104 protein-coding genes and 2 pseudogenes (1 of these 106 cut by a window edge) are annotated in these 112,543 nt (G+C 70.1%); 42 read left to right on the top strand and 64 right to left on the bottom strand.

Annotated elements, in window-relative coordinates; translation table 11 throughout:
* Together C516_RS0108385 and C516_RS0108380 are read left to right on the top strand one after the other, a co-directional pair.
* Window positions 1-268: the 3' end of an AbiTii domain-containing protein gene (locus C516_RS0108385; protein WP_018717924.1), read on the top strand. Its footprint begins 395 nt before the window's first position; only the last 268 of its 663 coding nucleotides appear in the window; its start codon lies off the left edge, out of view; its stop codon occupies window positions 266-268.
* Window positions 269-362: 94 nt separating this feature from the next.
* Window positions 363-1,475 carry an alkene reductase gene (locus C516_RS0108380; protein ID WP_018717923.1) on the top strand — a complete coding sequence of 371 codons (1,113 nt, stop codon included), beginning with the start codon at window positions 363-365 and terminating at the stop codon, window positions 1,473-1,475.
* Window positions 1,476-1,520: 45 nt separating this feature from the next.
* On the opposite strand, the gene C516_RS0108375 is transcribed toward C516_RS0108380, so the two are convergent.
* On the bottom strand, window positions 1,521-1,763 hold the full coding sequence (locus C516_RS0108375) for an HP1242/YdcH family protein (RefSeq protein ID WP_018717922.1): 243 nt from the start codon (window positions 1,761-1,763) through the stop codon (window positions 1,521-1,523).
* 327 nt (window positions 1,764-2,090) lie between these two features.
* Here C516_RS0108375 and C516_RS0108370 point away from each other — a divergent pair, with 327 nt between their 5' ends.
* Genes C516_RS0108370 through C516_RS0108360 form a run of 3 tightly spaced genes read left to right on the top strand, consistent with a single transcriptional unit; the run spans window position 2,091 to window position 4,102 of the window.
* Window positions 2,091-2,420, top strand: coding sequence for a TraR/DksA family transcriptional regulator (locus C516_RS0108370; RefSeq protein ID WP_018717921.1), 330 nt, complete (start codon window positions 2,091-2,093; stop codon window positions 2,418-2,420).
* A gap of 30 nt (window positions 2,421-2,450) precedes the next feature.
* Entirely contained in the window at window positions 2,451-3,095 is a 645-nt protein-coding gene (locus tag C516_RS0108365) for a c-type cytochrome (RefSeq protein ID WP_156831172.1), read from the top strand.
* 29 nt (window positions 3,096-3,124) lie between these two features.
* Window positions 3,125-4,102, top strand: coding sequence for a c-type cytochrome (locus tag C516_RS0108360; protein WP_018717919.1), 978 nt, complete (start codon window positions 3,125-3,127; stop codon window positions 4,100-4,102).
* 33 nt (window positions 4,103-4,135) lie between these two features.
* Here C516_RS0108360 and C516_RS0108355 read toward each other — a convergent pair whose 3' ends face one another.
* The 4 genes from C516_RS0108355 to ttrB form a co-directional block, all read right to left on the bottom strand.
* Window positions 4,136-5,422 (bottom strand): porin, encoded by a 1,287-nt coding sequence (locus C516_RS0108355; RefSeq protein ID WP_018717918.1) that lies wholly within the window; start codon window positions 5,420-5,422, stop codon window positions 4,136-4,138.
* A gap of 114 nt (window positions 5,423-5,536) precedes the next feature.
* Window positions 5,537-8,608 carry a tetrathionate reductase subunit A gene (locus C516_RS0108350; protein WP_018717917.1) on the bottom strand — a complete coding sequence of 1,024 codons (3,072 nt, stop codon included), beginning with the start codon at window positions 8,606-8,608 and terminating at the stop codon, window positions 5,537-5,539.
* Window positions 8,601-9,668: an NrfD/PsrC family molybdoenzyme membrane anchor subunit gene (gene nrfD / locus C516_RS0108345; protein WP_018717916.1), complete on the bottom strand. Its 1,068-nt coding sequence runs from the start codon at window positions 9,666-9,668 to the stop codon at window positions 8,601-8,603. The genes C516_RS0108350 and nrfD overlap by 8 nt, the downstream gene beginning before the upstream one ends.
* Window positions 9,665-10,426, bottom strand: a complete 762-nt coding sequence (ttrB, locus tag C516_RS0108340) for a tetrathionate reductase subunit TtrB (RefSeq protein WP_018717915.1) — start codon at window positions 10,424-10,426, stop codon at window positions 9,665-9,667. The genes nrfD and ttrB overlap by 4 nt, the downstream gene beginning before the upstream one ends.
* A 138-nt stretch (window positions 10,427-10,564) precedes the next feature.
* Between ttrB and C516_RS0108335 the strand changes: the two genes are divergently transcribed.
* Window positions 10,565-12,295 (top strand): PhnD/SsuA/transferrin family substrate-binding protein, encoded by a 1,731-nt coding sequence (locus tag C516_RS0108335; protein WP_051088206.1) that lies wholly within the window; start codon window positions 10,565-10,567, stop codon window positions 12,293-12,295.
* Window positions 12,288-12,881, top strand: a complete 594-nt coding sequence (locus C516_RS0108330; RefSeq protein WP_018717913.1) for a response regulator — start codon at window positions 12,288-12,290, stop codon at window positions 12,879-12,881. The genes C516_RS0108335 and C516_RS0108330 overlap by 8 nt, the downstream gene beginning before the upstream one ends.
* An 81-nt stretch (window positions 12,882-12,962) precedes the next feature.
* Here C516_RS0108330 and C516_RS0108325 read toward each other — a convergent pair whose 3' ends face one another.
* The 4 genes from C516_RS0108325 to C516_RS0108310 all read right to left on the bottom strand — a co-directional run bounded on the left by C516_RS0108325 (window position 12,963) and on the right by C516_RS0108310 (window position 17,727).
* Window positions 12,963-14,963 (bottom strand): TonB-dependent copper receptor, encoded by a 2,001-nt coding sequence (locus C516_RS0108325; RefSeq protein WP_018717912.1) that lies wholly within the window; start codon window positions 14,961-14,963, stop codon window positions 12,963-12,965.
* A gap of 149 nt (window positions 14,964-15,112) precedes the next feature.
* Window positions 15,113-15,526, bottom strand: coding sequence for a hypothetical protein (locus tag C516_RS0108320; protein ID WP_018717911.1), 414 nt, complete (start codon window positions 15,524-15,526; stop codon window positions 15,113-15,115).
* A gap of 84 nt (window positions 15,527-15,610) precedes the next feature.
* The gene (locus C516_RS0108315; RefSeq protein ID WP_018717910.1) at window positions 15,611-17,173 is read right to left on the bottom strand and encodes an FAD-dependent oxidoreductase; all 1,563 of its coding nucleotides are present in this window, start codon (window positions 17,171-17,173) and stop codon (window positions 15,611-15,613) included.
* Window positions 17,170-17,727: a twin-arginine translocation signal domain-containing protein gene (locus C516_RS0108310; RefSeq protein ID WP_018717909.1), complete on the bottom strand. Its 558-nt coding sequence runs from the start codon at window positions 17,725-17,727 to the stop codon at window positions 17,170-17,172. The genes C516_RS0108315 and C516_RS0108310 overlap by 4 nt, the downstream gene beginning before the upstream one ends.
* Window positions 17,728-17,984: 257 nt before the next feature.
* On the opposite strand from C516_RS0108310, the gene C516_RS0108305 reads away from it, so the two are divergent.
* The 3 genes from C516_RS0108305 to C516_RS0108295 all read left to right on the top strand — a co-directional run bounded on the left by C516_RS0108305 (window position 17,985) and on the right by C516_RS0108295 (window position 20,699).
* On the top strand, window positions 17,985-18,347 hold the full coding sequence (locus tag C516_RS0108305) for a phasin family protein (protein ID WP_018717908.1): 363 nt from the start codon (window positions 17,985-17,987) through the stop codon (window positions 18,345-18,347).
* A 164-nt stretch (window positions 18,348-18,511) separates the two neighbouring features.
* Window positions 18,512-19,639, top strand: a complete 1,128-nt coding sequence (locus C516_RS0108300; RefSeq protein ID WP_018717907.1) for an NnrS family protein — start codon at window positions 18,512-18,514, stop codon at window positions 19,637-19,639.
* A gap of 61 nt (window positions 19,640-19,700) precedes the next feature.
* Window positions 19,701-20,699 carry a zinc-dependent alcohol dehydrogenase family protein gene (locus C516_RS0108295; protein ID WP_018717906.1) on the top strand — a complete coding sequence of 333 codons (999 nt, stop codon included), beginning with the start codon at window positions 19,701-19,703 and terminating at the stop codon, window positions 20,697-20,699.
* Between the two features lie 33 nt (window positions 20,700-20,732).
* On the opposite strand, the gene C516_RS0108290 is transcribed toward C516_RS0108295, so the two are convergent.
* A complete protein-coding gene (locus tag C516_RS0108290; RefSeq protein ID WP_018717905.1) occupies window positions 20,733-21,185 on the bottom strand; it encodes a GlcG/HbpS family heme-binding protein in 453 nt (150 codons plus the stop codon).
* Between the two features lie 340 nt (window positions 21,186-21,525).
* Here C516_RS0108290 and C516_RS0108285 point away from each other — a divergent pair, with 340 nt between their 5' ends.
* The 6 genes from C516_RS0108285 (at window position 21,526) to C516_RS0108260 (ending at window position 27,096) form a co-directional block, all read left to right on the top strand.
* The gene (locus C516_RS0108285) at window positions 21,526-21,909 is read left to right on the top strand and encodes a phasin family protein (protein WP_018717904.1); all 384 of its coding nucleotides are present in this window, start codon (window positions 21,526-21,528) and stop codon (window positions 21,907-21,909) included.
* A 133-nt stretch (window positions 21,910-22,042) separates the two neighbouring features.
* Complete coding sequence (locus C516_RS0108280) at window positions 22,043-23,320, top strand: MFS transporter (protein ID WP_018717903.1); 1,278 nt, start codon at window positions 22,043-22,045, stop codon at window positions 23,318-23,320.
* A gap of 119 nt (window positions 23,321-23,439) precedes the next feature.
* On the top strand, window positions 23,440-25,167 hold the full coding sequence (locus C516_RS0108275) for a 2-oxoacid:acceptor oxidoreductase subunit alpha (protein ID WP_018717902.1): 1,728 nt from the start codon (window positions 23,440-23,442) through the stop codon (window positions 25,165-25,167).
* Window positions 25,167-26,003: a 2-oxoacid:ferredoxin oxidoreductase subunit beta gene (locus C516_RS0108270; RefSeq protein ID WP_018717901.1), complete on the top strand. Its 837-nt coding sequence runs from the start codon at window positions 25,167-25,169 to the stop codon at window positions 26,001-26,003. Before C516_RS0108275 ends, C516_RS0108270 begins: the two co-directional genes overlap by 1 nt.
* Window positions 26,003-26,509: a ferritin family protein gene (locus C516_RS0108265; protein WP_018717900.1), complete on the top strand. Its 507-nt coding sequence runs from the start codon at window positions 26,003-26,005 to the stop codon at window positions 26,507-26,509. The genes C516_RS0108270 and C516_RS0108265 overlap by 1 nt, the downstream gene beginning before the upstream one ends.
* A gap of 110 nt (window positions 26,510-26,619) precedes the next feature.
* Window positions 26,620-27,096 carry a peroxiredoxin gene (locus C516_RS0108260; RefSeq protein WP_018717899.1) on the top strand — a complete coding sequence of 159 codons (477 nt, stop codon included), beginning with the start codon at window positions 26,620-26,622 and terminating at the stop codon, window positions 27,094-27,096.
* Window positions 27,097-27,118: 22 nt separating this feature from the next.
* Here C516_RS0108260 and mltF read toward each other — a convergent pair whose 3' ends face one another.
* Window positions 27,119-28,522 (bottom strand): membrane-bound lytic murein transglycosylase MltF, encoded by a 1,404-nt coding sequence (gene mltF / locus C516_RS0108255; protein ID WP_018717898.1) that lies wholly within the window; start codon window positions 28,520-28,522, stop codon window positions 27,119-27,121.
* A gap of 227 nt (window positions 28,523-28,749) precedes the next feature.
* Here mltF and C516_RS0108250 point away from each other — a divergent pair, with 227 nt between their 5' ends.
* Window positions 28,750-30,018 (top strand): MFS transporter, encoded by a 1,269-nt coding sequence (locus C516_RS0108250; RefSeq protein ID WP_018717897.1) that lies wholly within the window; start codon window positions 28,750-28,752, stop codon window positions 30,016-30,018.
* Here C516_RS0108250 and C516_RS19045 read toward each other — a convergent pair.
* From C516_RS19045 to C516_RS0108235, 3 genes are read right to left on the bottom strand one after another with little or no spacing between them, the layout of a single operon-like run.
* Entirely contained in the window at window positions 30,010-30,423 is a 414-nt protein-coding gene (locus tag C516_RS19045) for an NfeD family protein (RefSeq protein ID WP_084594132.1), read from the bottom strand. The two genes, C516_RS0108250 and C516_RS19045, sit on opposite strands and share 9 nt — an antisense overlap.
* The gene (locus C516_RS0108240) at window positions 30,404-30,988 is read right to left on the bottom strand and encodes a DUF2452 domain-containing protein (protein WP_018717895.1); all 585 of its coding nucleotides are present in this window, start codon (window positions 30,986-30,988) and stop codon (window positions 30,404-30,406) included. Before C516_RS0108240 ends, C516_RS19045 begins: the two co-directional genes overlap by 20 nt.
* Complete coding sequence (locus tag C516_RS0108235) at window positions 30,985-32,217, bottom strand: MFS transporter (protein WP_018717894.1); 1,233 nt, start codon at window positions 32,215-32,217, stop codon at window positions 30,985-30,987. The genes C516_RS0108240 and C516_RS0108235 overlap by 4 nt, the downstream gene beginning before the upstream one ends.
* Window positions 32,218-32,556: 339 nt before the next feature.
* On the opposite strand from C516_RS0108235, the gene C516_RS0108230 reads away from it, so the two are divergent.
* Complete coding sequence (locus C516_RS0108230) at window positions 32,557-33,909, top strand: alanine/glycine:cation symporter family protein (protein ID WP_018717893.1); 1,353 nt, start codon at window positions 32,557-32,559, stop codon at window positions 33,907-33,909.
* Between the two features lie 40 nt (window positions 33,910-33,949).
* Here the strand turns inward: C516_RS0108230 and C516_RS0108225 are convergent, their stop codons facing one another.
* Window positions 33,950-34,288: a tRNA-binding protein gene (locus C516_RS0108225; protein ID WP_026321031.1), complete on the bottom strand. Its 339-nt coding sequence runs from the start codon at window positions 34,286-34,288 to the stop codon at window positions 33,950-33,952.
* Between the two features lie 114 nt (window positions 34,289-34,402).
* On the opposite strand from C516_RS0108225, the gene C516_RS0108220 reads away from it, so the two are divergent.
* The 3 genes from C516_RS0108220 to C516_RS21615 are packed head-to-tail and all read left to right on the top strand — an operon-like array spanning window position 34,403 to window position 38,284.
* Window positions 34,403-35,323 (top strand): ABC transporter ATP-binding protein, encoded by a 921-nt coding sequence (locus C516_RS0108220; RefSeq protein ID WP_018717891.1) that lies wholly within the window; start codon window positions 34,403-34,405, stop codon window positions 35,321-35,323.
* A 1-nt stretch (window position 35,324) separates the two neighbouring features.
* Window positions 35,325-38,153 (top strand): Gldg family protein, encoded by a 2,829-nt coding sequence (locus C516_RS0108215; protein WP_018717890.1) that lies wholly within the window; start codon window positions 35,325-35,327, stop codon window positions 38,151-38,153.
* A gap of 2 nt (window positions 38,154-38,155) precedes the next feature.
* Window positions 38,156-38,284, top strand: coding sequence for a hypothetical protein (locus C516_RS21615; RefSeq protein WP_018717889.1), 129 nt, complete (start codon window positions 38,156-38,158; stop codon window positions 38,282-38,284).
* A gap of 8 nt (window positions 38,285-38,292) precedes the next feature.
* On the opposite strand, the gene C516_RS0108205 is transcribed toward C516_RS21615, so the two are convergent.
* On the bottom strand, window positions 38,293-38,916 hold the full coding sequence (locus tag C516_RS0108205) for a 2-hydroxychromene-2-carboxylate isomerase (RefSeq protein WP_018717888.1): 624 nt from the start codon (window positions 38,914-38,916) through the stop codon (window positions 38,293-38,295).
* A gap of 105 nt (window positions 38,917-39,021) precedes the next feature.
* Between C516_RS0108205 and C516_RS0108200 the strand changes: the two genes are divergently transcribed.
* The 3 genes from C516_RS0108200 (at window position 39,022) to C516_RS20470 (ending at window position 44,881) form a co-directional block, all read left to right on the top strand.
* On the top strand, window positions 39,022-40,062 hold the full coding sequence (locus tag C516_RS0108200; protein WP_018717887.1) for a sodium:calcium antiporter: 1,041 nt from the start codon (window positions 39,022-39,024) through the stop codon (window positions 40,060-40,062).
* 32 nt (window positions 40,063-40,094) lie between these two features.
* A complete protein-coding gene (locus C516_RS0108195; protein ID WP_018717886.1) occupies window positions 40,095-41,543 on the top strand; it encodes an alkaline phosphatase D family protein in 1,449 nt (482 codons plus the stop codon).
* Between the two features lie 179 nt (window positions 41,544-41,722).
* Window positions 41,723-44,881 (top strand): sensor domain-containing protein, encoded by a 3,159-nt coding sequence (locus C516_RS20470; protein ID WP_018717885.1) that lies wholly within the window; start codon window positions 41,723-41,725, stop codon window positions 44,879-44,881.
* 55 nt (window positions 44,882-44,936) lie between these two features.
* Here the strand turns inward: C516_RS20470 and C516_RS19035 are convergent, their stop codons facing one another.
* Window positions 44,937-45,224 (bottom strand): helix-turn-helix domain-containing protein, encoded by a 288-nt coding sequence (locus C516_RS19035; protein ID WP_018717884.1) that lies wholly within the window; start codon window positions 45,222-45,224, stop codon window positions 44,937-44,939.
* A gap of 238 nt (window positions 45,225-45,462) precedes the next feature.
* Here C516_RS19035 and C516_RS20465 point away from each other — a divergent pair, with 238 nt between their 5' ends.
* Window positions 45,463-47,076, top strand: coding sequence for a putative bifunctional diguanylate cyclase/phosphodiesterase (locus C516_RS20465; RefSeq protein WP_018717883.1), 1,614 nt, complete (start codon window positions 45,463-45,465; stop codon window positions 47,074-47,076).
* Between the two features lie 21 nt (window positions 47,077-47,097).
* On the opposite strand, the gene C516_RS19025 is transcribed toward C516_RS20465, so the two are convergent.
* From C516_RS19025 to C516_RS0108155, 5 genes are all read right to left on the bottom strand, one after another.
* Window positions 47,098-48,357 (bottom strand): DEAD/DEAH box helicase, encoded by a 1,260-nt coding sequence (locus tag C516_RS19025; RefSeq protein ID WP_018717882.1) that lies wholly within the window; start codon window positions 48,355-48,357, stop codon window positions 47,098-47,100.
* 198 nt (window positions 48,358-48,555) lie between these two features.
* A complete protein-coding gene (locus tag C516_RS0108170) occupies window positions 48,556-49,011 on the bottom strand; it encodes a YaiI/YqxD family protein (protein ID WP_018717881.1) in 456 nt (151 codons plus the stop codon).
* Window positions 49,008-50,558, bottom strand: coding sequence for a succinyl-CoA:acetate CoA-transferase ScpC (scpC, locus tag C516_RS0108165; protein ID WP_018717880.1), 1,551 nt, complete (start codon window positions 50,556-50,558; stop codon window positions 49,008-49,010). Before scpC ends, C516_RS0108170 begins: the two co-directional genes overlap by 4 nt.
* A 160-nt stretch (window positions 50,559-50,718) precedes the next feature.
* Window positions 50,719-51,390 carry a PAQR family membrane homeostasis protein TrhA gene (gene trhA / locus C516_RS0108160; protein ID WP_018717879.1) on the bottom strand — a complete coding sequence of 224 codons (672 nt, stop codon included), beginning with the start codon at window positions 51,388-51,390 and terminating at the stop codon, window positions 50,719-50,721.
* A 45-nt stretch (window positions 51,391-51,435) separates the two neighbouring features.
* On the bottom strand, window positions 51,436-51,894 hold the full coding sequence (locus tag C516_RS0108155; RefSeq protein WP_018717878.1) for a cupin domain-containing protein: 459 nt from the start codon (window positions 51,892-51,894) through the stop codon (window positions 51,436-51,438).
* A gap of 28 nt (window positions 51,895-51,922) precedes the next feature.
* On the opposite strand from C516_RS0108155, the gene C516_RS0108150 reads away from it, so the two are divergent.
* Together C516_RS0108150 and C516_RS0108145 are read left to right on the top strand one after the other, a co-directional pair.
* A complete protein-coding gene (locus tag C516_RS0108150) occupies window positions 51,923-52,654 on the top strand; it encodes a YceI family protein (protein WP_018717877.1) in 732 nt (243 codons plus the stop codon).
* 194 nt (window positions 52,655-52,848) lie between these two features.
* On the top strand, window positions 52,849-54,552 hold the full coding sequence (locus C516_RS0108145) for a DEAD/DEAH box helicase (protein ID WP_018717876.1): 1,704 nt from the start codon (window positions 52,849-52,851) through the stop codon (window positions 54,550-54,552).
* 12 nt (window positions 54,553-54,564) lie between these two features.
* On the opposite strand, the gene C516_RS0108140 is transcribed toward C516_RS0108145, so the two are convergent.
* Complete coding sequence (locus C516_RS0108140; RefSeq protein ID WP_018717875.1) at window positions 54,565-54,981, bottom strand: VOC family protein; 417 nt, start codon at window positions 54,979-54,981, stop codon at window positions 54,565-54,567.
* A 281-nt stretch (window positions 54,982-55,262) separates the two neighbouring features.
* Between C516_RS0108140 and C516_RS19020 the strand changes: the two genes are divergently transcribed.
* The gene (locus tag C516_RS19020) at window positions 55,263-57,107 is read left to right on the top strand and encodes a putative bifunctional diguanylate cyclase/phosphodiesterase (RefSeq protein WP_018717874.1); all 1,845 of its coding nucleotides are present in this window, start codon (window positions 55,263-55,265) and stop codon (window positions 57,105-57,107) included.
* 28 nt (window positions 57,108-57,135) lie between these two features.
* A complete protein-coding gene (locus C516_RS0108130; protein WP_018717873.1) occupies window positions 57,136-58,560 on the top strand; it encodes a methyl-accepting chemotaxis protein in 1,425 nt (474 codons plus the stop codon).
* On the opposite strand, the gene C516_RS0108125 is transcribed toward C516_RS0108130, so the two are convergent.
* The 3 genes from C516_RS0108125 to C516_RS0108115 all read right to left on the bottom strand — a co-directional run bounded on the left by C516_RS0108125 (window position 58,540) and on the right by C516_RS0108115 (window position 60,822).
* A complete protein-coding gene (locus C516_RS0108125) occupies window positions 58,540-58,986 on the bottom strand; it encodes an ACT domain-containing protein (protein ID WP_018717872.1) in 447 nt (148 codons plus the stop codon). The genes C516_RS0108130 and C516_RS0108125 overlap by 21 nt on opposite strands.
* Before the next feature lie 46 nt (window positions 58,987-59,032).
* Entirely contained in the window at window positions 59,033-59,500 is a 468-nt protein-coding gene (locus tag C516_RS0108120; RefSeq protein WP_018717871.1) for a Dps family protein, read from the bottom strand.
* Window positions 59,501-59,625: 125 nt separating this feature from the next.
* Window positions 59,626-60,822 (bottom strand): BaiN/RdsA family NAD(P)/FAD-dependent oxidoreductase, encoded by a 1,197-nt coding sequence (locus tag C516_RS0108115; protein WP_018717870.1) that lies wholly within the window; start codon window positions 60,820-60,822, stop codon window positions 59,626-59,628.
* A gap of 120 nt (window positions 60,823-60,942) precedes the next feature.
* Between C516_RS0108115 and C516_RS0108110 the strand changes: the two genes are divergently transcribed.
* On the top strand, window positions 60,943-61,512 hold the full coding sequence (locus C516_RS0108110; protein WP_018717869.1) for a hypothetical protein: 570 nt from the start codon (window positions 60,943-60,945) through the stop codon (window positions 61,510-61,512).
* Between the two features lie 416 nt (window positions 61,513-61,928).
* Here C516_RS0108110 and C516_RS0108105 read toward each other — a convergent pair whose 3' ends face one another.
* From C516_RS0108105 to C516_RS0108085, 6 genes are all read right to left on the bottom strand, one after another.
* Window positions 61,929-62,270 (bottom strand): hypothetical protein, encoded by a 342-nt coding sequence (locus C516_RS0108105; protein WP_018717868.1) that lies wholly within the window; start codon window positions 62,268-62,270, stop codon window positions 61,929-61,931.
* A 167-nt stretch (window positions 62,271-62,437) separates the two neighbouring features.
* Window positions 62,438-62,719 (bottom strand): Rdx family protein, encoded by a 282-nt coding sequence (locus tag C516_RS0108100; protein ID WP_018717867.1) that lies wholly within the window; start codon window positions 62,717-62,719, stop codon window positions 62,438-62,440.
* Window positions 62,720-62,788: 69 nt separating this feature from the next.
* A complete protein-coding gene (locus C516_RS21390) occupies window positions 62,789-63,958 on the bottom strand; it encodes a xanthine dehydrogenase family protein molybdopterin-binding subunit (RefSeq protein WP_018717866.1) in 1,170 nt (389 codons plus the stop codon).
* Between the two features lie 61 nt (window positions 63,959-64,019).
* Window positions 64,020-64,961 carry a molybdopterin cofactor-binding domain-containing protein gene (locus tag C516_RS21385; protein WP_018717865.1) on the bottom strand — a complete coding sequence of 314 codons (942 nt, stop codon included), beginning with the start codon at window positions 64,959-64,961 and terminating at the stop codon, window positions 64,020-64,022.
* Between the two features lie 2 nt (window positions 64,962-64,963).
* The gene (locus C516_RS0108090; RefSeq protein WP_018717864.1) at window positions 64,964-65,425 is read right to left on the bottom strand and encodes a (2Fe-2S)-binding protein; all 462 of its coding nucleotides are present in this window, start codon (window positions 65,423-65,425) and stop codon (window positions 64,964-64,966) included.
* A gap of 104 nt (window positions 65,426-65,529) precedes the next feature.
* Window positions 65,530-67,281 (bottom strand): sensor domain-containing diguanylate cyclase, encoded by a 1,752-nt coding sequence (locus tag C516_RS0108085; RefSeq protein ID WP_018717863.1) that lies wholly within the window; start codon window positions 67,279-67,281, stop codon window positions 65,530-65,532.
* 215 nt (window positions 67,282-67,496) lie between these two features.
* Here C516_RS0108085 and C516_RS0108080 point away from each other — a divergent pair, with 215 nt between their 5' ends.
* Window positions 67,497-68,705, top strand: a complete 1,209-nt coding sequence (locus tag C516_RS0108080) for a PQQ-dependent sugar dehydrogenase (protein WP_018717862.1) — start codon at window positions 67,497-67,499, stop codon at window positions 68,703-68,705.
* Here the strand turns inward: C516_RS0108080 and C516_RS0108075 are convergent.
* The gene (locus tag C516_RS0108075; RefSeq protein ID WP_018717861.1) at window positions 68,695-69,606 is read right to left on the bottom strand and encodes an alpha/beta hydrolase; all 912 of its coding nucleotides are present in this window, start codon (window positions 69,604-69,606) and stop codon (window positions 68,695-68,697) included. The genes C516_RS0108080 and C516_RS0108075 overlap by 11 nt on opposite strands.
* An 87-nt stretch (window positions 69,607-69,693) precedes the next feature.
* Here C516_RS0108075 and C516_RS19010 point away from each other — a divergent pair, with 87 nt between their 5' ends.
* A complete protein-coding gene (locus C516_RS19010; RefSeq protein WP_018717860.1) occupies window positions 69,694-71,064 on the top strand; it encodes a putative bifunctional diguanylate cyclase/phosphodiesterase in 1,371 nt (456 codons plus the stop codon).
* A 4-nt stretch (window positions 71,065-71,068) separates the two neighbouring features.
* Window positions 71,069-72,238, top strand: a complete 1,170-nt coding sequence (locus C516_RS0108065; protein ID WP_018717859.1) for a hypothetical protein — start codon at window positions 71,069-71,071, stop codon at window positions 72,236-72,238.
* Here the strand turns inward: C516_RS0108065 and C516_RS19005 are convergent.
* Complete coding sequence (locus C516_RS19005) at window positions 72,223-72,882, bottom strand: TetR/AcrR family transcriptional regulator (RefSeq protein ID WP_018717858.1); 660 nt, start codon at window positions 72,880-72,882, stop codon at window positions 72,223-72,225. The genes C516_RS0108065 and C516_RS19005 overlap by 16 nt on opposite strands.
* Before the next feature lie 123 nt (window positions 72,883-73,005).
* Between C516_RS19005 and C516_RS0108055 the strand changes: the two genes are divergently transcribed.
* The 3 genes from C516_RS0108055 to C516_RS0108045 all read left to right on the top strand — a co-directional run bounded on the left by C516_RS0108055 (window position 73,006) and on the right by C516_RS0108045 (window position 76,194).
* Entirely contained in the window at window positions 73,006-74,142 is a 1,137-nt protein-coding gene (locus tag C516_RS0108055; RefSeq protein ID WP_018717857.1) for an HlyD family secretion protein, read from the top strand.
* The gene (locus C516_RS0108050) at window positions 74,139-75,686 is read left to right on the top strand and encodes a DHA2 family efflux MFS transporter permease subunit (protein WP_018717856.1); all 1,548 of its coding nucleotides are present in this window, start codon (window positions 74,139-74,141) and stop codon (window positions 75,684-75,686) included. The genes C516_RS0108055 and C516_RS0108050 overlap by 4 nt, the downstream gene beginning before the upstream one ends.
* 127 nt (window positions 75,687-75,813) lie before the next feature.
* Window positions 75,814-76,194, top strand: a complete 381-nt coding sequence (locus C516_RS0108045; RefSeq protein ID WP_018717855.1) for a hypothetical protein — start codon at window positions 75,814-75,816, stop codon at window positions 76,192-76,194.
* Window positions 76,195-76,307: 113 nt separating this feature from the next.
* On the opposite strand, the gene C516_RS0108040 is transcribed toward C516_RS0108045, so the two are convergent.
* Genes C516_RS0108040 through C516_RS0108020 form a run of 5 tightly spaced genes read right to left on the bottom strand, consistent with a single transcriptional unit; the run spans window position 76,308 to window position 80,487 of the window.
* Window positions 76,308-77,126, bottom strand: coding sequence for an ABC transporter ATP-binding protein (locus tag C516_RS0108040; RefSeq protein WP_018717854.1), 819 nt, complete (start codon window positions 77,124-77,126; stop codon window positions 76,308-76,310).
* A complete protein-coding gene (locus tag C516_RS19000; protein WP_018717853.1) occupies window positions 77,123-78,139 on the bottom strand; it encodes a FecCD family ABC transporter permease in 1,017 nt (338 codons plus the stop codon). The genes C516_RS0108040 and C516_RS19000 overlap by 4 nt, the downstream gene beginning before the upstream one ends.
* 50 nt (window positions 78,140-78,189) lie before the next feature.
* The gene (locus C516_RS0108030) at window positions 78,190-79,170 is read right to left on the bottom strand and encodes a FecCD family ABC transporter permease (RefSeq protein WP_156831171.1); all 981 of its coding nucleotides are present in this window, start codon (window positions 79,168-79,170) and stop codon (window positions 78,190-78,192) included.
* 56 nt (window positions 79,171-79,226) lie between these two features.
* The gene (locus tag C516_RS0108025) at window positions 79,227-80,174 is read right to left on the bottom strand and encodes an ABC transporter substrate-binding protein (RefSeq protein ID WP_018717851.1); all 948 of its coding nucleotides are present in this window, start codon (window positions 80,172-80,174) and stop codon (window positions 79,227-79,229) included.
* Between the two features lie 25 nt (window positions 80,175-80,199).
* Window positions 80,200-80,487, bottom strand: a complete 288-nt coding sequence (locus C516_RS0108020) for a DUF2218 domain-containing protein (protein ID WP_018717850.1) — start codon at window positions 80,485-80,487, stop codon at window positions 80,200-80,202.
* Between the two features lie 581 nt (window positions 80,488-81,068).
* Here C516_RS0108020 and C516_RS0108010 point away from each other — a divergent pair.
* Window positions 81,069-81,974, top strand: coding sequence for a LysR substrate-binding domain-containing protein (locus C516_RS0108010; protein WP_018717848.1), 906 nt, complete (start codon window positions 81,069-81,071; stop codon window positions 81,972-81,974).
* A gap of 12 nt (window positions 81,975-81,986) precedes the next feature.
* On the opposite strand, the gene C516_RS0108005 is transcribed toward C516_RS0108010, so the two are convergent.
* The 5 genes from C516_RS0108005 to C516_RS0107985 are packed head-to-tail and all read right to left on the bottom strand — an operon-like array spanning window position 81,987 to window position 86,605.
* Complete coding sequence (locus C516_RS0108005) at window positions 81,987-82,697, bottom strand: cysteine hydrolase family protein (RefSeq protein ID WP_018717847.1); 711 nt, start codon at window positions 82,695-82,697, stop codon at window positions 81,987-81,989.
* A gap of 4 nt (window positions 82,698-82,701) precedes the next feature.
* The gene (locus C516_RS0108000) at window positions 82,702-83,502 is read right to left on the bottom strand and encodes an ABC transporter permease (protein WP_018717846.1); all 801 of its coding nucleotides are present in this window, start codon (window positions 83,500-83,502) and stop codon (window positions 82,702-82,704) included.
* Window positions 83,503-83,504: 2 nt separating this feature from the next.
* Complete coding sequence (locus C516_RS0107995) at window positions 83,505-84,431, bottom strand: ABC transporter permease (RefSeq protein WP_211210588.1); 927 nt, start codon at window positions 84,429-84,431, stop codon at window positions 83,505-83,507.
* Entirely contained in the window at window positions 84,424-85,539 is a 1,116-nt protein-coding gene (locus C516_RS18990; protein WP_040409367.1) for an ABC transporter ATP-binding protein, read from the bottom strand. The genes C516_RS0107995 and C516_RS18990 overlap by 8 nt, the downstream gene beginning before the upstream one ends.
* The gene (locus C516_RS0107985) at window positions 85,529-86,605 is read right to left on the bottom strand and encodes an ABC transporter substrate-binding protein (protein WP_156831169.1); all 1,077 of its coding nucleotides are present in this window, start codon (window positions 86,603-86,605) and stop codon (window positions 85,529-85,531) included. The genes C516_RS18990 and C516_RS0107985 overlap by 11 nt, the downstream gene beginning before the upstream one ends.
* A gap of 185 nt (window positions 86,606-86,790) precedes the next feature.
* Between C516_RS0107985 and C516_RS0107980 the strand changes: the two genes are divergently transcribed.
* A complete protein-coding gene (locus tag C516_RS0107980; protein WP_018717842.1) occupies window positions 86,791-87,600 on the top strand; it encodes a helix-turn-helix domain-containing protein in 810 nt (269 codons plus the stop codon).
* Between the two features lie 860 nt (window positions 87,601-88,460).
* Entirely contained in the window at window positions 88,461-91,058 is a 2,598-nt protein-coding gene (locus tag C516_RS0107970) for an autotransporter family protein (RefSeq protein WP_169509134.1), read from the top strand.
* A gap of 140 nt (window positions 91,059-91,198) precedes the next feature.
* Here C516_RS0107970 and C516_RS18985 read toward each other — a convergent pair whose 3' ends face one another.
* From C516_RS18985 to C516_RS0107915, 11 genes are all read right to left on the bottom strand, one after another.
* Window positions 91,199-91,813, bottom strand: a complete 615-nt coding sequence (locus C516_RS18985; protein WP_018717839.1) for a dihydrofolate reductase family protein — start codon at window positions 91,811-91,813, stop codon at window positions 91,199-91,201.
* 143 nt (window positions 91,814-91,956) lie between these two features.
* A complete protein-coding gene (locus tag C516_RS0107960) occupies window positions 91,957-92,472 on the bottom strand; it encodes a gluconokinase (protein WP_040409366.1) in 516 nt (171 codons plus the stop codon).
* Window positions 92,473-92,532: 60 nt separating this feature from the next.
* Entirely contained in the window at window positions 92,533-93,834 is a 1,302-nt protein-coding gene (locus C516_RS0107955; protein ID WP_018717837.1) for a TRAP transporter large permease, read from the bottom strand.
* A gap of 1 nt (window position 93,835) precedes the next feature.
* On the bottom strand, window positions 93,836-94,423 hold the full coding sequence (locus tag C516_RS0107950) for a TRAP transporter small permease subunit (RefSeq protein ID WP_018717836.1): 588 nt from the start codon (window positions 94,421-94,423) through the stop codon (window positions 93,836-93,838).
* 82 nt (window positions 94,424-94,505) lie between these two features.
* A complete protein-coding gene (locus C516_RS0107945; RefSeq protein ID WP_211210587.1) occupies window positions 94,506-95,537 on the bottom strand; it encodes a TRAP transporter substrate-binding protein in 1,032 nt (343 codons plus the stop codon).
* Window positions 95,538-95,615: 78 nt separating this feature from the next.
* Window positions 95,616-96,392, bottom strand: a complete 777-nt coding sequence (locus tag C516_RS0107940; RefSeq protein ID WP_018717834.1) for a FadR/GntR family transcriptional regulator — start codon at window positions 96,390-96,392, stop codon at window positions 95,616-95,618.
* A gap of 228 nt (window positions 96,393-96,620) precedes the next feature.
* A complete protein-coding gene (locus tag C516_RS0107935; protein ID WP_040409365.1) occupies window positions 96,621-97,082 on the bottom strand; it encodes a GNAT family N-acetyltransferase in 462 nt (153 codons plus the stop codon).
* Window positions 97,083-97,109: 27 nt separating this feature from the next.
* Window positions 97,110-98,102 (bottom strand): hypothetical protein, encoded by a 993-nt coding sequence (locus C516_RS0107930; protein WP_018717832.1) that lies wholly within the window; start codon window positions 98,100-98,102, stop codon window positions 97,110-97,112.
* Window positions 98,103-98,383: 281 nt separating this feature from the next.
* Complete coding sequence (locus C516_RS0107925) at window positions 98,384-100,078, bottom strand: thiamine pyrophosphate-binding protein (protein ID WP_018717831.1); 1,695 nt, start codon at window positions 100,076-100,078, stop codon at window positions 98,384-98,386.
* A 713-nt stretch (window positions 100,079-100,791) separates the two neighbouring features.
* Entirely contained in the window at window positions 100,792-101,049 is a 258-nt protein-coding gene (locus C516_RS0107920) for a hypothetical protein (RefSeq protein WP_018717830.1), read from the bottom strand.
* Window positions 101,050-101,188: 139 nt separating this feature from the next.
* Entirely contained in the window at window positions 101,189-102,043 is an 855-nt protein-coding gene (locus tag C516_RS0107915) for a PhzF family phenazine biosynthesis protein (protein WP_018717829.1), read from the bottom strand.
* Between the two features lie 304 nt (window positions 102,044-102,347).
* Here C516_RS0107915 and C516_RS0107910 point away from each other — a divergent pair, with 304 nt between their 5' ends.
* The 3 genes from C516_RS0107910 (at window position 102,348) to C516_RS0107900 (ending at window position 104,838) form a co-directional block, all read left to right on the top strand.
* A complete protein-coding gene (locus C516_RS0107910) occupies window positions 102,348-102,959 on the top strand; it encodes a LysE family translocator (RefSeq protein ID WP_018717828.1) in 612 nt (203 codons plus the stop codon).
* A complete protein-coding gene (locus C516_RS0107905) occupies window positions 102,956-103,792 on the top strand; it encodes an AraC family transcriptional regulator (protein WP_018717827.1) in 837 nt (278 codons plus the stop codon). The genes C516_RS0107910 and C516_RS0107905 overlap by 4 nt, the downstream gene beginning before the upstream one ends.
* A 113-nt stretch (window positions 103,793-103,905) precedes the next feature.
* Entirely contained in the window at window positions 103,906-104,838 is a 933-nt protein-coding gene (locus C516_RS0107900) for a ketopantoate reductase family protein (RefSeq protein WP_018717826.1), read from the top strand.
* Between the two features lie 71 nt (window positions 104,839-104,909).
* Here C516_RS0107900 and C516_RS18980 read toward each other — a convergent pair whose 3' ends face one another.
* From C516_RS18980 to C516_RS20780, 9 genes and pseudogenes are all read right to left on the bottom strand, one after another.
* Window positions 104,910-105,293 carry a hypothetical protein gene (locus tag C516_RS18980; RefSeq protein WP_018717825.1) on the bottom strand — a complete coding sequence of 128 codons (384 nt, stop codon included), beginning with the start codon at window positions 105,291-105,293 and terminating at the stop codon, window positions 104,910-104,912.
* Between the two features lie 61 nt (window positions 105,294-105,354).
* The gene (locus tag C516_RS0107885; RefSeq protein ID WP_018717824.1) at window positions 105,355-105,969 is read right to left on the bottom strand and encodes a TetR/AcrR family transcriptional regulator; all 615 of its coding nucleotides are present in this window, start codon (window positions 105,967-105,969) and stop codon (window positions 105,355-105,357) included.
* Window positions 105,954-107,411, bottom strand: a complete 1,458-nt coding sequence (locus C516_RS0107880; RefSeq protein ID WP_018717823.1) for an amidase — start codon at window positions 107,409-107,411, stop codon at window positions 105,954-105,956. The genes C516_RS0107885 and C516_RS0107880 overlap by 16 nt, the downstream gene beginning before the upstream one ends.
* Before the next feature lie 352 nt (window positions 107,412-107,763).
* Window positions 107,764-108,582, bottom strand: coding sequence for a phosphonate ABC transporter, permease protein PhnE (phnE, locus tag C516_RS0107875; protein WP_018717822.1), 819 nt, complete (start codon window positions 108,580-108,582; stop codon window positions 107,764-107,766).
* Window positions 108,579-109,385 (bottom strand): phosphonate ABC transporter, permease protein PhnE, encoded by an 807-nt coding sequence (gene phnE / locus C516_RS0107870; RefSeq protein WP_018717821.1) that lies wholly within the window; start codon window positions 109,383-109,385, stop codon window positions 108,579-108,581. The genes phnE (C516_RS0107875) and phnE (C516_RS0107870) overlap by 4 nt, the downstream gene beginning before the upstream one ends.
* Window positions 109,382-110,188, bottom strand: a complete 807-nt coding sequence (gene phnC / locus C516_RS0107865) for a phosphonate ABC transporter ATP-binding protein (RefSeq protein ID WP_018717820.1) — start codon at window positions 110,186-110,188, stop codon at window positions 109,382-109,384. The genes phnE (C516_RS0107870) and phnC overlap by 4 nt, the downstream gene beginning before the upstream one ends.
* A gap of 56 nt (window positions 110,189-110,244) precedes the next feature.
* A pseudogene (phnD, locus tag C516_RS21530) lies at window positions 110,245-111,078 on the bottom strand (phosphate/phosphite/phosphonate ABC transporter substrate-binding protein).
* Between the two features lie 603 nt (window positions 111,079-111,681).
* Complete coding sequence (locus C516_RS0107855) at window positions 111,682-112,146, bottom strand: pyridoxamine 5'-phosphate oxidase family protein (RefSeq protein WP_040409364.1); 465 nt, start codon at window positions 112,144-112,146, stop codon at window positions 111,682-111,684.
* A 101-nt stretch (window positions 112,147-112,247) separates the two neighbouring features.
* A pseudogene (locus C516_RS20780) lies at window positions 112,248-112,391 on the bottom strand (IS481 family transposase); the annotation flags it as partial.
* Window positions 112,392-112,543 lie beyond the last annotated feature (152 nt).

Genomic DNA, 112,543 nt, shown 5'->3' with positions numbered 1-112,543 from the left:
CCGGTTATCCCTCGCCCTGCCCCAGACGGCCATCCCCACGGTGCTGGAGACCGTCCGCCAGGGCCTGATCGCGTGGGCGGACGCGATGCTGGAGGCCGGGGTCGAGGGCGAAGGCAGCGCCTTCAGCCGCGAGGAACGGACCCTTGCGGAGCCGGTGGACGAGGACTTCCACAACCTCGTGGAGACCGCTGCCGAGCACGCCCGGGCACAGGTGGCGGCCAGCTCGTCGCGCCGGCGCGGGTTCTTCTCGCGGCTGTTCGCGGGCTGACGGCGACAGCCGGACAGCGCGGGCGGGGGTTTCACGGACGGATCAATTGTTCTTATACTAACAGTCCGTGTAACGATCAAATTCAGGGAGCAACATGCAGTCGTCACCCCGCAATCCCGCCGTCGAGCCCCTGTTCCAGCCGCTCCGGGTCGGTGACGTGGCGGTCCCCAACCGCATCGTCATGGCCCCGCTTACCCGCAACCGCGCCGGCGGGGGCAACGCCCCCACCGAGCTGATGGCCCGGTACTACAGCCAGCGCGCCGGCGCCGGCCTGATCGTCGCCGAGGCGACCCAGATCCGACCGGACGGCCAGGGGTATCTCTATACCCCCGGCATCCACAGCGACGAGCAGGTGGCCGGCTGGCGCCGCGTGACCGACGCCGTGCACGAGGCCGGCGGCCGTATGGCACTGCAGCTCTGGCACGTGGGCCGTATCTCCCACACGTCACTGCTCAACGGCGAGGCGCCGATCGCCCCCTCGGCGATACGCGCCGAGGCCAAGACCTATACCGCCAATGGCTTCGAGCCCGTCTCCGAGCCGCGGGCGCTGGAGGCCTCGGAGATCCCCGGACTGGTCGCCGACTATGCCCGGGCCGCCGAGCGCGCCCGCGACGCCGGCTTCGACCTCGTGGAGATCCACGCCGCCAACGGCTATCTCATCGAGCAGTTCCTCAAGGACGGCGCCAACCAGCGCACCGACGACTATGGCGGCTCCATCGAGAACCGCGCCCGTCTGCTATTCGAGGTCACGGACGCCATCGTCGAGGCCGTCGGTGCCGGCCGGGTGGGCATCCGGATCTCTCCGGTGACCCCGGCCAACGGGATCAGCGAGAGCGACCCGACACCGCTCTACGAGCACGTCGTCGACGGCCTGGCCGCCCGCAGCCTCGCCTACGTGCATATCATCGAGGGCGCGACCGGGGGGGACCGGGAGTTCCAGCCCTTCGACTATGCCGCCCTGCGCCGGCGTTTCCCCGGCTGCTGGATGGCGAACAACGGCTACACCCCGGCAATGGCGGGCGAGGCCGTCGCCAGCGGCTACGCCGACCTGGTCGCGTTCGGACGCTCGTTCATCTCCAACCCGGACCTGGTGCAGCGCATCGCCCTGGACGCGCCGATGCAGAAGGCGGACTCCAGCACCTTCTATGGCGGCGACGAACGCGGCTACACCGACTACCCGTTCATGGAGCAAGCGGCCACCGCGTAGTCCCGGCCGGGCACGGAGCGGCCCTGCAGGGCCGCTCCGCGGCGGTCACTGGCCGTCGCTGAGCATGGCGTAGAGTTCGTCCTTGAGCTGGACGCGGCGCTTCTTGCGATCCTCGACGTAGTCGTCGGAGGGGGTCTCGTTGCCCTCCTCGATGCGCCGCACCTCATGATCCACCTCGTGGTACTCGTCGAACAACCGCGCGAAATGCCGGTCGTTCATCTTGAGCTCGTGGATACGCTCGCGGAACTCGGGGAACTCGTGGACGAGGTCGTGTTTCTCGATCTGCATCGTTACGCCTTCTCGCTGTGACCGTTCGGGGATTACTAATCTTCTCAGAGGTCTTGTCATGCGTCAGCCGGACCGTGCGCCAATGGGGCAAGACGCCAGGCGCGCGATATAACCGGCACCATGAGCGGCGAGCAACGCAGTCCCATCGGCGCACGGTCCAGCCCGAAGGGAGCGCCAGAGCGCTCAGACACGAGACAAGACCTCTGAGAAGATCAGTATCATGGCCCGGCAGCGGCAGGACCGCTTGACCCGGATCATCTATCCGCCACGATGAGGGTGGGGGCCGGAGACGACAACCGACGACAACCACGGAACAGGGACTACCCGATGAGCGAAGACCGCGTGACCCGACTGAAGGCCATGGAGCGCGAGGAGCTCGAACGGATCGAGGGCTACGAGCGCCACGTCCGCCGCGCCGACGGCGCCCTCGACCGCGATACCGAAGAGCAGGCCATCGAGCTGGAGAACGACGAGGTCGTCGAGCGGCTGCTGCAGACCAGCCGCGAGCGCGTCGAGCAGATCCGCCACGCCCTCGCCCGCATCGACCAGGGCCAGGGAGGGACCTGTGAGTCCTGCGGCGGTCCCATCGCCGCCGATCGGCTGGAGGCACTGCCCACCGCCACGCTGTGCAGCGACTGCGCCAGCGAGCAGGACTGACCCAGGCGCATCCCGGAGGAGGAGAGACCCATGCCCGCATTCCATGGAATGCGCCGGGCCCTTGTGGCCCTGGCGTTCACCGTTCCCCTGGCCGCGGTCGGCGCCGACCGCGGCGCGACCGTCGCCAGCAGCGGCAATGGCGACGGCGCCCCGCCCTGCGCGAGCTGCCACGGTGCGGACGGCGGCGGTAACGCCGCCGCCGGCTACCCGCGGCTGGCCGGCCTGCCCGCAGAGTACCTGGCCGCCCAGCTCCACGCCTTCGCCGACGGCCGCCGCGTCAACGCGGTGATGAAGCCGACCGCCTCGGCGCTATCCGACGCCGACATCGCCGCGGTCGCCGAGCACTACGCGCAGATGGCGCCCCCCGCCGGCGATGGCGGCACGCCTGGCGACCACCCGCAGGGCCGGCGCATCGCCCAGGACGGCCTCTGGGAGCAGGGCGTGCCCGCCTGCACCACCTGCCATGGCCCGGACGGCCGCGGCGTGGGTAGCGTGTTCCCGCCACTCGCCGGCCAACACGCGAACTACCTGCGCAACCAGATCGAGGCCTGGCAGTCTGGCGACCGCCACGACGACCCCCACGGCCTGATGGCCTCTGTCGCCGGACGCCTCGAGGCGGACCAGGCAGCCGCCGTGGCCGAATACTTCGCCGCGCTGCCCGCCACCCGGCAGTAGGCGCCGGCGGAACCGAGAGGAGAACCATCATGACGACCCGCATGCACGCCGCGATCCCGGCCGCCGTCGCGCTAGGCCTCGCGCTCACGTTCGCCGCCGGTGCCGGCCATGCCGCCGACGACCTGCGCGCCCAGAAGGAGCTGGCCCCGAGCCCGGACGCCGGCGAGGCGGGCTACCACCAGGCCCCCTCCCCCGACGCCATCCCAGACGGCGCGTTCGGCGACTCCGTGCGCCGCGGCCGCGAGGCATTCATCCATACCCGCAAGAACGCCGGTCAGTACGTCGGCAACGGCCAGGAGTGCGCCAACTGCCACGTCGGTGGCGGCACCGTCGCCAACTCCGCGCCGTTGTGGGGCGCATGGCCCGTCTACCCGAAATACCGTGGCAAGAACGACCACGTGAACACCATGGACGAGCGCATCCGCGGTTGCTTCACCTACTCCATGAACGCCCAGGATTCCGAGGCCGGCCATCCACCGCCGCCGGACAGCCAGGTCCTCAAGGACATGCAGGCATACATGTTCTGGATGGCCCAGGGCCTGACCGTCGGCAAGGCCGCCCCGGGCCGCGGCTACAAGGCGGTGCCGAAGCCGGACGGCGGCTACAGCATCGACCGCGGCAAGACCGTCTACACCAAGGAATGCGCCATCTGCCACGGCGACGACGGCCGCGGCCGCTTCGCCGCCGACGGCACCCAGATCTTCCCGCCGCTGTGGGGCCCGAAGGCGTACAACTGGGGCGCCGGCATGCACCGCATCAACACCGCCGCGGCCTTCATCAAGTACAACATGCCGCTCGGCAAGGCGAACCCGGCGGCCGCCGAAGGCGTACTCAGCGACCAGGAGGCGTGGGACGTGGCCGCCTATATCAACAGCCACGAACGCCCGCAGGACCCACGCTTCGAGGGCGATATCGCCAGCACCGACCGCGACTGGCACAACCACACCTGCCTCTACGGTGACGAGCGCGACGGGCACACCATCGGCACCGGGGCGAAGGCACAGTGAGCGCCGCCGCCGGGGCGACTGCGCCCCGGCGGCTCAGAACAGCACGGTGAGCTGCAGCGCAAGCCTGTCCCCCACCCCGTCGAGGTGGGCGTCGGGCCCGGCGGCCTCGGAGCTGAAGTCCCGTACCGCATAGTTGAGCGTGGCCCGGGTCTTTTTCGTGAAGTGGTACTGCACGCCCGCCGTCCAGGTCTCGAAGGTGGCCCGGGTTGGCTGGTCGAGGTTGCGGCGGTAGGCGTCGTAGCGCAGCTGCAGTTCCCAGGGCGTGCCGGGGACGAAGTAGGCGCCCTCGATGTAGCCGCCGCGAGCGCGATAGTCGTTGAACAGCTTCTCCGGAGCGTGCTGGCCCTGGAAGATCATGCCCTTGCCCTGCATGAACTCCGCGCTCACCCGGAACGGACGCCGGAGGTAGTACGCGCCGACACCGTAGCGGACGCGGTCCTGCGTCCGGCTGCTGTCATAGGCGTCCGTGCGCTCGCCGCCCTGGTACCAGCCGAAGAACTTCAGCGTCGGCCGGAAAGGGCCGCCGCCGGGACCGTCGAAGAGGTACGCGGAGGACCAGTAGAGATAGAGGTCCTCGTCACCGTCCGACTCGTCCATCTGCACGCCGCTGCCGTTGCCGAGCATCACCGCGTAGCTGTGCTCCCAGCGGCCGGCGTCGAAGGCGTCGAAGACCTGCACGCCCGTATCGCGGAACGCCCCGACGGGGTTGGAGAAGGCGTTCATGTCCGCGTCCGGGGTCGACTGCGGCGGGACGTTCGTCTCCCCGGCCTCGGGGAAGCGCTCGAGCAGGAGCTGGTTGGTGACGGTGGTGTAGTTGACGTAGGGCAGCGCGATGATGCCCTGCATCCCCTCCTCCGAGCCCGGTGTCTTGAACAGACCGGCACGCACCCGCGCACCGTCGATGGCGTTCACAGTCACGCTGGCATCGGTGAGCTGGGGACTGTAGCTGTCGTAGCGCCCACCGTTGGTGAGGCCGTTGTTGCCGAACTCCGCGAGCACGAAGTAGTTGATCCGCGGGTCCCCCGGGTGCGCGGCGCCACGCACGCCCACACGGGCGCGCTTGATGTTGAAGCCGGACTGCTCGTCCAGCCCCGGGCCGATCAGCTTCGGCGGGATGTAGGCATCCCCCGGCCCGCTGTCGCTGAAGTCGCGCTGGTATTCCGGCTGGATGAAGCCCCAAACCCGGGCCAGGGGCGGATTCTCCGCGCGCTCGGTGCCCTGCAGCATCAGCCAGTTGGCGGAGCGGGCGAGCCCGGCCCAGCCGATGCCGACGCACAGACCGAGGGCGACGGTGGCGAGACGCGTGTGACCGTGTGTCATGGTGATGGTCTCCGAAAGGTATGAATCGTTGGCGCACGGCGGCCACCGGCGGACGGCCGGTGCCGGTGTGATGCGGTAACGCCCGCCCGGGCCGCGCTGCGGCCCGGGCGGGCCTCAGGTGGCCCGTTCCAGCCGCGCGGGCAGCGCCTGCCGCACCGCCGAGCCGCAGGCCCAGTCGACCCAGCCGTTGGGTGCCTCGCGGGTCGGGTCGACGATGCCGAGGTCGTTGAGGTTGACGCCGGCGCCGAGCGCCGGGTCGTGGGGCGTCTCCCGGCCATCCACCACGTGGGCGCGGGCACCGAGCTCGCGGTGGCCGTAGCCGTGCTCCACGGCGAGCACGCCGGGCATGACGCCGTCGCGCAGCAATGCCACCCCGGAGACCCGCCCGCCAGGGGTCACCAGCATCACCGCCTCGCCGTTGGCGATGCCGAGCCGCTCGGCGTCCCGGCGGTTGATGCCGACGGGGTTTTCCGGGTGGACCTGGCGCAACCGGGGCGAACCGATGGACGACGAGCTCTGCAGGTTCGACTTGTAGGCGGTCAGCCGAAACGGCCACGACTGCGCCGGGAACGCCTCGCGCGCATCGCTACCGTCGGCGAGCCGCGCCGGATACCACGTCGGGCAGCCACTGAAGCGCTCGCCGGTCACGGCATGGCGCTTCGCCGCCACGGTCTCGTTCCACAGGCACTGGCCGCGTTCCCAGCGCGGCAGGGCGTCGCCTTCCGGCTCGGCCCCGAAACGGCCGCCGCGGGCCAGCACATACGCGGCACGCCGCCATTCGCCGGCCGTCAGGATCCCGGTGAGATCGGGTTCGAGACGGGTGACGCCGGTGACGGCGAGGTCGTCGTCGTCCGCCTCCGGCACCGGCTCGCCGACATGGGCGACGTTCGCCACCGCACGCAGGTAGAAGTCCGCCGCGCGGTGGAAACCGTGGAGCCCGCCGTCGGCGTCCGGGATCGCGCCGTCGCCGAAGCCCGGCAGCCCCAGGCGCCTGGCGGCCGCCACCAGAAAGCTCTCCAGCGCCACCGGCTCGCCCTCGGCGGTGCGCGCCGTGCGCGGCTCGACCACCGGCCAGCGCGCGGTGCTCGTCTTTCGCCGCACGCCGGACCACGGCGCGGTGAAGCCCCAGCTCTCGTAGGTGATGGTGTCCGGGACGATATAGTCCGCGAACGCATTGGTCTCGTTGACGAAGGCATCCACGCCGACCATCAGCGGCAGGCGCTGCGGGTCCTTCAGCCGCTCCGCCACCGCACTGCGCAGACCGGCCTGGCCGTACAGCGGGTTCGCCAGGTGGTTGATCCAGACCTTGGCCGGATAGGGATAGCCGGCGAGCGCGGAGGCCAGGTGCTCGGTCAGGATCGGCGGCGAGAAGGGGTACCACGGCGCCCGCGCCGGATACGGCGACTCGCCGGCCTCGACCTTGCGGCGGTACTCGCTGGTCTTTTCGTAGGGGAAGCGGCTGCGCGAGAGGAACACCCCCTTCGGCTTGACCATGCCCGGGAAGGTCTTGAGGTCATAGCGCGGCCCCCGGCCGAACTCCGGGTAGTGGCCACCGGCCAGGGCCGTGCCGCCGCGGGCGTTGAGGTTGCCCACCAGGGCGTTGAGCATCATCACCGCGAAGGCGGAGTAGAAGCCGTTGCCGCTCATCAGCCCGCCGTGGGCATCCACCACCGCCTGCTTGCCGTAGCTGGTGAATGTCCGCGCCAGGGCCTCGATGGCCGCCACCGGCACACCGCACTCGGCGCTGTACTCCGCCAGCGTGAACCGCTCCGCCTCCTCGCGGAGCCGCTGCAGGGCGGACTTCACCCGCACGGGGCTGCCGTCGACGGTCACGGTGGTATCCACGAACAGCCGCGCCGGCGCGGCGGCGGTGTGCGCCCGCCAGTGGCCGTCCGAGGCGTCGGCGACCACGAACACCTCGTCGTCGCCGTCGGCGGGCCAGCCCAGGTCGCTGCCGCGCAGCAGCCGGCCCTCCAGCGGATGCCCCGGCTCGCTGACCACCAGGTGCGTCGCGTTGCCCCAGCTCGGCTCGCCCGCGGCGGCCATGGCGGCGGGCCCCGGCTGGGCGAGGTGACGGGCGTCGTAGCGCTCGTGGGCGATGATCCAGCGGATCATCGCCATGGCCAGGGCCGTATCCCCACCGGGCCGGATGGGCAGCCAGGTATTGCCGGGCTGGCTGGCGAGGCTGGAGCTGTTCGGCAGCGCCGGCGAGACGACCACGTACTCCAGCCGGCCCTCGGCCCGGGCGCTCGCGAGCTGCCGGCCCTGGCGCTTGAACGGCTTGCCGGACTGCGCCGGCGCCGTGCCCATGAACAGCGCGAAACGCACGTGCTCCCAGTCCGGCTTGACGTGGGCGTACTTGCGCATGTCGTTGAGCCAGGCGCCGGAGCCGGCGCGGAAGGCGAAGCCGCAGTAGGCACCATGGTGGCCGTAGTTGCGGCTGCCGAAGGCGTTGAAGGTGAAACGCCGGACCAGCGCATCCCGCCCCTCGTTGGCGCCGGTGGTGAACAGCAGCTGGTTCGCCCGGGGGCCGTACTCGGGGCTCTCGGGATCCACCGGGGTATCCAGATCGCGTACCGCGCGCAGCCCGTCCACGTGGCCCTCGCCGAAGAGATCGCCGCCCTCGACCACCTCCTCGACGAGCTGCTCGAAGCTGATGGTCTGCCAGCGGCCACCGCCCCGCGGCCCCACCCGCTTGAGCGGCTGCGTGACACGGTACGGACTGGTGAGCTGCTCCAGCATGGCGGCGCCGCGGGCGCAGGCCGTTGAGCGCCCGTCCAGGCCGGACTCGCCGCCCAGCCGGGCGAACGCCTCGCGCACCGGTGTGGTGTAGTCCTCGGGCCGTTCGTGGGAGAGCGGATTGTAGGGGTTGCCCGCGATGCGCAGGATCCGGTTGCCCGTGGTGTCCACACGGGCGCGGACGCCGCACAGCGTCCAGCAGCCGAAGCACTGGGTCAGGCTGACGACCTGCCCCTCGGCCATGGTGACCGCCCCGGTCTCCGGGTCGATACGGCACTCCGGCGGCAGCGCGTTGCCGGCGATGCGGTCCTGCGTGGGCACCCCGGCGGTACCGCGGACGAGCCCCCTCACGGCGTTGACGGCGGGGCCGGCATAGCCGGCGGCGAAGACACCGAGACCGCCGGCGGCGAGCCCGCCCTTGAGCAGATTGCGGCGTGTTTTATCCATGAGCGACCTCCCGGGGAGCGGCCGCCGCCGGACCCTGGGGCCAGCGGGCGGCGACGGTGGAGACGATGATCACGACGGCGACCCACAGGCCGAAGGTGGCGACGATGCCGAGCAGACCGTCGCTGCCCAGAGGCAGCTCGTAGGGATAGAGCCCGGCGCCGTACTTGGGCACCGTCTGCACGTTGATGAACACGACCCAGCGGAACGACCAGGTACACAGCAGCGCCGGCACCGACAGCCACCAGCTGTGCGCGAGCAGCGCCGGGCGGCGCAGCGCGAGCGCCGTCCCCGCGATGAGCAGCCCCCCCACGGCCGCCGAGCCGGCGTACATCACCCGCCAGAACGGCTGCTCGACGGCGAGGCGCAGCGCCTCGGCGAACGACGCCCCGCCGCCGGCGCCGAGGCCGAGCGCGCCGGTCACCGCCCAGCCGACGGCGGCCGCGGCGGTGGCCACGAGCGCGGCGAGCTGGACCCGGTTCGCCAGCCAGTAGTCGTCCCCGGAGGCGACGCCGGACCAGCGCAGGGTGAACAGCACCGCCCCGACCGCCCCCACGAGTGCGGTGAGCGCGAAGTTGAGCGGCAGCCAGTAGGTGTGCCAGAGCAGGCGGGCACGCACGATCATGACCTCGGCGCCGGTGTAGACGAGCACCGCGAGCGCCAGCACCGCGAGCACCACCGCCAGGGCGAGAGCGGTGCGCCGCCGCCCCGCCCCGCCGCGCCAGTGCTGCCAGGCCACCGCGTAGGCCAGCAGGGCCGCCACGTAGGCCGGCAGCAGCAGCGAGCCGATGGACATCCACGACCATGGCGTGAAATGCGCGTAGAAGTGCCAGAACCGCCCGGGCTGGTGGAGGTCAGCGAGCAGCGCCACCGGCGCGACCACCCCGGCGGAGACGGCGACCAGCACCGCCGCCGGCTGCAGCCGCCGCAGCGGGCCGCCCGCCTCGCCCGCCGACGCCAGCAGTGCCGCGGCGGTGCTCAGCCCGATGAAGAAGAAGTACTGCACCGCCCAGGGCAGCCAGGCCACGTCCTGGGCGGGGACGATGATCTCCGTGATCGTCATGCCGTGGCCTCCTCTGCGGCATGCTCCGGCTGGAACCACAGCCCGGGCTGGCCGTCCACGCGCTCGACGAAGGCCTCGTTCATGCCGAGATAGAACACGTGCGGCCGGGTCCCCATCTCCGGCTTGAGCACGCGGATGTCGTCCTCGTGCTCGCGCAGCATCCGGCTGATGGTGCTGTCCGGGTCGCGCAGGTCGCCGATCACCCGGGCCCCGCCCACGCAGCTCTCCACGCAGGCGGGCAGCAGCCCCGCCTCCAGGCGATGGACGCAGAAGGTGCACTTGTCGGCGGTACGGGTCTCGTGGTTGATGAAGCGCGCGTCATAGGGGCAGGCCTGCACGCAGTAGCCGCAGCCCACGCAGCGCTCGTTGTCCACGACCACGATGCCGTCACGGCGCTGGAACGTCGCCTGCACCGGGCAGACCGGCACGCACGGCGGCTCGTCACAGTGGTTGCACAGCCGCGGGAGCATGAAGCTGGCGACGCCGTCGCCGTCGGACTCCGCCACCTCGTACTGGTGGACGATGGTGCGGAACTGCCCGATGGGGGGCCGGTTCTCCAGCGAGCAGCTCACGGTGCAGGCCTGGCAGCCGATACAGCGGCGCAGGTCGATCAGCATCGCGTAGCGGCGTTCCGGATCGCCGCCGCGGCGTGGCGGCTGCTCGTTGATCGCCGCCCGGGCCTCGCTGAGGGGGATCGTCGCCGCACCGGCGGTGAGCACCCCGGCCCGGCGCAGGAACTCGCGTCTGCTTGGGTCCATGATCACGCTCCGAAAGATGATGTCGCGATCATGCTGTGCCGCCGCGCACGGCGCCGGTATTGTGGTTTTCCACATATCCGGGTGTGGCTTGATCTGGGACAATCAATCCGGGTTTTCCGCACGGAAGGTGAGGCGTCTGTGGCGATTTCCAGGCTCGTGTTCGGCGTGATGCTGCTGCTGGGCACGGCGGCGGGCGCGGCGGAGCCGCTGACCGTGGGCGTGCTCGCTTACCGCGGCGAGGGCCGCGCGCTGGAGCGCTGGACACCGACGATGGACTACCTCCGGGACGCACTGCCAGGGCGACGCTTCCAGATCCATCCCCTCGACCTGGACGGGATGGCACGGGCACTGGACGACGGCGATCTGGACTTCCTGCTGACCCAGCCGGGACAGTACGGGATGCTGGCACCACGCTACCGCCTCACGCGGCTGGCGACCCTGCGTCCGGCGGACCGCGGCTCCGCCCGTCACGCCACCGGCTCGGTACTGCTGGTACGCGCCGACAGCCGGTACCGGGACCCGGAATCCCTCGACGGCCGGCCGGTGGCCGCGGTACACCCGCGGGCATTCGGCGGTTTCCTGCTGCTCCGCGCCGAGCTCGCCCGGCAGGGGATCGACGCCCGCGAGGCCTACGACCTGCGCTTCCTCGGCTACCCCGTGGACCGCCTGCTCCTGCGCCTGCAGCGGGGCGACGTCGACGCCGCCATAGCGCCGGCCTGCCTGCTCGAGCGCATGGATGCCGAGGAGCTGGTGGCGCGCACCGACTTCCGGGCGCTGATGATCCACGACACGGCCGGGGACTGCCTCACCAGCACCGCCCTCTATCCGGCATGGTCGTTCGCCGCCCTGCCCGGCACTTCCGAGGCCCTGAACTCGGCGGTGGCCCGGGCGCTTCTGCGCATGCCCGCCGAGGACGGCGGCCGCTGGGGGGCACCGGTCTCCCAGGCCCGGGTCGAGCGGCTGCTCGACGAGCTCTCGCTCCACCCGATGCGCCCGCCGCTGTCCGAACAGATCGCCGCCTGGGTGGCCAGGAACCGGGCGCTGGTCGTGCTCGCCGCCCTGTTCGCCCTGCTCGGGCTGCTGCACCACTGCTGGCTGCAGGCCCTGGCCCGGCGGCGGGCACGCCAGCTCCACGCCACGCATGCCCGGCTCCAGTCGCGGGAGCGCGAGCTGGCCGCGGCACAGCGCGCGAGCCTGGTCGGCGAGATGGCGACGGAACTCGCCCACGAGCTGAACCAGCCCCTGGCCGCGATCCGCAACTACGCCGAGGGCTGCCTCGTGCGCCTGCGCCGGGACGATCCCGCCCATCCCCTGCTGCCGATACTCCACCGGATCGACGACCAGGCGGAGCGCGGCGCCGCCGTGGTCGCCCGCACCCGGGCGTCGCTGCGGCGCGAAACGCCGCCGAACCGGCCGGTTCGGCTGGGGCCGCTGATCCGCCACGCACTGGCCCTGCACGAGCACCCGCTGCGCCGGCGGGACGTCACCGTGTCCGTCGACGTCCGGCCGCCGGAGCTGACCGCGTGCGCCGAGCCCCACGCCCTCGAGCAGGTCCTCGGCAACCTGGTGACCAATGCAATCGAGGCATACGCCACTACCGGCTGCGGCGGTCCGCTATGGATCGAGGCGGGGACGGCGAACGATACCGCGATGATCCGGGTACGCGACGCTGCGGGCGGCTTCCCGGCGGCCCACCTGGACGAGCCCTTCGTGGGCTTCCGCAGCACCCGGCCCGAGGGGCTCGGCATGGGCCTGCTCATCTGTCGCCGGCTGATGACGGCCCAGGGCGGCGCCATCGCGCTGGCGAACCGGGACGACGGTGCCGAGATCACCCTGCGACTCCCCCTGGAGACAGACGACGATGCCTGAGCCGGACATCCACCTGGTTGACGACGACGCCTCCACGGGCGATGCGTGCCGGTTCCTGCTCGAGGGCTACGGCTACGGCGTGACCTACTGGTCCGCCGGCACGGACTTCCTCGCCGGCGCGACGCTGGAGGCCGCGGGCTGCGTGATCCTGGACCTGCGCATGCCGCGGATGGACGGCACGGCAGTGCACGCGGCGCTGCGGGAGCGCCGCAGCCCCCTGGGCGTGGTGATACTCACCGCCCACGGGGACGTACCCACCGCGGTCGAGCAGATGAAGCAGGGCGCGGCGGACTTCCTCCAGAAACCGGTGAACGGCACCCGCCTGATCGCGGCGGTGGACACAGCGCTGGCGCGCTCGCGCTCGGCGTGGGAGGTGCGGATACTGGCGCAGCGGGCGACGACGCTGAGTGAGCGCGAACGCCACGTCGCCAGGCTCGTCCGCGACGGGCTCACCAACCGGGCCATCGCCGAACGCCTGCACGTCGCGGTGCGCACCGTGGAGGTCCACCGCGCGGCCGCGATGCGCAAGATGGGGGCCCACTCCAGCGCGGAGCTCGCCGCGCTGTGGCAGCGCGTCGCCGATTGAACGCCGCCCGCGGGGCGGCGCATGACACGGTATCGGGGACACCGCCGGGACGTCGCATCGTCCCGGCGACGGTTCACGGGCTCAGAAACGCGCCGTCAGCTTGACCCAGGCGTTGCGCCCGGGCTCGTTCACGCGCCCGGTACGGGTACCGGCGTCCGCCGATCCCGAGGCGAGGTGCTCGGCGTAGGTGCGGTCGAACAGGTTGTCCACCCCGGCGGTGACCGTCCAGCGCTCGCCCGGACGATAGCCCGCGTTCACGGACACCACGCCGAAGCCGCCGGTCTCGCCGATGTCCGTGCCGTAGATGGTGCCGCTGCCCGGGTCGATACGGTCCTGGCGGGCAACGCCGCGCAGGAGCACGCCGCCGGACCAGGGACCGTCGTCGTAGCGCAGACCCAGGGTGCCCTCCAGCGGCGGCATCTGCGCCAGGGGCACGCCGTCGGTGCGGTTCTCGCCGCGGACGTAGGACACCGTGCCGGTCAGCGCCCAGCGCGTGGTCAGCGCGTAGCGCAGGTCCAGCTCACCACCGACGGTCCGTGCCCGGATGTTGCGGGCGTCATCGCCGTCATCCGTGATCAGGATGTAGTCGTCGATACGGCTGTAGAACAGCGCCACGGTGGTGGTCAGCCGTGAGCCGCGGTACTGCCAGCCGGCATCGAGCTGTGTGGCCCGCTCCGGGTCGAGGGGGAAGTCGCGGTCGCGCTCCCAGAAATCCGGCGAGCGCTGGGCGTGACCGAGGCCGAGATAGACACTGGCCGGGCTCGCCGCGAGCTCGTGCTCCCAGCGGGTGAAGCCGCTGAGGTTGGTGTCGCTGTCGTCGGTGCCCGCGGCGACACCGCCGTAGCCGTCCGGGTCCATCATGGTGACCTGCCTGTCGGCGGTGACCGTGACCTCGTCCGCGCGGGCGCCGACGACCACACGGTCCCGGGCACCGAGGTAGTGCGCGAGCTCGCCGAACACCCCGGTCTGGCGGAAGGTGGCGACGTCCTCGCGGTCGCCGAGCGCGGGCTCGCCGGTGGCGCTCATGGCCATGCGCCCGTCGCGGGCGCTGTGCTGATAGTCCACGCCGGTCACCAGCGCCGTCGCCGCGGACAGGTCCAGGGTCGCCTCGATCCGCCCGCCCCGGGTCACCCGGCGGGGGTTCATCACCCGGTACACCGACGGCGCGGTGTCGCGCAGGGTGTAGTTGTCCATGACGTGATCGATCTCGTTGCGGTAGAGCGTCGCCTCCACCCGGGCGATCAGCGGCGAGATGTTCTCACGGGTGGCCCGAAGGCTCACGCCGGTGCGATCGAAGGCGGCACCGTCCATACTCCGGTCGGCGTAGGCGGCCTCGCCGTCACCGCGCTCGTAAGTCAGCTCCACCCGGGTGTCCGCGTCCGGGGTCCAGCCGGCGATGGCGGTGGTGCTCCAGCGCTCGAACGCCGAGTGCACGGTCTCGCCGTCGCCGTCCTCGTAGTCCCCGGCCTCCGAACGGGTGGCGATGCCGCGCAGGTAGCCGGAGCGATTGCCGGCGGTGATGTCCACGAGCTGGTCATTGCGCTCGAAGCTGCCACCGAGCGCACTGAACACGGCCCGGGTCCCGGGTGCCTCGAAGCGCCCGGTGTCGCGCTCGAAGCGCACGGTCCCGGCGACGCTGGCGCCGTAGCGCACGCTCTGCGGCCCCTTGAGCACGGTGATGCGGTCGAAGGCCTCCGGCACCACGTAGGCCGTGGGCGGGTCCATGCGGTGGGGGCAACCGCCGGGGATGGCGCTGTCGTTCACGCCGATGTTCAGCCGCGAGCCGCCCAGGCCGCGCAGGGCCGGGTCGCCGTTGGTCCCGCCCTTGCGCGAGAGGCTGAATCCGGGAATCGGCTTGAGATAGGCGCCGCCATCGGGGGCCGGCACCGGCTGGCGGGGCCGGCGCGGGTCGGTCACCACGGTGAAGGGATCGCCCATCATCGGGGCGGTGACGACGACGTCCTCCACGGTGATGGATGTGTCTCCGGGCTCGGCCGCGACGGCCGGACACGCGGCGACGGCGGCCGCGAAAAAGCCGCCGGCCACGGGCGCGCGGCGGCGGGCGATACGGGTTACGGGCATGATCGGATGCCTCCTGTCCTGCAGGCGTTTCGGATCGCTACTGACGCTGGAAACGGACACGCCGCGGCACCACCGGCCCACACCACCGGCACTGCGGGGACGCGGTCCGCAGTGGGAGGGCCGGCACGGGCGGTGTTACCGCGGCGCGGTCAGGACAGGACGGGGGGCGCGCGGGGACGCGCCTGGGACGGCACCGGCCAGTCAGACACCTCGGCCGCCGGGGCAATCGGCGGCCGGGGATCGTCGAAAGGCCGGCGGATGCCGCCGCCGTCACCGCCGGCGGGCGGCGGTGCCGGGGCGGCACCCATGCTGTGACAGCCCGGGGTGTCCGGGCACAGGGGGCAACTCTGGGGGGCGGAACCGTCGTCGTCCGAGGCGAGGAGCGTAGCGAGCCGGACCTGGCGGAAGCCGTCACCGGTGCAGATGGTGACCCAGCCATCGTCGGCCGCACCGGCACCCAGGGCGGTGGCCAGCGGCATGCTCATGTTCATCAGCATGAGCAGGCACAGGCCGATCACCCAGGCGGGGCGCCGGTGCAGGCGGTGGATGGCGGGGTTGGTCACGGTGTTATCCGAATATCCATATATCTTTCTGAAATATGGCGACCCTACCCCGCCGGAGGTCCCGGGCAGTTGACCCCGATCAATTCAGGCGGCGACGGCATCCCAGTCGTCGATCAGTCGCTCGACGCCCCGCAGCGCCACGGCATACATGGTGTAGGTCGGGTTGTTCGCCCCGGCGGTGGGGAACAGGCCAGTGCCCGCCAGCACGAGATTGGGCACATCGTGGCTGCGCCCGTAGCCGTCCACCACCGAATCCGCAGGATCACTGCCCATGGGCGTGCCACCCATCATGTGCGCCGTGCCCAGCGGCCCCGCCCAGGCCTCGTCCGCCCCGGCGGCCCGCATCACCGCGAGCCCCTCCTCACGGGCGTGGCGGTGCACCGCCATGGCGTCGTCGGTGAACCGGTGAACCACCTTCGCGGGGCGCCGGCCGTAGCCGTCACGCCCCTCGCCAAGCACGACCCGGTTATCCGGGTCGGGGAGGTCCTCGCCCATCGCGAGCATGTTCGCCATGTGGTGGGAGGCCCGCCGGATGAACGCATGCAGGGCGTCACCGTAGAGGTCCGCCCGGGTGACCGCCATGCCGAGGAGACCATTCGGCTTCATCGCCGGGGCGATCAGCCACTGGTAGCTGCCGAAGCCCTGCTCCCGGTCCTTGCCGTAGCCGTCGCGGCAGCTCAGCTGGGCGCCGCTCACCCCCATGAACGGCTCGGTGTCCTCCTTGAACAGGCCGTAGATTCCCGCCACCGAGTGGGTCATGAACCCGCGCCCCACCTGGCCGCTGCGGTTGGCAAGGCCGTCCGGCCAGTCGTCGCTGGCGGAGTTGAGCAGGATCGCGGGGTTGTGCACCGCAGAAGCCGCCAGCACGACCACGGACTCGGGCTGGAAACAACGCTCACCGTCGGCATCCGCGTACTCGACACCGGTAGCGCGGCCGTTGCGGCTGGTCACACGGATGACGCTCGCATGGTTGCGGATCTCGGCGCCCGCGGCCAGCGCCCCGGGGACATCGCGGACCAGCGGGTTGTAGAGCGCCCCCGTCGGGCAGCCGGCGTCGCACCAGCCGTCATAGATACACGCGGCCCGTCCGGCGTAGGGCTGGGAGTTGATCGCCATGGGCATGGGCGCCGTGTGCATGCCCATGGCCTCGAAGCCGCGACGGATGGCCTCGGCCTGACCGAAGGTGGCAAGCGGCGGCATCGGGTAGGGATCGCCCGCCGGGCGCCAGATCTCCGCCTCCGCGTCCCCGGACAGGCCGACGGCCTTCTGGATGCGGTCGTAGTACGGGCGCAGGGTGGCGTAGTCGAACGGCCAGTCCCGACCGCGGCCGAAACGGCTGCGCATCTCGAAGTCCGATTCGTCCAGGCGCAGCCAGGTGCCGTAGTGATGGGTCGCCGCGCCGCCGTTGCCCCAGCCGGCGTTGAACCCGTAGCCGAAGGGATGTTCACCGGTTGTCGCCACCCGCTCTCCCCCCCAGCGCAGGCGGCGGGCCCAGATGAGGCTGCTCTGCAGATCGGTGTGCTGCCAGCCCGGCCCCGCCTCCAGCACCGCCACGGAACGGCCGGACTCCGCCAGGTGGCGGGCATAGAAGGCCCCCGCGGCACCGGCGCCGACGATGACCGCGTCCACCATCTTCATCCGCTTCATGCCACCGCCTCCGGGTCGATGTGGGCCATGTACGGCACGTTCAGGGCGTCGAAGCCCTCAGGCCGGCCGTATACCAGGTCCACGGCGTCGGCACGCAGCACGAAGTGCGCGAATCCGGCCGGCGGCCCCGCCCAGTCCGCCACCTCGCCGCCGGCGATCACGCCGGCGAGATCGTGGGCCGCGTCGGCGGACAGCTCGGCGAAGGGGCAGTCGTGACGCCGCTGCGCGAGGGCATCGAGGGCATGGGCGACACCGCTATAGAAGCCGTTCCACGGCGCGGGCACGTCCAGGTAACGGATCATGAGCAGGCTCTCCGCCGGGTCCACGGAGAGCTGTGCATCCAGGTAGTGCGCCAGACCCGCCTCGTCCGCACCGGGCAGCAGCACCTCGCCGTAGGCGGTCAGGGCCCGGGCCTGGGCCGGCGTGAGCGTGCGCAGATCGGCGCCCTCCGCCCGGGCCTCGCGGGGTGTCAGCCAGGCCGGCACACCACCGACAGTGAACAGCACGGCCCCGGAGGTGGCCCCCTTCAGAAACGTTCGGCGATCCAGCGGCATCTCGGCTCCTCTCGTTTTTGCCCACACGGCTCACCGCCATGTTGTTTTATATATAAATATTTATTGAGTAAAACAGATCCGTGTGGGATTGCAACCGCCGGGAACGGCCCGGGAGCGCGGACGAGGGCTGCCACTGGTCGCTGACGGACGGTCCTCAAGCGATGTTGCAGCGCGTCAAACGCTTTGCTACGCTGCATCGCAACAAGGCTGATGAGTTCGATCAGGCCTTGTGAACTCAAAAGCCTAGGAGGCTCATCATGACGAACACGAACTTCAGTCAGTTTACCGAGCAGTTCGAGAAGACCGTCCTCGGTCCCATGCGTGCCTACGCGACCATGGCCGTGGATCACTTCGAAAAGCTCTCCGAGGTGCAGTACGACGCCGCCAAGGCGTACACCGAGTTCGGCATCCAGCAGGTCCGCTCCGCGATGGACATCAAGGATGCCTCGGACGTGCAGAGCTACTGGCAGCAGCAGCAGAAGGCCGCGGAGACCATCCGTGACCGCGTCAAGGGCGACGCGGAGAAGGTCGTAGCGCTGAACCAGGAGTTCGCCGAGAAGGCGCAGAAGGCCGTTCAGGAGAACGCCAAGACCGTCTCCCAGGCCGCCGGCACCAAGTAAGGCCCGCGCCTGACGCACGGAACCCAAGCGCCGGTCCCCGACCGGCGCTTTTTTTTGCCTTCCTACCCCTACCCGACGACGCTGCACCGCCCCTCCCGGATACAACCCCGCGGCGGCCGTGGTGTATCATCCTCCGCGCCACGGAGCCCGCAAGGAGTGCCGCCATGGCCCGCCCGGCCGCGCCCAACCTCGATCCCCAGACCGTCTTCTTTCCCCTGGCCGCCGTCTACGCCGCCGTGAGCGTGCCGGTCAGCGTGTTCGCGATGGCCTACGGCAGCTGGCCGCCGCTGCTGGGCTCGCCGGCGGCCCACGGGCTCGAGCTCCTCATCGGCTATTTCCTCGCGGTGATCGCCGGCTTCCTGCTGCCCGCGGGCCCCGGCACGGCGGGTACTGCCGCCCTCGCCGGGCTATGGCTCGCGGGCCGCGTCGCCGCCTGGGGATGGCCGCAACCCGCGATGGCGCTCAACGCCGCCTTTGCCGTCGCGATCGCGCTGATGACCGCACCCCGTTTTCTCGGCGGCCTGAGGCGGTGGCACAGCACCCTGTTCGGACTGACCCTGCTCGCCACGGGCGGCACTCTCGCGACCGCGGCCCTGGCGGACGGCGTGCTGCCGCCGGCCTGGCAGCCGAGCACACTCGTCGAGGCAGCACTGCTGGCCAGCACGGTGGTCGTATTCCTTGGCGGACGGGTGGTCGCGCCCGCCACCGGCGGTGCCTGGCCCACGGCGGAGCGCACCGGCATGGCCGCCGTCCAGCCGGCGACCGAGGCGGTCATTCTTCTCGGTATCACCGCCGGTGCGGTCCTGCTGCCCTACCATGCGCCGTCAGCGGCGGTCCCGGTCGCCGCGGCGGGGGCGGCGGCACTGTGGCGGGTCTTTCGCTGGCGGCCGTGGACGCTGAGACACCAGCCGGACGTGCAGGGGCTGATCACGGCCCACGCCTGGACCGGCGCCGGACTACTCGGCCTCGCTGTTGCGTGGGTCGCCGCTCCGCTGCGGGCGGGAACGATGCTTCATGTCCTGCTCATCGGCGGCCTGGGCACCTTCGGCCTGCACCTGATGGCACGGATCGCGCTGCAGCGCGCCCGCCAGGGTGTGGCCGGCATCCGGCTGCTGCCGGTCGCGACGGTCCTGCTTGCCGTGGCGACGCTGGCGCAGTTCGCCCCGGGGCTGATCCCGGTGGCCGTCGGCCTGTGGAGCCTCGCCTTCGTGCTCGTCGCCCGGCTGCTGTTCAATCTCTCGCGGGAACGCTGGCGGGCCGCCTTCGCCACGGGGTGGTTCCGCCGCCTGTGACGCCGCGCCGGCCGGCGGCTGTGCCACAATGGACGGATCCCCACGCAGCGGAGGCGTGACCATGAGCGAAGCGCGCATGAGGGCGATGGTGCTGCCGGCACAGGGCCGGCCTCTGGAGGCGCAGGAGTGGCCGGTACCGGAGCCGGGCCCGGGACAGATCCGCCTGCGTGTACGCGCCTGCGCGGTCTGCCGTACCGACCTGCACGTGGTCGACGGCGACCTGCCCGACCCCACCCTGCCCCTGATCCCCGGCCACGAGATCGTCGGCACCGTCGACGCCGTCGGTCCGGGCGCAGAGCGCTACGGCATCGGCGACCGGATCGGCGTGCCCTGGCTCGGCCACGTCTGCGGCAAGTGCGATTACTGCCGCAGCGGCCGGGAGAACCTCTGCGACGACGCCCGTTTCACCGGCTACCAGCTCCAGGGGGGCTATGCCGAGTACACCGTCGCCGACGAGCGCTTCTGCTTCCCGATCCCCGAGCCCTACGGCGACGCCGAGGCCACCCCGCTGCTGTGCGCCGGGCTCATCGGACAACGCGCCCTGCGCATGGCCGGCGACGGTACGCGGCTGGGCCTCTACGGCTTCGGCGCGGCCGCGCACATCGTCGCCCAGATCGCGCGCCACGAGGGCCGTCGGCTGTTCGCCTTCACCCGCGAGGGCGATACCCGTGCGCAGGCATTCGCCCGGCGTCTCGGCGCCGAGTGGGCGGGGACGTCCACGGACGCGCCGCCGGAGCCGCTGGATGCGGCGATCATCTTCGCACCGGTGGGATCGCTGGTGCCCGCCGCGCTCCGTGCCGTGGCCAAGGGCGGACGGGTGGTGTGCGCCGGTATCCACATGAGCGAGATACCGGCCTTCCCCTACCGCATCCTCTGGGAGGAGCGCAGCATCCGCTCGGTGGCCAACCTAACCCGCGCGGACGGCGAGGCACTGATGCGCGTGGCCCCGGCCGTACCGGTGACGACCCATGTGCAATGCTATCCGCTGGGCGAGGCCAACCAGGCCCTCCGGGACCTGCGTGACGGCAACCTGGAGGGCGCGGCGGTGCTGATCCCGTAGCGTCCCGGGATCAGCAGCGGGCGGGAATCGTCTTCAGGAGGCGCTGGCAGCCAGGCCTGCGGCCTCGATGCCGGCCACCGCCACGGCCTCGTCGGCGTCGGAGGCGTCACCGCTGACGCCGACGGCGCCGATCACCAGGCCCTCGCCGTCGAGCACGAGCACGCCGCCGGCCACCGGCACCGCGCCGTTGTCGGCGACGCCGCTGACCGCGGCGAGGAAGGCCGGACGCTCGGCGTTGGCGGCGCCGAGGGCTCCGCTGGCCACGCCCGTGCCCAGAGCGGCCGACGCCTTGCCGCGGGCGACCTCGAAGCGCACGGTCCCGGCGCCGTCCTCGCGCTCGACCACCACCGGATGCCCTCCGCCGTCGACGACGACCACGGTCATGGGCTTGAGGTCACGATCCCGCGCCGCCTTCAGCGTTTCGCGGGCGATCACTCGCGCCGACTCCAGCGGCAGCAGCGTCCGGTGCTTGTGAAATCCGGCCATTGAGCAGTCCTCCCCGTATCCATCGATTGCTTCGCCCCGGCGCCGAGACGCCGGACTGGTGTCCTGGATCAGGACACCGGCAGCCTACCCCAAGCCGTCGGCCACAGGGAAACCGAACCATGGGAACGGGCCCCCGACAAGGCGGGATGACACGACGCGAAATGGATTCACCTTTGAACCGATAAAAACAAAGATACCGCCAGTCAGTGCGTTACAGGAACGTTACGCAATAAAAAAGGCATTCGATCAAAAATGTTGCAGCGCATCACCACCGCTGCTACGATCCAGTCAGAATAACCACAATGGATCACGGCTCTCACAAGGAAAGAGGTGGATAACCATGAATCAGCTCAACTTCGACCAGTTCAACCAGCAGATCGAGAAGAACCTCCTCACCCCGACGCGCGACCTGACGGTCATGGCCCTCGACCACTTCGAGAAGCTGGCCGAGGTGCAGTTCGAGGCGGGCAAGGCCTACACCGACATGGGCGTGCAGCAGCTGCGCGCGCTGCTCAACGTGCGCGACCAGAAGGGCGTGCAGGACTATGTCGAAAGCCAGCAGAAGCTCGCCCAGAGCGTGACCGACCGGCTCAAGGGCGATGCGGAGAAGGTCGTCGCCCTGAACCAGGAGTTCACGGAGAAGGCCCAGAAGGCCGTGCAGCAGAACGTCACCAACGCGACCAAGGCCGCGCAGAAGGCCACCAGCAGCCAGAAGGCCAGCTGATAGTCCGTGTGGCCGCCGCGGGGAGACACCCGCGGCGGCCTTTCCTTCCCGCACTCCCCCCGTTTTCGTTCGAATGATTCTGGCCTGCATCCTCCGGCGGCAGTAGACTCGCCGGTTTGGACGGAGGCAGCGCATGACACATCGCCACCCGCCCGCGGGCCTGGCCTGGCTGATCTGGGGACTCGGGGCGTGTCTTTACCTCGTGGGCTTCTTTCAGCGCGTGGCCACCGGGGTGATGGGCGACGAGCTCATGAGCGACTTCGCCATCGGCGCCGCCGGCCTGGGCAACCTCTCGGCGTTCTACTTCTATACCTGCGCGGCCATGCAGATCCCAACCGGACTTCTGGCGGACAATTGGGGACCGCGCCGGCTGCTGACGGCCGGCAGCGTGGCGGCCGCCGCCGGCGGCCTGCTCTTCTCCCTCGCGCCGCAATTCTGGCTCGCCGGGATCGGACGGGCCGTGGTGGGGGGCGGCGTCGCGGTGGCATTCGTGTGCATCATGAAGCTCGCCAGCCACTGGATGGCACCGAGGCAGTTCGCGTTCGCCATGGGCAGCGCCCTGCTGGTGGGGATCATCGGGGCGGTATCCGCCGGCGTTCCGCTCGCCGCCGCGGTCACCACGGTGGGCTGGCGCCCGGTCATGGCCGGGGTCGCGGTGGGCACCGCGATACTCGCCGCCGCGATCTGGTGGGTGGTCCGCGACGATCCCGCGCCGGCGGGCTATCGCAGCCACGCCGCGGTGGCCCACGGCGACGGCCCCGGCGCCCGCGAGAGCCTCGCGACCGTGCTGCGCTACCGCGAGACCTGGCTGCTCACACTCGCCCCCGGCGGACTGGCCGGACCGGTGCTGACCTTCGCCGGGCTGTGGGGCGTACCGTTCCTGGTCACGCACTATGGCTTCAGCCGCACCGAGGCCACCAGCTACTGCACCCTGCTGCTGGTGACCTGGGCCCTCGGCGGCCCGCTGCTCGGCGCCCTTTCGGACCGGCTCGGCCGCCGCCGCCCCCTGTATATCGCCGCCTTCGCCACATCCGCCGCAGCATGGGCGGCGGTCATCCTGATACCGGCGCTGCCGCCGATGGCTCTCGCCGCGGTACTCGCGCTCGCCGGGTTCGCCGCCGGCGGCATCATCATCGGCTTCGCCCAGGCCCGGGAGGCAGTGCCGGCGGAGTGCGCGGGCACGGTGGGCGGTGTCGTGAATACCGGCGTGCTGATCGCGCCCATGCTGCTGCAACCGGCGATCGGCGTGGTGCTTGACTGGAACTGGGACGGCACGCTCCGCGGCGGGACGCACATCTATCCGCTCCACGCCTATACCGAGGGCTTCGCGCTGATGCTCGCCTGGAGCATCGCGGGCACGATCCTGGTAGCGCTGACCCGCGAGCGCGCCCCGCAGGCGCAAACGGCCTGACCGGGGCACCCGAACGGCACCGCGGCAGGGCCTTTCCGGGCACTCTTGCGCCAGATCAAGTTGACCTCGCGCATGCCCGCTAGAATGCCGGAGTCACCCGTCTCTAGCGAGTTCCTCCCATGCCCGACGGCTCCATCTCACTGGCGATCATGGGCAGTGGCGGCACCGGCGTGATGACCGCCGGCCAGCTGCTGCTCTCCGCGGCCGGCGACGCCGGCTGGTACGGCCTGATGACCCGTTCCTTCGGCCCGCAGATCCGCGGCGGCGAGGCCGCAGCGCTGCTGCGCCTGTCATCCCGGCCGGTGGAGGCCCCGCCGGACACCTACCGCCTCGTGCTCGCCTTCGACTGGAGCAACATCGAACGCTTCGCCGCCGAGATACCCATCGACGCCAGCACCCTCGTGCTCCACGACCCGGACGCCGGCCCCCTGCCGGCGCCCATAGCCGGTGCGGGACCACGCACCGCTGAGGTGGCGCTCAAGCAGATGGCCAAGGGCATTGAGGGCGGACGCGTGAACATGATCGCCCTCGGTGTGCTCGCCGCGCTCGCCGGCCTGCCGGTGGAGCCCCTGGAGGCCCGCGTACACCAGACCCTCGCCCGCCGCGGCGAGGCGGCGGTGACCAGCGGCCTGCGCTGCCTGGAGGAAGGCCGGGAGGCGGCCGCCACCCTCGGTGAGACGCCGGAGCCACTGACCGCCGCGCACACCCCGCGCTGGCTGATCAGCGGTAACGAGGCCACGGGCCTGGGGGCACTGCGCGGTGGTGTACGCTTCGTTGCCGCCTACCCCATCACGCCCGCCACTGACGTGCTTGAATGGCTGTCACCGCAGCTCCCGCGCGTCGGCGGATGTCTGGTTCAGGCGGAGGACGAGCTCGCCTCGGCGAACATGTGCGTGGGCGCGAGTTTCGGCGGCACACCCTCGCTTACCGCCACCTCGGGTCCGGGGCTCGCACTGATGACCGAGACGCTGGGGCTTGCCGTGGCCTCGGAAACGCCGATGGTCGTGGTCGACGTCATGCGCGGCGGGCCGTCCACCGGCATCCCCACCAAGTCGGAGCAGGGGGATTTCGATATCGCGGTCCACGGCCTCCATGGCGACGCGCCGCACCTGGTGGTCGCGCCGAACGGCGTCACGGACTGTATCAACGCGACCCAGTGGGCGGTCTCGCTGAGCGAGGCCCTGCAGACACCGGCGCTCGTGCTCAGCGACCAGGCCATGGGCCAGGGCCGCGCCATCGTGCCCGAGCCGGCGCTGCGGGACGTCGATACCGCGCGGCGCACCCCCTCGGAAGGCGAGGCGAACGACTACCGCCGCTACCGCGTCACCGAGGACGGCGTCTCCCCCATGAGCCTGCCCGGTATGCCCGGCGGCGCCTACACCGCCGACGGCCTCGAACACGGCGAGACCGGCACCCCCTCGTCCCAGGCCGCTCACCACCAGGCCCAGCTCGACAAGCGCCGGGACAAGCTGGAACGCCACGGCTACGGCGACTACTGGGCGGACATCGAGGGCGACGGCGTACTCGCCGTGATCACCTGGGGGTCGATCACCGCGGCGGCACGCGAGGCCGTCGACCGGCTCGCCGCCGACGGGATCGACGTGCGGCTGATCTCCGTACGGCTGCTCGCGCCGACACGCCCGGCGGACATGGCCCGGGCACTGGCCGGGGTGGAGCGGGCCCTGGTGGTCGAGCAGAACCACGGCGGACAGTTCCTCGCGTACCTGCGGGGCCACTACGACATCAGCGCGGAGCTGGTGGCGTTCCACCGGCCCGGGCCGCTGCCCATGCGCCCGGGCGAGATCGTCACCGAGCTGCGGGAGCTGGCGAAGCGGGAGGCGGCGTGATGAGCACGTGCGAATTCAGGCCCAAGGATTTCAAGTCCGGCGTCAAGCCGGTGTGGTGCCCCGGCTGCGGCGATTTCGGTGTCCTCAACGCCATGACCAAGGCGCTGTCGGGGCTGTCGCTGGCGCCGGAAGAGGTGGCCTTCATCTCCGGGATCGGCTGCTCGGCGCGGCTGCCCGCGTACGCCGCGGTCTACGGCTTCCACGGCGTTCACGGGCGGGCCCTGCCGGTGGCCACCGGACTGGCGGTCTCGCGCCCGGAGCTGACCGTGCTCGCCATGGGTGGTGACGGCGACGGCTTCTCCATCGGCGGCAACCACTTCCTGCACGCCTGCCGCCGCAACGCCAACCTGACCTACGTCGTCATGGACAATGCCGTCTACGGAATGACCAAGGGCCAGGCCTCGCCGACCACGGAGGCGGACTGGGAAGGCAGCAAGCTCACCCCGGAGGGCACGCATATCCCGGCGCTCCGGCCGCTGGAGCTGGCGCTCAGCGCCGGCGCGGGCTTCATCGCCCGGGGCTTCTCCGGTGACCCCAACGGCCTTGCCCACCTCATCGCCCAGGGCATCGAGCACCCCGGCTTCTCCTTCATCCAGGTGCTCTCCCCCTGCATCACCTACCGGCCCGAGCAGATGGAGTACAAGAAGCACGTCCACGAAGGCTTCGAGACCACCTCGGACCGCCGTGCGGCCTTCGCCCAGCTCATGGACGACGACAACTTCACCCAGGGCCTGCTCTACCGCAGCGACGCGCCGCCCTACACCCCCGACCGGGCGGAAGCGGCGGACCTCGACCGCATCGCCGGGCAGTTCGCCCTGGCCGCAGGAGAACAGTGATGGAATCTGTGCCCCTGTTCCTCGCCCACGCCGTCGCACTGGAGGACGAGGCCGCCCAGCGCTACGACGAGCTCGCCGACGCGCTGGAGGTCCACAACAATCCGGACGTGGTGGACCTGTTCCGCAAGATGGCCCACTTCTCGCGGCTGCACCTGGCGGAGGCCCGCGAGCGCGCCGAGTCCGAGGGCGGGCTGCCACAGCTCAAGCCCTGGGAGTACCAGTGGCCGGACGACGAGAGCCCGGAGTCGGCGGAGATGTCGGCGAGCCACTATCTGATGACGCCGGCCCACGCCCTGCGCCTGGCCCATGCCGCGGAGACCGCGGCCCACCGTTTCTACGACCACTGCGCCCGGAACACCGGTAACGCGACGCTGCGCGGCCTCGCCGCCGAGTTCGCCGCCGAGGAGTCGGAACACGCCGCGGAGCTGGAGAGCTGGATGGCACTGTATCCCGAACCCGACGCGGGCTGGGACGACGACATGGACCCGCCGGTATCCGTGGACTGAGTGCGGGCATCGGCGCGTCGCGCACCACACGGCGCGCGACGAGGTAGCGTCCACCGGGATCGGGTTAGTAGTGTAGCGGGACACACCCACCACCCGACCGGGAGACGACCATGACCATCGCAATCGGTGACACCCTGCCGCGGGCCACGCTCAAGACCAACGGACCCGACGGCCCCGCGGACATCTCCACCGACGAGCTGTTCAAGGGCAAGCGCGTCGTGCTCTTCGGGGTTCCCGGCGCGTTCACCCCGGGCTGCTCCAACACCCACATGCCCGGCTTCGTGGTTCACGCCGACGAGATCCTCTCCAAGGGCGTGGACACCATCGCGTGCATGGCGGTGAACGACGCCTTCGTCATGGATGCCTGGCAGAAGGACCAGAACGCCGAGCGCATCACCATGGTCGCCGACGGCAACGCGGAGTTCACCCACGCCCTCGGCCTGGACATGGACGTGAGCGCCATGGGCATGGGCACGCGCTGCAAGCGCTTCGCACTCGTCGCCAACGACGGCGTGGTGGAGTATATCGGCGTCGACCCCAAGGGCGTCGACGCGAGCAGCGCCGAGACGGTCCTCCAGAAGCTCTGAGGCGGCCCGGCACCGGGGGCCTTCAGCCGGCCCCCGGCCCCATCCCGTTCCCGTCCGTCAGGCGTGCACGGAGCACGTGCAGGTATTCGCGGATCCGGCCCACGTAACGCACCGGCTCCGTGCCCCGCGCGTAGCCGTGATTCAGATCCCGGTAGTAGCGCTTGTCCGCAAGCAGCGGGAGCACCTGCTTGATGTCGTGCCAGCGGTGGGGATCCAGTCCACGCTGACGGGCGAGCACCTGGGCGTCGTGGACGTGCCCCCGACCGACGTTGTAGGCCGCCAGGGCCAGCCACGTGCGATCCGGCTCCTCGACCCCGTCATCGAAGCGCGTCTTCATCCGCGCCAGATACTTCGCACCGCCCATGATGCTCTGCTCCGGGTCCAGCCGGTCCTTCACACCCATCGCCCGCGCCGTGGAGCGCGTCAGCATCATGATCCCGCGCACGCCCGTGGGGCTGCGGGCGTCCGCACGCCAGTGGGATTCCTGGTAGGCCTGGGCGGCGAGGAGCAGCGGCGGCAGGTCATAGCGCTCGGCGGCCTCGCGGAAGAACGCCCGGAACCGCGGATACCGCTCGTCGATGCGACGCACATAGCGGGCGATATCCACATAGTCGAAGACCTGGAAGAACCCGTAGTAGCGGTCGCGGATCAGCGCCAGGCCCTCCTGCGCCCGGAAGTCGTCGAGCCAGTCGCTGACGGCCTGGTCCAGGGCTTCGGCGCCGGCGGGCATCAGCCAGCCCAGGTGCTGCTCGCGGCTGAGGTTGAACGGCGCGATCAGCTCCGGGTAGTAGCGGCGGTTGATGTCGACGATATTGGAGTCCGCCACCGTACAGTCGATCTCCCGGCGCCAGACCCGGGCCAGCAGCGTCTCGGTGTCCACCGCTTCGGTGGTGCGCCAGTCCAGATCCGGGTGGCCATCGGCCTTGAGCGCCCGCAGCCGCTGGACGTAGCTGCTGTTGGCGATCACCACCAGGTCCAGCCCGGCCAGATCCGCAACGGACTCCGGCTGGACATTGTCCCGCCGGCAGACCACCTGCTGGGTCACCGGCTGGTAGGGCGGACCGAAACGGAAACGCTCCCGGCGTGGCCCGGTGATGGTCAGCCCCGCCGCGGCCAGGTCCGCCCCGCCGGCGGCCATACCCTCGATCACCGCATCCACGGTGGGCGCAACGCGGTAGCGCACGGACACGCCCAGGTGCTCGGCGAACGCCTCGACCAGATCGTGCTCCGGGCCGGTGGGCCGGCCGTCACGGCCGATGTAGTAGGTGGTGGGCGCATTGCGCGTGAGCACCACCAGCTCACCGGAAGCCCGGATCGCCGCGAGGCTGCGCGGTCCACTCCCCTGGCCGGACAGCGGCAGGGTCACCGCCAGCAGTAGTGCGAACAGCAGGGCTGCGGCCAGAGCGCCGCCGCGGAAGCCCGTCATGGCGTCACCCCCTCGGTCACCGGACAACCATTACAACCAGCCATGAGTCCTGCCGCCCCACCGCGAGTCCAGCGGCGGCTGCCGCGGGCACGCGAATGCGCCGGGACGGGGATGGAACACACGGTTCAGCGCCAGTGTACCAGTCCCCACAGGCCCGCCCCTCGCGTGTAGAATCCGCGGTCTGCCCGGCACCACAAGAACCTGAGGACACGAGGAGACAGACCCGCATGGAGATCGGCCAGCGCCACACCGCCCTGCTCGCCGGCTTCATCGGTAACGTCGTCGAGTGGTACGACTTCGCCCTGTACGGCTACATGGCCGGCATCCTCGCCGGACTGTTCTTCCCGGGCGACAACCCCACCGCCTCGCTGATCGCCACCTACGGGGTGTTCGCCGCCGGTTTCATCATGCGGCCGCTGGGCTCCGGGGTATTCGGCTGGCTCGGCGATACCATCGGGCGCAGCCGTACCATGCTGGTGTCGGTGATGATGATGGCGCTGCCGACGCTGCTGCTCGGCTGCCTGCCCACGTTCGAGACTATCGGCCTGTGGGCGCCGGTGCTGCTGGTGCTCGTGCGCATCGTGCAGGGACTGTCCGTGGGCGGCGAGTTCAGCAGCTCCGTGACCTATCTCGTGGAGACCGCCGACCCCGGGCGCCGGGGCTTTGCAGGGAGCTGGGCCAACACCGGCAGCATGTTCGGCATGCTCCTCGGCGCCGGCGTCGCCGCCCTGGTGACCACGGTGCTCGCCCACGAGACGGTGCTGGCCTGGGGCTGGCGGCTGCCGTTCCTGTTCGGCGGCGTGCTCGGCACCGCGGCCATCGTGCTGCGCCGCCACCTGCCCCGCTCGGAACACTTTCAGCGCCACCACCGCGAGCGCGAGGACACCTCACCGCTGCTGGAGGCGTTCACCGCCAACCGCCGGCAGATGATACAGGCGGTGCTGTTTGCCTCGGCCTACGGAGTGCTCTTCTATCTGCCGCTGGTCTACCTGCCGGAGTGGCTGCACGACCAGACCGGCATGCCCCTCGCCGAGGCGCTGCGCATCAATACCGCGGCGACGGCGCTGCTGCTGGTGCTGATCCCGGTCTCCGGCTGGATCGGCGACCATCTGCTACGGCGCACACACTTCATCACCGCGGCCATGGCGGTGATGACCACCGTTGCCCTGCCACTCTACGGCTGGCTCGCCCGGGACGGCGTCTGGGGCGCCGTCACCGTGCAGTTCACGCTGGTGATCCTGCTCGCCGTCCCCCTCGGCTCCGCACCGGCGATGTTCGTCGAGCTCTTTCCCGCCACCGACCGCCTGTCCGGCTACTCCGTGGCCTACAATCTCGGCCTGGGCGTCGTCGGCGGCGCCACGCCCATGATCGCGACGTGGCTGATCGAGGCCACCGGGCTGGCGAGCGCCCCCGCCGGCTTCCTCGCCGCGGTCTCGCTGGTCGCGCTGGCGGTGATGATCTCCATGCCCGACGGCAGCCGCGAGCCGCTACCCTGACCGGCGCACGGTGAGCGTCAGGCCGTCCGCGGCAACCACCTCGACCGCCGTCCCCGCGGCAATGCACCCCCCGTCCACTGCGCGGGCCCGCCAGCGCTCGCCGCGCACGCTCACCCAGCCGTGCGGTGCGAGCTCGGTGCGCGCCACCGCGCGCTGGCCGGTGAGCGCGGCGCCGCCTGTGGGGGCGTCGTCGCGGAGCGCATGGCGGTAGAGCGGATAGAGCGCGATCTCCTTGATCAGCCACAGTCCCGCCACCACGGCCGCTGTATTCGCGGCGAACCAGCCCGCACGCACGGCGAGCACGAGCAGCACCGCGACCAGCGCGAGCTCCGGGAGCTGGATGAGGGCGTAGCGGAGCGGCAGCGACCGGCGCACCGCAGTACCGTCAGCGATCCGCCTCGCCACTCTCGTGGGCGAGCCGGCCCTGGGCCTCCTCGTAGGACAGCCCCGCGATCCCCGACTGCTCCATCGAACGGCCCAGCGAGTGCGCCAGGGCGAAGGCGAAGGCGCGGCGGTAGAAGGTGAAGCGGCGCTCGTGCACGGGCAGTACGTCGTCCACGGCCTCGACATCGCCCAACTGGCGCTCGAAGGCGGCCCGGCGCTCGGCGAGTTCATTCATGAATGCGTCGTCCGCGGCCACCGCCTCGTCGAGCTCCAGCGTCCAGGTCATGTCCGGCTGCAGCTCGCAGGCGCCGATGAACCGCCCGGTCACCGCCTCGCCCCCGCCCCACTCCTGCGGCGGGATCATGGAGAGCCAGTAACGCTCGGGCTTGCGGTAGAGGTAGTAGCGCTTGCCGGGCACGGGCCGGAAGCGGAAGTCGCTCTCGAGCACGAACAGCGAGGTGAACAGCTCCGTGGACACCTGCTCGATGTGCTTCGGCGGCACCGCCGCCACCGCCGCACGCTGCGCCTCTAGGGTGGCGAGAACCGGCGCCCCGCCCTTGCCCTGGGGATTCGGGTTCTTGCTCATGGGTTCCCGGATTTCAATGGGTTGTCGCCAGACTCCGGGCTTACCTTACGCGAGCCGTTGCGGGCTGTCATGGTCGGCGCACCGGCGACGATGCCGATGCCGGCGAGCACCGCAGCGAGGAACGGCAGGACGCTCAGGTTAAGCGTCGACCAGCCCACCCCGTCCAGCAGCGAGCCGGCGGACAGCGCCGTGAGCGTCACCGTGGCGAAGACGATGAAGTCGTTGCAGGCCTGGGCCCGGCCCTTCTCCGCCTCGGTGTAGGTCTCGGTGAGCAGGGTGGTGCCGCCGATGAACATGAAGTTCCAGCCCACGCCCAGACAGACCAGCGCCGCCCAGTAATGCCACACGCCGGTGCCGCTGACGTTGATGCCCACGCAGACGGCCATCAGTACCACGCCCAGGGCCATCACCTTGAGCAGCCCCAGCCGGCGGATGACCTCGCCGGTGAAGAACGAGGGTACGAACATCGCGAGCACGTGCCACTGGATCACGAAGGCGGTATCCGGAAACAGGTGTGCCTGGGCCCGCATCGCCAGCGGTGTGGCGACCATGACCAGGTTCATCACGCCGTAGCCCACCGCGGCGGTGGCCACGGCGAGCACGAACCGCGGCTGACGGGCGATCGCCGCCAGCCCCCGGCCGCTGTGGCCCCGGGCCCGGGGCGGCGGCAACGGGATCCGCAGCCCGGCGATGGCGAGCAGGCCGACGAGGTAGACACCGCCGAGCACCATGTAGCTGCCGGCGAAGTCCGCACCGAGCAGAGTCCGCGTCCACGCCCCCAGGTTCGGACCGAGGAAGCCCGCAGCGATACCGCCGGCGAGCACCAGCGAGATCGCCCGGCCCTTGCGCTCCGGCGGGGCCACGTCGGCGGCGGCGAAGCGATAGAACTGCCCGGAGCCGTTGAAGGCGCCGAGCAGCACCGCCGCTACGCAGAACAGCCAGTACTGCCACTCCAGGATCGCGACCGTGGCCAGCGCCACACCGGCGAGCCCCAGGGTCATCCCCGCCATAAAGCCCGCGCGCCGGCCATGGCGCTGCATGAACAGCGACACCGGCACGGTGGCGACGGTCATCGCCAGGAACTGCAATCCCAGGGGCACCGTGGCGAGCACCGGCGAGTCGGCGAGTGCCGAGCCCACCAGCGCCGAGGTGGACACCAGCAGCGACGTGCCCGTCATCAACACGGCCTGGCAGAGCGCGAGCAGCGTGAGGTTGCGGTACGGATGCATGCAGCAGCCTCCTCCGGGCAAATTCAGCGGACGGATTACCAGCCCACGGCCGTCACCACACACCGGCCCCGGGGCGTCTCCGCCCACCTTGCCGGCAGGGCACGGGGGCGTTGTCGCGGGCATTCCCGTGCCAGGCGAACCGGACACGACCGCCAACGGGATCGCTGAGGGGGGCAATATCGATAGCCGGTTCGTCATGGTGCGCGAGCGCGTCGGCCGGGGCAACTCGGCCCCCCATTGCACCGCGGGCGCACGGGCGCGAGACTCTCACGCTGGCGGCGGACCACGCCGCCGGAACGGGGAAAGATCACCGAACAAGAACGCGCTCTGGAGACATTCATGGAAACGCTTAGCGAGATGCTGGGTTCCGTAAGCGACTTCGTCTGGGGCCCCGTCATGCTCATCCTGCTGCTGGGCACGGGCCTCTACCTCACCATCGGTCTGCGCGCGATGCCGATCCGGCGCATCGGCTACGGCTTCCGCCAGCTCATGAGCGGCCGCCGCGTCGTGGAGGCGGACAAGGGCGAGATCACGCCGTTCCAGGCCCTGTCCACCGCGCTGTCCGCCACCGTGGGGACCGGCAACATCGGCGGCGTCGCCACAGCGATCGCCGTCGGCGGCCCGGGCGCGGTCTTCTGGATGTGGATCACCGCGCTGGTGGGCATGGCCACGAAGTACGGCGAGGCGGTCCTGGCGGTGAAGTACCGCGAGGTCGACGAGGAGGGCCGCTACGTCGGCGGGCCCATGTACTACATCCGCAACGGCATGGGTGCGAAGTGGGGCTGGCTCGGCGCGCTGTTCGCGCTCTTCGCCATGGTCGCGGCCTTCGGCATCGGCAACACCGTGCAGTCCAACGCCGTCGCCGACGTGATGGAGGCCAACCTCTATGTGCCCACCTGGGTCACCGGGCTGGTGCTCTCGGTGCTGGTGTTCTTCGTGATCATCGGCGGCGTGCGCCGCATCGCCGGCCTCGCCGAGCGGCTGGTGCCGCTGATGGCCGTGGTCTACATACTCGGCGCCCTGGTGGTGATCGTCGTGAACATCCAGGCGGTGCCCGGGGCGCTCGCCCACATCGTCGGCGACGCGTTCACCGGCACGGCAGCGACCGGCGGCTTCGCCGGCGCGGCGGTGATGACGGCGATCCGCTTCGGCGTCGCCCGCGGCATCTTCTCCAACGAGGCCGGCCTCGGCTCGGCCCCCATCGCCCACGCCGCCGCGCGCACCAACGATCCGGTGCGCCAGGGCACGGTGGCGATGCTCGGTACCTTCATCGACACCATCATCGTCTGCACCATGACGGCGCTGGTGATCGTGCTCTCCGGCGCCTGGGAGAGCGGCACCAGCGGCGCCGAGCTCACCTCGGTCGCCTTCGGCGACGGCGTGCCCGGCGGCAACTGGGTGGTCACCTTCGGGCTGATCATCTTCGCGTTCACCACCATCGTGGCCTGGAGCTACTACGGCGAGCGCTGCGCCGAGTACCTCTTCGGCGTGAAGGCCATCATGCCCTACCGCTACCTCTGGGTGGTGCTGCTGTTCGTCGGCGCGGTGGCCAAGCTCGGCATCGTCTGGCTGATCGCCGACGTGCTCAACGCGCTGATGGCCATCCCCAACCTGATTGCGCTGCTCGCGCTCTCCGGGACGATCTTCGCGGTCACCCGCGACTACTTCGCCCGGGAGGAAAGCGGCCGGTAGGGGCTTCCGTCCCGCCGGCACGGTGCCGGCGGGACGGAACTCACAGCAGCCGCGTGCCCGTCGGCACCTCACCGTCGGGCACGCACAGCACGACCTCGCCGTCGTCGTCATGGAAACCGGTGACCAGGCACTCCGAGCGGATCGGGCCGATCTGTTTGGACGGGAAGTTCACCACCGCCACCACCTGCCGCCCGACCAGCGACTCCGGCGTGTAGTGCGCGGTGATCTGGGCGCTGGACTTGCGCTGCCCGATCTCAGGGCCGAAGTCCACGTGCAGGATATAGGCGGGCCGGCGCGCCTCGGGGAACGGCTCCGCCGAGACCACCCGGCCCACACGCAGCTCCACCTTCATGAAATCGTCGAACGTGATCGTCTCCATCATTCCTCCCCGTCGCGTTGTTGCTGAGCGCGGCCACTTGGCGGAGTGCCCCGCGGGGGCACACTATACCCGCCGGCGGCACGCCGTGCCGTCACAACGCCACAGGGAGTCGGCATGATCGAGAGCCAGCAGCTGACCCGGCGCTATGCCGGTGTCACCGCCGTTGAGGACGTGTCCTTCCGCATCGGCCGCGGCGAGGTCGTGGGCCTGCTCGGGCGCAACGGGGCGGGCAAGAGCACGGTAATGAAGATGCTGGCCGGCGCGCTCGATCCCAGCGCCGGGCAGGTAATCATCGGCGGTGCGGCGATGGACCGGCACCGGCGGGCGCTGCAGCGCCGTATCGGCTACCTGCCGGAGAACTGCCCCGTCTACCCGGAGATGAGGGTCGCCGACTATCTCGACCAGCGTGCCGCCCTCCAGGGGGTTGCACGCCGTAGCCGACCGGCGGCGCTGCGGCGCGCGCTGGCGAGCACCGACCTCGCCGGGCGCGCCGCCCAGACCATCGCCACCCTGTCCCGGGGGTATCGTCAGCGCGTGGGCGTCGCCGCCGCCATCATCCACGAGCCGGCCGTCGTGATCCTGGACGAGCCCACCAACGGCCTGGACCCCGCCCAGATCCGTGGTATGCGCACGCTCATCCGCACGCTGGCAGAAGATGCAACGGTGCTGGTGTCCACGCACATCCTCCAGGAGGTGCGCGCGGTCTGCGGCCGGGTGCTGCTGCTGCGCCGCGGCCGCGTGGCACTGGACGCCCCCCTGGACAGCCTGGACCGGCCCACGGGACTGGCGCTCACCGTCGACACCGGGGCGGAGAGGCTGCGCGCGGCGCTGGCCGGTCTCGACGGCCTCGGCGAGGTGACGCCGCTGCCGGCACCGGAGGGCCTGCACCGCTTCGCCATCGACAGCGGGACCCCCGGCGCCCTCGCCCCGGCCCTCGCCCGCCGACTGCACGAGCACGCCATTGGCCTGCACGCCATGGAACCCCGGCGCCAGGACCTGGAGGCGATGTTCGCCGAGACGGAGAACGAGGCCTGACATGCGTGGAATCCGGCAGATCTTCCGACGCGAGGCGGGGCTGCTCTTCGGGGCCTCCGCCGCCTACCTGTTCATCGGCGCGTTCCTCGCCGTCAGCCTGTTCGTGGTCTTCTGGGTCGAGGCCTTCTTCGCCCGGGGCATCGCCGACCTCCGGCCACTGTTCGAGTGGATGCCGCTGCTGCTGATCGCGCTGGTCGCCGCGGTGACCATGCGCGCGTGGAGTGAGGAGCGCCGCGCGGGGACCATGGAGGTCCTGCTCGGCACCCCGGTGGCGAGTCCGGCACTGGTCGCCGGCAAGTTCCTGGCAGCGCTGCTGCTGGTCGCCACCGCGCTGGCGCTGACCCTGCCGCTGGCGGTGACGGTGGCATGGCTCGGCCCCCTGGACCCGGGGCCGGTTATCGGCGGCTACGTCGCCACCCTGGCCCTGGCCGCCGCCTACCTCGCCATGGGGCTGTTCGTCTCGGCACGCACCGACAACCCGATGGTCGCGCTGATCGCCACCGTGCTGCTCACCGGCGGCTTCTACCTCGTCGGCAGCGACTGGCTGACCGCCCTGTTCCCCGCGCCGACCGCCGCCGCCATGCGACTGATCGGCACGGGCGCGCGGTTCGAGGCCATCAGCCGGGGCGTGCTTGACCTGCGTGACCTCTACTACTACCTCAGCCTCACCGCCACCTTCCTGGCGCTGAACGTCCTCGGCATCGAGCGGCTGCGCTGGGCCGGGGCCGGCGGTTCCCGGCGCCGGGCCGGGGCGTGGTACGCGGTCACCGCGCTGATCGCCGCCAACTGCCTGATCGCCAACGCCTGGCTGCAGCCCGTCGCCACCGCGCGGGCGGACCTCACCGCGGGGCATCGCTACACCCTCTCCGCGGCGAGCCGCGACCAGCTCGCGGGCCTCGACGGACCGCTGGTGATCCGCGGCTACTTCAGCGGCCGGACCCACCCGCTGCTCGCGCCCCTGGTTCCGCAGCTCCGCGACCTCCTCGACGAGTACGCCCGCGCCGGCGACGTGCGGGTCAGTGTCGACACCGTGGACCCGCAGACAAACGCGTCCCTCGCCCGGCGCATCCGCGAGGACTATGGCATCGAGCCGGTGTCGCTCAAGAGCGCGAATCGCTACGAGTCCTCGGTGGTGAGCGCCTACTTCCACGTGCTCGTGCGCTACGGCGGCGAGCACGTGGTCCTCGACTACCACGACCTGGTGGCGATCAAGGGCGGGCGCGGCGGCGATGTGCGCGTGACCCTGCGCAACCCGGAGTACGCACTGACCTCGGCGATCCGCAAGGTCCGACGGCGGGCCCGCCACAACGGCAATCCCTTCACCGGACTCGACGCGCCGGTCACTTTCCACGGCTATGTCTCGCCGGCGGCCGGATTGCCCGGCCCCCTGGCGACGCTGCGGGGGTCGCTCGAGGATATCCTCGCGGACCTGCGCAGGCGCTCGGACGGACGGCTGCGCGTGTCCTTCGACAATCCGCAGGCCGGCGACGGCACCCTCGCCCGCCGCCTCCGGGACGAGTACGGCTTCCGCGCGATGACCACCCGGGCCAACCGCGACAACAGCTTCTATTTCTACATGGTCCTGGAGCAGAACGGGCGCACGGTCACCGTCGACCTGCCCCGGGACCTCGAGCCCGACACCCTGCGCAAGGCGATCGAGTCCGGCATCCGGCGCTTCGACGCGCGCCAGCAGCGCACCATCGCCGTCTACCGGCCGCCCAGGGGCCTGCGCGCGCGCCTCGGTACCGGCGGGCGGACCTACCGCACCCTGCTCCAGCGCCTGGAGCAGCACGCCACGGTCGCACGCACGGACCTGCGCGACGGTCGCGTGCCCACCGGCACCGATCTGCTGCTGGTGCTCTCCCCGCGGGGCCTGGACGAACGCCAGCGCTTCGCCATCGACCAGTTCCTGATGACCGGCGGTACGGTGATCGTCGCCGGCTCGCGCCGCCCGGTACTGGTCAGCGCCAAGGACGGACTGAGCGTGCAGCCCGGCGACACCGGTCTGGCGGCGTGGCTGGCGCACAACGGCGTGTCCGTCAGCGACCGTTTCGTCCTCGACCCGCAGAGCGGCTCACTCACCCTGCCCTCGCGCCGCAACGGCGAGGTGAGCATGCGGACCATGGACTACCCCCTGTTCGTCGACGTGCGCGGCGACGGGCTCGCCGACGTGCCGGCGCTGGGCAACCTCCGACAGGTCACCATGGCCTGGAGCGCACCGGTCCACGTGGACACGGCGAAGGCCCGCGGACTCTCCGTCACACCGCTGGTACAGAGCTCCTCACGGGCATGGACCAGCGGCGAGCGCGCGCTGCTGCCGGACTACGACGCCCACCCGCTGCTCGGCTTCCCCCAGCCCCGGGACCGCGGCCGGCGCACCCTCGGGATCATGCTGCAGGGACGCTTCACCTCCGCCTTCGACGATCCTCCCGCCCCGGGGCCGGACGACAACGGCGCGGCCGGGGCCACACCGCTGATCGACCACTCACCGGCGGGCACGCGGCTGGTCGTGTTCGGCGGAAGCAATTTCCTCACCGACTCCGCACTGGACATCATGGCGCGGAGCATGGAGACCCAGTACCTGCAGCCGGTGACGATGGCGCAGAACCTGGTCGAGGCCTCGCTGGCGGACCCGGCGCTGATCGCCCTGCGCGGGCGCAACCGCTTCTCGCGGCTGCTCCGGCCGATGAGCGACGAGACCCGCCGGCTAGTGGAGTACGGCAACTACGCGGCCGCGCTGGCCGGCCTGCTGCTGGTGCTCGTCGTCCAGCGCGCCGCGGCCTGGCGCCGGCGCCGCCGCCTGCGCCGGATACTCACGGAGGAGGGATAACGATGCGCCGCCTGATCCTCGCGCTCGCCGCGCTGCTCGCCGTCCAGATCGCCGTGACCGCCGCCGTCCGGGCCACCGCCCCGACGGCGGCGACGCCGATCGCCCCGGACCCGCCCACCGACACGGAATAACGCCGGGGTCAGCCGCGGTCGGCGAGCCCGTCCGGCAAGGCCGCCACCCGCCGCATCTCCGCGGTGTCGAGCACCGCCGGCTCCGCGAGGTAGGCCAGCGCGAAATCCATGCCGTCGTTGCCCCAGAACAGCTCGTCGCCCACCGCCAGTGTGGGCACGCCGAAGACACCGCGCTCGATGGCGGCCGCGGTCTCACTCCGCAGCCGGGCACGCACGGACGCCTCGCCGGCCGCGTCCACCGACACCCCGAGCCGCTCGGCGGCCCCGGCCACGGCCGCCTCCGTGCGCGGATCGACACCGGTGGTCCAGAGGTACTCGAAGACGTGATGGACCACCCGGCGTCCGCACCCGGCGGCGACGGCCAGGCGCAGGTAGGGCACCGGGTTGAACGGGTGCGCCGCCGGGAAACGCAGCGGTATGCCGTGGGTCTGGGCGTAGCGCACGCACACCCGGTAGGTCCACAGCCGCTTGCCCGGGATCTCCGCCGGCCCCTTCTGCCCCCAGTGCGAGAGGACGGCGCCGAGCACCACCGGGTGCAGCGCCGGCTCCGAGGGCAGCGCGTCCAGGCGCTGCAGCGCGAACCAGGAGAACGGCGAGACGACATCGAAGTACCAGTCCAGTGCCGTGCCCATCGGCCCCTCCCGGTTGCGGCTGTTCACGTTCGGGCGCTTTACCCCGGCCCACCGCGAGTGTAGCGTCAGCGCCGCAGCCGTGCGTCGCCACCACCGGGAGTGCCATTGACCACACTGATGCTGTGGAGCGCCGTGGCCCTGATCGCCACCGGCGTCATCTGGAAGGGCAGCGGCCTGCTGGAGCGCGCCGCCGAACGGCTGTCCGCCTACTACAGGCTGCCGGAGATCGTCCAGGGCGCCATCGTCGTGGCCATCGGCTCGAGCTTCCCGGAGCTCTCCACCACCGTGATCTCCACGCTCGTGCATGGCGAGTTCGAGCTGGGTGTCTCCGCCATCGTCGGCTCGGCACTGTTCAATATCCTGGTCATCCCCGCCGTCTGCGGGCTCTCGGGCAAGCGCCAGCTCCACGCAAACCGCGACCTCGTCTACAAGGAGGCGCAGTTCTACATGATCGCGGTCGCGGTGCTGACCCTGAGCTTCTCCTTCGCGGTGATCTACCACCCGGTGGAGGCCACCGCCGGCGCCATCAGCGGCTCGATGACGCGCAGCCTGGCGCTGATCCCGCTCGCGGTATACGCGCTCTACATCTTCGTGCAGTACCAGGACACCCTGGAGTACAGCTCCGAGGTAGACGCCTCGCACATCCGCCCCGGGCGCGAGTGGGCACTGCTCGGAGTGTCGCTCGCGATCACGGTCGCCGGCGTGGAGGCGCTGGTGCAGGCCGCACTGCACTTCGGCGAATACTTCGGCACGCCCAGCTTCCTCTGGGGCATGACGGTGGTCGCCGCCGGCACCTCCGTGCCGGACGCCTTCGTCTCCGTGCGCGCCGCCCGCGCCGGGCGCGGGGTCACCAGCATCGCCAACGTCCTCGGCAGCAACATCTTCGACCTGCTGGTGTGCATCCCGGCCGGGATCCTGCTCGGCGGCGCGGCGGTGATCAATTTCTCCGTCGCCGCGCCGCTGATGGGCATCCTGACCGGTGCCACGGTGCTGCTGTTTCTGCTCATGCGCACCCGGATGGTCTTGAGCCGGCACGAGTCCGTGGCCCTGCTTGGCGCCTACGCGGTGCTCCTGGTCTGGATCACGCTGGAGAGTTTCGGCACGATCGACCTGGTACCGAGCCTGCCCCCGACGGCGCCGGCCTGACCCCCGCAGCCAAGGGAGGAACCGCGGCCGCGATGAACAGCCCCGAGGACACCGCCGCCACGGCCGTGGAGGCCGGGCCGATCCTGTTCGTGCGCGACTTCCATAGCGCGCGGCTGCACCTCACCGCCCTGGCCGTAATCCCCGCGGACCGGGGGGCACCGACACTGACCGGCGGCGACGACGAAGTCACGCCGGAGACGCTGATGCACCGGGACGGCCGTGCGGTGCTGGCCTACCGCTTCTCGCTGCCGGCCCGCGCCGACACCGGCTACCGCTTCGGCGGAACGTGGTACGACGTGAACGCCGCCCTCGACGGCGACATCCGCCTCGCCTACGTCTCCTGCAACGGCCAGGAGGCCGGCGACCGGGCACGCGAGCTTGGCGAGCGCAACCGCCTGTGGCAACGCCTCGCCCGGGCGCACGCGGAACGGCCATTCCAGCTCCTGCTCCACGGCGGCGACCAGCTCTACGCCGACGAGATGCTCGACGAGCACCCGGCACTGACGGCCTGGGCCGACGGCCGCCGCGGGTCACTGGCCCCCGGCGAGGGCGAGGCGGTCACAGAGGCCCTGCGGGCGTTCCTGTTCACGCGCTACCTGGAGATCTTCAGCCACTCGGGCCCCGCCCGGCTCATGGCCCGGGTGCCGTCGCTCGCGATGTGGGACGACCATGACATCTGCGACGGCTGGGGGTCGCTGCCCGCGGCGATGCTGGACGATCCGGTGGGCCGCCGAGTCTTCGCCGTCGCCCGCGAGATGTTCCTGTGCTTCCAGCTCGGCACCACGGACGCCGCACTGCCGCCGATATGCCGCGACCCCGCCGGGGACACCCTCACCTGGGCGCTGACACTGCCCGGGCTGCGCCTCATCGCCCCGGACCTGCGTTCGGAGCGCCGGCCGGACCGGGTCATGGGCGAGCCGGGCTGGGCCGCGTTCCGCGGCGCCCTCGCCGACACCGGCGACGACCGCGTGATGGTGCTCTCCAGCGTCCCGGCACTGGGACCCCGTCTGTCCTGGGTGGAGGCGCTGCTGCACCTCGTCCCGCGGATGCAGAAATACGAGGACGACCTGCGCGACCAGTGGCAGAGCCGCGCCCACCGCGAGGAGTGGCGGCGGTTCCTGGGCGCCCTCGTTGCGGCGAGCGAGCGCGGGGGAACGCCGGTGACCGTGCTCTCCGGCGAGATCCACCTTGCCACCCGTGCCACCCTCGATACCGCCACCGGCTCGCTGCACCAGCTCGTCGCCTCCGGCATCGCCCACCCGCCGCCTCCCCGCACCTACGCGGCGGCCCTCGGCGCGCTCGCCCGCACCGGCGAGGCGCCGCTGCCCGACCACCCGATCCGGCTCCACCCGCTACCGGGCCGGCGCGGGATCTACACCGCCGAGCGCAACTACCTGGTGCTCGAACGGCTCGCCGGACGGTGGCGAGCCTGGTGGGAACTCGAGAATCAGGGTCCCACGCCGGCCCTGGCGCTATCCTGACCCTTCCGGCGCTGGACCACCACAGCCGGCGGGCCTACCCTGTCCGCTGCGGGTGGGGGTAACCCGCGAAGACACACCGTGGGGCACGGGAATGCTGCTGGTTCGACAACGGCGTGTCGATGCGTAAAGGCGCTGCGGTGCACACAACACGAAACAAACGGTTCCCATGGCACTCCGCCATGGTGGTCGCCGGCGGCTATCTCGTCTTCGGACTGGTGTGGATACTGGTATCGGACCGGCTGCTGGCGTTCATGGCCCCCGGCGAGGCCACCCTGTCGGAGTGGCAGACATACAAGGGCCTGGCGTTCGTAGCGCTTAGCGCGACGGTCATCGCCGGCCTGGCACTGGCGGAGCACCACCGCGCACGACAGGTAGACGTCTTCTGGCACGGCATCATCGACCGGGCCCGGGAAGGCTTCTGGATGGTCGACCCCAACGGCCGCACCGTCGAGGTCAACGTCACCCTGGCCGAACGGCTGGGCTACGCCCCGGAGACGATCCGGGGGCGCCCGCCCTTCGAGTTCGCCGACCCCGCCAGCCGCGCCGACTTCCAGTATCAGGTCGGACACGACGGCCTCCCCGGCCTCCGTCACCAGGACCCCGCACCGCGCCGCTACGAGATCACGCTGCTCTCCCGCGACGGCGAGCGGGTACCGGCACTGTTCCACGCCACCAGTCTCTACGACGAGCACGGACACCTGACCGGCTCCTACGCCTTCGTCACCGATCTCACCGAGCTGCGCAGCCGTGAGCGCGAGCTTGAGCTGACCCGCTACGCCCTGGAACACAGCTTCGACGCCGTACTCCGCGTCGCCCCTGACGCCCGGATCATCGACGCCAATCAGGCCGCCTGCGCCATGCTCGGCTATACGCGCCCGGAACTGCTGAGCCTGCGCGTCCCCGACCTGTCGACCGAGTTCGACGACGACAACTGGCCCGCCCACTGGGAAGAGGTCCGGGCACAGGGAACGATGCGGCTCGAGACGCGCACCCTCACCCGCGACGGCCCGACCCGGCCGGTGGAGGTGGGCATCAGCATGCTCACCTACGGCGGCGAGACCTTCATGATCTCCGTGATCCGGGACCTCACCGAACGCGAGCGCAGCGAGACGGAGCTGCGGCGCACGAACCGCGCGTTGCGTTCACTGAGCCGGGCGAACATCGCACTGATCCACGCGGAGGACGTGGACAGCCTGCTGAGCGGCGTGTGCAGGGCGCTGACCGACGCCACCGGTGGCTACCCGCTGGCCTGGGTCGGCTGGAGCGAGGACGACGACAGCCGCAACATACGTGCGGTCGCCGCCTCCGGCGTGAGCGTGGACTACCTCCACGCCATCCGCGTGAGCTGGGCGGAGGACGATCCCCTCGGCCGGGGGCCGGCCGGTACCGCCGTGCGCACCGGAGCGATCCAGCGCGTCGACGAGGTCGACAGCGACCCGGGCTTCCGGCCCTGGCGCGAGGCCGCGACCGCCCATGGCCTGCACGCCCTCGTTACCGTCCCGATCATCCTCGACGGGCGTCCCCGGGGCGTGCTCAGCGTGTACTCGGACGTCGCCCATGCATTCGGGGACGCGGAGGCGGACCTGCTCCGCGAACTCGCCGATGACATCGCCTTCGGCGTGGAGGCGTTGCGCATCCGCGCCGAGCACGAACGCCAGCTCTCCGAGCTGCGCCTCGCCGCCACGGTGTTCGAGCACAGCGCCGAGGGCATCCTGGTCACCGACCCGCAGCAGCGCATCGTCGCGGTGAACCACGCCTTCACCCGGATCACCGGCTACCCGGAATCCGAGGCCCTCGGCAAGACCCCCGCCCTGCTCCACTCCGGCGTTCAGAGCACCCGGTTCTATCGCAGCATGTGGCGCGATCTGGGCGACCGTGGCGTCTGGCAGGGGCAGATCTGGAACCGCCGCCGCAATGGCGAGACCTATCCGGAATGGCTCACGATCACCGAAGTGCGCGGCGATGACGACACCCTGCAGAACTATGTCGCCGTGTTCGCCGACATCACCGAGGCCCACCAGGCGCAGGAAGAGCTGACCTACCGCACCTATCACGACCACCTCACCGGCCTGCCGAACCGCGCGTTCTTTCGCGAACGCCTGGAGCACGCACTGGCCACCTCCGGCCATCGGAACCGCGCGCTCGCGGTCGTGCTGCTGGATCTGGAGGGATTCGGTGCGATCAACGACAGCCTGGGGCCGGAGGCCGGCGACACCGTGCTGCGGCAGGCCGCGGAACGGCTGGGCGCCCACCTCCATGCCGACGATACCCTCTCGCGGCCCGGCGGCGACGAGTTCTGGATACTGCTGGAGAGCCAGGGCAGGCGCCGCGAGGCCGACCGCCTCCTCCAGCGGCTGATCGACGCCCTGGCCGAACCGATCACCGTATCCGGCCAGACGCTGCGCCTGGCGGCCAGCATGGGCGTCGCGATGGCCCCCGCGGACGGCGGCACCACCGACGAGCTGCTCACCCGCGCCGCCACCGCCCTGCACCGGGCGCAGCAGGCGGGACGCGGGTGCATCGAGTACTTCCAGGCGGACATGCACGAGCAGGTCCAGCACCGGGTACGCCTGGAAGAGGCGCTCAAGGTCGCCATCGACGCCGGGGAGCTGCGGCTGTGGTATCAGCCCCAGGTCGAGCTCAACAGTGCCGAGATCGTCGGCGTGGAGGCGCTGGTGCGCTGGCAGCACCCGGAATGGGGACTGGTGTCACCGGGGGAGTTCATCCCCATCGCGGAGGAGACCGGACTGGTGGTGCCCCTGGGGGAGTGGGTGCTCCACCAGGCGATCCGGCAGTGTGCCGAATGGCACCGCCGCGGCCTGGCGGTACGACGGATCGGCGTCAATGTAGCCGCCGCACAGCTCCAGGCCCGGGACTGGCCCGACCGTGTCGCCGCGGCACTCGAGCAGGGCGGGCTCGCCCCGGAGAACCTGGAGCTCGAGATCACGGAACAGAGCTTCCTGGCGGATGTCGGGACGACGATGGCCAACATCGACAGGCTCGTCGACATGGGCATCCAGCTCGCCATCGACGACTTCGGCACCGGTTACAGCTCGCTCGCCTATCTCAAGCGCGTCCGGGCCCGCACCCTCAAGATCGACAAGGCCTTCATCCGGGGACTGCCCGACGACGAACACGACCGCTCCATCGTCAAGGCGATCCTCGCGGTGGCACAGGCCATGGAGATGGATGCCCTGCCGGAGGGCGTGGAGACCGGTGCACAGGCCGAATGGCTCCTGGCCCACGGCGTTCGCACGGCCCAGGGGTTCCTCTACGGCCGGCCCCAGCCCGCCGAGGCGATGGAGGAGTGTCTGGCGGAGCGCCACGGCACCCTTTGACCCTGTGACGACCGGCGGGTCATCAACGCCCTCCGGGAACCGGTGACCGGCCTGATCAGTACCCCGAATCCGTATTGAGGATCTGCTTCGCGAGCGCAGCGGCATCGTCCACCACCCGGTCGACATCCGCGGGGCTATCCGCGAACGCCAGTATGTAAGCGGTCAGCGGCGGCGTGTGTAACACGCGGCACAGATCCTCCACCTTGACCACCGTAGGCTGCTTGCGCCCCCGCTCGAGCTCGCTGATGTAAGAACGCGAGATCGCCGGGGCCATGCTGTCCTGGGCAACGCCCCGGAACTGCCTCACGCGCCGAACGGCCTTGCCGTAAGCCCCACGTCCCATCGTCCCTGTCCTATTGATTGCGGGAAATGACGAAGGACATCACAATCACGCGGACAGTGACGACCCTTCATCGAACGTCATTCAAAAGAATGCAACATCATTCACGCGACATTCGCAGAACCGGATCACGACAAATGGCGCCGACGATCATGCCACCGGCGGGGTACCGCCCGTGATACCGGCATCCCGCCCGCACCGATGGCCGACACGGCACTCGCCCGCACCGGCGGCGGTCCTGATGACACTGCTCATCCTGGGTGCCGCACTGCTCTATTCGGCAGACGGGGCGGCGGCTACCGCCAGTCACTTCCTCTATGTCCCCGTGATCGTGGCCGCCAGCATTTACGGCCCGGCAGGCGGCATCGCCGCCGGCGTCGTGTGCGCGCTGCTCGCGGGCCCGGCCCTCAGCGCGGCGCTCGCCGAGGCCGTGACCGCGGCAGCGGCACTCTCGTGGGGCAGCGCAGGGACCGGCTACGTCACGGTCGGCGCGGTCACCGGGATGGCATTCCGGATCATGGGCCGGCAGACGCAGGAGCTGACGCGGCTGCGTTTCACCGATGCGGCAACCGAGCTCCCCAATATCAGCGCCGCACGCGCCTATCTGCGGGGAACGAACATGCTCGGCCTCCCCGCCGGGCCCGGTACCTACACGGTGCTCAGCATCCGCATCCTCAACCACGAGAAGCTCGTGGAGACCTTCGGCCAGGGACACGTCCGTCAGCTCGTCCAGCGCTTCGCCGGCCTGCTGCGCGACCGCCTCGGCGACGAGACCTTCGTCGCCCGCAGCGCGCCGGACCGACTTGCGCTGATTCATCCCCGCGGCCAGGACGATGCCGAACGCCTCCTGCCGGTGATCGACGGGATCGCCAGCCACCCGGTGGACGTCAGCGGCGTCCCGCTGTTCCTGGACATAGCGACCGGCCTGGCCTGCTCGGAGTCGCCCGACGACGACCCGGAGGAGATGATCGCGCGGGCCGACGTGGCCACCACCCGCGCCGCTGGCGCCGGCCGCGACACGGCCGTCTACGACGGGCGCCGGGAAAGCGACCACCGTCGTGGGCTCAAGCTGCTCGGCGAGGTGGACCGGGCCCTGGCGGAGGGCCAGTTCCATCTCGTCTACCAGCCCAAGCTGGATCTCGCCACCGGCCGGCTGCTGGGTGCGGAGGCGCTGGCCCGCTGGCATCACCCGGAGTACGGCCCGCTCAGCCCGGGGGCGTTCATCCCGCTGCTGGAACAGACCCGGCTGGTGGATCCGTTCGCGCGCTGGAGCGTGCAAACAGCGATTGAACAGATTCTCGCCTGGCGCCACGCGGGTCTGTGGGTGCCGGTGGCCGTCAACGTCGCCGCCCGTAACCTGCACAGCGACACGCTGCTGGACTTCGTCGACCGCACGCTCGACGAGCACGGCATCGACGCGGCACTCCTGGAGCTGGAAATCACCGAGACCGCCCTGCTGAACGTAGGCGCCCCTCGGCTGGGCCAGCTGGAGCGGCTGCGTCGCCGGGGCGTGGGCATCTCCGTGGACGACTTCGGTACCGGCTACGCGTCACTGACCTACATCCGCGACCTGCCGGTAACCGCGGTCAAGCTGGACCGCTCCTTCATCCATGCCCTGCCGGAACGCCCCCGCGATCGCGCGCTCGTGCACCGGGTGATTCAGATGGCCCACGACCTGGGCCAGCGCGTGATCGGCGAGGGGGTGGAGGACGCGGCGACGCTGCAGAGCCTGCAGGCGCTCGGCTGCGACGCCGCCCAGGGGTTTCACATCGCCCGGCCGGCGGCCCCGGCGGACGCCCGCCGGCTGCTGGCAGCGCCGGCCTGGTCGCCCCCTGCCGGGAGCGGGGCGGCATAACGCGGCCCCGCAGCCGCCGTATCAGCGGGCGTTGCGTGCGGCCCGGCCGCCCCGCGGCGAGGCGTCGCTGCGCCGCCGCCCGCCACCGCCGGAACGCCGGCGACCGCCCGAGGGCTTCTTGAACAGGGGCTCCGGCTTCTCCGAGGGATCCGGCTCGAAGCCGGACACCGTGTGCCGGTGGATATCCGTGCCTAGCAGCCGCTCGATCCCCTTGAGCAGCTTGAGCTCGTCGACACAGACCAGCGAGACCGCCTCGCCGCCGTTGCCCGCCCGGCCGGTACGGCCGATGCGGTGAACGTAGTCCTCCGGGACGTTGGGGAGATCGAAGTTCACCACGTGGGGAAGCTGGTCGATGTCCAGGCCGCGGGCGGCGATGTCCGTGGCCACCAGCAGGCGCACCCGGCCCTGCTTGAATCCGTCCAGCGCCCGGGTCCGCGCCCCCTGGCTCTTGTTGCCATGGATCGCCGCGGCGGTGAGGCCCTCGCGGTCGAGCTGCTTGGCAAGCCGGTCGGCACCGTGCTTGGTACGGGTGAAGACCAGCACCTGGCGCCAGTCGCCGTCGCGGACCAGGTGGCTCAGCAGCGAGCGTTTCTCCCCGCGGCTCACCGGGTGGACGGTCTGGCTGACCGTCTCCGCGGCGGTGTTGCGCGGCGCCACATCGATACGGGTCGGCGAGCGCAGCATGCCCTGGGCGAGCCGGCCGATCTCCTCGGAGAAGGTGGCGGAGAACAGCAGCGTCTGGCGCTCCGTGGGCAGGGCGCGGATAACCCGGCGGATATCGTGGATGAAGCCCATGTCGAGCATGCGGTCGGCCTCGTCCAGGACCAGCGTCTCAACCCGGGAGAGGTCCACGTTGCCCTGTCCCAGGTGGTCGAGCAGCCGGCCCGGCGTCGCCACCAGGATGTCCACGCCCCGGCGCAGCGCCTGGATCTGCGGATTCATGCCCACGCCGCCGAAGATGACCGCGGAGGTCAGCGGCAGGTGGTGGCCATAGGTAGTCACGCTCTTCTCGACCTGGGCGGCCAGCTCCCGGGTGGGCGTGACGATGAGCGCGCGCACGGCGCGGCGGCGGCCCTCGGTGCGCGTGCGCATGAGCCGCTCGAGCAGCGGCAGGGTGAAACCGGCGGTCTTGCCGGTGCCCGTCTGGGCGGCGGCCATGACGTCGCCGCCGCCGAGAATGGCCGGTACGGCCTGCGCCTGCACGGGCGTGGGGGTGTCGTAGCCCTGCTCACGCACGGCACGAAGCAGCGCGGCCGAGAGGCCGAGATCATCGAATGACATGTTCTGGGAATACTCCTGGGATGCCTACCCGGCGGCCAGGGGCCGCGTGCGGGGTCCGGTCCAGGCTTGGAAGATCGGGAATTCGGGGCAGGCCCTGAGGGAAAACCGCGAAAACGGTGATACCGACCGGAGGGTACCAGCGGTGGCGACTATATCACGTCCCGCCGGCGGTGACACACGGGCGTGCCGGCACCGGGGTCAGCCGCCGCGGAGACGTTCGTTGAGCAGACGGTCGAGCTCACCGGCGAAGGCGCGCCGGTCCGCCTGGCTGAGCGCCGGCGGGCCACCGGTCTGCACGCCGCTCGCACGCAGGGTCTCCATGAAGTCGCGCATGGTCAGCCGCGCCCGTATGGTGCCCTCGGTGTAGCGCTCGCCCCGGGGGGTGAGCACGCGGGCGTCGCGCTCCAGCACCTCGGCGGCGAGGGGGATGTCCGAGGTGATCACGAGATCGCCCGCCGACACCCGGCGGACGATCTCGCTGTCGGCAACGTCGAAGCCGGCCGACACCTGCACCCGGTCGACGTAGCGCGAGCGCGGCACGTGGACCGGCTGGTTCGCGACCAGGGTGACGTTCACGCAGGTACGTTCCGCGGCGCGGAAGAGGATCTCCTTGATCGGGACGGGACAGGCGTCCGCGTCCACCCAGATCCTCATGCCCGTGCCGATCCGGCGCTGCGCGCCGCGCCGGCCTCCGGCTGCATGGTTCCGGTATCGACGAAGCGCTGGTGCCAGGCCAGGGCCTCGTCGAGCAGGTGCGGGGTATGGCGCCCGTAGCTCTCCCGGCAGGCCCGCTCGAAGTAGTCCTCCAGCAGCGACCGGTAGTCGGGGTGGGCACAGTTGGCGATGATGGTGCGCGCGCGCTGCTTGGGCGAGAGCCCGCGCAGATCGGCGAGCCCCTGCTCGGTGATCAGGATCATGACGTCGTGCTCCGTGTGGTCCACGTGGCTCGCCATCGGCACGATCGCGGAGATCCCGCCACGCTTGGCCATGCTCGGCGACATGAACACCGAGAGGTAGCCGTTGCGCGCGAAGTCCCCGCTGCCGCCGATGCCGTTCATCACGCGGCTGCCGGCGATGTGGGTGGAATTCACGTTGCCGTAGATATCCGCCTCGATCATGCCGTTCATGGCAATGCAGCCGAGCCGGCGGATCAGCTCCGGGTGGTTGGATATCTCCTGCGGACGCAGCACGATGCGCTCGCGCAGCTGCTCGATATCCTCCTCGAAGGTCGCCAGCCCGTCAGTGCTCAGCGAGAAGGAGGTCGCCGATGCCATGTCCAGCACGCCGGTGCGCAGCAGATCGAGCATACCGTCCTGGATCACCTCGGTGTAGGCGGTGAGCCCGCGGTAACCGCCCTCGGCGAGCCCCGCGAGCACGGCATTGGCGATGTTGCCCACGCCGGACTGCAGCGGCAGCAGCCGCTCGGTAAGCCGGCCGTGGCGGATCTCGTGGTCGAAGAAGTCGAGCAGGTGCGCGGCGATCTGACGCGAGACCCCGTCCGGCGGGCTGAACGGCGAGTTGCGGTCCGGCGCGTCGGTCTCCACCACCGCGATCACCTTCTCCGGCGGGCAGTGGAGGTAGGGTTCGCCGATGCGCTCGTCCGGATGCTCCAGCGGGATGGGCTTGCGGTGCGGCGGCAGCGCGGTGCCGTAATAGACGTCGTGCATCCCCTCCAGGGCCGCGGGCTGCCATCGGTTGACCTCCAGGATCACCCGGTCCGCCTGCTCCAGCCAGGTCTTGTTGTTGCCGACGGAAGACGACGGGATCAGCGCCCCGTCCTCGCGGATGCCGACGACCTCGATCACCGCCACGTCGATCTCGCCGAAATAGCCGAACCACGCGTGCTGCGCCACGTGGCTGAGATGCATGTCGATGTACTCGAGCTCGCCGGCGTTCACACGCTCGCGCACGGTCGGATCCGACTGGTACGGCAGGCGCAGCTCCATGCCCCGGGCCCGTGCCAGCGCACCGTCGAGTTCGGGCGCGGTGGAGGCACCGGTGAGCACGCGCAGCTGAAACCCCTCGCCCGCATCCGCGGCGGCATTCATGCGCTCGGTCAGGGCCTGGGGGACGGCCTTGGGATAGCCGGCACCGGTGAAACCGCTCATCGCCACGGTCATGTGCGGCTGGATCAGGGCGGCCGCCTCCTCGGCGGACATCAGGAGCTGGCGCAGGCCGGGATGCCGGATGCGTTCGTCCATGTAACACCTCGATTGCAGGATACGGGGAAAGGGGACGCACTCGCGTCCGCCGGCGGGGGAACGCGGCACGAAACCGTTAGACGGCAAATCATAGCATCGCTACCCACCGCCACCGCCAGTGCCCGGCCGCGCCGGGGCCGGGACGGCGGGACACGCCGGCTCAGAGGCCGGGGGCGGGCCGGGCGGAGAGCACGACCCCGGTGAGCACGGCGGCGTAATGACAGCCGGCGGCCACGAGCACCATGGAGTGCCAGATGACCGTGTGGTAGGGCAGCCGGGAGAACACGAACACCAGCACCCCGGCGGTGTAGACGGCGCCGCCGACGGCCAGAAGCACCAGCGGCGGGAACGCCAGCCCGGCAACCAGCGGCTGAAGCGCCGGGAGGATGCTCCAGCCGAGCAGCAGGTACAGCGCGATGGAGGCGGCGTAGCCCAGCCTGCCGGCGAGCTTGAGCCCGGCTCCGGACAGCGCGACGGTCCAGACGAAGGCCAGCAGCCCCCAGCCCCAGGCACCGGCGAGCACACTCAGGGTGAAGGGGGTATACGTGCCGGCGATCATCAGGAAGATCGCGGCGTGATCGAAACGCTCCCGCCGGGCAACCCGTTTCGGGTCGTCATGGCGGTCGTAGTTCGCCAGCGCCGAGGCCACCAGCATGGTGATCAGGCCCACCCCGTAGAGCATCACCCCGCCCAGCATCACGGCATCGCGCCGGCCGGCGGCGAGCCACACGAGCACACCCACGCCCAGCACCGCGACGACGAGCCCGACGACGTGGATGATACGGTCGGCGATCTGTTCCGCCAGCGTGTACCTACGGCTGGAAAGCGGCATTCCTCGACCTCCGTTGCCCTGCCCCGCCCGATTCCGGCGATACCGTCATCGCCGGAAGGATTCGATATCCTGATGCCGCACCACGTTCCACTCGCCGCTGTTGCGGTACAGCCGCTTGTCCCGGCGGGGGTAGTCGGTTACGTCCTGGGCGAGGCGCTGGCCCACCACCAGGCAGACCAGTGGCTCCGTACCGTCATTGTAGAGGTCGTGGGCGACGCCGTTGGCCGGGCAACCGATGAAATCGCCCGGTCCGACGGGCTGCTCCGTCTCGCCGATCGTCGCCCGTCCGCATCCGGCGAGCACGTAGATGCACTCCTCCTCGTAGTGATGGCAGTGGTACTCGGTGGAGAAATGGCCGGGTTCGACGGCGATCCGGTGCACACCGAGATTACGCAGTCCCACCGCGTCACCGAGCGAGCGATTCACCCGCACGGCCTGCGGATTGAGGAAGTGGGTCTTCTCCACGCCTTCCAGTGCTGCTATATCCTCGGCAGAAAGGTACATCGGGATCCTCCCGGCTGGTGGGTGCGACATGTATGATCCGCGTTTCAGACCTCTCGTTGCAACGCTGCTCGCCGCGGCGTTGACCGCCGGCTGTGCCGGCACCCCCGCGCGGCCGGGGCCCACCGCATCTGCGGCCTTCCCCGCCGACGCCTATCGTGCCCTGGCCGCCGACGGCACGGTTTACCGGCTGGATCCCGCCGCTTCCTCGCTGCAGATCATCGTCTATCGGGGCGGTCCGCTCGCGGAAAAAGGACACAACCACATCATCGAAGCCCGGGATTTCCGCGGGCTGGTATTCCTGCCGGACAAGGGTCTGGACGAGGCCCGGCTCGACCTCGCCGTGCCTGCCCGGGGGATGGTCGCGGACCCGCCCGCGGCACGCTCGGCAGCGGGCGGGGCGTTCGCCCACCCGCTGAACGACGAAGCCCGCACCGGCACCCGCGCCAACATGCTCGGCCCGCAGGTGCTGGATGCCGGGCGTTTCCCGCAGATCGCCGTGCACGCCGACGACATCCGTGGCGCCCTGCCCTGGCTGGTGGTCCGGACGACCGTGACCCTGCACGGCAGGACGCGCCGGTTGACCGTGCCGGTGGAGGTGCAGGCCGGGACGGAGGGCCTCACGGCCACCGGTCGTCTGGTACTGCGCCAGAGCGATTTCGGCATCACGCCGATTACCGCCATGGGCGGACTGCTGCGGGTGCAGGACACGGTGACCGTGGCCTTCCGCCTGGTCGGGCGCCGCGAAGGGAAGGAGGGCTGAGCGGCGACGCGGCCGGCACCGCCGCGACGACCTGATCCGGAAAACCACGGTGGCCCCGGTGGCCGGGTGACGAACGGCCCACCGACGCGACGGCCGGCACCGCACCGGGCTTCGGATGCTGACGAGGATGACGTATACTGTACGTTTCGTCTGGCCTGCCAGTCCTCTCCCGCTACACCCAGGGTTCCACCACGTTGACTTCCGATTCGCCCGCCGGCTTCCCGGCACTGGGCCTGAGTGCCCCCGTTCTCACCGCTCTGCAGGAGGCCGGTTACGAGGCCCCGACCCCGATCCAGGCCCGGAGCATCCCGCCACTGCTCGCCGGCCGTGACCTGCTCGGCCAGGCCCAGACCGGGACCGGCAAGACCGCCGCGTTCGCGCTGCCGCTGCTCTCCCGGCTGGATGTCAGCCGCCGGGACACCCAGCTCCTGGTGCTCGCCCCCACCCGCGAGCTGGCCATCCAGGTGGCGGAGGCATTCCAGACCTACGCCCGCCACCTCGAGGACTTCCACGTCCTGCCGCTCTACGGCGGCCAGGACTATGGCATCCAGCTGCGCCAGCTGCGGCGCGGCGCCCAGGTGGTCGTGGGCACGCCCGGACGGGTGATGGACCACATGCGCCGCGGCACCCTGGCCCTGGAGACCCTCTCCGCGCTGGTCCTGGACGAGGCGGACGAGATGCTGCGCATGGGATTCATCGACGACGTCGAGTGGATCCTCGGCCAGACCCCGCCGGACCGGCAGGTGGCGCTGTTCTCCGCGACCATGCCGTCGAGCATCCGCCGGGTGGCCCACAACCACCTGAACGACCCGGAGGAGGTCCGCATCGAGGCCCGCTCCTCCACGGCCCAGACCATCCGCCAGCGCTACTGGTCGGTGAGCGGCATCCACAAGCTCGACGCCCTGACCCGGCTGCTGGAGGCCGAGCCCATCGACGGCATGCTGGTGTTCGTACGCACCAAGAACGCCACGGTGGAGCTCGCCGAGAAGCTCACCGCCCGCGGCTTCAGCTGCGAGGCCCTCAACGGCGATATCCCCCAGGCCCAGCGCGAGCGCACCGTCGCCCGCCTGCGCGACGGCCGGGTGGATATCATCGTGGCCACCGACGTGGCGGCGCGCGGACTCGACGTCGAGCGTGTCAGCCACGTGCTCAACTACGACATCCCCTACGACCCGGAGTCCTACGTCCACCGCATCGGGCGCACGGGCCGGGCCGGGCGCAGCGGCGAGGCGATCCTGTTCGTCGCGCCCCGGGAACGGCGCATGCTGCGCACCATCGAGCGCGCCACCCGTCAGAGCATCGAGCCCATGCGCCTGCCGAGCGCCGACGACGTGAACACGCGCCGCGTCGAGCGCTTCAAGCAGCGGATCACCGAGACGCTCGCGGACACGGACCTGAGCGTGTTCCGCCGGCTGATCGAGGAGTACGTGGAAGAGACCGGCGCCGAGCCCACCGCGGTCGCCGCCGCCCTCGCCCATGCCGCCCAGGGCGGCACGCCGCTGCTCCTTGACGAGGTCGCCGCCGAGCCGGAACCGGGCCCCCAGCGCGAGCGCGGCCCGCGCCGCGGCGCCCCGGACGCACGGGCGAAACCGCTGCGCGAGCACCCGGACGTGGCGATGACGCGCTACCGCGTGGCCGTCGGCCGGCGCAACGGCGTGCGCGCCGGCAACCTGGTGGGCGCCATCGCCAACGAGGGCGGCCTGGACAGCAGCTACATCGGCGCGATCGATATCCAGGGCGACTACACCACCGTCGACCTGCCGCAGGAACTCCCCGGCGAGACGCTGAACCGCCTGCGTGCCGCCCGCGTGTGCGGGCGGCGCCTGGAGCTGCGCCCGTTCGAGGCCGGCCCGGCGGGGGGCGGGCGCCGGGCGAAGCCGAAGCACCGCGGCCGCTGAGCGCCCGCCGGCTCAAGCACCCCGGGCCGGCGGCCCCACCCAGAAGAAGGGATTGCAGGCCACCTCCCAGAGGTGGCCGTCCGGGTCGGCGAAATAGCCGGCGTACCCGCCCCAGTCCGCCTCCCGCGCGGCCCGCAGCCAGGAGGCACCGGCCACGCGCGCCTGGGCGAGCATCGTGTCCACCGCCGCCCGGCTGGTGACGTTGTGCGCCAGCGTCACCCCGGAGAAGCCGCTGCCCGCGGGATCCACCCCGGCGTCGGCGGCCAGCGCCTCACGTCCATAGAGTCCGAGCCAGGTCCCGTCCAGGGTGAAGAAGGTCACCTCCGGCGGTGACTCCCGGCGCGGCAGCCCCGGCCCTTCTCCGTAGAAACGCGTGGATGCCGACAGGTCCCGCACACCCAGGGTGATCATGCTGATACGCGGCTCCATCGCGGATGCCCTCCTCACGGGGATGCAGTGCGGCAGCACCGCGCTACTCCCCCAATCATAGCGACACCGATCCGCGCCGGCACGGTGCAGCGACGACGCGCACGCACCACGGCGGGGCGTCGCGAAAGCACCGGGGCACGGCCCGACGGTGCGGCGCGAATCCCACGCATTCCGCGTGGTTGCGCTTACGCCGGCCTCTTCCCGGTGATCGTGTGACCGGGTTAACAACTGGCGCGGGTCTTGCTTGACACTCCCCGACGGATTCTCCGAGGGGGTGGACCGTGAATACCAAGGGGCAGGCTCCGGGGCACACCGGCGTGGGCAGCGCCGCCACAGAACGGCTGCTGCAGGTCGCCGATGCGCTGACCCTGGAGCCGGACTTCGAACGTTTCTTCACCCGCGCCGCAGAGGCGGCGCGGGGGTTCGTCGAGGCGGACGGCGCCGCGCTCATCCTGTGCACGGACGACGACCGCCTCGAGTACCAGTTCTTCAACGGCGCGCTGCGGCGGCTGGCCCGTTTCGCCGGACTGCGCTTCGCCCAGGACGAGGGTCTGGTCGGGCGCGCCCTGCGCGCCGGCCACACCCTGTTCACGCCGGACTACGCCGACGACGGCCACGCCATGGCGGCGTTCGTCAACGCCGGCCTGCGCGCCAACCTGATCATTCCCCTCATCGGCAGTGAGGGCGCCATCGGGGCGCTGGCCCTGTCGTGGTTCCGGCCGGTGGACGGGCCACCGGAAACGGAGGCCGTCCTCCTCGCCGAGAAGGTCGCCGGCCAGATCGCCGTCGCCTGCCAGCGGCGGATGCTCGAGCACCGCCTGGAGGCGATGGTGCGCACCGACGAGCTCACCGGGCTGCTCAACCGGGCCGGCATGATGGAGCGGCTCAACCAGCGCCTGGCCGGCTACCACCGGGACGGCACACCCTTCGCCGTCGTCGTGATCGACATGGACGGATTCAAGACCGTCAACGACCGTCTCGGTCACGCCAGCGGTGACGCCGTGCTCTGCCACACCGCGGAACGGTTGCATGCGGTATGCCGGCGCAACGACGACATCGCACGCATGGGCGGCGACGAGTTCGTGATCCTCGCCGACGGCGCCCACGGGAGCGTGGCGCTGGATTCCCTGCTCGCCCGCATTGCCCGGACGCTGTCCGAGCCCGCCACCATGCCCCGGACCTTCCGCTGCACCGCGAGCATGGGCAGCGCCCTGTGCCCGGAGCACGGTGCGAGCCCGGAGGCCCTGCTCGGACGTGCGGACATGGCCATGTACCGCGCCAAATCCCGCGGCGGGGCGGAACTCCACCGTTTCGACGCGGCCATGGAGCGGGCCAGCCGGGAGCGGGAGTCGCTGGCGGAGGACCTCGCCCGGGCCCTCGAAGACGGCGAGCTCCGGGTGCACTACCAGGCGATCTTCGCCGCCCCCGGGGAGGTCCCGCCCGCCGCGGAGTGCCTGGTGCGCTGGCAGCATCCCACCCGCGGATTGCTGCCCGCCGCAGCCTTCATGCCGGCGGTGGAGGCCGGCAGCCGCCGGCTCGTGCGCGACATCGACCGCTGGGTACTCAACGCCGCGCTGTCCCAGATCCGCGACTGGCGCCGTCGCGGCATCCCCCACCCGACACTGCACGTCAACGTCTCCGCGCGGAATTTCATCGCCGGCGACTTCTCGGACCACCTCGCCCGCACCCTCGCCCTCTACCCCGAGGTGCCGCCGGAGACCCTGGTGCTGGAGCTCACCGAGACCTCGCTGATCGACAACATGAGCGCCGCCGCGGAGACCGCCGCGGCCTGCCGCCGCCTCAACGTGCGCCTGGCACTGGACGATTTCGGCACGGGTTACGCCTCGCTCACCTACCTCAAGCGCCTGTCCGTGGACATGGTCAAGATCGACGGCGACTTCGTCGGCGACATCTTCGATAACCCGAACTCCGACGCCATCCTCCGCGGCATTCTCGCCATGTCACGGGCCCTCGGGCTGGACACCGTGGTCGAGGGCGTGGAGACCGTGGCCCACGCCGACATCCTCCGCAGCCTCGGCTGCGACCTGCTCCAGGGCTTCGGGCTCGCCCGCCCCGTCCCTGTGGACGCACTGGTGCCCGAGCCGAGCTACGCCGGCGCCATGTAGCCCCCACCCACCCGAAAGGAGAAACACGATGCCCCGGATCACCGCGCTCGCCAGCCAGCCGCGTCAGACCGTCGCCGCCCGGATCGAGGACGCCACCACGGAAGGCCTCGACCTCTCCCTGTCGCTGCCGGAGACCGGCCGCCAGGCGGACGTCGCCGCGGCACTGAACACCCTGCTGGACCGCACCGCCGCCCAGATCACCGACACCATGGGCAGCGCGCTGAGGCTCTCGGAGACCGCGCCGACCCTCGCCGATCTCGCCCGGACGGGCGAGAGTCAGAGCACGGCACTCTCGGACGCGGCCAACCACATCGCGGCGGCGAGCGAGGAGATGACCACCACCCTCGAGCAGGAGATCACCCCGAGCACCGAGGAGCTCGCGCGCTACGCCGGCCAGGTCACCGGCCTGGTCGACGCCAGCCACCGGCGCGGCGAGGCGATCGCACGGCACATGAGCGATCTCGACACCCGGCTGCAGGCCCTGGAGTCCCAGGTCGACGCGCTTCAGGCCCGGACCTCGGAGGTATCCGAGGTGGTGGGACTGATCAGCCGGATCGCCGGACAGACCAACATCCTCGCCCTCAACGCCGCCATCGAGGCTGCCCGGGCGGGCCAGTACGGCCAGGGGTTCGCGGTAGTCGCCGAGGAGGTACGTCAGCTCGCCCAGCAGACCGGCGAGGCCACCGGACGCGTCTCCGGCGTGATCGAGGGCCTGACCACCGGCATGGAGGAAACCGGGAGCGCGGCGGAATCCGTACGGGCGGGGCTGACCGAATCCCAGGCGGACGTCACCACGACCCTGGACGAGCTCGACTCGGCCCGCCAGGCGATGGCGGACCTCGATTCACGCAGCCAGCGGATATCCACGGCCATGCACCAGATGAACACCACCACCCAGGGCGTTGCCGAACAGGTCCACGAGGTGGCCAGCGTCTCGGCGACGATCCTCGAGCAGTCGCGCAAGGTAAACCACGCCAGCCAGCGCATCCACGAGTATTCCGATGAAGTCCTCACCTCCCTGGGCGCGTTCCGGCTCGCCGCCCACGGCCACGCCCGCACCGCGGTGACCGGGCTCGCCGCCGACCCGGCGCTCGCCGGCGGCGGGCGCGACGAACGCGAGCGGCGCCTGCGCGAGGCCCTCTCGGAGATGCCGTGGGTGGAGCTGTTCTACATCACCTCACCCGCCGGGGATCAGGTCACCGCCAACGTCGCCCAGGCCTCGTTCACCACCAGCTACGAGGGCGACGGCTCCGGCCGCGACTGGTCCGGTCGTGACTGGTTCCGCCGCGCGATGAGCACCGGCCGGGCCTGCGTCACCGATATCTACCGCTCCGCGGCGAACAATCAGTTCTGCCTCACCGTGGGTGTGCCCCTCGTTGACGCACGCGGCGATATCCGCGGGGTGCTGGGGGCGGATGTCAGCCTCGACCGGTTACTCGAGGTCGCCGGCTGAGGGGCCCGTCCTCTCCGCGGCGAGCGCACGCAGCGCCGCGACGGCATCGCTGCCGCGGTGCGCCGGCACCAGGATATGATCGTGATGGAAAGCGGCGATGACATTGGCGGGAATGCCCTCGCGGGTCAGCCGCCGGGCCACGGCGGCGGTAAGCCCCACCGCCCCCAGGCTGGAGTGAACGCGCAGGGTGATGAGCCGGAAGAGGCCGTCGTAGGCGAGTCCATGGCCGTCCGCGGCCTCGCGGCGGCACACCAGCGACAGGCCCTCGGCCTCGCGGAAGCTGGCCAGGGGATTGAGCCCGGCGTACGCACCGTAGGCCGCCGGGCCCACGGTCACGAACACGTACGTGCCGGGGGCAAGCGCCGGTGAGAGCCCCCGCAGCAGGGCGGAGAGATCGCTCAGCCCTGCCACCGGGGAACCCGGCATCCGGAAAGGCGGTCTCCGGGGCACACACCCCGGAGACGGATCCCGCTCACTCCAGCAGGCTGCGCAGCATCCACGCGTTCTTCTCGTGAACCTGCATGCGCTGGGTCAGCAGATCGAGGGTCGGCTCGTCGTGCGCCTCCTCCGCCAGCGGGACCACCTGGCGCGCGGTGCGCACCACGGTCTCCTGGCCCTCGGCGAGCTGGCGGATCATCTCCTTGGCCTCGGGCACGTCCGTCGCCTCCTCGACCGAGGAGAGCTCGGCGAACTGCTTGTACGAGCCCGGCGCAGGGAACCCGAGGGTACGGATACGCTCGGCGACCTGATCCACCGCCGTGGCGAGCTCGGTGTACTGCTCCTCGAACATGAGGTGCAGGGAGTTGAACATCGGCCCGGTCACGTTCCAGTGGAAGTTGTGGGTCTTGAGGTAGAGCGTGTAGCTGTCGGCGAGCAGCCGGGACACGCCGTCGGCGATCTCTTTGCGCTTGGCTTCGTCGATACCGATATGAACGTCCATGGTTCAATCTCCCTTGGTTAGAAAAATTCCATGTTAAGTATGGAGTCGGCCGGGTGCATTGAGAAATCGAAACGACCGATCATCACGATAAATCCGTACCATGGCGGTGCCGGGCGGGGACACGTTCAGACATGCTGGCCGGCCGCATGGCCGGATGCCCATGCCCACTGGAAATTGTGTCCGCCGAGGTGGCCGGTGACGTCCACGACCTCACCGATGAAATACACCCCCGGGTGATCGCGGCAGGCCATGGTCTTCGACGACAGCGCCGCGGTATCCACGCCGCCGAGGGTCACCTCGGCGGTACGGTAGCCCTCCGTGCCCTCGGGCCAGACCGTCCAGGGCTGGCAGGCCCGGACGACCGCATCGACGTCCGCATCGCCAAGCTCCCCCAGCGGCCGGTCCGGGCACCACAGCTCGCACCAGCGTCGCGCCACCCGGCGCGTCAGGCGCTCGGCAAGGAGCGTGCGCAGCGCCAGGCCCGGCCGCCGGGCCCGCACCTCGCGGATATGCGCGGCGAGATCCAGCCCCGGAAACAGGTCGATCTCGAGCGGCCCGCCGGGCTGCCAGTACGAGGACGCCTGCAGGACGGAGGGCCCGCTCAGCCCGCGGTGAGTGAACAGGATATTCTCGCGGAAGGTCGCGCCGCCGGCGGCGGTCTCGGTATCAAGGGACACGCCGGCGAGATCGCCGAGGCGCTCGCGGGTGCGGGCATCCAGGATCACCGGCACCAGCGCCGCCCGGGTCGGCTGCACGGCGATCCCTAGCGAACGCGCAAAGTCGATGCCGAAGCCGGTGGCCCCCATCTTGGGGATCGAGTAGCCCCCGGTGGCGATCACCAGGGATGCGCAGGTCACCGCGCCGACCGCCGTGTCCAGCGCGTGCGGCTCGCCGGTGCGGATGTCGTGAACCGGTGCCTTGGTGCGCACGGTCACGTCTGCCGCGTCACACTCCTCCAGCAGGAGCGCCACGATGTCTTTGGAGGAGCGGTCGCAGAAGAGCTGCCCGAGCTTCTTCTCGTGGTAGGCCACCCCGTGCCGCTCCACCAGGGCGATAAAGTCCCACGGCGTGAAGCGGCTGAGCGCAGACTTCATGAAGTGGGGATTGGCGCTGAGGAAGTGCTCCGGGCCGGAGTACATGTTCGTGAAGTTGCACCGCCCGCCCCCCGACATGAGGATCTTCTTTCCCACCCGGTTGGCGTGGTCGAGCACCAGCACGCGGCGACCGCGCCGACCCGCCTCGATGGCGCACATCAGCCCGGCCGCGCCGGCGCCGATGATGACCACGTCCCAGTGCTGTTCCCTGTCCACCGTCTGCGTCATGGGCGCGCATTCTACGCGAAACGCCGCCATGGTCCGGCCCCGCTGCGTGAACTATCTTTTCCGGTGAGTGAGCGGCGCGATCCCCACCCGCAGCGGGACGGCCGACGGAGGGAGGTTGCCATGCAGATGACGCGACGCTTCTTCATCAGTACGGACATGGATGACCTCGAACGACTGGAGGAGGACCTGGAGGCAGCAGGCATCGTCACGCCCCAGTGCCACCTCCTCACCACGGACGACGCCGCGGCGGACAGTCACCGCCACCTCAACCAGGTCAAGGCCCTGATGAAGCGCGACCTGGTCCACTCCACGCTCATCGGCGCCGCGGTGGGCGCCGTGCTCGCCGTGATACTGCTGCTCATCGCCCATTTCGCCGGCTGGGTACACTCCGCCGCCGGCTGGCTGCCGTTCGTATTCCTGGCGATCATCACGCTGGGCTTTTTCACCTGGGAAGGGGGGTTGCGCGGTATCGAGACCCCGAACCAGCGTTTCCGCCGGTTCGAGCAGGCACTGGCCGACGGCCGGCACGTGTTCTTCGTGGACCTGGACCCGGGACAGGAGGACGTACTCGAGGCGGTCGTCGCCCGTCACCCGGCGGTGGAGCCGGCGGGCAGCGGTACCGGCTCACCGCACTGGCTGGTGCACTGGCAGCACCGGGTGAAATCGTTCTTCGTCCACACCTTCCCGTGACGGCCCGCCGCGTCCCGGACCGCACGTCCGGGACGGCCATATCGCCCTTGACACCGACGCCGGTTCGGGCAGGTGGGCGCTGTCATCAGTTTTTCACAGAACCTGTGGATAACTCTGTGAACAAACCGTAGAGAGTTATCGCAATCCCCTGTCAGAAGCGGCTTCCCGTTAGATTGCGCAGTTTTTCAACGACGAAAAAAACATGCTTTTAATCAGCTACTTGAAATATTCTCGCGTTGTTTTCTTGACGCGGCAGCGTTTTCGGGCTTCCCCCGGACGAAAGCTGTGCGGCCTGTGTACAAACTTGCGATTCCCTCCTTGACAAACCATCTGTCAAGGCACGATCGCCGTCTCCGCAGGCCCTCTTGACCGCGCGCCAGTGCACCGCGATGACGCATCCGCCCCGCAATGGGGCCTCAGCGGATCCGGCGCCCCCGGTAGACGATGGCCCCCCGGCCCGGGCTCTCCCCCTCCCCGGCCGCCGGGGAGGAGGCCGCCACCTCACCGGCCAGGGCGACCCCCCGGTAACGCCGGACGGTGTGCTCACCGTCAGCCGCCTCCGGTTCCTCCGCCGGCAGGCGTGCGTCCAGACCCGCAGCGAGCTCCTGCAACCCCGGGTCGTCCACGGAGGCGGCCAGCTCCAGCAGGGTCGGCACGAGGTCCTCGTCGCTGAGACGCGGCACGGAGAGACCGTGATCGCGCAGCCCCCGGCGCAGACGCATGGCCAGGTCGGTCATCTCCCGGTCGAGCTGTATCATCCCATCACTCCCTGATTCCGGTGCCCCGGAACGGGATGCAATAACGATACCGCAATGGGAAAACCCGGCTCGCCATGCCGTTGGGAAAACGATATGCCGCTGCCGATCGGAGACCTCCGAAGACGGCCGGGGCGGATGCCCGGCCAGGGGAACGGCATTGCCGTACGTCAGTCGTCGCCGCGGTCCGTGTGCCCCAGATCGCGATCCGGGGCCACCGCGTCGCGCACCAGGCGCTTGAGCGCCTTGATCTCCGGGAAACCGCCCTGCTCCCGGCGCGACCACAGGCACTCGCCGTCCACGACGATCTCGAACACCCCCGCCCCCGCCGGACACAGCGAGACCTCCGCCAGCTCGTCACCCAGGCTGGTGAGCAGCTCCTGCGCCATCCACGCGGCCCGCAGGAGCCAGCCGCAGCGGGGGCAGTAACGGATACGGACGTGGTGATTCATGGCGGCCCTCCAGGCGGAGGGCCGCACGATAGCAGACCACCAGGCCGGAAAAACCGCGCCGACACGGGCTCAGCCATTACGTCGGAACGGCAAACGGCGCACGCGCTCGCCGGTCAGGGCGAACCAGGCGTTGGCCACCGCCGGCGCCACCGGCGGTGTCCCCGGCTCGCCCACGCCGGTGGGCGCGGCGTCCGAGTCGACGATGTGCACCTCGACCTCCGGCATGTCCGTCATCCGGGTCGGCAGGTACGTGTCGAAGTTGGCCTGCTTCGGCCGGCCGTCCTCCAGCACCACCTCGTCGTAGAGCGCCGCACCGAGGCCGTAGCCGATGCCACTCTGCATCTGCGCCTCGATGTTGTGCGGGTTAATGGCGACACCGCAGTCGACGGCACAGACCACGCGGTGGACCCGGGGCAGCCCGTTCTCACCCTTGGAGACCTCCACGACCTGGGCGACGTAGCTGTTGAAGGACTTGTGCACGGCCACGCCCCGGGCGCGGCCCTCCGGGACGGGCTTGCCCCAGCCGGCACGGTCGGCGGCGAGCTCGAGGACGCCGCGGTGGCGATCGTGATCGCCGAGCCGGGCGAGCCGGAAGGCCACCGGGTCCTCCCCCGCCGCGTGGGCGAGCTCGTCCATGAAGGTCTCGGTGCTGAAGGCGGTGTGGGTATGGCCCACGGAGCGCCACCACAGCACCGGCACGCCGGCCTCGGGGTTGTGCCCCTCGACGGCGAAGTGCTCGAAGCTATAGGGGAGGTCCTCGGCCCCCTCGACGGAGACCGGATCGACGCCGTTGTCCCGGAGTCCGCCCATCTCCTTCATGATGGACTGGCCGGCGAGGCGGTGCTGCCACGCCACCGGCCGGCCGTCGTCGTCCAGCGCCGCCCGCAGCCGGTGGACGAACAGCGGCCGGTAGCGCCCGCCCTGGATGTCGTCCTCGCGGGTCCACACCAGCTTCACCGGACGCCGGCCATCGGTGGCCTTGAGAATGCCCGCCACCTCCATGGCGACGTCGCCGTTGGGGGTCGCGCGGCGGCCGAAGCTGCCGCCGGCGAACTGCGTGTGCACCGCCACCTTCTCCGCGGGCACGCCGAGTGTCTTCGCCACCACGCCCTGGTCGATGGTCGGGATCTGCGAGCCCGCCCACAGCTCGTAGCCATCGCCGGTGGCGCGGATCACCGCGTCCAGCGGTTCCATCGGCGCATGGGCGAGGTAGGGGAAGCGGTACTCCGCCTCGATCACCCGCGTGCCACCATCGATGGCGGCCTGGGCATCGCCGTGGGCCTCCGCGGTGGCGCCGGGCTCACGGGCCAGGGGCGGCGAAGTCCTCGTACAGGGCCTCCGTACCCCGCTTCTCGGCCGCACTGTCGTCCCACTCCGCCTTGAGGGCATCGCGGCCCTTCTTGGCGGCCCAGAAGCCCTCCGCGAGCACCGCGACGCCCCGGGGGGTGCGCACCACGTCGACCACCCCCCGCACCTTGCGGGCCTCGCTGTCGTCCAGCAAGCGCAGGGTCGCGCCGAACAGCGGCGGGCGCAGCAGCACCGCGGTGAGCATGTCCGGGAGGTAGATATCCAGGGTGAACTGGGCCTCGCCGTTGCTCTTCTCCGAGGCGTCCACCCGGGGCACCCGGTGGCCGATCAGGCGGAAGGACGACGGGTCCTTGAGGCGAACCTCCTTCGGCGCCTCGCGCCGCCCGGCGGCCTCCGCGAGCTCGCCGAAACGCGCCTCGCGGCCGCTGCCGGCGTGACGGACGACGCCCTGGGCGACGCTCAGCTCGCTCGCCGGCACGCCCCAGCGCTCCGCCGCGGCGGCCACGAGCATGGCCCGTGCCGTGGCCCCCGCCTGGCGCAGCTGGTCCCAGGAGCTTGCCATCGCGGTGCTGCCCCCGGTGCCCTGCATACCGCCGAGCAGCGCGTTGCCGTAGAGCTCGGCGTTGGCGGGGGCCGGAGCAACCTGCACCCGCGACCAGTCCGCGTCCAGTTCCTCGGCGAGCACGGTGGCCACGCCGGTGTAGCTACCCTGCCCGAACTCGATGTGCTTCGAGATCACCGTGACGGTGTCGTCCGGGGCGATGCGCACGAAGGCATTGGGGGCCCAGCCCCCGCTCTCCGTCTCCGCCGCCATGGCGCGGGGACCGCCAAGGCCCCAGTGAAAACCGATGACGAGGCCCACCCCGGCGGCACCGGCCCCCTTCAGCAGGCGCCGCCGGGACGGCGAGAACGGCTGTGAATACGGCTGCTGCATGGTCACGCCTCCAGCTCGCCGGCCGCGCGATGGATGGCCGCACGGATACGCTGATACGTCGCGCAGCGGCAGACGTTGCCACGCATGGCGCCGTCGATGGCGTCGTCGTCGGGCTGCGGCGTCTGCTCGAGCAGCCCCACCGCCGACATCACCTGCCCGGACTGGCAGTAGCCGCACTGGGGGACATCCATCTCCGCCCACGCCTTCTGCACCGCGGCGGCGGCCGGACTCTCCAACCCCTCGATGGTGGTGACGGAACGATCGCCCACCGACTGCACCGGCAGCACGCACGAGCGTGTCGGGCTGCCGTCGAGGTGCACGGTGCAGGCGCCGCACTGGGAGATCCCGCAGCCGTACTTGGTGCCGGTGAGCCGCAGCTCATCGCGCAGGACCCACAGCAGCGGCGTGTCGGCGTCGACGTCCACGCTGTGGGTCTTGCCGTTGACCTTGAGGGTGATGCTCATAGTGCTCTCTCTCCGGGTCGGGCCACCGCGAAGGGTGGCAACTGTCCGAAAACGTACGACCCAGTGTAGTAGACGGTGCCCTCAACGCGAGCACCGTGCGCATCTCACCCCCGGCGCCCGCCACCGGCCCGGGCCACGCCGCGGCCGTCGTCGAACCGGACCTGATCGCGCCCGCCATCCTTGGCCGCGTAGAGGCTGCGATCGGCGTCGGCAAGGAGGTCATCGAGGGTGCGATGGCGATGGTCCTTGCCGGCGACGCCGACGCTGGCGGTCACCGCGATGATATCGTCGCCATGGTGAGCGCGGTGTGCGGCCACCGCCGCGCACAGGCGCTCGGCGAACGCCACGGCCTCGGCGAGCTCCGTCTCGGGCATCAGCAGGACGAACTCCTCGCCGCCCCAGCGGGCGAGCACGTCGTAATCCCGGACACTGGCACGGAGCACCCGGGCGACCGCCTTCAGCGCCTCGTCACCGCCGGTGTGTCCGTAGCGGTCATTGACCTGCTTGAAATGGTCGAGGTCGATCAACGCCAGTGACACCGGCCGGGCGTTGCGTACCGCCAGGTTCCAGATCCGCGCGCTGACATCGTGGAACGCCCGGCGGTTGTTGACGCCGGTGAGGGGGTCGATGCGTGCCAGCCGCTCCGCGCGGACGCGCTGAGCCTGCCCCTCGCGGAAACGATAGCTCAGCGCCAGGGCAAGCAGGGTCGCGTCGACCAGCATGCCGATGTCGACGGCACGGTAGGTCCAGGCATTGAACGGGATGAACCCCCATACCGCCATCGCCGTGACCGCGGCGCCGATCATCGACGAGACCGCGGCGAGCAGGAAATAGCGCGCGGCACGCAGGCCGGCGCGCACGGACACGATCCCCAGGGCGAGCATGATCACCGTGAACGCGATCATGAAGGTGAACGCCACCACCAGCGCCGCCGCCTGGTAGCCGGCGGTCACGGCGGCGAGCATCGACGCGGCACCCACGGCGATGTAGCCGATCACCGCCCGGCGCAGCCGCGGGAAATGCTCGCGGGTATCGAGAAAACTGAGTGCGAAGGTCAGCCCGGTGGTCGCGTAGGCGAGCATCAGCACCGGGTTCGACCACTGCGCCCAGCCCGTGCTCCGCGGCCACAGCCAGGCGAAGCCGTGACCGGTGTAGGAGAGGTTCATCAACAGGAAGGCACCGAGATAGAGGGCGTAGAGGGCGTAGCGGGCCTGCCGGAGCCCGGCGAACAGCATCAGGTTGTAAGCCACCAGGGCGAACAGGAAGCCGTAGAGGAACCCGTAGCCGTAACCGGTCACCAGGTCCCGTTCGGCGGCCGCCGCCGGGGTCTCGAGATAAAGGGGCACGACCATCGGGTCGGGGGTCGCCACCCGCAGATAGATTGTGGCGGCGCCGGGGGCGAAGCGATGATCGACCGCGAAGTAACGCCCCGCCACGGGCCGTGCGGCATGCGGTTCCCGGTCCCCGGTATGGTAGGCGGCCACGGTACGGCCGTTGCGACGGATGTAGACGGTGACGTCGTCCAGCCACGCCGTGGCCACGGTGAGGCGCGCCGGCCGCGGCTCGGCGGCGGCGTTGACCACCTCGAGACGGATCCATACCGGCCGGGCACCGATCCCGAAGGCGAGGACCGGCGATCCACCGGCAGAGAACCGGCCACCGCGGAAGGCCCCGACGGCCTCCGCCAGTGTCAGCGGCCCGCCGGTCTCGCGCAGGTAGCGGGCGTGCTCCCCGACCGGGCCACCGTCGCCGCCGGGCAGCCGTACCGGTTCCTGTGTCTGCGCCGCGACGACGGTGCGCGCAACCATCCACGCCGCCAGCACGAGCAGCGCCATCGGCGACAGACGGGCGATCATGGGTGGGTTCGCACGAGCTGTTTATCCGTTGGTTAACGGGGACCATGCCCCGCTCCAACTCTACCCCATGCCGGGTTGCCGTTCGATGTCGCCGGGCACCTCGGGGACACCGGGACCGGTCGCCGCCCCCCGGCGGCCGACTGTCGGCCCGCCGTGGCGGATGGCCCGCGGCTGACCCATGCTCCCAGGCATCCACGACGGCCAGAGGACCGGCCATGCGTACCCTCCCCCTGATACCGGCGATCCTGGCCGCGGCCGGCCTGGCGGCCTGCGGCGGCGGAAGCAGCGACGGTGGCGACCCGGTGACCGAACCCACACCCACGGACTACACCGTCGAACGGGTCTTTTCCGGCCTGAGCTTCCCCGGCGTCACCGACATCCAGGCCCCGCCGGCCCCCGACGCCCGGCTGTTCGTGGCGGAGAAGGCCGGACGCATCCGCGTATTCTCGCGCAACGACCCCGCTGCCGGCGCGGTCACCTTCCTGGACCTCACCGGCCGCGCCGACCTGGTTACCGACGGCGAGGGCGGCCTGCTCGGTCTCGCCTTCGATCCGGCGTTCGCGGGCAACGGGTACTTCTACGTCCACTACACGGCCGACAGCCCCCGGCGCATCGTCGTCGCACGCTTCACCGACACCGGCGTGCGCCCCGTGGACCCGGCGACCGAGGAGGTAGTGCTGGAGATCCCCCATCCGGGCACGGACAACCACTACGCCGGCGCCCTGGCCTTCGGCCCTGTGGACGGCATGCTCTACCTCACCGCGGGTGACGGCGGCGGCTCCTACGACCCGGACGACAATGCCCAGGACCGAACCAACCTGCTCGGCTCGGTGATGCGTATCGACGTATCCGTCACGGGCACCGGCGTGACGCCCAACTACGCTGTGCCCTCGGATAACCCCTACGCCGGCAACACCGCGGGGCTGCGCGAGGAGATCTACGCCTACGGATTCCGCAACCCGTACCGGCTGAGCGTCGACTCCGACCTCTCGGGCCAGCGGATATGGGTCGCCGATGTGGGTCAGGACGCCCGCGAGGAGGTGGACGTGGTCACCGCCGGCGGCAACTACGGCTGGGACTGCCGCGAGGGCAGCCTCACCGTCGACGCCAGCCTGCGTTCCAGCGCCTGCGACAGTCTCACGGACAGCGACTTCACCGCTCCGCTCACGGAGTACGGCCACGACCTCGGCGAGTCCATTACCGGCGGCTACGTCTACCGCGGCACGCGGCTGGCGGCGCTCACCGGCCGGTACGTCTTCGGCGACTTCATCAGCGGCCGCATCTGGGCCTACGACCGCGGCAGCGACGAGCGCGAGCTGCTCGTCGACACGGGGCTTTCCATTTCCACGTTCGGTACCGACGACGCCGGTAATCTCTACATCGGCGACTACGGCAGCGGCGCGCTCTACCGGCTCAGTCCGTAGCCGTCTCGCCGTCGCTACCTTCCGGCGCTCCGCCGAGGGTGTCGCGGAAGAAGGCGATCATGTCGGCAAGTGCGGCGGTATCGTCGCGGAACCACCAGCCCAGGGACAGCAGCATGTCCACGTGGTCCGCTCCTGCATAGCGGCGGACCACCACCCGCCGTCCCTGTGCCCGCGCCCGCTCCGCCAGCGCGGTGGTGTTGCGCGGCTTCACCGTGGTGTCCGCGGTGCCCGTGGCGAGGAACAGCGGCGGCCCCCGGGAGCCGACGATAGCCACCGGCTGGGTGGCGCGGAGGTCCTCGACGCCGGCGAACGCCCGCCGGGTGGCGCGCACGTCCAGCGGGAGGAAGTCGTACGGGCCGGAGAGCCCGGCCACCGCCGCCACCGGCAGCCCCTCTGCGCCGTCCGCACCGGTATAGCGCGGCGCAACCCCCAGCATCACGGCATTGTAGGCCCCGGCCGAATGGCCGGCCACGCCGATGCGTGCCGGGTCTCCGCCGTAGCGGGCGATGTGATCATGGGTCCAGCGCACCGCCGCCGCGACGTCCTCCACGAACGCGGGGTAACGCACCGACGGCACCAGCCGGTAGTCCGGGATCACGGTCACGAAGCCGCGGGCCGCCAGCGCGTGGCCGACAAAGCCGTAGTCCTGGCGGCGCCCGCTGTCCCAGGAGCCGCCGTAGATGAACACGATCACCGGCGCGCCGGCCACCGGCGCCCGCGGGGCATAGACATCCAGGCGCTGACGCGGCCGCGTCCCGTACGAGGCATCCCGGGCAACGCGCCGGGCGCCATCGTCCCGGGGCATCACCGAGTCCAGCGCACCGAGCCGCGTACAGCCGGCGGCGAGCGCCACGAGCACCGCGATCGCCGGCGCCCGCCACATCGTCTTCAGGAAGGACATCGTCACCCCGAATCCCTATACTTGGCCGAATCCGGACGCTAACAGGGAAACGGGGGCGCCACGAGCGTGCCCGGGCAGTCACCAAGAATGAGCACCGATAACGCGGGCGCCGGCGAATCAGGCACCATGCCGCGACAGCCGCTGCCGCCGGCGGGCGGTTTCACCGCCGAGGACATCGGCCGTTACGACCATGTCACCCGCCTGCCAAGCCGGGTCCAGTGCCTGGAGCAGCTTGCCGCCGACCTCGACGGAATCGCGTACAGCGGCCGGCCGCGTACGCTGGTACTGGTCACACTGGCGGAGGCGCAGCATTTCAACGGCATCCTGCGTGCACTCGGCCATGCCTTCTCCGAGGACTTCATCCGCGCCGGGGCCCAGCGCGTCATCGAGTGCCTGGATGCAGGCGTGACGGTCTACAACGTCAGCGTGCTGAGCTTCGCGTTCGTCGTCGACAACGACGGCAGATACCCCCCGGAGCACACCGCGAGGAGCATCGCCACCCACTTCACCGACCCCGTCATGGTTCAGGACATCCCCATCCAGACCGCCGCGGGGGTCGGGCTGGTGGCACTGGACGCCGGCTTCACCGCCCCCGCCGAGGCACTGCGTGCCGCGCTCACCGCCGCACAGGACAGCCGCAGTTCCCACCATCCGTTCTCGTACTACAACCCGGGCTCGGATGCCGCCCAGCGCCGTGCCTTCCAGCTGCTGACCGACCTGCCGGAGGCGCTGGAGGCCGACGACCAGTTCACCCTGCACTTCCAGCCCCGGGTGTCGTTCGCGGACCGCCTCAGCCACAGCGTGGAAGCGCTGATCCGGTGGCAGCATCCCAGGCTCGGATGGATCTCGCCCGCGGAGTTCATCCCTCTGGTGGAGACCACCGCCCTCATCCGGCCACTGACGGCCCTCGTGCTGGAAACGGCGATCCGCCGGCTCAGCCGATGGCAGGACGCGGGACGCGATCTGGGCATCTCGGTGAACGTCTCGCCGCGCAACCTCACCGAGCCGGAGTTCCTGGGCCGCCTGCACGGCTGGCTCGAGCGCTACGGTGTGGACCCGCGGCGCCTGGAGCTGGAGTTCACGGAGGGGGCGGTCTCGCCGGACAACGCGCGGACACTGGAGACCCTGCGGCAGGTCCGTGCCCTGGGCATGACCGTGGCCATCGACGACTTCGGCAGCGGCTACAGCAATATGGCCTATCTGACCCGCATTCCGGCGGACGTGGTCAAGATCGACAAGTCCTTCGTGCTTGACCTGGACAGCGGCGAACAGGCCCGTTTTCTCGTTGGCAAGATCAATAATCTGGCGCACGGCCTAGGCTTCAGGGTGGTCGCGGAGGGTATCGAGACGGCAACGGCCTATGAATTCCTGGAGGGCATCGGCTGCGACGAGGGTCAGGGCTTCCACCTCGCCCGGCCGATGCCGGACGACCAGCTCGACGCGTGGCTGGTACGCTGATCCCGTGCCATACACCAGCGCCCAATATCGCCCGTCCCCTCGTCCGCGTATCGCCGCGCTCGCCATCCTGCTCGCCCTCGGCGTCATCGCCGGGGGCCGGGCCACCGCGGGTGTCGATGCCATCGACACGAACCGGCAGTGGGAGGCGCTGCCGGCCCCCGGGGACGACGGCGGCCGTACCACCCTGGCCGCCGCGGCGCAGGCCCTCCGGGACCTGCCGGTGACCCTGGCCGGGGTGCGCCTGGACGGCACCACGCTGAAGACGCTCGCCGCTACCCCGGCCGACGAGCCGCTGCTTCGCGCCGTGCGCGAAGGGCTCGGCCGGCCGGTGGACCTCACCGACCTGCTCTACTTCCTCGACGACGTCGCCGCCGCGCGCGGACGGCTGGACAGCGTGGACGTGCACTCCGGCCGGGCCCGGCGCGCGGGCATCCTGCTGCACCCCGACGGGGTCTTCGGCGACACGCCCCGGCGCTACGGCGGCCGGCGGCTCGACATCCGCCCGCCACCCAGCCCGCCGGACCTGGAACCGGCACCGGACGGCGCACCGCCGGGACCGCGCTGGACGGCACGCTACCCGAACCCCGCAGACGAGGCGGCACGGCTGCAGGCCCTGGTGGACGCCGGCTCCGCGGACTTCGCGGCGCGCCTGCTCTCGCTGATGGCCCAGTGCCGGGACCAGGGCGCGGAGGCGTATCTGTACTCGACGGTGCGCCGGCGCGAACGCGGTTACCTGATGTACGGCGCCTTCATCCTGGCACGGGCAAGGGGTCCCGAGGCGGTGGCGCGGCGGGCCGCCGAGCTGAAGCGGCTCAATGCCGGGTGGGGGCTGGACATCCCGATCCGCTGGCAAACCGACGACGGCTGGCGGGCCACAAAGGAGGCGGCCCGGCGTATGGCCGAGGCCTACAACGTGGTCTATGCCACGCGCAGCGGGGCCCGCCACTCCAATCACTACGACGGCGACGCCGCGGACCTGGTCGTCGTCGACCTGCCCCGCCGGCTCACCCTCGCCGCCCCGGACGGTGCCCGGCGGACGTTCGACCTCTCAGCGCCGGAGGAATCCCGCGACCTCGACCTGACGCCCCGCCTGATCGACTGGGTGGAGCGCCACTTCGACCTGCACAAGCTGCGCAGCGACTATCCGCACTGGACGGATCAGCGCGAGGGCTGATCCGGTGCCACGCCCCGCGCCCCGTTGAGAAAGATCCGTACCGCCTCGTCCACGCAGCGCTCGATCTCCGCCTCCGTGGCCGTGACCGGCTGGCCGAGCACCGCCTCCAGGTAGTGCGCGCCCTTGACGAAGTCCAGGAACTGCCGCGCGGCGGCATCCGGGTCGTCCAGGCGCAGGTGACCGCGCTCGCACTCGACGCGGAAATAGCGGGCGAGCGCGGCGCGCACCCGGCCCGGGCCCGTCTCGTAGAAGATCTGCCTCAGGTTGGCGTTGCGATGGGACTCGATGATCATCGCGCGGTGGGTACGGAGGGTATCCGGGTCGAGGAGCAGGCGGTTGAGCCGCATGCCCAGCTCGAAGAGCGCGCGCTCCGGCGGCTGCTCGAAGATCGACTCGTCCTCCAGCGGCGCGTACACGCTGGCGGCCTTGCGCTCCATGATCGCCCGGAACAGCGCCTCCTTGCTGCCGAAAAGGCGGTAGAGCGTCTGCATGGACCCGCCGGCCCGTCGACCGATCTCGCTCATGGTCGCCGCCTCGAAACCGCGCTCCAGGAACACCCCGGCAGCGGCATCGAGGATGCGCGCCGCGCGCTCACGGCCACGCCGGGTCGCGGGCGTGCACCCCGGCGTCTCGCTGTCAGCCATCGCTCACCTGTTCGGCCGTCACGGTCATGCCGCGAAAACTAACACTTGATAGAAACGTAATCTACGTTACGATTTCACGTCTTCACGTTCTCCATTGTCCAACGTTCCGTCGAGGTGCATGCCGTGAGGGGTATCAAACTGGTGGTGTTCGGCGTCGTGCTGGCCGCGGTGATCGCCGCCGGTGTGGTCTACGGCATAGAGTGGTACCGGGTCGGGCGCTTCATCGAGGAGACAGACAACGCCCAGGTCGCCGCCGACAGCGTCGCCATCCAGCCCGAGATCAACGCCCGCGTGGTCGATGTGCCGGTCGCCGAGAACCAGGTCGTCGACAAGGGCCAGCTCCTCGTCCGGCTCGAGGACAAGGACCTCACCGCCCAGCGGGACCGGGCTGCCGCGCAGCTGCGACAGGCCCGCGCCAACCTCCAGGCCACGGAGCGCCAGATCACCCTCCAGCAGGCACGCATCGAGCAGGCGGCCGCGCGGGTCGACTCGGCGAAGGCGGAGACCGAGCGCAGCCGGCTCGACCTCCAGCGCGCCAAGAGCCTGGAGAAACGCTCCTACAGCTCGCGCCAGGAGCTCGACAACGCCCAGGCCGCCTACCGGGTCGCCCGTTCGGAGGGACAGGCCGCCAGGGCGACGCTGACCGCCGAGAAGCGTCAGTTGCCAGTGCTCAAGGCGCAGCGGGACCAGGCCAGTGCCGCGGTGGCGGACGCCGAGGCCGCCCTCGCCTACGCCCGCCATCAGCTCGACAAGACGCGGATCGTCGCACCGGCCGCGGGCGTGGTCGGCGACGTCACCGTCGAGGCCGGCTCCATGGCCCAGCCCGCGCGCACCCTGCTGCACGTGGTGCCGCTGCCGGAGGTCTACGTGGTGGCCAACTTCAAGGAGACGCAGATCGCGCGCATGGAGATCGGCCAACCGGTTGATATCCACGTCGACGCCTACCCGGACCGGGTATTCAAGGGCCGCGTGGCGAGCCTCTCCCCGGCCACCGGCGCGCAGTTCAGCCTGCTGCCCCAGGACAACGCCACCGGCAACTTCAACAAGATCGTACAGAAGGTGCCGGTGCGCATCCGCGTGACCGAGCCGCCGGAACGCCTCGCACTGCTGCGCCCGGGGCTGTCGGTGGTCCCGGAGGTGGACACCCGCGAGACCGGCGAGGGCCGGGTCTATCGCAATCAGGATCGCAACCCCCTCGCCGACGCGGATCAGGGCGAGCGTAGCGGCCCGGACGACAACCGCGACGGCGGGCGGCCGTGACCCACGTCACCGACATGCCGCCCTGGTCCCAGCGACTGGGGTTCGTGGCCGCGGTGTTCGGGATGTTCATGGCGATCCTGGACATTCAGATCGTGGCGAGCTCGCTCAACGAGATCCAGGCTGGCGTGTCCGCCACCGAGGACCAGATCTCCTGGGTGCAGACGGCATACCTGATCGCGGAGGTCGTGATGATCCCCCTGTCGGGGATGCTCACGCGCATCCTCTCCACCCGGGTCGCGTTCGTCGTCTCCTGCGGGGGGTTCACCCTGGCGAGCCTGGGCTGCGCGATGGCGAGCTCTGTGGGCACGCTCATCACCCTGCGGGCCGTGCAGGGCTTCCTCGGGGGGGCCATGATCCCCATCGCCTATGCCATCAGCTTCTCGATCTTTCCCCGTAGGGTGATGGGCAGCGTGCAGGCGGTGATGGGGCTGGTGGCGACCATGGCGCCGTCCATCGGCCCCACCATCGGCGGCTACATCACCCAGACGATGAGCTACCACTGGCTGTTCCTGGTGAACGTACTGCCCGGCATCCTCGTCAGCCTCGCGATCTGGAACACCCTCGCCCTGGACCACGGCAACCGCTCCCTGCTCAGGCGCCTGGACGTCCCGGGGCTGGTGTTCATGGCGGTCTTCCTCGGCACCCTCGAATACATCCTCGAGGAAGGTCCCGGCGACGACTGGTTCGCCAGCGCGCTGATCCGGGACATGAGCGTGCTGTGCGCGGTGGCGGGCGTGGCGTTCTTCGTGCGGATGTTCCGCACCGATCACCCGATCGTCGACCTGCACGCGTTCCGCAACCGCAACTTCGCCATCGGTGCGGCGCTCGGGTTCTGCCTGGGGATCGCCCTGTACGGCCTGACCTACCTGATGCCGCTGTTCTTCGGCATCGTGCGCCAGTACAACGCCCTGCAGATCGGCGAGATCATGTTCGTCACCGGCGCGGCGATGTTCGTGTGCGCACCGATCGCCGGACGCGCCTCCGATCACATCGACCCACGCATCCTCCTCGCCATCGGGTTGACGCTGGTGGGTACCGGCACCGTCATGAACGCCCACATGACCAGTGAGGCCGGTTACGAGCTATTCTTCTGGCCCCAGGTGATCCGCGGCGCCGGCATGGTGCTGTGCATGATCCCCATCACCCGCATCGCCCTGGGCACCCTGCCGCCCCACGAGGTGGGCAACGCCAGCGGACTGTTCAACGTGCTGCGCAACCTGGGCGGGGCCTTCGGCCTGGCGATGATGGACACCATCCGCGACGTACGCTTCGACTTCCACTGGAGCCAAATCATCCCCGCGATCGACACCGGCCGCGCCACCGTCGTGCACGAGCTCCAGGCCCAGACCCAGCAGCTCACCGGCGCCGTCGCGGATCCGCGGGCGGGCGCCATCGCCAATCTGGCACGACGCATCGGCGTCGAGGCACAGACCATGGCCTTCAACGACATCTTCCTGTGGCTGGGGATGATCTATCTCTGCGCCGTCCCCGTCATGCTGCTCATGAAGCGCCCCACCATGGCGACGGGCGAGGCCGGCCACTGACGCGGCGACCGTCCGTCGGCCCGGCACACGGCGACCGTGCCGTTCAGCCCGGGTTCAGGCACGCGGGGGCATAACGGTTAGGTACCGAACCCCGGCATCCGGCCCTACCACCGGAAGGAGTACCGTCATGCGCCTGCGTACACTCACCCTCATCGCCGCGGCCGCCGCCCTGGGCATCGGCGCCGCCGTCGCCAGCCCCCGGGCGGACGCCCGCGAGTACGTCGAGAGCGGTGTCACCATCCACTTCGGCTACCGTGACCCGGCCCCCTACTACGGCGACTACCGGGGCTGGTTCAACCGGCACGACGGCTACCGCTACCGCGACCGCCACCACCACCGCGGCCGCCACTTCGCGCCACCGGCCTTTCGCCACCACGGTGGTCCGCCCGGACTGCGCCACAAATTCGGCTACCGGGAGGACCATGATCGCTACGGTCGTGGCTTCGGCGGCCGCAACGACTGGGACGATGGACACGACCGGCACCGGCGGCACAAGCGCATCGACTGACCCCCGCGCGACACACCGATAGCGTGTGCCGCGCCCTCACGGACCGGCCTTGCCGCACGGCAACGGCCGGACCACAAGATGAGACCGGCCTCAGGCTGGATCGGTTGTGTGCCTCATGACCGGGCAGTCGCCGGACGACGCGGGTTCGCCAGCATGGGGCTGCCCGTCACCGGGTCCTCGATCAGGGTGCACTCGATGCCGTAGAGCCGGCGTACCAGCGCCGGCGTCACCACCTCGGCCGGCGGCCCCTCCGCCACCACGTCACCGTCCAGCATCGCCACCATGTGATCCGCAAAACGGCAGGCGCTGACGAGGTCGTGCACGACCATGACCACCGTCTTGCCGCTCGCCGCCAGCGCCCGGATCAGCTCGAAGACCTCGAGCTGGTGGCCCAGATCCAGGGCGGAGGTGGGCTCGTCGAGGAGCAGCAGCGGCGTCTGCTGGGCGATCGCCATCGCGATCCAGGCACGCTGGCGCTGACCGCCGGAGAGCGCGTCCAGCGGTCGGTCGGCCAGGGCCTCGATGTCCGCCACGGCAAGGGACTCCGCCAGGACCCGCTCGTCCTCCGCCGACCACTGCCGCATCAGGCCCTGATGCGGGTGACGGCCGAAACGGATCAGCTCCGCGACAGTCAGGCCCTCCGGCGCCACCGTGTGCTGGGGCAGCAGCGCAATCCGGCGGGCCACCTCCCGGGTCGGCAGGTCCCGGATATCCCGGCTGTCCAGCACCACACCGCCACCGCTCGGCGGGTGCAGCCGCGCCAGCCCGGCAAGCAGGGTGGACTTGCCACAGCCGTTGGGGCCGACGATGGCCGTGACCCGACCGTCCGGCAGCGCGAGGCTGAGCTCGCGGACGATCGTGGTCCGGCCGTAGGCGAGGCCCAGACGGTCGGCCTGCAGGCGGCTGTCACCGTCGGTCACGGGTCGATTCACGGGGTCATCCTCGATGCACGCAGCAGGATCCAGAGCAGATAGGGACCGCCGACCACGGCGGTGACGATCCCGACCGGGATCTCGATGGGCGCGAGCAGCAGCCGTCCGGCCAGGTCCGCGAGCACCATCACCAGCGCGCCGGCCAGCGCGGCACCGACCACCGGCACGCTCGCCGGCGCGGACAGGTGACGGGCGATCTCCGGGCCGACCAGCCCCACGAGCCCCACCGGCCCGGCGACCGCCACCGCCAGCGCGGTGAGCAGCACGGCCACGGCCAGGGAGAGCCAGCGGCAGGCTCGCACGCGCACGCCCAGCCCCTGGGCGGTGAAGTCGGAGAGACGCATCACCGTCAGCGTCCGCGCCAGTGCCAGGGCCGCCGGCAATCCGACCGCGACCCCCGCCCCGAGCACCCACACGGCATCCGCAGAACGGGCATTGAGGGTGCCGACGGTCCAGGGATAGGCCTGGTTGGCGGCGTCGATCGCCACGCGGGCGAGCATGAGCTGGGTTACCGCCCCGAATAGGGCACCTATGGCGATACCGGCGACGATGAAGCGGTACCCCCGCGTGCCGGTGCCACCCGCAAGGCCGAAGGCCAGCGCCGTGGCAGTGGCCGCGCCGACCAGGGCCATGGCCGGCGGCGCGACGGCGATGCCCACCCCCAGCACCGAGGCCACCGCGAACGCCGTCGCGCCGTTGTCGATGCCGATGATGCCGGGCGTGGCCAGGCGGTTGTGCGCCAGCGTCTGCATCAGGCAGCCCGCCACCGCGAAGGCGGTGCCGGTGAGGATACCCGCAAGCAGCCGCGGCCCGCGCAGCGCCTGTATCAGAAAGCGCGTGACCGCATCGCCGCCGCCGAACAGCGCGGTGACGGCGTCGTGCGGCGCCACCACCGTGCTGCCCAGCGACAGGGCCATCACCGCTGCCGCGGCGAGCAGGAGCGCGAGCAGCAGGTTCGCCCGCTGTGTGCGGCGCTGGACCAGCAGCGTGCGCCCGCCGGGCAGGCGCAGCACCGCAGTGTGCGCAGGGGAGCGGGAAACAGCGCCACCGGACATCGCCACGGTCACAGCGTCGGCAGCCGCCGGGCACGCACCACGGCGATCAGAACCGGCGCACCCAGCAGCGCGGTGAGCACCCCGATGGGCAGCTCCGAGGGCTGAACCACCAGACGCGAGACGACGTCCGCCGCCACCACGACCAGCGCCCCCAGGGGCACGCTCAGCCACAGCGTGCGGCGGATATCCGGACCGGCCAGCGCCCGGGCGGCGAAGGGTACGACCAGGCCGACGAAGGCGATTGGCCCGGCCACCGCGGTGGCGGCCCCCACCAGCAGCGCCACGGCGATCACCGCGAGCAGCCGCACCGTCCCCGGCCGGTGCCCCAGCCCGGCGGCAACCCGGTCACCGAGGGCCAGCGCCGCCAGCGGCCGGGCGATGGCGAGGGTGATGAGCGCGGCCGCCGCCAGCGACGGCAGGATGCCGGAGAGATCGGACAGGCGCCGCCCGGCGACGCTGCCCACCACCCAGAACCGGATCTCGTCGGCGGTGCGCTGGTCGACGAGCAGCAGCATGGACGTGAGCGCGGCGAGCAGACTGGAGAGCGCCGCGCCGGCCAACACGAGGCGCACCGGATCGTCCCCGACGCCGCGCAGCCGCCCGGCGCCGATGGCGCACAGGCAGCCACCGAGGGCACCGAGCTGGGCCACGGTGCTGCGCAACGTCGCCGCGCTCGCCCCCAGGGTGAGCGCGACGGCCACGGCGAAGGCACTGCCGGCGCTCACGCCCAGCAGGCCCGGCTCGGCCAGCGGGTTGCGCGTCACCGCCTGCAGCAGCGCCCCGGCGACGCCGAGGGCCGCCCCCACCACCAGGGCGATTACGGTGCGCGGGGCCCGGAGCTCGAAGACCACGAACCGCGCCTCCTCGCTGCCGTGACCGAGCAGCCCGGCCAGCGCCGGGCCGGCGTCGACGCTGCCGGCCCCGAGCAGCAGGCTGGCGAGACACGCCAGGGCGAGCACGGCGGCGCAGGCGGCGGTCAGCCCGGTCATGCGCATGCGCGTCCCCGCCTCCCCCACCCGGGGGGCTCCGTTCGAACCGGCGGCGGTCACTGCAGGACCGCCGCCTCGATGTCGTCCAGCACCGCCTCTGCGGCGAGCGGCCCGGACGCGCTGGTCCAGAGCTGACCGTCCACGGGGACCACGCGCTCGCGCCGGACGACGTCGAGTCGCCGGAACGCCGGCGAGGTACGGGCCGCGTCCAGGGCCTCGCGGCCGTCGGCGTTGAGGGTGGCGAGGAAGAGCCAGTCGCCGTCGATGCGCGACAGCGCCTCCAGGCTGAGGGGGTCGCTGTGGGGGCGGTCCCCGCCGACCAGTCCGGCGGTCTCCACGTCGAAACCGGCAGCGCCGAGCAGCCCGGTGGCGAACAGCCTAGACGACATCACCATGGGCCCCTGCGGCATCCAGCGGACGAGATAGGCGGTGCGGTCATCGGCGTTGTAACGCCCGGTCACCGCGGACGCGATCCGCGCAGCGCGGTTCTCCACGCGCGCAATCGCCTCGTCCATGGCCGGCGTCTGCCCGAGCGCACGGGCGTAGAGCTGCGCCTCGTCCTTCCAGGCATCGGCGCGGAAGCCCTGAACATCCGGGACCACCGTCGGTGCGATACCGGAGAGCAGTTCATACTGCGCCCGCGGCAGCCGCGGCGAGGCCAGGATCAGGTCGGGGCGCTGCGCGAGCACCGCCTCGACGTTCGTCTCCCGGGGCGTACCGACGATGGCCACATCCCCGGCGCGATCCTGGATATAGCCCGCGACGCCATCGCCCCCGCGGGTGGTGACCGCACCCACCGGCGCGACATCCACCGCCAGGGCGGCGTCCAGTGCGCCCTCGTAGAGGGTGACAACGCGCTGCGGCGTACCGTCGATATCGACCTCTCCGTAGGCCGTCACCACCGTGCGCGCGTCCGCCACCGGGGTCGCCGCGAGGGCGACCATGAAAACCAGCGTCATCGCAAGGATACCGTGGATACGCTCGGCCGCTGCTGTCTGCTGCATGGGTCAGATCTCCCGTCGGCCAACGTCAGGCGTCGCGCCGCCAGTCGACCTGCAGCGACTCCTTCCAGGCAAAACGCACCAGGTGGTCACCCACCACCTGCTCGAGACGCGCCAGGGACTCGCCGTCGCCAGCCCGGCCGGAGAGGACCAGCACGCCCTCGCCCGCCGCCATCTCGATATCGCCGAAGGGGAAATGGACCTCGCCGCGCTCGTCGTCGAAGCGGGCCTCGACCTTGTGGCCGAAGTGTCGGCAGAGTTTCTTGAGATTCACGGCGGGCTTCTCGGTGGTAACGGTGGCGCGGGTGGTGACCATGATCACGCTCCCTGGTGGATGGCGGAGTGGACGTGCGGCGGGACCGGCGGAGCGGCGGACCCTTAAAGTCCACCCTTCGCCGCTCCCCACTGCACACGGAGCCGCCCGCAAAGGCCTCCCCGCGGGCGAAGGCAGGGCCGCACGGATACGTTAACAAATGATAATTATTCGCTATCGCATATTCAACGCCTGCACAGGTCCTGCCCACGACCGCGGCGGCCCGCCCGATCCACGGCACGGCACACGTGCTGCCGGGTGACACCAATGTCCCTGAGCAGGTGGTCATCCATGTCCATCACCCGGTTCAGGGCAAGACGGGTCCGCCACGCCCGGAGACGGCGCCGCACGGCATCGCGCAGCGCACCGACGAGCCCCGCGGAGGACGACGGTGCGGACCCGCCCCGGCGGGCGCATTCGGTGGTGTTCGGCGTATCGTGGTGGACGGCCATTGCGCTTGCCTCCCCGGTGGTAGCGCCTGTCCGGCGCCTCCGTGACTGTTGGGGAGAGCATGTGCCGCGGACATTGTTAACTCAAACAAAAAGGAATAAATTCGCCTTTCAGTTTTTGTTAACGGAAATGCCATGAGCGCCCATCCGGAGTCCCGCCCCGCCGCCGGGGCACTGCCGCTGCTGGAGCACGACGTGCTGCGCACCTTCGTCGCCATCGCAGAGACCGGCAGCTTCACCCGGGCGGCACGGCAGGTCTTCCGCACGCCGGCGGCGGTGAGCATGCAGATCAAGCGCCTGGAGGAGACGCTGGGTCGGGCGGTGTTCGTCCGTGAGCCGCGGCGCACGCGGCTCACGCCGGAGGGCGAGGCCCTGCTCGGCTATGCCCGGCGGCTGCTGGAGCTCAACGAAGAGGCGGTGTCGCGGTTCCTCTCCCCTGCCGTGGACGGCTCGGTGAGCCTGGGCACGCCGGACGACGCTGGCACCCGGATCCTGCCCGGCGTGCTATCGCGCTTCGCGCGCACCCACCCGGCGGTGCAGGTCACGGTGCGCGTGGGCCGCAGCGGGGATCTGCTGGAACGCCTGGATGCCGGCGAGCTGGACCTGCTGCTGATGACCGCTAGCAACGAGGGGCAGGAGGATCGCCGCGGCGAGGTGGTCTACAGCGAACACCTGGTCTGGGCAGGCCGCGAGGGCGGTGTCTGCGCGGGGCGAACGCCGTTGCCCCTGGCCCTGGCCGAACACGGCTGCGCCTGGCGGGCGATGGCGCTGGAGGCGCTGGACCGCAGCGGCCGGGACTACCGCATCGCCTACACCAGCGAGCACTGCGCCGCCCAGGAGGCGGCGATGCTCTCCGATCTCGCGGTGGCCCCCTTCCCCCGGAGCCTGATCCGCCCGCCCCTGCGCGTGCTGGACGCGGATGCCGGTCTGCCGCCCCTCGGGGCCTACCGGATCCAGCTCCTGCGCGCCCCCGGCCGCGGCAGCGCCGCGGACGCCCTCGCCGAGCACGTCATCGAGCGCTTCCACGCCATGAGCCGGTAGGAGACCCGGGCGCTAGACGCTCGCCCCCCGATCCACCGCCTCGATCAGCGCGTCGGCGGAGTCCACCACCCGGCCGAAGTTGAGGGAGAAGGCCTTGAGCGTCGCACGGTGCATCTCCGGATCATAGTCGGCGGTGGCGTCATCGACGAGGGCGCAGTGATAGCCGCGGTCGGCGGCATCGCGCACGGTAGTCTCCACGCAGGCGCTGGTCACCACGCCGGCGACCACCAAGGTATCGATGCCCATGCGGCGGAGGACGTCATCAAGGCCGCTGCCGTTGAAGCCGCCGTTGGTGGTCTTGCGCACCACGGTCTCGCCCTCGATCGGGGCCAGCTCGTCACGGACCGCGAAATCCGGATTGCCGGACCACCAGATGTCCCGCGCACCGGTGACGCGCTCCAGGTTGCGCGTCCACTCGCGAAAGCGCGGCGGGCACTCGCGCAGGTCCTGGTAGCGCGAGCCGAGCACCAGGTGCACCACCGCGATCCCCTCGCCGCGGAAGAACTCCAGCATCCGGCGGATGGCAGGCACGGTGACACCTTCCAGGCGCTCGTTGTAGTAGTCCATCGCGCCCGGGGCGACCGCCTCGATCGCCCGGCCGAGGCCGCGGGCGGGTGAGGCGTCGTGGTACTGCATGTCGATGATCAGCAGCGCCATGCGCTCACGGCGTGACAGGTCGACCGCAGGGACGAGGTCGAACAGCGGGGACAGGGCGTTGGTCATCGGTTCAGGGCCTCCCGCGCTCGCGCGCAAGCAGCCGGATTCCGGCCAGGATGAGGATGATGGATACGCCGACGGTCACCGTGGCGATGGCGTTGATCTCGGGGGTGATCCCGATCCGCAGCATCGACCAGATATGCATCGGCAGCGTATTGCGTGAGCCGGTGAGGAAGAACGTTACCGGCAGTTCGTCGAAGGAGAGCGTGAACACCAGCAGCGCGCTGCCGATGATCGCGGTGCGGATGGAGGGCAGCGTCACCAGGAAGAACGTCTGCCACATGCCCGCGCCCAGATCCATGCTCGCCTTCTCCAGGTTCGGGTTGACCCGTTCCAGCCGCGCGAGCACCTGGGTCACCACGATGGGCATCCACACCAGGCTCTGGCCGAGGATCACCGTGCCCAGCGACAGGCCCACGTCCACCCGGTGGAGGATGATCAGCAGCGCCAGGCCGGTGATCAGCTGGGGGATGATCAGCGGCAGCAGCAGCGCGCGCTCCACGCCGGTGCGCATGCCGCCGCCGAGGCGGCGCAGGGTCAGCGCCAGCGGCACCCCCACCACGGTGGTGATGACCACGCAGGCGGTGGCGACGAACAGGCTGTTGCCCACCGCCGCAATCATCTCCGCGTCCTGCCAGAGCACGCGGTACCAGTGCAGCGACCACGACTCGATGGGCCACGCGAGGATCCGGCTCTCCTGGAAGGAGAAAGCCACCAACACGATCAGCGGCAGGTAGAGGAAGGCGAATATCGCCGCGGCCGCCGCCGTGAACAGGCGCCGGGCCGCGTTGCCGGACGTCGATGCATTCATAGTCATGCGTTCCGCCCCAGGCCGCGGGCGACGAGCGAGGTCACGCCCAGCAGCGCGAAGACCACCAGCAGCACGATCACCGCGAGGGCGCTGCCGAACGGCCAGTTAAAGGCGGCGCCGAACTGCTCGATGATGACGTTGGCGATCATGATGTCGGAGCTGCCGCCGAGGAGCTTGGGCGTGATGAAGTCGCCGAAGGACAGGCAGAACACCACCGTCGCCCCCGCCGCCAGCGCGGGCACCGTCAGCGGGAAGACCACGTGCCTGAAGGTCGGCAGCGGCGGCGAGCCCAGATCACGGCTGGCCTCGATGTAGCTGCGCGGGATCTTCTCCAGCGCGGCGTACACCGGCAGCGCCACGAAAGGCAGGAAGATGTAGATCAGCGCAAGGCAGATGGAGAACTTGTTGTAGAGCAGCAGCGGGGTCGGGTCCTGGATGATCCCCAGGTTCACCAGCAGCGTGTTCAGTATCCCCTCGCGGCCGAGGATGATGGTCCAGATGTAGGCGCGCAGCAGAAAGCTCGTCCACAGCGGCACCACCAGCAGGAAGAACAGCAGATTGCGCCAGCGCCGGGCGTACACGGCCAGGTAGTAGGCGAGCACATAGCCGAGCACCGAGGCGACCACCGTGACCGTGGTGGCCACCAGCACGGAGTTGCCGATGACGTGGGCGTACACGCCGCTGCCCGCGATCTTGGCGTAGTTGTCCACGGACAGTGCCGGACGGATCGTGTAGAGGTCCTTCTCCCAGAAGCTGAAGATCGCGACCATCGCGTACGGCAGCACGATGAACACCAGCGTGTAGAGCAGTGCGGCGCCCCCGGACGCGAGCTCCAGGCGGCGGCGTCCGAGACGCCGCAGCAGCGACACCGCAGGGGCACCGACGGCAGCACCACCGGCGGCCGTGGCCACGCCCTGGGCCCTACTCACCGCGCGCCTCCAGCGCAAAGGCATGCAGCTGCGTCTCGGGCAGCTGGAGCAGCACGGTGGTGCCGAGCCGTTCGCCGATGTCGCCGGGCAGGCGCTCGCCGCGCTCGTGGAGCTCGATGCGGGTGCCGTCCGGCCCGCGGAGGACGAGCTTGCGGTCGACCCCGAGGTAGACCATGTCCTCCAGCCGGGCGGAGACGACATTCTCCCGCGCGGCGAGTCCGGTAGCGAACTGGATGTGCTCCGGACGGACGATCAGGCAGGCCGCCATACCGGGGCGCAGGTCCGTCGCCGCCCCCGCGGCGGCGGCGATGCGGGCGCCGTCCTGCAGATCCACCACCACCCGGCCGTCGGCGGCGTCCACCACCCGGCCCTCGAACCGGTTGGAGGCACCGACGAACTCCGCGACGAACAGCGAGCGCGGGTGCTCGAACACCTCGGAGGGGGCGCCGAGCTGGCGGATGCGGCCGCTCTCCATCACGGCGATGCGGTCGCTCATCACCAGCGCCTCCTCCTGGTCGTGGGTGACGTAGACGAAGGTGATGCCGGTGTCGCGCTGCATGCGCTTGAGCTCGAGCTGCAGCCCGCGGCGGAGCTTGGCGTCGAGCGCGGAGAGCGGCTCGTCGAGGAGCAGCACCTCGGGCTCCTTGATCAGCGCCCGGGCGAGCGCGACGCGCTGCATCTGGCCGCCGGACAGCGCGTCCGGATATTCGTCCATCCGTCCCGCAAGCCCCACGCGCTCGAGCATCTCCCCCGCCCGGCGCCGCCGTTCGGCACGGGCGACGCCGTCGAAGCGCAGGCCGTAGCCGACGTTCTCCGCGACGCTCATGTGCGGGAACAGCGCGTAGTCCTGGAAGACGGTGTTCACCCGCCGCCGGTGCGCGGGGACGTCGTTGAGGGACTGGCCGTTCATGTAGACGGCCCCCTCGCTCGGCGCCTCGAAGCCGCTGATGATCCGCAGCGTCGTGGTCTTGCCGCTGCCGCTCTCGCCGAGCAGCGTCAGGAACTCGCCGCGCCGGATGTCGAGATCGACATGGTCCAGCGCGACGAACCCGCCGAAACGCTTGGCGACACCATCGAGGCGGATCACCTCACCCGTTTCAGTCAACATTGGCCGCCTTGATCTCGTTCCAGACCTCGAGGTACTTACCGCGACGCGGGATCTCCCGCCAGAAGTTGATGTTGCGGCGGAAGCTCTCGTCCCTGGCCATGATCGATTTGGCGAACGCCTCCGCGGGCAGGTGCGCCTCGGCCTTCGGGTTGGTGACACCGAAACCGCTCGACTCGTAGACCTGGGCCATGACCTCCGGCGAGATCAGGTAGTTTATGAAGGCGTGGGCGAGATCGCGGTGCTCGGTGCCGGAGACGATGAAGTTGGAGTCCAGGAACGCGGTGGTGCGCTCGGGGGTGCACTGCACGACATTCACGCCCTGGTCCTTGAGCTGCTCGGTCACGTAGCTCCACGACAGCGTCGCCACCACCTCGCCGCTAGCGAACAGCTGGGTGATCTGTCCGCCCGTGGACCAGTAGGTCCGCACCAGCGGCTTCTGCTCGATCATCTTCTGCTTGACCTTCTCGAGCTGCTCGTCGGAGAGGGTCCAGATGTTGTCGTAGCCCATGTAGGCGGCGACGGTGCCGAGGGTGGCGACGTCGTCCCACATGGAGATCCGGCCGCTGTAGCTGTCGTCGAAGAGCACGTCGAAGCTGCAGCCGTCGACCTCGTCGGCGTTGACGGTCACCGGCAGCACGTCCCAGTCATTGGGCACGCCGTACTGGCGGCCGTCCTGGCGCAGGAAGCCGAGCTTCTGGAACCTCGGGTAGAGCTGTCCGAAATTCGGGATCCTGTCCAGATCCACCGGCTCGACGAAGCCGGCGTCGATGGCGGGCTGCGCCAGCGAGCTCACGATCACGACCACGTCGTACTGCGTGTCGCCGGCGGCGAGCTTGGCCATGTACTCGTCGTTGGAGCCGACGTAGGTGCGCTTGACCTCGACGTCGTGCGCCTCCTCGAAGGGCTTTACCCACTGGTCGTTCGCCAGCCCCTCCCAGGTCAGCACACGCAGGACGTCATCCGCGGCGCTGGCGCGGAACGAGGCACCGGCCACGAGGGCCAGGCCGGCGGTGCCGAGCACCAGGGCCCGGGCGAGTGGCAAAGACGACGGACGTTTCTCGGACATGCATTCCTCCGGACCCCGCGGGTCGTTTCTGAAGGCGGCCTTGCGGGTCACGGATCTCGACCGACGCTCCCCGGGCTTCATCGCAGTCTATGGAGCGTTGTGGCGACGCGGCAACAGAATGCGGCACCGCAATATGACGCGCTCTGTTATAGTTAATGCGACATAATGCGACAGGTGTCATCCAAATGGCGAGTGACGACTTCCCCCGCAACCTCCGGCTGGTGTGCAGCTACACCCGCTCCATCGCCGACACCTGCCGCCGCCTCGGTGTGAATCGCCAGCAGTTCCATCGCTATCTCTCGGGGGACAGCCGGCCCGGACTCCAGCGCCTGCGCCTCATCAGCGACTACTTCGGCTTCGAGGAGTCGGAGATGCTGCTGGACCACGAAACCTTCCGGCGGCTCGTGGCCGTCAAGCGCCCGGTGGCCGGCGAATTCTCCGCCATCTCCGAGCGCATGCGCGACATCCTGCTGCTCAACCCGGACAGCCACGAACGGCTGCGCGAGTACACCGGCTACTATTACAACTACTTCTGCCCGGCGGAGCACCCGGGCCGGCTGATGCGGGGATTCATCCAGGTGACGGAGGACAGCGGCTTCGTGTTCAGCCGCAACATCGAGCGCTACCCCGACGACCCCAGGCAGACCACGCTCAAGTACAACGGCCTGTTCGTCCACTCGGGGCAGAACGTGCTGATGTTCGAGCGGGAGGCGAGCGTGGGGAAAATGGTGTGGCTCACCGTCCTCTACGCGCGGGACCGCGACCAGCCCTCGCTCATGCCGGGCCTGACCCTCGGCGTGACCGGCACGGCCGACCGCGGCATCGCCTGCTACCGCGTCATCCTCCAGTACCTCGGCCGCGACGTGCCCCTGCGCGAGACCCTGCGCGGCTGCGGCCTCTACGACCTGGACGACCCGCGGATCGACCCCGCCATCCGCGAGCGCGTACGCAACGAGATGCAGCCGGAGGAGGCAGCGTTCAGTTTCCGGTTGTGACCCGCCTGCACCACGGGTCACAACCGGGATTGATGCCTTCCCCGGGCCTGAGGCACCGACGTGCAGAGGGCGCTGCCGGGCCAGGCACGCCTATCCCGGTATCCGGTAACCCAGGTTCGGCAGCTCTCGGACCGAGATTGATTCACGCCCGCTGCGGCCGGCCCGGAATCACTCGGGGAATTCGCCGACACGGAAATTGACACAAAGAAAAACCGGGAAATCAACAGCACAAACACCTGCAAATCAATCCCCGAAGTATCGTTTTTTATTTCACACACCCCGGGACAACAGCCCGCCCCCGCCCCATCGACATAAAAAGCATAATAGAAACTTGTTAAATCAGGAGCTCTGCGCCCCCCAGCGCTTCCGGAATCGTCGATCACCTGGTCGCAGGCCGCCGGACAGGCGCTTCCCGCCCACCCCCGTTAACTCCCCTCAACCGTGGGACAACGCGAACCAGGATCGCCAATATTGCGCCTGAAAGAGCCCTCTGCTACGTTCAATTCGTCTACCAATAGACAACAAAAAAACTTCCAGACGTCGTCAGAAAAAAGCCACCCACCACAGGCGACGACGCTCTCGGACAAGGGGGAAAACAAATGAATAATAAAAAAAATGCCTGGCCATTCTGTGCCGTTTTTATTGCGTCAGCATCTGTGCTGGCGGTCAGCGCGGCACACGCGACCGATTACACGTGGGACGGCTCGGAGTCCCCCGACTGGTTTACCGACGCTAACTGGGCGGATGGCACCACGCCTCCGAGCACTATCCCGCCAATCAACAGGGTCGTCACCATTTCCGGGCCCTATCCGGATGCGCCGGCAATAGAATCCGACGCCTCGGTGATAGACCGGCTTGTCGTGGCGACGGGCTCCGACGGCTCGCTGACCGTCTCCAACGGCGGCTCGCTTGAAACCAAGCGCGGATTCCTGGGCACGGCGTCCGGCGCCGACGGCACAATCGCCGTCACCGGCTCCGGCACGCGGTTCGACGTGACCAGCGAGCTGACGGTGGGGATCAACGGCACCGGCACGTTCATGCTCGGCGGCGGCGCGTCCGCTGAGGTCAACTCGCTTTACGTCGGTTCGCAGGACCTTCAGAACGATTACCCGGGAGGAGAGGGTACGGGCATCGTCACAGTGGACGGTGACGGAACCGTTCTCAGGCCTGGAGCAACCACGCTCGCCGGCGAGGGAACGGCCACGATGAACGTGACCGGCGGCGCGACGGTCAGTACCGGCGGCACGTTCACGATTGCCTCCGACAGTACCGGCGTGGGCTCGCTCACGGTCTCGGGTGACGGCAGCGAATTCGTATCGACCGGCTTTCTCAACGTGGGTGACAACGGGACCGGGTCGGTCACGGTCACCAACCGGGGTTCGCTCACGGCGGCACCGATTCTGCTGGGATACCGGCCGCGAGCGGAGGGGTTCCTGCTGGTCGACGGACCGGGCACCGTGGTAACGGCCGAGGACTATCTCATGCTCGGTTATCACGGGCCGGGCGACGCCACGCTACGCAATGACGCCACCATCCGGATCACGGGTGGGCGGGGCGTCGTGATCGGCTACGGCAGCAACGGCACGGGTACGCTGAATATCGGCGCTGCCCGGGGCGACGCGCCGGCTGCCCCCGGTGGGCTCGACGCGACCGTGGTCGAGTTCTACGAGGGCGGCGGCAGCCTGATCTTCAACCACACGGCCGATGGCTACGCATTCGACACCCCGATCAGGGGAAGCGGCACGATCCGGCATCTCGCCGGCACCACGTTGCTGGGCGCGGACAGCGCCGGCTTCACCGGGCGCACGAGCGTGACTGGCGGCACACTGGACGTCACCGGCACGCTGGGCGGCACGATCAGTGTCAGCGCCGGTGGCCGGTTGAGCGGCACGGGTACCGTCGGGACGACCACCATCGGGACCGACGGCGCGATTGCGCCGGGGGGCGACGGAATCGGCACCCTCACGATAGACGGCGACCTGGATGTCTCCACGGGTGCCCGCTACGAGCTCCAGGTCGTCCCCGGGGACGGCCGCGGCGACCGGATCGACGTCGCCGGTTCGGCAGGCCTCGACGGAGGAACTATCCTGCATCTGGGCCTGGATGCCGGGAGCGCCTACGCCCCCACCTCGTCCTATACCGTCCTGACCGCCGACAACGGGATCGACGGCACGTTCGACAGCGTGACCTCGGATTTCGCATTCCTCGACCCGTCGCTCGACTACGGTACCGACGACGTCACCCTCACCCTCGCACGCAACGACATCGATTACGCCGATGTCGCAAACACCCCCAACCAGCGCGCCGTCGGCTCAGCCATTACCGCCGCCGCCAACGGTCCCGGTAACGGCGTCACGCCGATCGTCGAGGCCGTACGGGGCATGAGCGCCTCCGGCGCCCGGGCTGCCTACGACAACCTCTCCGGTGTTCAGCACACCCACAACCACACGATGACCCGTAACCAGCAGCTCCGCTTCCGCGGCCTGGTCTTCGACCACCTCGGCAACGGCACCACGGCCGGCGCCGGAAGTCCGGACAATCTCCGGCTCGCCTTCGCCGGCCGGGGTTGGGCCAACGCGCTGGCGGCCAGTGCCGCCACCATGAACCGCACCGGCGGACCGGTCGGCCGCAACCGCGGCCTGTGGGTCCGCGCCATCGGCGGCACCGGCAGGATCAGCGGCACCGACAACGCCTCGGGCAACGACTACAACAGCGCCACTCTCGCCATCGGCGCGGACACCCGGCTCGCCAGCGGCATCACCGTCGGCCTTGCCGGCAGTTACGGGCGCACCGACGTCGACACCGGCAACGGCGACCTGGACATCGACAGCTACCAGATCGCCGGCTACGCCGGCTGGTCGGCGGACAGCAGTTACGTCGACACCACCCTCGGCGTGGGTCGGCACCAGACGGATGCTCAGCGTGTCGTCACTGTCGGCGGTGATCCGCGCACGGCATCCGCGGACTACGCGAGCAACCAGCTCTCCTGGTCGATCGAAGGCGGCCACCAGTGGGACTGGGGTGATTCCGCAGTGGTCACCCCCTTCCTGGGCGCCGACGTGAGCCGGACCCGGCGCGAGGACTTCAGCGAGAGCGGCGCCGGCACGGCCAACCTGGACGTGGACGAGGAGACCACCGAGTCGCTGCGCACCCGCGTCGGCGTACGGCTGGCCGGAACCGCGGAGATCGACGGCGCCACGATCGAACCCCGCGCCGAGTTCGCGTGGGTCCGCGAGCACGGCGATCGCGACACGGCGATGACCGCACACTTCGCCCCCACGCCCGCCGCCACCTTCGAGGTCAACGGCCCGGCGCTCGACCGCGACCGTGCGGCGATTGGCTTCGGCGTCACGGCCCGGATCGACCAGGCATCACGCCTGGACCTCGAATACCGGGGGGAGTTCGCGGAATCCGACCGGCACCACGGCATTGCCTTCACCTGGCGAATGCGCTGGTAGGGGAAAGTGGACCACACGCCGCCGCAGACGCCGGCGGCGCGTGGTCCGCACCGGAAGGCCGTAACGGGGCCGGCAACCGATTGCCCGCCATCGCCGGGTCTGCCGGCCGATCCCGGCAATCCGCCAATGCCGCCGCGCTTCTAGGCAGAACGCCCATAGCGCAGCATGACATCACCGGAAGCGAGCGGCCTGCTCTCCAGTAACTCCAGCGGCAGACGCGCCGACGCGCCACTGAACAGGGACCGTCCGTTCCCGATAAAGACCGGACACACCGCGAGCTGATACTCGTCGATCATGTCGTGCTGCATCAATTGCGACACGATGGAGCCGCTACCGAATACGATCATGTCCCCGCCGGGCTGTTCCCTGAGGGCCTCAATTTCGCGCGGATCGAATGAGCGGAGCAGGCGTGCAGGCTCCCATGTCACCTCCTCGAGGGAGGCAGAGAAGATCAGCTTCGTCATCCGGTTCAGTGCGAGCGCCACCGCACCGTGGTCCTCCGAGCGCCGGCCCGGATGGTGGGGGTCCGGCACCGTGCCGGACTCGTCGATGTCCGCATGCCGCCAGAATCCCTCGAACATCTCGTACGTCCGCCGCCCGAAAAGCACCGTGTCGAAACCCCGGATCTCCCCGGCGGTTGCCCGGGCCTGCTCGGCATCCGGAACGACCCAGTCCAGGTCGCCGTCGGATCCCGCGAAGAATCCGTCGGCGGTTACCCAGTTGAACATCACGATACGCCGCCGCGCGCGTTCCATAGTGCATCCCCGTCCCGTCGGTGTTTTACCGGCCTGCACGGGCACCACCGTGGCAACCGGCCCCGATACACTCGCCGGCAAGACGGGGATACGTCCAGTCCGCCCCTGCCGGCGTCCGCGAAAGACGCCCCGCGCGACGCGCCCTATTCCACGCTGGTGAGCCTCGCCCGGATGGCGGCCGTGACCGCCTCCCGGCTCACGGAGGCGTCGATGACGCTGGCGATGGCCGTCGGCTCCTCGAGCGTCTGCAGCTGGCTGTAGAGCAGCCCGGGGTCGAAGAAGTGCCCGCGTCGGCCCTGCAGCCGCCGCTCCAGCAGGGCCGACGGGGTCTTGAGGTAGAAAAAGCGGACGCGTTTCGGGTCCACCGTGAGGCGATCACGATAGACCTGTTTCAACGCCGAACAGGCGAGGACCGCCGAGCGGCCGGCGTTGAGCTCGGCCTCGATGCGCTCCCTCAGGGTCGCCAGCCACGGCCAGCGGTCGCTGTCGCACAGCGGCTCCCCCGCCTGCATCTTGCGGATGTTCGCCGGCGTGTGCAGGTCGTCCGCGTCGATGAAGCTCCAGCCGCAGGCCGCCGCCACACGCCGGCCGATCTCCGTCTTGCCGCAGCCCGAAACGCCGAAAATCACGGCGACCGTCGCCGTTCCTCGCTCTTTCACGATTCCCCGTTTCACCTTTTGTTGTGTCGTGGTCTCCACCCCCGCGGCGGGCCCTCTGCCCTACCGGAGCATCCACATGGACAGGTCCGGCGAGATCAGCATCAGCGCGAGCACCAGGATCTGTATGCCGATGAAGGGCACCAGGGAGGTAAAGATGTCCTTCAGGCTGATCTCCGGCGGCGCCACCCCCTTGAGATAGAACGCTGCGGGCCCGAACGGCGGGCTCAGGAAGGAGACCTGCATGTTGATGGCGAACAGCACACCGAACCAGATCGGGCTGTAGCCAAGGGCCTCCACGATGGGCACGAAGATCGGCAGCGTCAGCATGGCGATGCCGATCCAGTCCATGAACAGGCCGAGCACGGCGAGGATGGCCATCATCACGAGGATGATCACGATGGGTTCGGCGTCCAGGCCCATGATCGCGGCGTGCACGAAGCGGTCGCCGCCCATGAGGTTGTACACGCCCACCAGCGTCGCCGCCCCCAGGCCGATCCACACAATCATCCCGCAGGTGTTGATCGTCTGGATCAGGCTGACCTGGAGCAGGCGGAAGCTGATCTCGCCGCGCAGCACGATGGTGAGCAGCACGGCGAACACGCCCATGGCGGAGGCCTCGGTGACCGAGGCGATCCCGGTGTAGATCGTGCCCAGCACCATGAACGCGATCACCGCGGGCGAGAGGATGCCACGCAGGGCCTGCCCGGTGGTCAGCGGCTGCTCCGTCTCCGGAACCCCCGGATCCGGCGCCATGTCCCGGTTGATCGAGCAGCGGATCAGCACGTAGGCGATGTAGGAGATCATCAGGATCGCCGCCGGGGTGATGGCGGCGACGAACAGGTCCGCGATGGACACGCTGGCCATCAGCCCGTAGATGATGAGCACGATGGAGGGCGGCATCATGGTCCCCAGCGAGCCGCCGGCGCAGACCACCCCGATGGAGATCCGGCGGTCGTAGCCGAGGCGCAGCATCTGCGGCAGTGCCAGGATGCCGAGCAGCACGATCTCGCCGCCGATGATGCCGGACATCGCCGCGAGGAAGAACGCGACGATGATGGTCTGCACCGCCACCCCGCCGCGCAGCCGCCCGGCGAACACGCGCATGGAGTTGAACAGGTCCTCGGCGATCCCGGAGCGGTCCAGCAGCGAGGCCATGAACACGAACATGGGCACGGCCACCAGCGAGTACTCGGTAATGAAGCCGTACACCCGTGCGGTGACCAGCGGCAGGGCGTCGGGCCCGAACCAGCCCAGGGTGAAGATCAGGGCGACGAGCCCGGTGATGAACGCGAGCGGCAGGCCGGTGATCAGCAGCGCGAAGATCGCGGCGACCAGCAGGTAGGTTCCCGTCGCGATATCCATGTCAGTGCCCCTCCGCCGGCTGGCCGCCGGAGCGCTGACCGCGGAGCGACTGGACGAGATGGAGCACGGCCTGCAGGCACATGATGCCCACCGCCACCATGATGATGCCCTTGGTCAGGGCGGGGAACGGCGGGTTCCAGCTCGTGCCCGAACGCTCCAGGTGCCAATCGCCCGTCGGGCCGTGGCTGGCCCGCCAGAACATCACGTACGCGGCGTAGGTCATGGTCAGGCAGAACAGCAGCGTCACCGCGTCGTTGAACACATCGAGGACGTAGCGCAGCCGCGGCCCCGCCGCGTCGTAGAGCAGACGCACCCGGATATGGCGGTCCCGGGCCAGGGCCACCGGTCCGCCTAGGGCGAAGGTGATCGCCACCAGGAATACGGTCGTCTCGTGCACCCAGGACGTGGGGGCGTTCAGCACGTAGCGCATGAACACCTCGTAGACGCTGATGGCCATGGCCGCGAAGACCAGCCAGGCGACACCCTTCGCCCCCCGGTTGATGAACCGGTCCAGCCGTGTGCGTGCGCCGACGGCGTCGTCGAACGACTCCCGGGGATCCTCCCCGGTGTCCTCGAATTCCACTGTCATGGAAGGTTCTCCTCCGCGGCCGCCCGGGCCGCCAAAGACCGGGCGGCGGGGCGCCGGACGGCCCCCCGCCGGACCAACGGATTCACATCAGGTGACGGTCCTTGAGAAACCCGACCGCGGTGTCGTAGATCTGCTGGCACAGATCGTTCTTCTTCGCCCAGGCCTTCCATTCCTTCTGCGCGATCTGGCGGAACTTGGCGCGCTCCTCGTCGGCCATGTCGATGACGTGGACGTCCGGATTCTCCCGCGCCTTCTTCACCGCCTTGAGGTCGCGCTCCTTGAGCTTGAACGCCATCTCGTAGGCCATGGCATCGACGGAGGTTTTCAGGATCGCCTTCAGGTCATCGGGCAGGCCGTCCCAGATCTCCTTGTTGAGGGACACCGCCACCATCGGCAGCGAATGGAAGCCGGGATAGTTCGGGTACGGCGCGAACTCGTGCAGCCCCTGGGACTGGTTGGTGGCGAACACCGTGTAGTCGGCGGCGTCGATCACGCCCTTCTGCAGCGAGGTGTAGACCTCCGAGCCGGGCAGGTTCACCGGGGTGGCGCCGGCACGCTCGAAGACGTTGTACACCATGCCCTGGGGCGCACGGATCTTCAGCCCTTCCAGGTCGGAGACCTTGCGGATCGGGCGTTTCGAGGGCAGGGACTCCAGGCCCGTCACCGCGGCACCGATCAGGTGCACGCCGTAGGGCTCGACCAGCTTGTTGTAGATCTCCTCGCCGCCGCCTTCCTTCATGTATTCGAGGAAGTCCATCGGGTCGCTCCAGGCGCCGACCAGGTTACCGATCATGCCGAAGGCAGGGTTGAGGCCCGTGAAGTAGCTGGGGTCGGTGAGGTGGCCCTGCAGGATACCGCTGGAGACCGCGTCCAGCGTCTGGTCGGAGGGCACCACCGCACCGGTGGGCAGGATCTCGATCTCGATCCGCCCCTCGGACATTGTCTCGACGTTCTCCGCCCACGCCTTCTTGATCTCGAACTGGGGCTCTCCGGCGGTTTCCGAGGTCTGGAAGGTCCATTCGTACTTGGCGGCCAGCGCGGCCTGCGTGGCGAACGCGACGCCAAGGGTCACCGCGGCAACGGCGATCCGCCTGGTGATATTGGGCATAGTCATTGTCTCCTCCTCACATTGGCTCTCTTATCTGCCGCCTGGGCGGCAGTGATATCGCGCCCGAACGGGCGGCATCGGAACTCAGCCGGCCCCACGGCCGGCGGCGGACGGGTCTTGCGCCGCCGCCTCCACCCCGTCGACACCGAGGTCCTGTCCGGTCCGGTGCAGCACGTGCTGTGCGGCCTCCCGGGCGGCCTCGGGCTGGCGCAGGCGGATGCACTCCATGAGATGGCGGTGGCGGTTGAGGCTGTCGCGAAGCTCGTCGGCGGTGTCGTTGCTCTTGCGGATGACGAGCAGGATGGACGGTCTCAGGATGGTGGCTAGCTGGGACCACACCAGGTTGTGCGTGGCCCGGTAGATCGCGGCGTGAAAGGCGATGTCGTTATCACTGAACGCCTCGCCGTCGTGCTGCAGCCCACCGGACTCGACCGCCGCCTCCATGCCGGCGAAGGCCTCCTCCATGGCCACCAGGTCCCGGGCCGTGGCCCTGGATGCCGCCGTCATGGCAACGAACGGCTCGACCGCGTGACGGAACTCGTAGATCTCGCGCAGGAACTCCGGGTTGGGGACGGCGTGCTCGGCCATCCAGCCCATGACCACCGGATCGAGGATGTTCCAGTCGCGGAACTCCTCCACCCGCGTCCCCTGACCCGCGGTACGGGCAATGATCCCGAGCGACTGCAACAGCTGCAGGCCGCTGCGTACCGACGCCCGGCTCATGTCGAACAGCTCGCAGAGCTCGGTCTCCTTGGGCAGGAAATCACCCGGGCGGTAACGCCCGGCGAACAGGTCCGCCGCCAGCGACTCCGCAAGCTGTCTGCCCAGATCCCGACCCGTGTTCCGGCCCTTCGGGGTCATCGCGCTCTCCTCCGTTGATCTGACCTAACGTAGATCATGTCTGACATTTATGCAAAGCATGTCTGATACCTCGTGCCGATACCGGGGATAACCGTCGACGGGCCGGCGGCCCCCCGGACCAGGAACCGACGGGCGGTGGGATGAGACATTTCCGGGATTCGCCCGGGCAGGCGTGGCCGTGTCATACGACCAGCCCTGACCGGCTCGGGGATTCCGGCGGTGTGGGGATCAGGGCCCGGAGGAATCCAGGCGCTTGCACATGTACACGCGGGCCAGCCCGTTCTCCGTCCGATGCCGATACGTCGCGTAGCCAAGGCGGGCGTAAAGGGCCTGATTCTCCGTCATGCGCTCGTGGGTGTAGAGCCGGATGGCGGCGTACCCGCGCTCACGGGCCCACTGTTCCGCCCAGGCGAGCAGCCGGCGGCCTATGCCACGGCCCTGCATACTCGGATCGACCGCGACATTGTCCAGAAGGCAGGCGTGAGGCTCGGCGACGAGCACCAGCACCCCGGCGACCACGTCGTCCGCCACGGCGACGAACACATCGTGCGCGGCAATCGCCGCGCGGTAGTCGTCATCCATGGGACCGGGCCGGCACCCGAGCCGCGGCACATAGTGTCGATAGGCGGCATGGACGCAGGCGGTAACGGCGTCAGCGTCGTCCATCGTCGCAGCGCGTATACCGATCATCCGCCGCCCCCTGCTGCATGCGCGTGACTATCGGCACAACGCGCCGTGACAGTCGAGCGTGTTGAAGTCGTAGACGGCCGAGTGGCCCGGGTCGCCCGCGGGCTCCGGCACGCCACGCTCGATGAAGAACGTCGCCGCGTTGGCCCCGTACAGGCCCGAAGGATAGGTGAAATCCTTCATGACGACGTAGGCATTGTGCAGCCGGGGACGGGGCGGCCGCGGCACGCCCTTCCCCGCCACGGGCGGGACATCGCGCTCCGGCGAGTTCGCGGCCACGGCCGCCACCCACCGCACGGCATCGGCATCCGTGGCAGGACGGATAGCGCCCCGGGACACCGCGGCCTCGAGTCCGGCCTCCCCGGCCAGCGGCGCGTCCGGATCCCTGAACGATTCCGGCGTCGTCCGGGGCGAGGTGATCAACCGCTGCCCGGGGGAGACCGTCTCCCCGACCACGATCCGCCCGGCGCTGTCACCCGGGTACACCAGCGCCACCGGCCTGTCGAACAGGGTCCGGGCCATCGGGTTCAGCTCCGGATTGCCCGCGTCGCGAACGTAAAAATAGCCGCAACCGCCGCGGTTCCCGTGCGTGCTGACACGCACGGGAACATCATCGCCAAGGCCCGCGATCACCTGCCTGTGGTAACCCGAGGCGAAGACCGCCAGGATCCGCGTGCCCTCGGTCCATTCCAGGTTCCAGATCGTCGGCTCGTAGGCACCGAGCATCAGCACCACCGGCCGGGTACGGCTGTTGACGGTCACGTCGAATCGCGTGGCCTCATGCCCGCTCTGGTCGATCTGGAAGCCGGCGTCCCGGCCGGCGTAGCCGCCGGCGGCGTAGACGGCCACATCGCCGGGCAGACGCAACCCCTCGAAACCGCAGGGTTCGCGCTCCTCCCGGACCGGCCGCTCCTCCCGGCCCCGATCCGGGACCGGCGGCACCGCGGTCTCCGGGCTGTACAGGTAAGCCGGCACCATATTGCCGATGGACATCACCACCGAGAGCACCACAACGAACCCCATACCCACCTTCCCTGTTCACGCGTGACGGCGCCGTGGCCACCGTTTCGGGATCACCGGACATGCCCTCTCGGCGGTTCGCCGCTCCGGGGGCTGCGGTTTTTCTGCATCATACGGTGTTCGGGAGACCGGCGGGAGACAGGACCGGAACGGGGGCGGGTGTTACGCTGTTGCCGACATTGAGCCCGGGCCGGCCGCAGCGCGTCTGTGCCCCTCGGGTAGTACCTCCTCGCAGTTCGACTCGACGCCCGGGGCGCCGGCATCGTGCCCGGTGGCCGTGCCGCTCATGCCCCGCCACTCCCGGAGGCCATGGCGCGGTCGCGGAGCGCGCTCAGGGTGGTGCGCGGCGTGATCGCCTCGGCGTCGATGCGCAGCTCCAGCAGGGCCGGCCCCTCGACGGCACGCGCCCGTTCGAGCGCCGCGGCAAACGCGTCGGTCTCCACCACCGCCTCGGCGTGGACGCCGTAGGCGTTGGCCAGGGCGACGAAGTCCGGGTTCGTCAGGGCGGTGCCGTGCACGTGGCCGGGGTATCGCTTCTCCTGGTGCATGCGGATGCTGCCGTACATGCCGTTGTTGATGACGATGAACAACACGTCCAGGCCGTACTGCACGGCTGTGGCCAGCTCCTGACCGTTCATCAGGAAGCAGCCGTCACCGGCGAAGCACACGGCCTCGCGCTCGGGGTGGACGAGCTTCGCCGCCAGCGCGGCGGGCACGCCGTAGCCCATCGCCCCGCTGGTGGGCGCGAGCTGGGTGCGGAAGCCGCCGTAGCGGTAGAAGCGGTGCACCCAGAGCGTGTAGTTGCCGGCACCGTTGGTGACGATGGTGTCCCGGGGCAGGGTCTCGCGCAGGTGCGCCATGACCTCGCCGAGGTCCAGCGGACCGGGCATGGCCGCGTGGCGGATCTCCCGGCGGTAGTCCTCGCGCGCGGCCTCGGTCCATGCCGCCCAGCGCCCGCCGGCGCCCGGCGGCACGGCCCGCTCCGCCACCTCGGCGAACTCCCGCATGCCGGCGTTGATCATCAGCTCCGCCTGGTAGACACGGCCCAGCTCGTCCGGGTCGGCGTGGACGTGCACCAGCGTCTGCCGGGGGGTCGGCGACTCGATCAGCGTGTAGCCGCTGGTGGTGGTCGCACCCAGGCGCGGACCGATGGCCAGGACCAGGTCCGCCTCTCGGATCCGGCGGGCCAGGTCCGGGTTGATCCCGAGGCCGACGTCGCCGACGTAGTTGGGGTGGTGATTGTCGAGCAGGTCCTGGCGCCGGAAGGTGCAGCCCACGGGCAGGTCCGCCGCCTCGATGAAGGCGCGGATACGCTCGCAGGCCCCGGCGTCCCAGCCCCCGCCGCCCAGGAGCACGAAGGGCCGCTCCGCATCGGCGAGCAGCGAGCGCAGCCGCTCCAGGTCCGCCGTGCCGGGATGGGCCTGCACCGGCGAGTAGCGGCGGGTGTCCCCAACCTCGACCTCGTCGAACAGGACGTCCTCGGGCAGCGCCACCACCACCGGGCCCGGCCGCCCCGAGCCCGCGGTCTGGAACGCCCGCGCCACGACCTCGGGGATCCGGTCGGCGCGCTCGATCTGCGTGGCCCACTTGGCCATGCCGCCGAACATCCGCCGGAAGTCGACCTCCTGCCAGGCCTCGCGCTCCAGCGCGTCCGTGCCCACCTGGCCGATGAACAGCACCATCGGCGTGGAGTCCTGGGCCGCGGTGTGGACGCCGATGCTGGCATTGGACGCGCCCGGGCCACGGGTCGCGAAACAGATGCCGGGCTGCCCGGTGAGCTTGCCGTAGGCCTCGGCCATGTGCGCGGCACCGCCCTCCTGGCGGCAGACGACTAGGCGGACCTCGTCCCGCGCCCCGTGCAGGGCATCCAGCACCGGCAGAAAGCTCTCTCCGGGCACGCAGAACGCTGTGTCCGTGCCATGGACGCGCAGGGCATCCACCAGGATCTGGCCGCCATTACGCCGGGTTATCTCTCCCATCCTCACTCTCCTCCTCGAATCGCACGTGCACTACGCTGAAGCTAGCGCACGTAGGCGGGCCCCGGTATCGGCGGGTGCACTGCCAGGAATTCCTCGTTCTGCGTCACACCGCTACCGAACGCCTTAGTCACCATCTTGACGCGGAAACGGTTGCACGGCGAGGAAGTGGATGATCGCGACCCTATCCAGGCCGGTCATCGCCAGGTGCGGGCAAGGTCACGGGCGGAGCCGCCCGAGACCTGCCTTGCAAGACCCGCGGCAAAAAAGGCCGGCGCGGGGGCAGGCCGTAAGCCGGCGGCCTACGCCGGCGCCCCGCGCACTCGCTCCAAATGGGATTCGTGGAGCGACCAGATTTAAAGAGGAGAGGCACAACCAACGGTTGGCCTGGGAATCAGGCTACGGAGAAAACCCCGGCACGGCATGGCCAGTCCATCCGGATATTTGCCCGAGAGTCCGACGGGCTGTGTGCGCATGCAGCATGGTGGGCGGGAAACCGGCCCGCCCGGCGGGTCACTCAAGTGTATGTCACTGGTACGAATGTGCCACGGCAGGGACCCACCCGGCACTCACCGCACGACTCGGAACGGCACCGGGCGCGGGGGACACCTGGCGGTGTCGCACACGCCGACGGCGCCGCTCCAGGCAGGCGGGCCGCTTCAGGGCACGGCCCCCTGCATGACCGTCCCGCCCGGCTCGCTACACCGGGCGGTGCATCAGCTATCCCCGGTGGACGCCGTTTCCCCTTCTGGCTCGTCCTGCCTGCGCCAGAACACCAGGCACACTCCGCCCCAAACGACCGCCACACCAAGCACGCCGACGATCAGCGTCGTCCGGACACTCTCGTCGTCGAACGAGTACCCGGCGATCCCGAACAGATAACCGAGGAGGATGATATCGAGGGCGATCTGCCCCACCCAGTAGCACCAGATTCCCTTTCGGCTCAGATATTTCATGAAAAGCCGGTCCAGCATTCCGCCTCCCTGCCTGTGTCGCTGGTTTGTCCAACGGCCGTACGCCGCCGGAACGATGATGGGAACATCCCGTCACCGGGACGGGGCCGCCCCGGTTTGCGGAGTCTACCCGGATTGCCCTCCCGGGTCTCGCCGGCCGCTACAGCTCGACCGTCCCGCTGATGCAGGTCGCGGTGGCACCGCCCACCCAGACCGTGTCCCCGGCACCCCGATCGATGAAAGCCCGGCCGCTGCGGCCGAGCCGCGTGCCCTGGCTCGCAACGTAGGGTGCGCCCAGGCGGCCGGCGCCGAGCAGCCACTGGGCGAGGGAGGCGTTGAGGCTGCCGGTCACCGGGTCCTCGATCATCGCGCCGTGGGCGTCGTTGAAGAGCGCGCGCACCTCGACGGCGCACTCCGAGCCCTCGGGGTACAGGCCCACGAGGCCGATATCGAGCTCGTCCTCGCCGGAATAGCGTCCGAAATCCGGCTCAACGGCCAGCACGGCGTCCGCGTCAGCGAGCAGGATCCCGACCCAGCCGGGCCCGTTGTCCACCCACCGGACATCGACGATCTCCTCGCGACCGATCCCGAGCACGCCGGCGAATTCGGCGACCCGCGCCTCGTCGACCGGCCCCGAGCGCACCAGCGGCGGTGCCGCGAACGCCAGCCGGCCCGCCTCCCGGCGGATCGGCACGAGGCCCGCGCCGCACTCCTGGACGATCCGGCCGGGGTCCCGCGGCTCACCGCCGGCCGCCAGCCACGCGTGGCAGCTGCCCAGCGTCGGGTGCCCGGCGAAAGGGAGCTCGTGGGAGAGCGTGAAAATGCGGACGCGGTAGTCCGCCTCGTCCGTCGTCGGCGGCAGGATGAACGCCGTCTCGGAGAGATTCATCCAGCGCGTGAAGTCCTGCATCTCCCCGGTGGAGAGGCCCTCCGCATCCAGCACGACCGCGAGCGGGTTACCGGCAAACGGCCGGGCACCGAAGACATCGACCTGTTGAAAACGTCGCAGCATCATTCCTCACCCACCTGACCCGGTAATCGCCGGCCCCTGCATCCCGGTGGGGCCCGCGCCACGAATCGCCTCACCGGGCGTCGGCTGTTATCGCATTCCCGCCGGCAGGCGCGGAGCGTCGTATTCACGCGCCGCGGGGCCGGCAGCCCATCGACAACAGGCACTCTATACCCCCTCGGCACGGCGCGACACACCGACGCCAGGACCGACGCGACGAACCCACGGCCCCTGCAAGATCGTTCAATACTGCCGCGCCGCGTGCGCGCACTATCGGGCGGTATCCGATCGAATGCTGCGGAGTGGAACGGTGGAGATCGCGCTGTACGCCTTCTGCGTCATGTACTCGCCCGGGCCGGTGAACATCCTCGCCCTGAACGGCGGGCTGCGAGGCAACGGCTGGACCCTGGCGGGCTACTGCGTCGGCGTCGGCGCCGGCATGTTCAGCGCGTTCCTGGTGCTGGGCTACGCCGGCGAGGCGCTGGTGCGCCAGGCGGTGCTGCCCTACCTCGCCGCGGTGGGCAGCGGCTACATCCTGTACCTGGCATACCGGCTGTTCGTCGCGGAGGTGTCCGTCGAGCAGCCCGGACGGGACGCGCGCTCGCGGCTGCGGTTCCGGGAGGGCTACTTCCTGCAGATCCTGAACCCTAAGGGGTTCGTGGTGATCCTGCCGGTGACGACGCTGATGTTCCCCGCCGCACAGATCACCGGCATCGACGTCACGCTCTCCGCCGGGCTGATTTCCCTCGGCGCCGTCGGTGCACCGGCGAGCTATGCCCTCCTCGGCGCGCTGGCCGGCCGGCGGATCCGGGCTGAGCGTTACTTCCGCCGTTTCAACCGGGCAATGGCGCTCATGCTGGTGCTGGTGGCATGCTCGATCATCTACGACTTCTTCGTGGCCACCCCCGGGGGCCCTTCATGACGCAAAGCACCAGCGACCGCGACTGGTTCGTCCACTCGCAGAATGCCCGCATCGAGCGGCTGGAGGCCTATTTCGGCGGCCATGCCTACGAGCCGCACCGCCACGACACCTACGCCATCGGCATGACCCTGTCCGGCGTGCAGAGCTTCCACTACCGCGGCGAGCACCGCCACAGCGTGCCCGGGCGGACCATCGTGCTCCACCCGGACGAGCTGCACGACGGCCACGCGGGCAGTGAGGGCGGCTTCCGCTACCGGATGATCTACATCCCGCCGGCCATCATTCAGGACATGCTCGGCGGCCGCGCCCTGCCCTACATCCCCGGCGGCATCACCCGGGACCGCCGGCTCGGCGCCTGCGTCGCCCGGCTGCTGCGCCACGTCGACAATCCGCCGGAGGACTTCGAGGAGGACGACGGCCTCTTCGACCTCGCCATGGCGCTGAGCGCGCACGCCGGCCAGCGACCGGACCGGCACGGCTTCGACTACCCCGCCGCCCAGCGCGCACGGGAGTTCCTGGATGCCGCGCAAGGGCGGGCCGTCACCCTCGCCGAGCTCGAGGCCGCCAGCGGGCGGGACCGCTGGCGGTTGTCCCGTGACTTCCGCACGCTGTTCGGCACCAGCCCGTACCGGTATCTCACCATGCGCCGCCTCGAGCGCGTGAAACAGCGCCTGCGCTCCGGCGCCGCCCTATCGGACGCCGCGATCGAGGCCGGCTTCGCCGACCAGAGCCACATGACGCGCCAGTTCTCCGAGGCCTACGGCATCAGCCCCGGCCGCTGGCGCAGGCTCATCGAGGGCAACGCCGGGCACACGGCCCCGACAGGCGGTTAACGCGGCGCCATAGCGGGGCCGCCCCGCCCAGTCATCGTCCGACACCACGGCCTGCCGCCAGGTCAGGCGGGTTCATCGGCCGTCGCGGCACGCCGCCAACAGGGAGCACATCGATGGACGCCACCACTCCCGTCTACGTCGTCGGCGCCGGCGCGATCGGCATGCCACTGGCGGCCTTGCTGTCCGCGCAGGGCCGCCCCACCCTCGCCGTACGCACGAGCGCCCGCGACCGGCCGGAGAACGACATCACCGTCACGGTCGAGCCGGAGGACGGCGGGCCGATCGAGGCCCGGGTCCGCGCCATCCCACTGTCCGCGGTACGGGACCCCAAGCCGGGCATCCTCGCCGTCACGATCAAGGCCACGGCGAACCGGGCCGTTGCAGCGGAACTGTGGCGGCGCTTCGGCGACATGCCCCTGGTCGCGATGCAGAACGGCCTCGGCGTGGAGCGCCCGTTCACCGAGGCGGGATTCACCGCGGTGTACCGCTGCGTCCTCTACGCCACCGGCCAGGTCCTCGGTGAGCACGCCTACCGGTTCCGCGAGGTCGCCGAGTCGCCGGTGGGCACGGCCGGCGGGAATGCGGCCGGCGCGGAAACCATCGTCCAGGCGCTGTCCACGCCCCGTTTCCGCTTTCGCGCCACGGACGCGATCCAGCGCGAGGCGTGGAAGAAGGCCATCATCAACGCGGCCTTCAACTCCATCTGCCCGCTGCTGGACGTGGACAACGGCATCTTCCACCGGGACGAACAGGCGGCGCGGATCGCGGAGACGGTGGTGGCGGAATCCCGCGCCGTCGCCGCACGGCTCGGCATCCCCTTCGAGCAGCGCGAGCTGATGGAGCAGCTGCTGCGCATCAGCCAGGGCTCCGACGGCCAGCTCATCTCCACGCTGCAGGACATCCGCGCGAACCGGGAAACAGAGATCGGCTACCTCAACCTGGAGATCGCCCGCCTCGCCGCGGGCCTGGAACCGCCGGAGGACGTCAGAACGGTCCGGGTGCTCGGGGAGATGGTCGCCGCGAAGGCCGGGATCGCGATCCGGTGAGCACGGCGCCGAAACGGGGCGTGGGCTGCATGCCCGGCCCCGGGATGCGAAACACCGCGCTGGCCGGGCGACTACGCGTCGGCGGCCCGGGCCCTCGCCTCGGCATCCGAGAGCTCGTGCCCGGTCCAGACGACCACCCTGCGCGCCCCCGCCCCGGCCGCCAGCTCCCGGAACAGCCGGTCTTCCACCTCCGACAGGCCGCCTTCCACTTTCTCCATGGGATGGACCACCACGACCGGGCCGGGCGACAACCAGCGCGCGGGAAAGACCGCCTTCAGCCCCTGTCTGAGCAGGCGCTCGGCAATGGAAAACTGCCCGACCAGCAGGCGCTCCGTGGTAAACGGCTCGTCGGCCTCGAGCGTCACCGGCCGGGCGCCGGCTTCGAGGCGCCTGAGCACGAAGCGGTTCGGGTAGACCTGCACGTAGACATCGCGGGCCAGCAGTGTCCGTAACATTCAGACGTTCCTCCCTGATGCGCCCGGCCCGTATCCGGTGAAATCACGTAGAGCCACCGTTCTAACCGTCCCTGAGCAGGGCATCCAGGCCGGCAAGCTGATAGCGCCAGAAGGCCTGGAAGGCGGTCCGGATCGTAGCGTCGTCGGCGTGCTCTCGCAGGATCGCCGCGATCATGTCCACCGTGGCGGAGAATAGCTGCACCAGGACCACGCGCGGCACCCGTTCGCCGGCATTATCCCCGAGCCGCGTCGCCGCGTATTCATCCGAGAGCCGCGCAAGCTCCGAGACCACCAGCGCGCGCACGTGGGCGAGCGGCGAGCCCTGGGCGCCGGTCAGCAGGATAACCACCGGAAGGCGTTGGCGGATCCAGAAATCCAGCAGGGCGTCCGCCTTCGACGAGCCGGCGGCCGTGGCGGTACGCCAGTCGCTGCGCGTCGCGAGCTCGCGGACGCGTGCCCGCATCAGGCGGAGAAACCGCGCAGCGACAGAACGCGGGACCACCGCCGCAAACAGCGCCTCCTTGTTCGGATAGTAGCGGTAGAGATTGCCCGTCGACACGCCAGCCGCCCCGGCGATGTCGGCCAGCCGCGCGGCGGCGTAACCGCGCTGCGCAAAGGCATCGGCCGCGGCGGCGAGAATCCGGGCCCTGACAGCGGGCTTCAGCTGCTGAGGCATTGGCTGGCGCCCACATCCACCGGCAGTCGGTCTTCCCAGGGCGCTGCCTGCTCCAGCTCCAGCGCCAGGCCCAGGAGGCGCGCCTCCTCCCCCCGCGGCGCGGCAAAATGGGAGCCAATCGGCAGGCCCTGTGGCGAGACGTGCAGCGGCACCGACATCGCAGGCCACCCGGCAATGGAGGCGATCGCCGTGTAGCCGGCCAGCGCCTCGGTAAAAGCGGCAGCCTGCTGGAAAGGCTCCGCACCGCCGTGACGCCCGAGCGGAAACGCCGGGAAGGCCACCGTGGGCGAGAGGAGCACGTCGAATCCGGCCATACAGCGATCGGCCGCGCCCGCGGCGGCCTCGAGTGCAGCCGCCGCGTCCGTCCCCGCCGCCTCCGGGAGACGGCCCGCGTACCGGATGAGCTCGCGCGTGTACGGCTCCAGTCGCTCCTCGTCGAACGCCGGACCCATGGCCGCGCGTATCTGCTCGCAGGCCGCACCGATCGTCAATGCGGCGAACGTGAAGAACGCATCGCTGGCCGCCCGGGCGTCGTACTGTGGCCCCGGCGTCACCACTACCTCATGCCCCAGCGATTCGCACAGCCGGCCCGTTTCGACCAGCGCCCCGGCCACCTCCGGGTCGGGCAGTTCGCCGAAAGCGGTGCGCTGATACAGGCCGATACGCAGCCGCCGGCGCGACGGTTCCGTCACCCGGCCGACGGGAGCGAACGGGGCGGCAGGATCGTTCCGCTCGGTAGCGGCCAGCCAGGTGGCGCTGTCCCGCACGCTGCGGGAGACGCAGTGCTCACTGAGCATCGCCGTGAAGGGCGAGCCCCCGGGCTGCCCCGTGGACCGGTGCCGCCCCCGGCCGGGCTTGAACCCGAACAGGCCGCAGAACGACGCGGGCCCTCGAATCGAGCCGCCCCCGTCGGAGGCGTGGGCGACGGGGACCATCCCGGAGGCGACGGCGGCCACCGCACCGCCGGAGGACCCACCCGGCGAGCGCTCGAGGTCCCAGGGATTGCGGGTCACGCCGCACGCGAGTGTTTCGGTCGTCCCCAGCAGCCCGAACTCGGACGTGGTGGATTTCCCGAGCACGATCAGCCCGCTCGCATCCAGTGCCTGTGTGTACGCCGACCCCGCCGGCGCAACCTGCCCCTCGAACAGCCGCGCCCCCATCCCGAGCGGCAAATGCGGATAGGCAAGCAGGTCCTTCACCAGCGTCGGCACGCCTGCGAACGGGCCGGATGTGTCCACACGCCCCGCCTGGTCCCGCGCCCGCTCGAAATCGGCGGCGGCGACGGCGTTGATCAGCGGATCGAGCCGCTCGATACGGCCTATGGCCGCATCCACCAGTTCGAGCGGGGAGACGTCACCGCTGTGGACCAGCCGCGCCTGCGCAGTAGCGTCCAGATCAGCGAACCCGTCACCACCGGGGCGCGCCGTGCCTTCCGCTGCCATGATGCTTGCCTCCCTGCCTTGTATAGCGAATAACGGATTCGCTTTTTATCATAGTTTCAAAGCCCGTAGCGGGCAAACTGATACCTGCGTTCTCTATCCCTGCACCTGTCCCCGCCCCTTCCCGGCCACTACAGGCGGGAAACCCCGCCACCGCTTAGGCCTGCAGGATCACGCATCAGGTGGATGGAACGGAGCCCGCCTTCGTCGTTCGGCGAACACCCGCGCCAAACGCGATGGAGGCTGTACATCGCGGCCGAGGCCAGTCCCCTGCCCCGGCCGCCGGTGATAACGGCACCGAACGACACAAGCGTGAAACGCCCGCACGGCGCACGCCCTCTCACGGGCCGGGTCACTACGTCACCCGCCGGCGCAGCGCGGCGGACACCCACTCGCTCGCCATCACCACGGCGAAGATGGCGATGAGGATCACGCTGACGTTGTCCCAGGCGAAGCTGTCCATCTGGTTGCTGAGCGTGATGCCGATGCCGCCGGCGCCCACCAGGCCGATGATCGACGACTGGCGGATGTTGATGTCCCAGCGGAAGGTCAGCACCCCGATGATGGTGGGCATGACCTGGGGCAGCACGCCGTAGATCAGCACCTGGCCGCGACCCGCGCCGGTGGCGTTGATGGCGTCCACCTGGCCATCGTCGATCTCCTCGATGCCCTCGGCGATGAGCTTGCTGATGAAGCCCACGGAGGACACGCCGATGGCCACCATGCCGGCGGTGGCGCCGGGCCCGAAGACCACCGCGAAGATCAGCGCCCAAACCAGCTCGTTCACCGAGCGCGAGCCCACCACGATCACCCGCGCCAGCCACAGCGTCGTCTGATTCGGGGTGGTGTTCTGCGCGGCCATCAGCGCCACGGGCACCGACAGCACCGCACCGAGGATCGTCCCCAGGGTGGCGATATTGAGGGTCTCCACCATAGGGTCGATGATCTGCAGAAAGAACGGCCAGTCCGGCGGCACCATGCGCCCGGCGAGGTCCGCGACCTGCTCCGGGGCGTCCAGCACGAACGGCCAGTAGATATCCAGCGTGGTCGCCGACCAGGCGATGACGGCGACGGCCACGAGCCACGCGGCGAAGCGCGCCAGGCGTTCCCGGGCGCTGTAGCGGTGCCATGGGCGCGGCATGGGGGCGGCGCCTTCCCGGATCATCGTGCTCATTTGGTGCGCGCCCGTACGAACCCGCTGAACCACTCCGCCACCAGCACCACCGCGATGATCGCGAGCAGGATAGCGAGCGAGAAGTCGTACTCGTAGCGGGCGAAGGAGTTGTACAGCACCGCGCCGATGCCGCCGGCACCGACGATGCCGAGGATCGTGGACTCGCGCAGGTTGATGTCCAGCCGGTAGATCACGAGACCGATGTAGCGCGGCATCACCTGCGGCGCGACACCGAAGAGCAGCACCCCGAGCGGCCCCGCGCCGGTGGCGCGCATGGCCTCCACCTGGCCCGGGTCAATGGCCTCGATCTCCTCGGCGAGGAGCTTGCCCACGAACCCGGTGGAGGCGATCACCAGCGTCAGCACGCCGGCGAAGGCGCCGAAGCCGAAGGCCTTCACGAAGAAGATCGCGATGAGCACCTCCGGGAAGGTGCGCGAGACCCCGATATAGCCCCGGCAGACGGCATACAGCCACTTAGGCGCGACGTTCGCCGCGGCCCCGACGGCGATGGGGATGCTCACCACCACCCCGATCGCGGTGGCGAAGAAGGCCATCTGCAGGCTCTCCAGCAGGCCACCCAGGAGCAGGTCCCAGCGGCTGAAGTCCGGCGGGAACATGGACACCACCATGTCCACGCCCCGGGGCACGCCGCGCACGAAGCGGGCGTAGTCGAACTCCAGGTCCACCACCGCGAAGGCGAGATAGGCGATCACGCCGGCAACGGCCACCCAGCGCAGCCACGGCGTGGCGATCACCGGCGGCCGCCGCCAGCGGCGCGGGGAGACGGTGGCGGGCGCGCTCACGATGCCATGCCCTCGCCGGCGACGTGGCGATCCTCCTCGCCCTCCTGGCGGAAGGCGTCCCGCCAGTCATCCGCGCCATAGATGCGCGACAGCGCCGCCTCGTCGACCTCCGCCGGCGCCCCGTCGAAGACGATCTCCCCCGCGGAGAGCCCGATCACCCGGCGTGCGAACCGCAGCGCGAGGCCGACGTCGTGGATATTGATCAGCGCCGGGATCCCGAGCTCGCTCGCGAGCTCGCAGATCAGCGCCAGGATCGAACGCGCCACCTTCGGGTCCAGCGACGACGTGGGCTCGTCCACCAGCAGCAGCCGCGGCTCCTGCATGAGGGCGCGGGCGATCCCCACGCGCTGGCGCTGCCCGCCGGAGAGCGCGTCCGCACGGCTGTTCTCGTAGCCCTCCAGCCCCACCCGGGCGAGCAGCTCGAAGGCGCGGTCCACGTCCGCCTGGGGGAAACGCCGCAGCAACGCCTGCATGAAGGACACGGCGCCGAGCCGCCCCGCGAGCACGTTCTCCATCACGGTCAGCCGCTCGATCAGGTTGTACTCCTGAAAGATCATGCCGATGTGCCGGCGGACACCGCGCAGGCCACGCTCGCCGAGGGCGGTGAGCTCGGTGCCGTCGAGCCGGATGCTGCCGCCGGTGGGCGTCACCAGGCGATTGATACAGCGGATGAACGTACTCTTGCCGGCCCCGGACGGGCCGATGACGGCCACGACCTCCGCACCGGGCACGGTGAGGCTGCATCCGCGCAGGGCCTGCAGGCCGTCGGCGTAGGTCTTGGTGAGGTTATCGATCTCGAGCATCGTGGCGGGCTCCTGCCGGAAGGCCCCGCCCCGGCGGTGGCCGGGGCGGGCCGGCGTTACTCCTCGGAGAGCCCTTCCTGGGTGTACTCCACGCCGTTCGCCTGCTGGATGGTGCGGATGTCCTTCCAGTGCTGACGGTAGGTGATCGGGATGAAGCGGTCCGCGTCGGAGAACTCCTCACCCACGCTGTTGCCCTCGAAATCGAAGGTGAAGAACGCCTTGCGGATCAGCAGCGCCAGCTTCGGGTTCAGGTTGTGGGCGGTACCGAACGCGGTGGTCGGGAACGACTCCGTCTCGAAGATCACCCGCAGCTTGTCGCGGTCCACGACGCCACGGTCCGCCATGCGATCCAGCACCGAGGAGGCCACCGGCGCCGCCGCGTAGTCGCCGTTGGCGACACCGAGGATGCTGCGGTCATGCCCGCCGGAGTAGACCACCTCGTAGTCCTCGCCGGGGACGATGCCCCGCTCCGCGAGCAGCGCACGCGGCGCCTGGTTACCGGAGTTCGAGGCCTACTCGGTGTGGGCGACCGTCTTGCCGCGCAGGTCGTCCAGGTTCTTGATGCCGCTGTCGCGGCGCGTGATCACCTGCATGCGGTAGCCGTATTCACCGTCCTCCGTGCCCATGATCGTGAACGGCACGAAACCGCCGATGTTCACGCCGAAGGGCACCGAGCCGGTGGACAGGCCCGCCACCTGCAGCCGCCCACTGCGCAGCGCCTCGATCTGCGCGGCGTAGGACTGCGCGGAGAAGTAGCGCACGTCCTTGCCCGTCACCTCTTCCAGGTGCTTGATGAACGGCTTGAAGACGTCGGCGTACACCGCCGGGTCCTCGACCGGGACGTAGGAGAAGAACAGCGTGTCCGGGTCCTGCCACTCCGACTCGTCCATCGGCAGGTCCGCGACCAGATCGCGGTCCTCATCGCAGTAGCGCTCGGCGAGATCGCCCCGGTGACTGCACTCCATCGACTGCGCCTGAGCGGCCGAGAAGCCGGACATCAGCAGCGCCCCCCCGAGCACCGCCGTGAGCACCCGGGCCGTGATTCCCTTGTTATTCCGCTTGGTCGACATCGTCTTAGCTCCCTTGCGTTGGGCTCAACCGAGCCACAGTCTAGGGAGAACACGCGTCCGAGGTGTGACGGCCGGATGACGTGATTGGGACACGGATATTTCAGGGCGTCACCGCCCGGGGATATCAAAGGAGCAGGGATCGAACGGGGCCGGTACCGCCAATACGCAAAGAGCAGCAACGCCAGATCACCTGACTACACCACCCCCACCCGACAACCCCCGCACCGCAAACAAAACCGCAATCCCCGGTAGGTCGGCTGCTCCTGGCAGCCGACAACGGCCGTCGAATCAATGCCCCGACTCGATACCGGGCGCCCTTCGCAAAGCGCGACAGTGGCTATTGGGCCGTGAGAACCGCCGCTGGCCACGGCCCTGCCGTCTCACTGCCAAACGCTGGAACGTTAGACCCACTCCCGAACGCCTTTATCGCCGGGCAGGCGTCACCCCATACGCCACCATCGCCCCTTCCACTTGCTCGCCTTCCGTAGTCTCCGGATAGAACCGGTAACTTGGGGCAAGAATTGCCTCGACCTCATCGGCCCATACCTCAATTATGCCGTTGATCGAGAATTTACCCCCGGCCATATCTTCCAGCGGCGTCAGCAGCTCGCGATACCGCGGATCTGACACCCACACTAGCTGCGCGCGCCCACGCACCTTGAAACCTTTCTGCACGAAAACGTCTATGAAGCTCACGCATGCGCGTTCCACGCGTAGTAAATTGCGGACGCTACCGGGCGAGGCGACATTCGCAATGATAAGGCGCTCGTCGTCATACGCTGTGAATATTTCCTTAGGGGAAACATTCGGCCAGCCCTCAGCGTCCACAGTAGCCAGCCAGCATAGGACGCTACGCTCCACGTACGACTTCACTTCATCTGAAAGCATCGACAACCCCCTTTCAACGCCACCGGACCAACTCCAGCCCAACGTTTTCGCTTTGCTGCGCACCGGAACAGAGCACAGGTGCTCCCGCCAACAGATACTGGCTATGTGTCACGTCCCGGATGATTGCGCTCTTCCCGGACGAACAGATGCAGATGGCTTTGCTGCCAGCCGTTGAGCGCTTGAATCGGTGTTCGGTGATGCAGCGCTCTCTGCGGGATGTGGTGATTGTACAGATGGCAATAGCGCTTGAGCGCCATGCCCTCTTCGGCGCGCTTCAGGGCGCTGACGATCTGGTGTTCGCTGTACCGACTCTTGCGCATGATGACCTCCAGGTCGAGACCGCCATCATGCCGGAAGTTCTACTAATCCATGGACCTAATCTACGGGAAGGGGACAG

Source organism: Arhodomonas aquaeolei DSM 8974 (assembly GCF_000374645.1).
Taxonomy (GTDB): Bacteria; Pseudomonadota; Gammaproteobacteria; order Nitrococcales; family Nitrococcaceae; genus Arhodomonas; species Arhodomonas aquaeolei.
The sequence above is the reverse complement of the archived record's forward strand: the minus strand, read 5'-3'. Positions and strand labels throughout refer to the sequence as shown.

Excerpts from the sequence above, each read along its gene's own strand:
- C516_RS0107950 (WP_018717836.1), bottom strand. The coding sequence starts at position 94,423 with ATGACAGTGGAATTCGAGGACACCGGGGAGGATCCCCGGGAGTCGTTC.
- C516_RS0107940 (WP_018717834.1), bottom strand. The coding sequence starts at position 96,392 with ATGACCCCGAAGGGCCGGAACACGGGTCGGGATCTGGGCAGACAGCTT.
- C516_RS0107855 (WP_040409364.1), bottom strand. The coding sequence starts at position 112,146 with ATGCTTTCAGATGAAGTGAAGTCGTACGTGGAGCGTAGCGTCCTATGC.
- C516_RS0108325 (WP_018717912.1), bottom strand. The coding sequence starts at position 14,963 with ATGCCCGTAACCCGTATCGCCCGCCGCCGCGCGCCCGTGGCCGGCGGC.
- C516_RS21385 (WP_018717865.1), bottom strand. The coding sequence starts at position 64,961 with ATGCAGCAGCCGTATTCACAGCCGTTCTCGCCGTCCCGGCGGCGCCTG.
- C516_RS0108170 (WP_018717881.1), bottom strand. The coding sequence starts at position 49,011 with ATGAGGATCTGGGTGGACGCGGACGCCTGTCCCGTCCCGATCAAGGAG.
- C516_RS0108305 (WP_018717908.1), top strand. The coding sequence starts at position 17,985 with ATGACGAACACGAACTTCAGTCAGTTTACCGAGCAGTTCGAGAAGACC.
- C516_RS0108000 (WP_018717846.1), bottom strand. The coding sequence starts at position 83,502 with ATGAATGCATCGACGTCCGGCAACGCGGCCCGGCGCCTGTTCACGGCG.
- C516_RS19035 (WP_018717884.1), bottom strand. The coding sequence starts at position 45,224 with ATGGGACGTGGGGCTTACGGCAAGGCCGTTCGGCGCGTGAGGCAGTTC.
- C516_RS0108300 (WP_018717907.1), top strand. The coding sequence starts at position 18,512 with ATGGCCCGCCCGGCCGCGCCCAACCTCGATCCCCAGACCGTCTTCTTT.
- C516_RS0107900 (WP_018717826.1), top strand. The coding sequence starts at position 103,906 with ATGGACGCCACCACTCCCGTCTACGTCGTCGGCGCCGGCGCGATCGGC.
- C516_RS0108130 (WP_018717873.1), top strand. The coding sequence starts at position 57,136 with ATGCCCCGGATCACCGCGCTCGCCAGCCAGCCGCGTCAGACCGTCGCC.
- C516_RS0107915 (WP_018717829.1), bottom strand. The coding sequence starts at position 102,043 with ATGATGCTGCGACGTTTTCAACAGGTCGATGTCTTCGGTGCCCGGCCG.
- C516_RS0108350 (WP_018717917.1), bottom strand. The coding sequence starts at position 8,608 with ATGGATAAAACACGCCGCAATCTGCTCAAGGGCGGGCTCGCCGCCGGC.
- C516_RS18985 (WP_018717839.1), bottom strand. The coding sequence starts at position 91,813 with ATGGAACGCGCGCGGCGGCGTATCGTGATGTTCAACTGGGTAACCGCC.
- C516_RS0108250 (WP_018717897.1), top strand. The coding sequence starts at position 28,750 with ATGGAGATCGGCCAGCGCCACACCGCCCTGCTCGCCGGCTTCATCGGT.
- C516_RS0108280 (WP_018717903.1), top strand. The coding sequence starts at position 22,043 with ATGACACATCGCCACCCGCCCGCGGGCCTGGCCTGGCTGATCTGGGGA.
- C516_RS0107945 (WP_211210587.1), bottom strand. The coding sequence starts at position 95,537 with ATGACTATGCCCAATATCACCAGGCGGATCGCCGTTGCCGCGGTGACC.
- C516_RS0108020 (WP_018717850.1), bottom strand. The coding sequence starts at position 80,487 with ATGGTCACCACCCGCGCCACCGTTACCACCGAGAAGCCCGCCGTGAAT.
- C516_RS0108025 (WP_018717851.1), bottom strand. The coding sequence starts at position 80,174 with ATGCAGCAGACAGCAGCGGCCGAGCGTATCCACGGTATCCTTGCGATG.
- C516_RS0107985 (WP_156831169.1), bottom strand. The coding sequence starts at position 86,605 with ATGTCCGAGAAACGTCCGTCGTCTTTGCCACTCGCCCGGGCCCTGGTG.
- C516_RS21615 (WP_018717889.1), top strand. The coding sequence starts at position 38,156 with ATGCGCCGCCTGATCCTCGCGCTCGCCGCGCTGCTCGCCGTCCAGATC.
- trhA (WP_018717879.1), bottom strand. The coding sequence starts at position 51,390 with ATGCCGCTTTCCAGCCGTAGGTACACGCTGGCGGAACAGATCGCCGAC.
- C516_RS0107880 (WP_018717823.1), bottom strand. The coding sequence starts at position 107,411 with ATGGCAGCGGAAGGCACGGCGCGCCCCGGTGGTGACGGGTTCGCTGAT.
- C516_RS0108355 (WP_018717918.1), bottom strand. The coding sequence starts at position 5,422 with ATGACACACGGTCACACGCGTCTCGCCACCGTCGCCCTCGGTCTGTGC.
- phnC (WP_018717820.1), bottom strand. The coding sequence starts at position 110,188 with ATGCTCGAGATCGATAACCTCACCAAGACCTACGCCGACGGCCTGCAG.
- C516_RS0108150 (WP_018717877.1), top strand. The coding sequence starts at position 51,923 with ATGTATGATCCGCGTTTCAGACCTCTCGTTGCAACGCTGCTCGCCGCG.
- C516_RS0107885 (WP_018717824.1), bottom strand. The coding sequence starts at position 105,969 with ATGCCTCAGCAGCTGAAGCCCGCTGTCAGGGCCCGGATTCTCGCCGCC.
- C516_RS0107925 (WP_018717831.1), bottom strand. The coding sequence starts at position 100,078 with ATGGGAGAGATAACCCGGCGTAATGGCGGCCAGATCCTGGTGGATGCC.
- C516_RS0108290 (WP_018717905.1), bottom strand. The coding sequence starts at position 21,185 with ATGGCCGGATTTCACAAGCACCGGACGCTGCTGCCGCTGGAGTCGGCG.
- C516_RS0108365 (WP_156831172.1), top strand. The coding sequence starts at position 2,451 with ATGCCCGCATTCCATGGAATGCGCCGGGCCCTTGTGGCCCTGGCGTTC.
- C516_RS0108265 (WP_018717900.1), top strand. The coding sequence starts at position 26,003 with ATGGAATCTGTGCCCCTGTTCCTCGCCCACGCCGTCGCACTGGAGGAC.
- C516_RS0108100 (WP_018717867.1), bottom strand. The coding sequence starts at position 62,719 with ATGAATCACCACGTCCGTATCCGTTACTGCCCCCGCTGCGGCTGGCTC.
- C516_RS0108155 (WP_018717878.1), bottom strand. The coding sequence starts at position 51,894 with ATGTACCTTTCTGCCGAGGATATAGCAGCACTGGAAGGCGTGGAGAAG.
- C516_RS0108120 (WP_018717871.1), bottom strand. The coding sequence starts at position 59,500 with ATGGACGTTCATATCGGTATCGACGAAGCCAAGCGCAAAGAGATCGCC.
- C516_RS0108240 (WP_018717895.1), bottom strand. The coding sequence starts at position 30,988 with ATGAGCAAGAACCCGAATCCCCAGGGCAAGGGCGGGGCGCCGGTTCTC.
- C516_RS0108045 (WP_018717855.1), top strand. The coding sequence starts at position 75,814 with ATGCGCCTGCGTACACTCACCCTCATCGCCGCGGCCGCCGCCCTGGGC.
- C516_RS0108275 (WP_018717902.1), top strand. The coding sequence starts at position 23,440 with ATGCCCGACGGCTCCATCTCACTGGCGATCATGGGCAGTGGCGGCACC.
- C516_RS0108085 (WP_018717863.1), bottom strand. The coding sequence starts at position 67,281 with ATGATCGCCCGTCTGTCGCCGATGGCGCTGCTCGTGCTGGCGGCGTGG.
- C516_RS0107930 (WP_018717832.1), bottom strand. The coding sequence starts at position 98,102 with ATGGGGTTCGTTGTGGTGCTCTCGGTGGTGATGTCCATCGGCAATATG.
- C516_RS0107935 (WP_040409365.1), bottom strand. The coding sequence starts at position 97,082 with ATGATCGGTATACGCGCTGCGACGATGGACGACGCTGACGCCGTTACC.
- C516_RS19025 (WP_018717882.1), bottom strand. The coding sequence starts at position 48,357 with ATGTCATTCGATGATCTCGGCCTCTCGGCCGCGCTGCTTCGTGCCGTG.
- C516_RS20470 (WP_018717885.1), top strand. The coding sequence starts at position 41,723 with ATGGTGGTCGCCGGCGGCTATCTCGTCTTCGGACTGGTGTGGATACTG.
- C516_RS0108195 (WP_018717886.1), top strand. The coding sequence starts at position 40,095 with ATGAACAGCCCCGAGGACACCGCCGCCACGGCCGTGGAGGCCGGGCCG.
- C516_RS0108105 (WP_018717868.1), bottom strand. The coding sequence starts at position 62,270 with ATGATACAGCTCGACCGGGAGATGACCGACCTGGCCATGCGTCTGCGC.
- C516_RS0108285 (WP_018717904.1), top strand. The coding sequence starts at position 21,526 with ATGAATCAGCTCAACTTCGACCAGTTCAACCAGCAGATCGAGAAGAAC.
- C516_RS19010 (WP_018717860.1), top strand. The coding sequence starts at position 69,694 with ATGAGCACCGATAACGCGGGCGCCGGCGAATCAGGCACCATGCCGCGA.
- C516_RS19005 (WP_018717858.1), bottom strand. The coding sequence starts at position 72,882 with ATGGCTGACAGCGAGACGCCGGGGTGCACGCCCGCGACCCGGCGTGGC.
- C516_RS0108005 (WP_018717847.1), bottom strand. The coding sequence starts at position 82,697 with ATGACCAACGCCCTGTCCCCGCTGTTCGACCTCGTCCCTGCGGTCGAC.
- C516_RS0108295 (WP_018717906.1), top strand. The coding sequence starts at position 19,701 with ATGAGCGAAGCGCGCATGAGGGCGATGGTGCTGCCGGCACAGGGCCGG.
- C516_RS0108370 (WP_018717921.1), top strand. The coding sequence starts at position 2,091 with ATGAGCGAAGACCGCGTGACCCGACTGAAGGCCATGGAGCGCGAGGAG.
- C516_RS0108215 (WP_018717890.1), top strand. The coding sequence starts at position 35,325 with ATGCGTGGAATCCGGCAGATCTTCCGACGCGAGGCGGGGCTGCTCTTC.
- C516_RS0108330 (WP_018717913.1), top strand. The coding sequence starts at position 12,288 with ATGCCTGAGCCGGACATCCACCTGGTTGACGACGACGCCTCCACGGGC.
- C516_RS0108030 (WP_156831171.1), bottom strand. The coding sequence starts at position 79,170 with ATGACCGGGCTGACCGCCGCCTGCGCCGCCGTGCTCGCCCTGGCGTGT.
- C516_RS0108310 (WP_018717909.1), bottom strand. The coding sequence starts at position 17,727 with ATGCCGCTGGATCGCCGAACGTTTCTGAAGGGGGCCACCTCCGGGGCC.
- C516_RS0108270 (WP_018717901.1), top strand. The coding sequence starts at position 25,167 with ATGAGCACGTGCGAATTCAGGCCCAAGGATTTCAAGTCCGGCGTCAAG.
- C516_RS0108220 (WP_018717891.1), top strand. The coding sequence starts at position 34,403 with ATGATCGAGAGCCAGCAGCTGACCCGGCGCTATGCCGGTGTCACCGCC.
- C516_RS0108110 (WP_018717869.1), top strand. The coding sequence starts at position 60,943 with ATGCAGATGACGCGACGCTTCTTCATCAGTACGGACATGGATGACCTC.
- C516_RS0108140 (WP_018717875.1), bottom strand. The coding sequence starts at position 54,981 with ATGGAGCCGCGTATCAGCATGATCACCCTGGGTGTGCGGGACCTGTCG.
- C516_RS0108010 (WP_018717848.1), top strand. The coding sequence starts at position 81,069 with ATGAGCGCCCATCCGGAGTCCCGCCCCGCCGCCGGGGCACTGCCGCTG.
- C516_RS0108225 (WP_026321031.1), bottom strand. The coding sequence starts at position 34,288 with ATGGAGACGATCACGTTCGACGATTTCATGAAGGTGGAGCTGCGTGTG.
- ttrB (WP_018717915.1), bottom strand. The coding sequence starts at position 10,426 with ATGGACCCAAGCAGACGCGAGTTCCTGCGCCGGGCCGGGGTGCTCACC.
- mltF (WP_018717898.1), bottom strand. The coding sequence starts at position 28,522 with ATGACGGGCTTCCGCGGCGGCGCTCTGGCCGCAGCCCTGCTGTTCGCA.
- nrfD (WP_018717916.1), bottom strand. The coding sequence starts at position 9,668 with ATGACGATCACGGAGATCATCGTCCCCGCCCAGGACGTGGCCTGGCTG.
- C516_RS0108080 (WP_018717862.1), top strand. The coding sequence starts at position 67,497 with ATGCGTACCCTCCCCCTGATACCGGCGATCCTGGCCGCGGCCGGCCTG.
- C516_RS0108090 (WP_018717864.1), bottom strand. The coding sequence starts at position 65,425 with ATGAGCATCACCCTCAAGGTCAACGGCAAGACCCACAGCGTGGACGTC.
- C516_RS0107920 (WP_018717830.1), bottom strand. The coding sequence starts at position 101,049 with ATGCTGGACCGGCTTTTCATGAAATATCTGAGCCGAAAGGGAATCTGG.
- scpC (WP_018717880.1), bottom strand. The coding sequence starts at position 50,558 with ATGGACGAACGCATCCGGCATCCCGGCCTGCGCCAGCTCCTGATGTCC.
- C516_RS0108360 (WP_018717919.1), top strand. The coding sequence starts at position 3,125 with ATGACGACCCGCATGCACGCCGCGATCCCGGCCGCCGTCGCGCTAGGC.
- C516_RS0108205 (WP_018717888.1), bottom strand. The coding sequence starts at position 38,916 with ATGGGCACGGCACTGGACTGGTACTTCGATGTCGTCTCGCCGTTCTCC.
- C516_RS20465 (WP_018717883.1), top strand. The coding sequence starts at position 45,463 with ATGACACTGCTCATCCTGGGTGCCGCACTGCTCTATTCGGCAGACGGG.
- C516_RS0108380 (WP_018717923.1), top strand. The coding sequence starts at position 363 with ATGCAGTCGTCACCCCGCAATCCCGCCGTCGAGCCCCTGTTCCAGCCG.
- phnE (WP_018717822.1), bottom strand. The coding sequence starts at position 108,582 with ATGAGCACGATGATCCGGGAAGGCGCCGCCCCCATGCCGCGCCCATGG.
- C516_RS0108075 (WP_018717861.1), bottom strand. The coding sequence starts at position 69,606 with ATGTCCTTCCTGAAGACGATGTGGCGGGCGCCGGCGATCGCGGTGCTC.
- C516_RS0108230 (WP_018717893.1), top strand. The coding sequence starts at position 32,557 with ATGGAAACGCTTAGCGAGATGCTGGGTTCCGTAAGCGACTTCGTCTGG.
- C516_RS0107980 (WP_018717842.1), top strand. The coding sequence starts at position 86,791 with ATGGCGAGTGACGACTTCCCCCGCAACCTCCGGCTGGTGTGCAGCTAC.
- C516_RS0108375 (WP_018717922.1), bottom strand. The coding sequence starts at position 1,763 with ATGCAGATCGAGAAACACGACCTCGTCCACGAGTTCCCCGAGTTCCGC.
- C516_RS0108115 (WP_018717870.1), bottom strand. The coding sequence starts at position 60,822 with ATGACGCAGACGGTGGACAGGGAACAGCACTGGGACGTGGTCATCATC.
- C516_RS18990 (WP_040409367.1), bottom strand. The coding sequence starts at position 85,539 with ATGTTGACTGAAACGGGTGAGGTGATCCGCCTCGATGGTGTCGCCAAG.
- C516_RS0108235 (WP_018717894.1), bottom strand. The coding sequence starts at position 32,217 with ATGCATCCGTACCGCAACCTCACGCTGCTCGCGCTCTGCCAGGCCGTG.
- C516_RS18980 (WP_018717825.1), bottom strand. The coding sequence starts at position 105,293 with ATGTTACGGACACTGCTGGCCCGCGATGTCTACGTGCAGGTCTACCCG.
- C516_RS0108260 (WP_018717899.1), top strand. The coding sequence starts at position 26,620 with ATGACCATCGCAATCGGTGACACCCTGCCGCGGGCCACGCTCAAGACC.
- C516_RS0107905 (WP_018717827.1), top strand. The coding sequence starts at position 102,956 with ATGACGCAAAGCACCAGCGACCGCGACTGGTTCGTCCACTCGCAGAAT.
- C516_RS0107955 (WP_018717837.1), bottom strand. The coding sequence starts at position 93,834 with ATGGATATCGCGACGGGAACCTACCTGCTGGTCGCCGCGATCTTCGCG.
- C516_RS0108125 (WP_018717872.1), bottom strand. The coding sequence starts at position 58,986 with ATGCCGGGTTCCCCGGTGGCAGGGCTGAGCGATCTCTCCGCCCTGCTG.
- C516_RS0108315 (WP_018717910.1), bottom strand. The coding sequence starts at position 17,173 with ATGAAGCGGATGAAGATGGTGGACGCGGTCATCGTCGGCGCCGGTGCC.